Origin of the sequence: Rhodococcus sp. BH5 (assembly GCF_027583855.1) — a bacterium.
GTDB classification, from domain to species: domain Bacteria; phylum Actinomycetota; class Actinomycetes; order Mycobacteriales; family Mycobacteriaceae; genus Rhodococcus_F; species Rhodococcus_F qingshengii.
On sequence record NZ_JAJHVW010000003.1, the window covers coordinates 1 to 114697 of the forward strand.

The window sequence follows — 114697 nt, forward strand, 5'->3', positions numbered from 1 at the left end:
CATGGTCCTTGTCGGATACTACGGCCCGAAATTCTGGGTGGCGGTAATCGCTCTGGCTGCCTTGGTGATCGGAGCCGTCCTGTTCACCATCTGGTGGCGCCGCCGACAAGAACCGCCGACCGAAGCCGATGACGACGCGCCGATCACCGAGGAGATCGTGTACCTCCAGCAAACGCAAGCGTGAGTCGGATCAGCGAACGAGCGTCGTACGCATCAACATGACGTTGTAGTCGGCCCACGTGGTGGCAAGGAAGTACAGATCCGAACCACTGGACCACGGGTGGATGTATGCGGCGTAGATACCGGGAACCTCGACCAGATTGACCAGTGTCTCCGGTGCCGTCCACGGACCGACCGGACTGGGAGCGGTTCGCATCACGATCGAACTGAACGCGTCGGCGTACATCGCCACGAACTTGCCGAGGAACTCGTTGTACTGAACGGAGACCTCACCGATGCGGCCGTCCATGACGGGTACGGCCGCTGCGAGATCGGCAAGGATCCAGCCGTTTCCGTTCCAGTACTCGTAGGCGGAAAGATCGAGGATCGCCCCCTCGGGCACGCGAGAAAGTCGAACCTCGCCGGATCGTCCCGCGGGGGTTCCGTAGTTGTAGACGAACCCGCCGTCCTTCACCATCGAGCTCATCTGGAAGTTCTCGCTACCGGCGACGGGGGCGACACCCGCGGGAAGAACCCCACCGATGTTGGGGCGCAGAGTTTCCGGACGAGTGGTCCACGTCTCGCCGTTGTCCGAGGAGGTAGCAATCTGTGAGTAGTTTGTACTCCACTGCCCGGCCTCGCCCCAGTTGCGCACCGACATGTAGCTCAGATACTGCACACCGTTCACTGCGATGCCGCTCGTGGGGATGCTGGAGGCCTCGACGCCCGGAATCTTCAGACCGGAAATGATCTCACGCGCCTGAGCTGTGCCGTCCATCGGCGCGCTGTCGATGCGCATACCGTCGGCCAGTACCCGATCCGAGCTGCGGAAGAGTACATTGCTTCGCCACTCGCCCACCAAACCGTCGCAGCCGGGGTTACGACTGAGCCCGGTGGTATCGCCGAAAGCGGTCAGAATCTGCCCCGCACCGTTGTCCCACATGATGCCCAGGTCGGTACCCAGGACATTGAAGCGATCAACTGTCTTGTTGGGACTGTATGTGCCGGTGACCTTTTCGATCGCGGTAGTACGACCGGATAGACCTGGCAACCCTCCGGTGTTGCCGTTGAGCCACGGCGCCGCATTGGCCGGACCACCGCTACTACCGACGCCACTGACTCCGACGCAGCCCGGCGCAGCCATCGCCGGCGAAGCCACCGCCGTGACGGCAGCAGCTGCCAGAGCAGCAACTACCCCGAACACCCCCAACGATCTCCCCGCGCGAAACATGACTCCCCCATGGCCGGGATTGTTGGTGATGTCGTCGTCGTTCCCCCCGAACCTCGGACAATCTAGCAACTGCAGTCACAGATAACCCAATCAGACAAAGACGCGAAAAGGCCTGAAAGTCATAGTAGTTCAGACTTTCAGGCCTTTTCGGACAGAGAAGATCAGTCAGTAGGTCAGCGCGCTCCGCTCGCACCGCCGTCGAGTGGAATCACCGCGCCGGTCAGATAAGCCCCGGCACGTGAAGCCAGGAAGATGGCAAGACCTGCGGCATCCTGGGGAGTTCCGACCCGGCCCAACGGGACCGAGTCCGCCACAGCCTTTGCACTCTGTTCGTCCTCGAGGAGGAATGCCATCATCTTCGACGGGAACGGGCCCGGCGCAATGGCATTGACCGTGATCTGTTCCCCCGCAAGCGTTGCCGCGAGCTTGCGCGTCAACATGTGCACCGCAGCCTTACTGGCTCCGTACGAGAAGTTCTCCGAACCCGACACCACGAGTCCGTCGATCGATCCGATATTGATCACGCGCGCGGGATCTTCCGCCGTGGCTGCAGACCGCAACTGCGGCAACAGCTTCTGCGTCAGGAGGAAGATTGCCTTGACATTGATGTCGAAAATCTTGTCGAAGCCTGCGGCCGGAAAATCGTCGACGGGAGCTCCCCACGTGGCACCGGCGTTGTTGACCAGTACGTCGAGCGTCGGCGAAATCTCGGCGACCTTCGCAGCGAGGCTCTCGACCCCCTCGTCCGTGGACAGATCGGCCGGATGCGAAATGCAGGTGCCGAACTCCGAAAGCTCTCGCGCGGCTTCGTCACAGGCTTCGGCCTTTCGGGCCGAAATGACGACCGTCGCTCCGCCTTCGACAAACCCGCGAGCGATCATGTATCCGATGCCGCGTGATCCACCGGTGACCACAACGGTCTTGCCACTGACGTCGAACAGTCCCTCGATCAAGCTCATGCGACCTCGAAAAGCCCGGCAGCGCCCATACCGCCGCCGATGCACATGGTCACCACCACGAGCTTGGCTCCGCGCCGTTTTCCTTCAAGAAGAGCATGGCCGACCAGACGAGCGCCCGTCATTCCGTACGGATGGCCGACAGAGATACCGCCGCCGTCGACGTTGTACTTCTCGGGATCGATCCCGAGCTTGTCGCGGCAGTACAGGGCCTGAGAGGCGAAGGCCTCGTTGAGTTCCCAGAGATCGATGTCGTCGACCTTCAGGCCGTGAAGATCCAGCAGACGCGGAATCGCGAACACCGGTCCGATGCCCATCTCGTCGGGAGCGCAACCCGCGACAGCCATGCCACGGTAGATACCGAGAGGAGCCAACCCGCGGCGTTGCGCCTCGCCTGCCTCCATCAGCACCGACGCCGAAGCGCCGTCGGAGAGCTGAGACGAGTTGCCCGCAGTGATGGACGAATGAGCACTGACAGTCCCGTCGGCCAGAACCGGTCGCAGACTCGACAGCCCTTCCAACGTGGTGGAAGCGCGGTTGCCTTCGTCGCGGGTCAGCGTCACGGACTCGCTGCGGATCTCACCGGTCTCCTTGTCCTGCACCTGCTTGATCGAGGGCAGCGGGACGATCTCGAGATCGAACCGACCTGCGTCCTGGGCCGCTGCGGTCCGCTGCTGGGAGACGAGCGCGAACTCGTCCTGCTGCTCGCGGGTGACTCCGTAGCGCTCGGCGACGATCTCGGCCGTGTGCAGCATCGGCATGTAGATCGACGGCTTGTTTTCCTTCAGCCACGGATCAGCCGCGCGGAAGTTGTTCATGTGATCGTTCTGGACCAACGAGATCGATTCGACTCCGCCGCCGACCGCGATCTGCATTCCGTCGTCCACGATCTGCTTGGCTGCGGTCGCGATGGCCATGAGACCGGACGAGCACTGACGGTCGATCGTCATTCCGGAAACCGAATCCGGAAGCCCGGCCCGCAGCACCGCTTGCCGTGCGACGTTGCCGCCGGAAGATCCCTGCTGCAGCGCAGCGCCGAGGATGACGTCCTCGACCTCGCCGCCCTCGAGGCCCGCGCGCTGAACTGCATTCGAAATGGCATGTGCAGCAAGCTCTTGAGCCTGAGTGTTGTTGAACGCGCCGCGGTGCGCCTTACCGATCGGGGTACGGGCGGTGGAAACGATGACAGCTTGCCTCATCGGGGAAACCTTTCGTCGAACACGAAGTGCTGTGCGCCTTTATTAACCGCCGGGGGTTAATAAAGGCGCACAGCAAGAATCAGGGCTGGAACACGACGCGACCGACCGTGGTGCCGTCACCGAGGCGACCGATACCGTCGGCAACGTCCGTCAACGACAGCCGCTCACTGATCAGTGGTTTGACCAAGCCGGCATCGGCGAGCCTGGTGAGCTCGACGTGGCAATCGTCGATGGCCTGCTGGTTGTAGGCCTTGTACAGCCCCCAGTGCAGTCCGATGATCGAATAGTTCTTGATGAGAGCGTGATTGAGTGCCGGCTGCGGGATCGTGCCACCGGCGAAGCCGATGATGACGATCCGTCCCTCGAAGGCGATGCACTTGGTGGACTTCGCGTATGCGTCGCCGCCGACCGGATCGAAGACCACGTCGGCGCCCTTGCCGCCGGTGAACTCCTTGACCGCTGCCACGAAGTCCTCACTGTGACGGTCTACGACGAGGTCTGCGCCGAGCTTGCGCGCGTACTCGGCCTTGTCCGGGCCGCCGACGACACCGATCACCTTGGCGCCTGCCGCCTTGCCGAGTTGCACTGCCGCACTACCGACACCACCCGCAGCAGCGTGGACCAACAACGTCTCACCCTCGAGCAGTTGGGTGCGGCGATGCAGAGCGAACCACGCTGTCTGATAGCCGATGCTCAGAGCGGATGCTTCCGCGTCGTCGAGAGCCGACGGCGCCGGGAACGTGTTGTTCTGATCCAGTACCGAGTACTCGGCGAATCCGCCGGACGGCAGACTCGGATTACCGATCACCCGGTCCCCCACTGCGAATTTGGTCACCGATTCACCGACCGAGACCACTTCACCACACAGTTCGACACCGGGTGTGAAGGGCAGCGGCGGCTTGATCTGGTACTCACCCCGGCACATGAGGACGTCGGGGAAGTTGGCCGGAGCCGCCAGCACCTTGACCAACATCTCCGTCGCATTCGGGGTGGGATCCGCGGTCTCCTCCAACGCGAGCACATCGCGGGGTTGACCGAGTTCGTTGACGCGCCAAGCCTTCACAGCAATTCTCCAGACAGATAGTGGGTGAGTTTCAGGACGAGATCGGGAGGTCGACCAACTCGGCGAGGCGTGCCCGATGCTGATACGCGGTTCCCAGCGACAGCTGATCGCTCTTCGCCCGTTTGAGGTACAGGTGCGCCGGATACTCCCACGTCATTCCGATACCACCATGAAGTTGGACGCACTCCTCGGCAGCATGAACCGCGACGCCGCTGCAGAATGCCTGGGCCACCGTCGCTGCGATCGCCGCATCTTCGTCGCCGCGTGCATAGGTGTCCGCCGCATATCGTGCTGCCGCTCCCGAAGAGCTGACTTCGAGCCAGAGATCGGCGAGGCGGTGCTTGATCGCCTGGTACGAACCGATCGCCCGGCCGAACTGCTTGCGCTCCTTCACATACGCGAGAGTCGTTTCGAGGCACCACTGAGCTACAGCGAACTGTTCGGACGCCAGCAGTGCGCTTCCGCAGAGCAACGCTTCCTCAACCGCTTGCGCCGCATTGCCGCTGTCGACACGGACCGACGACGAACCCGAGAACTCGACGTCCGCCAATCGGCGCGTCATGTCCAGGGACAGAACCGGCGTGACGGTGGCGTCGGCGATCCGAACGGTATGCAGCTCCAGACCGCTTTCACCCGCAACCGGAACAACAAGAACATCGGACTCGGCGACGCCGGCAACCGTCGTGACGCTGCCGACGAGTCCACTCGCCGTTGCCTTGACAGTAGGTGTGAAAGTTCCTGGTGCAGTGGACAACGGGACGACCAGAGCAGCCGTCGAATCCCCCGCTGCCAATTGACCGAGCACCTCGGTCTCGCAGGCCTTCAGCAACGCCGTCGTCGCCAGCACCGCGCTGGTGAAGAACGGAACGGGAGCGACCGCACGTCCGATCTCCTCCATCACGACCGCCGCCTCACGCGTCGACGCACCTGCCCCGCCCAGTTCCTCGGGTACCAGCAGTCCCGCCAAACCGAGTTCCGACGCCAGCGACTTCCACAGCCCGGTGAAGTCGGCGGACACGTCGTCGTACGCCGTGACCACGGTGTCGGCGCCGGCGCGCTCGCTCAGCAGTCGTCTGACGCTGGCTCGCAGATCTTGTTCGGTCTCGGAGTACAACAGATCGGCGCTCATCGGGGTAAGTCCTTCCAGGCGATGTCCTTGTCGACGCGATGCTCGGGCGGCAACCCGAGTACACGTTCTGCGATGACGTTGCGCAGGATCTCCGACGTTCCGCCCTCGATCGAATTGCCCTTGGCTCGCAGGTACCGGTATCCGGGTTCACGCCCGGTGAAGTCGACGGAATCCGGTCGACGCAGCGTCCAGTCGTCGTAGCGCAGACCGGCTTCGCCGTGCAGTTCGAGGTCGAAACCCGAAATCTGCTGAGCCAAACCGGCAAACGCGAGCTTCATTCCCGATCCTTCGGGGCCGGGCTGGCCGGCGGCGAGCTGCTGGCGCAGTCGCTCACCGGTCAGACGCGCAACTTCGGATTCGGTCCAGAGCCGCATCAACTCGTCGTGCATCGCCGGATTACGCAGCTCGGGCTCGTCACGCCAGGCCTGAGCGACCTTTCCGATCATGCCTCCCTCACGCGGTGCGCCCGAACCGATGGCAACACGCTCGTTGTTCAGGGTGGTGGTCGCAACCTTCCACCCCTGGCCTTCGGCTCCGAGGCGATTGGCGTCCGGAATCCTGACGTCCGTGAGGAATACCTCGTTGAATTCGGCCTCGCCGGTGATCTGACGCAGCGGCCGGACATCGACGCCCGGATCGGTCATGTCGCAGATGAAGTAGCTCAGACCCGCATGCTTGGAACGTGACGGATCGGTCCTGGCCACGAGAATCGCCAGCTGCGCATTCTGCGCGCCCGACGTCCATACCTTCTGCCCGTTGACTATCCAGTCGCCGCCGTCGCGGACGGCGCGGGTAGCGACGGCCGCGAGGTCCGAACCTGCGCCCGGTTCACTGAACAGCTGGCAGTAGACCGTCTCCGCAGTCCACAACGGGCGCAGGAACTTCTGCTTCTGCTCCTCGGTACCGAAGGCAGCGATGGTCGGTGCCGCCATGCCGAGTCCGATCCCGTTCTTGCCGGTGGCCGGGCCCGGTGCACCGGCGGCCTCCAGCTGAGCGTTCACCTGACGCTGAAAGCTCTGCGGTACACCGAGTCCCCCATGACCTTCGGGGAAATGAACCCACGCCAGTCCGGCGTCGAATCGTGCGCCGAGGAAATCCGACACCGACACGCTGTTCGGATCGTTCTCCGCGAGAAGCGTGTTCACCTTTTCGGTGAGATCACGCGATACTGCCTCTTCGTCGAAAGCCATGCCCATTCCTTCGGTTCGAGCGGTGAGCGGACGGTCAGTCCTTCGGTCCACCGGCGACGTAGACGACCTGACCGGAAACGAAGCCCGCGCCTTCGCTGACGAAGAACGACGCGGTGTGCGCGATGTCCTCGGGCTGACCGACACGGTTGACCGGGATCTGCGAAGCGGCAGCGGTCTTGAAGTCGTCGAAGCCGACGCCCATGCGCTCGGCCGTTGCGGCGGTCATCTCGGTTTCGATGAATCCGGGTGCAATGGCGTTGGCGGTGACGCCGAACTTGCCCAGCTCGAAGGCCAATGTCTTGGTGAATCCCTGCATTCCGGCCTTGGCTGCGGAGTAGTTGACCTGTCCGCGATTACCGAGCGCGGACGTGCTCGAGAGGTTCACGATGCGGCCGAACTTCGCTTCCACCATGTACTTCTGCACCGCACGCGACATGAGGAACGCTCCGCGCAGGTGGACGTTCATCACCGAATCCCACTCGGCAACGCTCATCTTGAACAGAAGGTTGTCGCGAGTGATGCCGGCATTGTTGATCAGCACGGTAGGTGCACCCAGTTCTGCGGCAACACGATCCACTGCTGCAGCGACCGAAGTCTCGTCGGAGACGTCAGCGCCGACGGCCAGTGCCTGTCCGCCTGCGGCCTTGATCGCGTCGACGGTTCCCGCACACGCCGCTTCGTCGAGGTCGAGCACGGCGACGGCAAAACCGTCTTCCGACAGTCGCTTCGCTACTGCCGCACCGATTCCGCGTGCTGCACCCGTGACAATTGCGGTTCTACGTTCCTGGCTCACTGGCCCTCCATACTTTCGTGATTCGACGGACACCGGACGATCTCGTCAGATCCCGGCCTGATCTGCAATTTCCCTGGCTTTGGCGACCAAGGCGTCAATACGTTCCACGGTGGGAGTTCCGCTCTCGGCGGCATTCTGCGGTTCGTCGCGGGCGCGACGCATCACACCCTCGGCGATCACGGCAATCTTCCACAGCCCCAACGTGTGCCAGAACTTCAGCGCAGCAGGATCCCGTCCGGTGGCCTCGAGATAGATCCGGGAGATCTCCTCTCGCGAGGGGAATCCGGGGAGTGCCGACGCCGGGAAGTCGCCGCCCGTGTTCTCCCCCGCTGCCGGCCAGTACGCCAACAAGCTTCCGACATCCGCCAACGGATCACCGAGAGTGCAGAGTTCCCAGTCGAGGGCCGCGACAACTTCGCCGTTCTGAGCGGAGGTGATCACATTGCGCAAGTGAAAGTCGCCGTGCACCAACGTGGTTTCGGTATGAGCCGGCTGAGCTGCAATCAAGCGTCGCGTGAGATCGTCGAGATCGGGGCATTCCCGCGTCTTCGACTGTTCCCACTGCCCACCCCAACGCTTCAGCTGCCTTGCAGCGTAGGGCTTGTGGCTTGCCAGGTCGTCGAGGCCGGCCTTCTTCAGATCCACGGCGTGTATCTTCGCCAGCGTCTGAGCGAGCGAGATTCCGATTGCCCGGCGACGATCTTCCGACAACGCCTCCGCAAGAGGCATTCGGTCCACCACTTCGCCGTCCACGAATTCCATGAGGAGCAGCGGAACTTCGGTGACGGCAGGATCCTCGGTCAACCCGAATACTCGCGGCGAAGGCACGTCGGTGGATTCGAGAGCGCTCAGGATTCGAGCCTCACGCGCCACGTCGTGAGCCGAGGCCAGCAGATGCCCCAGCGGTGGGCGTCGTAGCACCCAGCGATTGCCGTCCTGATCGCGAACCAGGTACGTGAGATTCGATTGCCCCAAGCCGATTCGATCGAAGGACAACGGCCCGGAAAAGTCGATCCCCAGGCCTGCGATCCACCCGGTGACCGCTTCGGTATCGAGTCCCACTACTCCGACGCTAGCCACCGACGGACGCTCCCTGCCGGAACGGGAGTGCGTCACCCAACAACTGGCCACCGTCGATGGTCATGATCTCACCGGTGATCCACTGGGCTGCATCCGAAACCAGGAAGGCAATGGCAGCGGCCACGTCCTCGGGTTCACCGATGCGTCCGAGAGCAGTCGACGCGGACACCGCTTCTTCGTGTTCTTTCCACAGAGCTTCGGCGAGTTTGGTTCTCACCACTCCCGGCGCAACGGCATTGACACGAATCTTCGGTGACAACTCGAGCGCCAACTGCTTGGTGATGTGGATCAGAGCAGCCTTCGACGCGTTGTACGTACCGATTCCCGCCTCGAACGCCATGCCGCCGATCGAAGCGGTGTTGACCACGGAACCACCGTGCTCGCCCATCCAGGCCCGCGCTGCGAGGCCGGTCCACAGGACTGGAGCCCACACGTTGACGTCGAAAGTCTTGGCGAAGCGCGAGTGATCCTGGTTGATGATCGGCCCGAACGACGGGTTGGTGCCCGCGTTGTTCACCAAGATGTCGAGACTGCCGAAACGCTCGATCGTCTGCTCGACGCACTTGCGTGCAGCATCCTCGTCCGTCGCGTGAGCGCCGACGCCGATCGCGTTGCCGTTCACCTGCGCGGCAGCCGCATCTGCGGATTCCTGTGAGCGCGAAGTCAGTACGACGTTTCCGCCCGCCGCCGCAATCGCCTGCGCGGTCGCGAGGCCGATGCCCCGCGATGCGCCTGTGACGATTGCCGTCTTACCTGTGAGATCCAGTCCTGCCATGTCAGTTCGCCTTGACTTCGCGGTACTTGCGCAGTTCCTGCTTGGCGATGGCGCGCTTGTGCACCTCGTCCGGGCCGTCGGCCAGGCGAAGGGTGCGCATGTGGGCGTAAGCCATCGCGAGCGGGAAGTCGTCGGTGACGCCGCCACCGCCGTGAACCTGGATGGCGCGGTCGATGATCTTGAGCGCGATGTTCGGTGCCGCAACCTTGATGGCTGCGATCTCGGTGCGCGCTTCCTTGTTGCCCACCGTGTCCATCATGTGTGCGGCCTTGAGCGTGAGGAGTCGAACCATCTCGATGTCGATACGAGCCTCGGCGATCCAGTCCTGGATATTCGCGTTGTCACTGACGGGCTTCCCGAAGGTGATGCGGGTGGATGCGCGCTTGCACATCAGTTCCAGTGCGCGCTCGGCCATTCCGATTGCACGCATGCAGTGGTGGATGCGGCCGGGGCCGAGGCGGGCCTGGCTGATCGCGAATCCTTCACCCTCACCGGCGAGAATGTCCTTGGCCGGGACGCGCACGTCCTCGAAAGTGATCTCGCCGTGTCCTTCGCGGTCCTGGTAGCCGAAAACCGGCAGGTTGCGCAGGATCGTGACGCCGGGAGCATCGATCGGCACGACCATCATCGACTGCTGACGGTGGGTGGCGGCATTGAAGTCGGTCTTACCCATGACGATCAGAACCTTGCAGTTCTGGTGCAAGGCGTTGGAAGCGAACCACTTACGGCCGTTCAGCACGTACTCGTCGCCGTCACGGTCCATACGGAGCTGGATGTTGGTGGCGTCGGAGCTGGCAACCTCGGGCTCGGTCATCGCGAAAGCGGAACGAATTTCGCCTTCGAGAAGCGGCTTGAGGTACTTCCCCTTGTGCTCGTCGGTGCCGAAGAGCGTGAGCACCTCCATGTTTCCCGTGTCCGGAGCGGCGCAGTTGGTGGCCTCGGAGGCCAGGTGGCTGCGGCCCATGATCTCCGCGAGCGGTGCGTATTCCAGGTTGGTCAGGCCGGGGCCCCATTCGGGATGGGGATGGAAGAGGTTCCACAGCCCGCGGGCCTTGGCTTCCTTCTTCAAGTCGTCGATGATCGGCGGCTGAAAGTGCGGGTTACCGGACTCACGCATCTGCTCTTCGTAGACCGCTTCGGCCGGGTAAACGTGCTTGTCCATGAAATCGAGCAGTTCGGCCTGGTACTTCTTGGTGCGATCCGAGAACTCAAACACTGACATGTGAACTCCTGACAGAGAGGGAAGGAAAATTGGGGGCTCGATGTTCGAGATGGCTGTTGACGCCCTCGACGACATCCGGGCCGTGAAATGCGTTCAGCATCAGCGATTCCGCACGCCTGGCGGAATCGGTGAAGGTCGAGTGCGCATCGGCACTCATCTGCGACTTGATGACGGAGAGGGACGTCGGCGAGCAGTTGGCCGCGATGTCCTCGGCGTAAGCAATCGCCGCATCCAGAACGTCACCGCCGGTGACCAGGTGGTCGACCAGACCGATGCGGTACGCCTCGTCGGCATCCACCATCCGGCTGGAAAGCAGAAGATCGACTGCTCGACTGTGCCCGACCAAGCGGGGCAACATCCAGGAGATGCCGTACTCCGCAATCAGGCCTCGACGCGCGAACGCGGTAGTGAATCGTGTTGCGCTCGAACCGAAACGAACGTCGCAGTACAGAGCCTCGACCATTCCGAGCCCGGCGGCGACGCCGTTGACGGCAGCGATCAGCGGCTTGCGGATGGTGGTCGGGAAATGACGGTCTCGCGGCCGGACAAGATCACTTTCGGAGACTTCGCCGACGTTCTTCAAATTGCCGAGGTCAGCCCCCGAGCAGAATCCTCGGCCGGAGCCGGTGACAACAATTGCTCGGACACTGGGATCTTCGTCTGCCACGGCCAGAAAGTCGTAGTACTGATCTTCGAGCTCGTTGGTCCACGCGTTGAGAACGCGGGGCCGATTGAATGTCAGAACCAGCACCGCTCCTCTCTGCTCGGAGAGGACGAGTTCCTCGGTCATCGTGTTCCCGCGAGGAGCGACGCCTGGTACCGGCGCATCCCGCGCAGCCAACGGTCGTAGTCGGCGCCCTTCTGCCGGTACATGTCCAGCACGTTCTTGTGCGGAAGGATGAGAAATTCTTCGGCATCCACTGCCGCAAGAACGATTTCGGCGCATTCGGCAGGCTCGAGAACATTGCCTGCCGCAAGCACGGCTCCGGTTGCGGCCTTGCCGACCGGATCGCCGGAGTTCTCACCTTCGTAGAGAAGCTTGGTGTTGACGCCCATCGGGCACAAGCAACTGACGCGAACACCCTGATCTCCGTAGGTGATCGAGAGCCACTCGGCAAACGCGACCGCGGCATGTTTGGTCACCGAGTACGCGGCGGACCCGACCTGACTGAGCAAGCCGGCCGCAGAGGCCGTGCTGATGAAGTAGCCCTCCCCGCGCTCCGTCCAGCCGGGGACGAGGAGCCTGGCAGCGCGAATGTGGGCGCGAACGTTGACGTCGATCGTCGTGTCCCAGACGTCTTCACTGATGTCGAGGCCCATGCCACCGGTAACGCCGGCATTGGCGAAGTAGAGGTCGACCGGGCCGAATTCCTTTTCCGCCTGCGCGATCAGGCCCGCAATGACCGTCTCGTCGGAGACGTCGCCACCGGCAGACACGGCCGCTCCGGGACGCTCCGCGTTGATCGCCTCTGCTACTGCCGAAGCTGCTGCCCCGTCCAGGTCAGCCACTACGACGCGAGCACCCTCGGCAGCCAGTCGCTCGGCCAGTGCACCGCCGATTCCCCCGCCGCCACCGGTGACAATTGCTACCTTCTGGGCAACCTTCATGAGCGATTCCTCTCGCTTGCGTCATACCTACGCGCTGACAGTGATCCACGTCTCCCCTCATGTATAGTTGAATCCGGCGTCAGTTTCAACCGTCGAATCGCGACGGTCACCCGAACGGCCCGTTCCGTCCTCCTGAACTGCGAGTAAAGGGATAACGATGACTGAAAACCAATTGCCCGTCCGCCCGTCCACCTTCGCCGAGCTCGAGAAGCTCATCGGCCAGGAACTTGGCCCGACGGAGTGGTACGACATCACCCAGGAGCGCATCAACGCGTTCGCCGAAGCCACAAACGATCATCAGTGGATTCATGTCGACCCGGAACGAGCCGCATCGAGCCCGCTCGGCAGCACGATCGCGCACGGACTCTTCAGCCTCTCGCTGGGCCCCCAGTTCTCCTACCAACTCATCCACTTCGACGGCTTCGCCCACAGCCTCAATTACGGCTACGACAAGGTTCGCTTCCCCGCTCCCGTTCCCGTGGGATCCCGGGTCCGCATGCGCGCAACCGTCGTGTCCGCGGAGCAGTTGCCCGGCGGAATCCAAGTGAAGATGAGCCAGGTGGTCGAGCGCGAGGGTTCCGACAAGCCCGTCGTGGTCGCCGAATCCGTCGCTCGCGTCGTCGAAAAGAGCTGAACCGAAAAGAGCTGAACCGAGACTGGGACGCCCGGCCGCTCGAACATCGATGCAGCCGGGGCGGCCCACCTCGTCAGAGACGGTCGGGGAACTTCAGAGCGTTCGCCCACAGATCGGTCACAGTGGCGACAATCTGATCGAACTCCGGTGAACGCCCGTCCACCTCACCCTCACGAAGGGTGAACAGACTGTAGGCGAGTCGACTCACCATGCCGGACAGAGCAATCGACGCCGTCATCGGATCCAGCGCCGTGTCCGCGATGCCGCGGGACTGCAGATCTGCGATCCCGCGGGCATTACGGCGTATGAACGCATTTGCACGCTCGCTGCGGAACTTCCGGAACTCCGGGTCGATGTGAGCAACCTGCTCCATGAGCCCCATCAACTTCGCATTGCGTTGATACGCGGCCAGATACGCTCGATTACTTGCCTCGAGCACGGCGTACGGATCGTCCGCGCTCGCAACGCGTCCCATGCCCGGGTGCATCATGTCGTCTCGCGCGACCTCGAGGACGGCGGCGAACACCTCTTCCTTGTTCGCGAAGTACGTGTAGAACGATCCCGTCGCGCAACCGGCTTCTTTTGCGATGTCGATCAAACGTGCATCGAGATAGCCACTGCGCTCGAAAACCTTACGGGCAGCAGCAACCAATGCCGCACGCGTGCGTGTCCCCCGCTCGGTGGTCGGTCGATCCCGGAGCAGCGCGGGCGGAGCCACCGGTAAGGCGGCAATTCGCGATTCGTCGTCGAGCACGGTGCGCTCCTCATCCTTCCGATCAACATCATTTTCGGGACAATCCCAGCAGACTCGATGTTGACGCCGGATTCAAGTGTACGCTCTGGTGAGACCCAGGACACACAATCGGTCGATTCCTCCCGAAAGGCAGAACCATGGTTAGCGTTCTCGACCCGGTGACCCGTCACGCGGAAGCCACTCCGGAAAATATTGCAATTCGCGGCACGGATAGTCATTGGACATACCGACAGCTTCACGACGCGTCTCTGGCGTTCGCCGGCCGCATTCGCGACGAAGGGTTGAGCATCGGCGACCGGGTTCTGCTCGCGGCGCCGTCGGTGCCTGAATTCATCGTGGCATACGTGGGGATTCAGGCTGCAGGTTGTGTCGTGGTGCCCATCAACACGATGTCGGCGCAACCCGAAGTCGAGTACGTACTGGACGACGCCGAGATTTCGCTGGCGATCGCCTGGCACCAGCTCGGTCCCGCAGTTCAGGATGCAGGGAGTGCGCGGGGCGTCCCGGTGTGGACGCTCACCGAAGAATCGGCGAAGGCCGACCATCCACCGGCAACGGTGGTCGACCGCGACATAGCGGACACCACGGCGATTCTCTACACCTCCGGTACCACCGGACGTCCGAAGGGCGCTCAGCTGACAGTCGGGAATCTGTTGTCTGCCGGTGAGATCGGCGCCGAGAGCAGCCGCGGAAATCCCTCGGACCGCACCGGTACCGGACTGCCGCTCTTTCACATCTTCGGCCAGGGTTCGGTCATGATGGCAACCTTCACCGGCGGCGGATCACTATCCCTGCTCGCCCGGTTCGACCCGGCCGCCATGCTCGATCTGGTGCGTCGGGACAAGCTCACCATCATGGCGGGCGTCCCCACCATGTGGAATGCCATGCTGCACGCCGCAGCCGACGTGGACAGCTCCGACTTCGAACAACTGCGGATCGCAATCTCCGGTGGCGCATCACTTCCCGGTGAAGTCGCTCGCGCCTTCGAAGCACGGTTCAACTGCACAATCCTCGAGGGCTACGGCCTGACCGAGACGAGCGCATTCGGAACTTTCAACAGCATCGACCGCGTCGCAAAGATCGGATACACCGGCCGCGCCGTACCGCGCACCGAGGTCGAGGTCCGTGATCACGACGGAAATGTCTGCCAGGCAGGCACAGTGGGCGAGGTATTCATCAAAGGACCGACGGTCATGAAGGGCTACTGGAGGCGCCCGGCCGACACGGCCGCAGTCCTGTCCGACGACGGATGGTTCCGCACCGGAGACCTCGGCGAGACCGACGCCGACGGTGACCTTCGCATCGTCGACCGCGTCAAGGACCTCATCATCCGCGGTGGATACAACGTCTATCCAGGCGAGGTCGAAGAGGTGCTCTACCAGCACCCCGACATCATCGAGGCCGCGGTGATCGGTATACCCGACGACTACTACGGCGAGGAGGTTGCGGCGGTGGTGGCCGTGCGCCCAGGCTCCGACCTCGAAGCAGATGACGTCACCTCGTGGGCTCGGGAACGTCTGTCCGCCTACAAGATTCCGCGGGTGGTCCAGTTCATCGACGCGCTCCCGAAGGGTTCGACGGGAAAGATCCTCAAGCGATCGATCGACCGCACCGAACTCCTCGCCCAGAAGCAGAACTGAAAACACAGGTGAACCCCGGCGAGATTTCGCCGGGGTTCACCTGTCCATGCGCTCAGAGTGCGTCGAAGTACTCGATCTGCGGGGCGCCTGCGAGGAAGGGCGCCATCGCCTTTCCCGCGGCCTGGAAATGCTCGGACGATCCATGGGCCTTGATCGCAGCACTGTCTTGATACAGCTCCATGAACTTGTACGAATTCGTATCCGTCTTCGAGCGGATCAGTTGATACAGAACCGTTCCGGGCTCTTCCGTGCGCACCTTCTCGGCAAGTTCGGCGACTACGGCTTCGAACTGTTCGCCGCTTCCGTCTTTGACGGTGATATCCGCGATGACAGCAATCATTCATTCCTCCAAAAGTGTTCCAGCAGTATTCGAGTGTTACCGAGAACCTACAGTTTCACTGCATGGGCAGTAGTCCGAACGTCGATTCCAACTGACTGCGAGTGCTTTCCGCATCGGTGTGGAGAATGCCGGCGATCCCCAATCGTGCCGCGCCGTCGAGGTTCTGTTGCAGGTCGTCGATCATCACGGCGCCTTCGGGCGCTACACCCAGCCGCTCACACGCGATGGTGTAGATCTGACGAGAGGGCTTACGAATCCCTACTTCCGAGGAGATCACCACTTCGTCGGCGAGGTCCTCGAGCACAAAACCCGCGTAGCAATCACGCCCGAAAGCATTGGACACGAGCGCAACAGGGTGACCCGCCGCTCGGACGTCCGCAATCAGTCGCACCATCTCTTCGTCTCGGACAAGCCCGGCCTGCATACGGTCGACCAATCCTTCGCTGTCCACGACGGCGCCGTGCGCTCGTAGCCGTTCCCCGAATCCTGCTTCGAAGGCCTCCTGGTCGATCTTTCCGGATTCGTGATCGGAGAGCAGTCTCTTCGAGACGTCGTCGCGGGAGAGCAGGGTCAACGGAAGTCGTGGGTCGCCCCCAAGCGAGGCCCCGAAATCTTCGAAGGCCCGCAGCACACTGGAGGTGAGAACTCCACCGAAATCGACGAGCACTGCCGTACGCGTGGGTGTCATTGCTCCATCAGACACCAAACATGAACCCGGCGTCAACATCAATTTTGGCGTAGCGAGAATTGCAAAGTGTTGATCCACAACCGGTTGACGGTATCGAGCAGACCGTCGAAGGTCACTCCGGCGGCGCCGTCCTCGCCGCCGCGGGATACGAAGTACCCGAACGCAAGTCGACTGATCATCCCGGAGAGTGCCCGAGACGTCAGTAGCGGATCCAGATTCGCGTCCGCCAGTCCGGCTTTCTGCAGCTTCTCGATACTGCGCGCGTTGCGTCGAACAAACGCGTCAGCACGCTCGAGGCGGAGAACCCGGAACTCCGGATCGATGCTTGCCACCTGCTCGAGCAGTCCCATCAGCTTCGCGTTCCGTCGGTACGCCTCGAGGTACGCGCGGTTACTCGCCGCGATGACCTCAGCAGGATCCGCGCCTTTCGGAGTGTGCGGCATACCCGGATGCATCATGTCTTCGCGTGCCAACTCCATCACTGCCGCGAAGATCTCTTCTTTGCTCGCGAAGTAGGTGTAGAAGGTACCGGCCGAGCACTGCGCCTCCACAGTGATGTCGATCAGCCGCGAGTCCAGATAGCCGGACCGTTCGAAAACGGTGCGGGCCGCATCGATCAACGCTCGCCGCGTACGCAAACCACGCTGAGTGGAGGGGAGTTCCCGTGACACTGTCGACGAAGCATCTTCGGAGCCTGTGCGTGCTGCAGCCATGCTCCAGTTATACGTCAGACGCCCGCTACCGGTGACCGATAGCGGGCGTCTGCTCGAAACCGAAAGAGTTACTTGGCGTACAGGTGCGCGCCCGGAATTGCGTTCGGATCGTCCCGAACTTCCTTCGGGTTGGTCTCTTTCAGCACCCAGGCACTGAAGAAGGTCACCAGACCCATGAGGGCTACGAACACGGCAACCCATGTAGTGGTCCCGGTCTTCGCGATGAGTGCCGTCATGATGAACGGAGTACCACCGCTGACCGTGATCGCCGCCAGCTGGTACGCCAACGATGCTGCCGAGTAACGCACGTTGGGCGCGAACAGCTCACCCATGTACGCAGCGATCGGCCCGTAGGTCATCGACTGGAACACGCTGCCGACTGTCACCGCGATGAAGAACAGCGGCAGGGACTTGGTGTTGATCAACCAGAAGTACGGGAATGCCCAGACCACGATCGCCGCGGCGCCGATCAGGATCATCGGACGACGACCGATCTTGTCGGACATCTTCCCGGACCACAGCACCACACCGACTGTCAGCAACGCACTCAGGAGCGAGATGATGAGCAGTGAGTTCCGCTTCAACCCCAGTTCGGTTGTGCCGTAGCTGAGCACGCCGGCGATGCTGATGTAGAACAGTGCATTGGTGGCGGCCAGAAGTCCGCAACCGAGCAGAATCTTGCGCCAGTGATCCTTGAGCGCCTGCGCCAGTGGAGCCTGAACGACGACGTCCTTTTGGTTCTTCTTGGCGTCTTCCTGCAACTCGAGGAATTCCGGCGTGTCCTCGACCTTCGTCTGGATGTACAGAACCACAGGGAAGAGCAGCGCGCTGGCGAAGAACGGAACTCGCCAACCCCAGCTCAGGAATGCATCATTGGAAATGGTCGCGGTCGCGACGAGGAAGACCAGGTTGCCCAGCACTACACCGAACGAGACACCCATCTGACCGAAAGTGCCTGAGAATCCGCGCTTCTTGGGACTCGCGGATTCGGTGAGGAGAAGGACGATTCCGCCCCACTGGCCACCGCAGGCGAGACCTTGGATGAATCGCAGTGTCACCAGAAGAATCGGAGCGACGACGCCGATTGCCGACGCACTCGGGATCGCGCCGATCAGGAACGTCGCGACGGCCATCAGCAACAGGCAGGTGACGACAGCGGGCTTACGCCCATACTTGTCGCCGAAGTGTCCGGCGACCAAACCGCCGATGGGGCGGGCAACGAAGCCGGCCCAGAACGTACTGAACGAGAGCAATGTGCCCATCAGTGCGGATGAATCGGGGAAGAACACATGCGGAAAGACCAGTGCCGCAGCCGTTCCGTACAAGAAGAAGTCGTACCACTCGATGGAACTGCCGAGCAGTCCCGCGCCGAGAAGTTTGCGGTGCGCTTTCTTCTTCTTCCGTTCCTGATCGGACAGGCCCCCTGCCTGCGTGTTCGAATCCACTGCCGATCTCGTCATGGGTTACTCCTCGATGGGTCGGACGCTCGTCGCGCCGGGAGTTGAGAAGCGGAACCGGGCCAGAAGTAGAAACTGACACCAACTTCAACTCTGTGGCGTTGCGATCAGTCTGCGATACAAAAAGAGTGATGTCAATCACTGAAATGCATTGCCGCATAGGGGACTAAATCCCCTACCGATGCTCGTCAGCCACCACGACGAATGGCCGGCTCACCTTGTCGGCGGCCGGCAATTCGTTTGTCAGGTAGATCTAGTTCGGTACCCGCAGTTCACGACGAAGAATCTTGCCGCTCACTGTTTTCGGCAGGTCATTCATGACCTCGACGATGCGTGGATACTTGTATGCTGCAAGCCTTTCCTTGCAGAACTCGACCAGATCCTCGGTGGTCGCCTCGGCACCGTCCTTGAAGGACACGAAGGCCTTCACGGTTTCGCCGCGATACGGATCCATGACACCGACGACAGCAGCCTCTCGTACGGCGGGGTGTTCGTAGAGAACATCTTCCACTTCGCGTGGCCACACTTTGAAGCCCGAGGCATTTATCTGATCCTTCATCCGGTCGACGATGTAAAACCAACCGTCGCCGTCCATGAATCCGATGTCGCCGGTGTGAAAACGCCCGTCCGGCATGGCATGTGCGGTCTCGTCCGGCTTGTTCCAGTATCCGAGTGCAACCTGGGGACCGGAGACCACGATCTCGCCGTACTCCCCGACCTGTACCGGCTTGTCGTTCTCGTCCACCACCTCGGCGTACGTATTCGATACCGGTACGCCGACAGCAACGGCCCCCGACGCCGGATCTACCGGCGCTTCACGCGAATTCGGCACCACGATTGCCGGGCTGTTCGTCTCGGTCAGCCCGTAGCCGTTGTGAATGTAGTGACCGAACTTCGCCCGGAACGCTTCCAACGCCGCGTGCGGGATCGGCGCGCCACCTGAATACACCGACTCGAGAGAGCTCAAAGATTCCTTCGAGACTGCGGCGCTGTCCGTCCACGCGATGAATACCGTGATCGCTCCGATGATCGCGGTAGCCCGATGCTCCGAAATCGACTCCGCTGCAACGATGGGATGGAATCGGCAAGTCAGAATCGTGGGCGCGCCGGCCAGGAGTGGAGCCGCGACGTGCCCGATCAACCCGGTGATATGGAACAGTGGCGCCACCGCGAACATCGCGCCGCCGGGGCGCAACCCCAGCCAGTCCCGATAGATCTGCGCTGCGAACACGACATTTGAGTGCGTGTTCATCGACCCCTTCGGCGGGCCGGTCGTCCCCGACGTATAAGGAAGGTAGGCAAGGTCTTCCGGAGACAGATCGACCTTCTCGGGCTTCTGCCCTCGATGAGCCTCGATCAATTCCAGTAGATCCGGAAATCCATCATGACGAATCCTGGACGCCGAACCGAAGATCCGTTCATCGTCGCGCGACTGAAAATCCCGTTCCGACGTAGTGATGACCCGTCGCACTTCGGTGCCCTCGGACGCAGTCGCCACGGTCTCGGCCGAGGACTCGAGACAGATGACTGCTACCGCTCCGCTGTCGGCCAGTACGGTGGACAGCTCACGGTCGCGGTACATCGGATTGACCGGAACGACGACGGCACCGAGCTTCCAGACCGCGACTGTCGCGATCACGAACTGCGGAACATTCTGCAGGACAAAGGAAACTCTGTCTGCGAACCCGATTCCATCCTTGGCGAGGGCTACGGCAAGCGCATCCGACATCTCGTCGAGCTCGGCAAAGCTGACGGTCCTGTCGAAGTACCTGATGATCGGGGCGGTGCGATCGCGCTCCAGCGAAGCACGGAACATCGCGAGGGCGTCGACGTGCTCGATGTCTACGTTCGGCGGAGTGTCGGCGTCGTAATTGGCGAGCCAGGGCTTGCTCTCGTACACGTTGGTCATATCTCAGCTCTCGAAATACCGACGTGGGTTGTCCACCAGCATCGCCTTGACCTGGTCTTCGGTGACACCACGTTCGAGCAGCGCCGGAATGACATCATCACTGATGTGGGTGTAGTTCCAGTTCGGAAGTGCCACTTCTCTTGCCGCGCTGGGGAAGTAGTCGATGAAACACGACGCGTCATGTGCCAGAACCATCTTCTCCGCGTAACCGCGACGGGCCATCTCCACCACGGTGTTGACACGATCCTCGAACGACAGGAACGGTTCGAGACCGAAACGGTCCATCCCCAGTAGCGAACCGGCATCGGCCAGCGCACACAAGTAGTCGAGATCCGTGGTGTCGCCGGAGTGACCGATGACCACCTTGGTCAGATCCGCACCCTCTTCGGCCAGAACCTTCTGCGCGACCAGCCCGGATTCAGTGTGCGGGTTGGTGTGCACGGTGATCGGCACTCCCGTTTCCACCTGCGACTGTCCGACCGCGCGCATGACCCGCTCGACGCCGGGGGTAAGGCCCGGCTCCTCGATGGCGCACTTCAGGAAGGAGGCTCGGACACCGGTTCCGGCGATTCCTTCCCTGATGTCCTTGACGAACAGTTCGACCATCGGCTCGGGGCCGTCGAACAGCAATCCCGGTCCGGTGTAATGGAATTGGAAGGGAATGTCGTTGTAGGTATAGATGCCGGTAGCAACGATGATGTTGAGATCGACCTGCTCGTTGATCCGGACGATGCGCGGAATGTACCGGCCGAGGCCGATCACCGTGGGATCGACGATCGTGCTGATTCCGCGGGACTTCACCTCGGTCAGCTTTGCCACCGCGTCCGCTACCCGTACTTCCTCGTCCCAGGGTTCGGGGTAGTCGGGGTAGTTCTGGCGCAACTCCTCACCCAGAACGAAGACATGCTCGTGCATCAACACCTTTCCCAGATCGGCTGTATCCACCGGCCCACGAACGGTTTGTACTGAACTCATCGATCGAACCCCTGACTGTGATCGCCATCACTAACATGAGACAATGAGCTAGTGTGTCTCACGTGGCCAGGTTCGTCAATAGGCTCGATCCCCCGAGGCTCACCATTTTTCAACGGCCGAAATTGTGCAGTACCGGACAACCGGAGAGAATGTCCCGATGCCTACCGACCTCGAACGCCGACGCGCGATCGACACCGCCGCGAGCATGTACCTCGCGGAGGAACCACTCGACATGTCACTGCTCGCCGAACGTCTCGGCGTAGGCCGCGCGACGCTGTACCGCTGGGTCGGCAACCGCGACGAACTGCTCGGAACAGTGCTGGCCGAGGCCACCGAACGGACATACCGAAAGGCGATGTCACAGGCGTCGGGGCAAGGTCCGGAGTACATTCTCGACGTCTTCGGCCGCGTTATGCGATCGGTGGAATCGTCGACAGAACTGCGCGCGCTGACCAAACGCGAACCGATGGTGTTCATCAAACTCGCGATGATGCCCGGCTCCATCGAATCGATCTCCGCCTCCATCACCGCCGAAATCTTGCAGTCCCAGGTCGACGCCGGCCAACTGACGATCACGCTCTCGCCGCAAGTACTGGGCGAAGCCCTCGTCCGCATCTGCGACGTACACCTCTACGCCCCCCTGCTCGGCCGAGAAAAGGCCGAGATCGAGACTGCCCTCGACCTGATCGCACTGCTCCTCGGCGTCACCCGCAACTGACACGCTTCGACCGCGTGAACACTACGGCGACACACCGGCCACCCGAGTCCTCAGACGTCTGATGAGTTGTTACTCTTTCGGTACCCACCCGAGAGGCAAGCCGTGTCCGACGACCACACAGGATTCACACTTCGCAGTGGTCCGCTGGTACCGCAACTCGAACAGTTGCTGCGCGGGCGAATCATGCACGGAACGTGGGCGCCGTCCGAGCGCATACCGAGCGAGGCGGCCCTCGCCGTCGAACTCGGCGTCGGGCGTTCCTCGATTCGCGAGGCAATCCGCCTCCTCGCTCGCGACGGACTACTCGAAGTCCGACACGGCGTCGGAACCTTCGTGGCTGCCGCGTCCGAACTCGAGCACGTCGACGAATTCACCAAACTTCTTCGACGCTCGAGGATCCTCGAGGTCTTCGAAGTCCGTCGCGCACTCGAGATCGAGGCCGCCAGACTGGCCGCGGAGCGGGTACAACCCGAGGACCTCGACGGCCTGCGGCGGCGACTGACCATGCGACACAGTCATTTCGAGGGTGATGTCGAGAAGTTCGTCGACGTCGACCTCGACTTCCACACCGAAGTCGTTCGGCTGTCCGGAAACGCAGTTCTGCTCTCGCTTTTCACGTCGGTGCGTCCACTCCTTCGTGAATCCCTCGTCGAGATGATGGCCCACGAGGCCGGCGTCCCCGACACCTCACATGCCCATGATCAGTTGGTCGAGGCCCTTCAAGACGCCGACCCAGAAGCCGCGGTAGCGGCAACTCGAGCAAACATCGACACCGTCCTACGACGACTGCGTGTGCTCGACGCCTAAGAGAGGTTAGTTCTCGTGCAACACCCCACCGGCACAGTTCTGTCGACCGAACACGTGGATCTCGTCCGCGACGGCCGATACTTGTTGAAAGACATCAACATTTCGATCGAACCCGGACAACACTGGGTCCTCCTCGGCGCGAACGGCGCGGGCAAGAGCACGCTTCTGAGCCTGCTCGGAGCAACCGCCCACCCGACTCGCGGTTCCGTTTACGTCCTCGGCCACAAGTTGGGCCGCGTCGACATGAGGGAACTGCGGATGGACATCGGGCACGTGAACCCTCGTCACACGATCGGAATTCCGATCACCGTCCGCAACGTCGTGATCACCGGCCTCACCAACACCACCGAGGTGATGCCGCGCTGGTCACCGACGCCGGAGCAAGAGGCTCACGCCGACGCACTGATCGATCTACTCGGAATGAGTCCGCGTTCGGACGCGCTGTGGCCCAACTTGTCCCAAGGCGAACGGGGACGAGCCCTGATCGCCCGCGCACTCATGGTCGAACCGCGCCTGCTTCTGCTCGACGAACCGGCGACCGGGCTCGATCTTGCTGCACGCGAACAACTCTTGACGGCACTGGACGACCTCCGCAATCAGAACCCGTCACTTGCCAGCATCCTCGTGACGCACCACATCGAGGAGATCCCCAGCACCACCACACATGCTCTTCTGATCAAGGACGGCGTCGTGACCGCCAGCGGCCTCGCCGAGGATGTGATCACCACCCAGAACATCAGCGAGTGCTTCTCGCATCCCATCGAGATCGAGCGTCGTGGTGGTCGGTGGAATGCTCAGTCGCGGCCACGCGAAAGAGTGTGACCGACAGTAGTTTCAGAGACGTCTGGCGCCGGGTCCCTCCCGGCCCAGTTCGTCTCCAGGGTTGAGCAGGTTGCATGTTTTCAGTGACAGACACCCGCAGCCGATACAGCCCGTCAGTTCGTCCTGCATCCGGTTGATGGCCTGCTTGCGATCCTCGAGGCGCTGATTCCACTCCGTGGAAATCTTGCGCCAGTCCTTCTTCGTCGGAGTTCGCCCCTGCGGCAACGATCCGAATACTTCGGCAACTTCGGCCAGGGGTATCCCGAATCTGACTGCCAACTGGATCAGTGACACCCGCCGGATCGAATGCCGCGGGAACTTCCTCATATTTCCTGCCGTCCGCTCCGCAGGAACCAGACCGAGTGTTTCGTAGTAGCGCACAGCCGACACGGCGACGCCAGTGCGCTCCGATACCTCGCCGATCGAGAGAAGTTCGTCACTCTTACGGATCATTCTGCCTCCCAATGGCTGCGCGACATTGACCTGAAGCGCACTTGAGATTCTACCTTCGACAACATGCACTCCCCCACCGATGCTCCCACCGGAACCTGGCGGCAGCTCCTGAGCGGTCGATACCTCGGCACCGCTACCGTCCTCGCAGGCGGCGTTGCGCTGTACGCGACCAACGTCTACCTGACGACCAGCCTGCTTCCGACTGCCATCGACGACATCGGCGGTCAGCAGTACTACGCCTGGACCGCGACGGTCTTCCTCATTGCTTCCGTCATCTCTTCGATGTTGGTCACCAACGTCCTCGCTGCCAGGGGACCGCGCGGGGCCTACCTGATCGGCCTCGCGATCTTCGCGCTCGGCACCGTTGTCTGTGCGGTCAGCCCGACGATGGAATTGCTGTTGGTCGGCCGCACGATCCAGGGTTCGGGCGGTGGCCTGCTGGCCGGTCTCGGTTACGCCGTCATCAATGCCGCGCTCCCCAGACATCTGTGGACTCGCGGGGCCGCGCTGGTTTCGGCGATGTGGGGAGTCGGCACCTTCGCCGGCCCTGCAATCGGCGGTGTCTTTGCTCAGTTCGGAGCCTGGCGATGGGCTTTCGGCGTCCTGGTCATCGCGACGATCGCAGTCGCCGCTCTCGTCCCCAGCGCGCTACCGGCACATGAACCGGGCAGCACCACCAGTAGCCCGGTGCCGGTCCTCTCGCTGGCATTGCTGACTGCGGCAGCTTTGCTGGTCAGCGTTGCCGGAATTCTGTCCAACCTCGCCGTGACCGCCGCAATGGTTCTCGCCGCTGTGCTGCTACTGATCGCTTTTGTCGCCGCTGACCGTCGCTCGCGCCACGGCGTACTACCGCCGTCGACGTTCAACGCGTCGTCCCTCAAATGGGTGTACCTGACCATCGTCGTCCTCGCTGTCGCGTCGACCGTCGAGACGTTCATTCCACTCTTCGGGCAACGACTTGCCGGCCTGGCGCCGCTCGCGGCCGGATTCCTCGGGGCCGCACTCGCTCTCGGCTGGACTCTCGGCGAAATCCCGAGCGCCTCGGCAACAGCCCCTCGTATCGTGCGACGAATCGTTGTCAGCGGTCCGATCCTCGTCGCGATCGGGTTGGGCATCATGGCAGCATTTCTCACCGAACACGCCGGCGCCGGTGCGGTGGTCGCGTGGGTGATCGGACTGCTGTTCGCCGGCGTCGGAATCGGCATCGCCTGGCCTCATCTTGCAGTCGGGGCGATGACCTCGGTCACCGATCCCGGAGAAGGTGCGCGTGCCTCCGCTGCCATCAACACCGTTCAGCTGATCGCCAATGCCTTCGGTGCAGCCCTGGCCGGAGTGCTGGTCAACATCGGCGAACCGTCGACGCTTCGTTCTGCGCAATTGCTTCTCTTCACCTTCGCCGCTGTCTCGATCATCGGCATTGCCGTGGCAGCTCGCGCACTTCCGCGAACGCCCGACAAAATCGGCAGCCCCGAAATCGTTCACGACGCTCGCTAAACTGTGAGAAACCCACACGGAGGAGTTGGCCAGTGACAGAACCGGATCCGGGCACAGTGGAAACCGACTTCCCGAAGACGGGAGCTCCCGCACAGCGCGCGCTGATCGCAGCGGGTTACACCCATCTCGCGCAGCTGACGTCCGTGTCCGAGAAGGAACTCGGCGCTTTGCACGGGATGGGACCGAAGGCCTTGAGGATTCTGCGCGAAGCACTCGCCAAACGTGGTCTGAGCTTCGCCGACTGAGCTCTCACATCAGACCAGGCTCGCCCGCACCTGGTTGCCACCTTCGCGCTTCGCTTCGTACATCACCGAGTCCGCGACGCGGAAGAGTTCGGCAAAAGCAGCGTCGACGGACTCACCCGGATTCCGGGGCGCGGTGCGGATCGCCATTCCGATGCTCGCGCTCGTCGGAGGGTCATCGTTCGCTCCGTCCATCGCGGAGCGGATCTGTCCTTCCAGCCTGGAGATCACGCTGACCGGTACCCGTTCGACCACGACGAACTCGTCACCGCCCATACGAGCAGTCAAGGCGGACTGGGTTGTCCACAAACGGATGCGCAGTGCAGTTCGCATGATCGTGCTGTCTCCTACGTCATGGCCGTGAACGTCGTTGATCGTCTTGAAGCGATCGAGGTCGATCACCACTACGAGCAGTGCATCCGCTTCGGTGACCGGAGCGCCCATCAAGTCATTCACCCGACGCGCCAATCCGCGACGGTTGAGCAGTCCGGTCAACGGGTCGATGTCGGAGGTAGTGGCATCCGAACCCAGGACCGCCAGAACAATCTGTGACACAACAGGAATCACGATGATCGTAGCCAGCACAACCGAGATCTTCGCCAGTCCCAAGCCGACGTCCGCTGCTGGCCCGAACAACAAAGTCCACCCCGAAAGCACCGTGACGGTCGAGGCGAAGACCAAGTGACCGACTTGGAGTTTCGGATTGTGGAAGAACGCGATGTAGCCGCCGATCGACGCGAAAACGACGCACGCGATGAGTCGTCCCAGCGGTTCCGAGTCGGTTGCGGCCGCCGCCGCAATCGCGACGTCGGAACCCACGACAAAGGTGTACGACCACAGCGGCGTAGGCGGAAACAGCCACCAGATCAGGGCCGCGCCGAGGCACAGCGCGATGACCGCCAGATTGACCGCTCGCCAGAACGTACCTTGCGGACCGACGTCACTGAATCGCGCCGACAGCAACACCAGCCCCATCCAGAATGCTGTTCCGCCGACCAGCGCCCGGCAGGAAGTCAAGAACCCGCGGTCCTCGAGGTACCTGCTGAAACTGTGGAACTGGTCCGGCAACTGCCACCAGCGCATGACGACGTCGACCAAACCGTTCATCGCCGATCAGCCGATGCAGCTCCGCAACTTTTGGGCGTACTTCGACGAAACGGACTCGCTGATTTCCCCCCGGAGCACACTGGCATATCCGGCAGCATAGTCAGCGGCGACAGACAAAACCGTTCTGCCGGATTTGAATCGGTCGATCAACTCAAAGCGTCGTAGGCCGCCGATACGTACTGCGCCGATCTCTCGGAACCGAGCAGACCCGGCCCCATCTTGTTCATCACGTACGAGAACGTCATGCGCTTCTCGGTGTCGATGATGATCTGCGAGCCACCCCAACCTCCCCAGAAGCAGATTCGCCCCTCCGGAATGAACGGGACGGACTCGGGCGTCGGCAATCCGAATCCGACGCCGAAGCGGACCGGCACGCCGAGGACGAGGTCGACCCCGTACGACTGCTCCTCGAAGATCTTGTCGATCGTTTCCTCCGACAGCAAGCGAACGTCACCGACCTTGCCACCGCACGCGATCACCGATTGGATCCTTGCGAGTGCCCTCGCATTCGAATGACCGTTGGCCGCACCGATCTCGGCGGCGCGCCACCCGTCGGTCCACGAACCTGTAGCGTCAGCCGGCGGCGCGGTGAATGTCTTCACCATGATGTTGTCCATCCCGAGTGCCGCGATGTCGATCGGCAAAGGCGGTGGCGCAATCACATTCGAGACTCGCCCGTATTCCGACTTCGGCAAGCCCAGGCGGAAATCAGCATCGAGCGGGCCGGCGATTTCCTCGTCGATGAAGCTACCGAGGGTTCGTCCGTCGATGCGCCTGACGACCTCGCCGATCAGATGGCCATAGTTGAGGGCGTGGTATCCGGATGCCGTACCCGGTTCCCACCACGGAGCCTGCGTCGCCAACCGGGCGGTGGCATATTCGTCGTCGCAAATGTTCTCGAGGGTGAACGGTTGATCCCACCCCGACACACCCGAGGTGTGCGACAACAGTTGCCGGACCCGAATTCGGTCCTTGCCCGCTGCTGCGAATTCCGGCCAGTACTGCGCGACCGGGGCGTCGAGATCAAGCAACCCGCGGTCGACGAGCATGAGCGCGGCCAGTGCGGTCACGGTCTTGCTGCAGGACCAGACATTGGTAACGGTGTCGCGAGACCAAGGAGCAGTGTGCTCGACGTCGACCCAACCGCCCCACATGTCGACGACGGATTCGCCGTCGATCGTCAGTGCGATCGCTGCCCCGACGTCCTCGCCGGAATCGAGATTGCGTGCCAGCGCCTCCTTCAAGCCAGAGAATCGCTGGTCACATACGCCTTCGATGTTCGCCACTGACAGCCTCCACAGGAATGATGAAACTTGACGTCAACTTCAACTATGTCGGGTATGTGTCCGATTCACCTGTGGTGTCAATCACTTCAAGTGCCAGAGTCGGCTCAGACCAACGGGATTCCCTTGGCGATGCGCCGACGCAGATCCCAGAGATAGAAGTTGTAGGGAAACATCCGCAGAATCTTCGGACTGAACCGATTGACCAGCGCGGCGACGCGCATGGATCGGTCGAAGTTACGCTGCTGACGCACTGACCACGGGAGCCGCATTTCGTCACGAAAGGCTTGGGGCAGGAACCCGGTGGTGACGAATCGGTTGAGCGGACCGACCACGGGATGCAACAACTTCGGAGTGAAGGTCGCCGACGCGATCCCGTAGAGATGCTCACGAATCGTCTCGTCGATCGCCACCTTGTCGAGGTTCTCGTTCCAGTAGACCTCGAACGCATCCCGGTCCGCCGGCCACATGTCGCGTCGCATCTGAAGGGTTGTACCGAACGTGGCGCTGCGCTGATAGAACGCATCCCGGGTGACCGGATCGAGATCCCCGTACAAGATTTTGTAGACGTCCTCGAAGCCTCGGTACAGGCAGGCGGCTACCCACAACTGCAGTTCGGGATCGAACGCGTTGTATTCGACCGCGCTGTTCTCATCGGAGCGAACGTGCTTGTGAGAGCCGTTGACTGCGCGTCGGTACAGCTTCTTTTCTTCGTCCGTCGCCAGGCTTGCGACGGCGAGATACGTCAGCGTCGTCCGGGTTCGCTTCACCGGATGCCGATCCAACCGACCCGTCTCGACCTTGCTCTCATACACGCCGTACCCCACCGCCGGGCGCGCCAACTGCATGATGACGTTGGCGCCGGCGGCCAACAGTCCGAGCCCGGACATCGCCTTTTCAACCTCGGCGTCGATGTCGACCGCCTGGACGCCGACCGCTCCGATGCCGCCTGCCACCGCTTCCTCGCGCCCGTCCATCGAATCCCTACTCACCGTCATGGCAGAACCCCTTCGAGTCGATATCTGCGAACGCATGTTCTCAGATGAGTGAAACGCCGAAATGCCGAGATGTCAAGCAATCTCTGGATGCAAAGATGGTCTTCATGAATGACCAACCGCGTTCGTACGGTGGCGTCGACGGCGCGCTCCGCGTAGCCCAACGACGGGAGGCGCTGATCGAGGCCGGTCTGGAACTCATGGGCTCCGCCGAGCCCGAACTGACGGTCCGCGGAGTGTGCAAGAAGGCCGGTGTCGCGGCGCGGTACTTCTACGAGAGCTTCACCGATCGTGATGCTCTGATGTCGGCCGTCTACGACACCGTCATCACGGACATCGCCGTTTCAACCCAGGCTGCAGTGGACGCCGCCGAGACCGAACGCGGCAAGGCGCTCGCTGGAATCGCGAACATCGTCCGCACTATCGCGAACGATCCCCGTCGCGGACGTCTACTGTTCTCCAGCGCCCTGACGAGCCCTGTCCTGGCCGAGAAACGCCAAGCGTCGACGACGATATTCATCGGTCTCCTGGCCGCCAACGCGAAGACCTTCTACCGATTGAACGACAGCGGTCATCTGACCCTGACGGCCACGTTCCTGGTCGGCGGCCTGGCGCAGACCCTCAGTGCATGGCTCGACGGGTACATCGACGTGACGGAAGAAGAACTGGTCGCCGAATGTGCGGCGATCCTGCTCGCACCCGCCCTGCCGCCGTCTTGAGCTCCTGCATTCAGTCCCAGATCCCGATGTTGTCGAGGTGAGCGAGAAGTCGAGCAGCGCCGTCGGAGAACTGCAGACTCATCTGCGCGTCCACCTGTTCTCGATCGTGCTTCTCGAACGCCGCGATCAAAGCATCGTGGCTCGATACCGCAAGCTCACCCCAGCCTGGATCCGTCGCGTAGAGACGAGCAGGGGTGTACCGAATCGCGCCGAACAGGAACCATGCCAACTTCGCACCACCCGCAGCGCGATTGATCAGGCGATGGAACTCGAATTCGCACTGCTCGATCGCAGCTGCATCCGAAGCGTCGACCGCCGCTCGCAAATCGGCATTGAGTTCCGTGAGTTCCGCGAGTTGATCAGCGGTGATGCTGTCCATCGCCCGCAACGCCAGCTTGACCGCGATCTGCCCCTGCAACCAGAAGATGTCTTCGATGTCCTGGCGACTGAGGGGCGAGACGAGATAGCCGCGATGCGGAACCAACTCGACCATCCCCTCGCCGCGTAATGCGACGAGGGCTTCTCGCACCGGCGTGACGCTGACCCCGAGGTCGGCCGCGGTTTCGTCCAGCCTGACGAACTCGCCCGGACGGACCGAGCCGGACATGATCAGGTTGCGAACGTGGTTGGCCACGTCCTCCGACAACTGTGGCCGTCTCCTCAGCTCAGATGTCGCTCTCCGAGTGCGTGCAGACGTTGCCACAACCGATCCTCACAGTCCGTACGTTTTGCCGATGATGTCTCGCTGAATCTCGTTGGTACCACCATAAATGGAGGACACAAGAGTCTTTCGCACATGGTGCTCCATGTCGAACTCAGTCGCGTAACCGTACCCACCCATCATCTGCATCCCCTCGAGCGCGACCTTCTTGGCGGTCTCGGTCAGCTTGAGCTTGGCCATCGACGCTTCCCGCGGGAACATCTTGGTCGGGTTGGCGTCGACCATTCGGGCCACGCTGTAGACCAGCAGACGGCCGCATTCGATCTCCGTGGCGAGATCCGCGATCCGGTGGCGAAGCGCCTGAAACGATCCGACCGGACGGCCGAACTGCTTACGCGTGGTGACGAATTCGAGGGTGTCGTCGAAAGCGCGCTGCGCGGTCCCGAGCATCATCGCCGCGAGGATGAGGCGTTCGATGTTGAGTCCGGCCATGAGTTGACGCCAGCCGTTGCCGACTTCGCCAACCACCGCGTCCTCGGGCAGGAATGTGTCGGTGAAGTAGAGATCGTTGACCTCCTTGCCGCCCATGGTGTCGATTCCACTGATCTTCAATCCGGAGATGTCGGCCGGGACATGGAACATCGTCAGGCCCTCATGCTTGCCTTCACTTCGGGATGTGCGAGCCACCAGAAGGATGTTCTCGGCGAAGTGCGCGTTGGAACACCACGTCTTCTGGCCGTTGATCAGCCACCCACCGTCGACCTTCTCGGCGCGGCAACTCAGATTTCCCACGTCGGAGCCCGCTTCGGGTTCGGACATCGAGATCGACTGAGACGCGCCACGGACGATCCCGCCGAGCACTGCCTCCTTCTGGGCCGGACTGCCGAACTTCTCGTATGCAGCCCCGGTGATGACGGTCGGGCCGAGTCCACCGATCGGCGCCATGCCCTTGGCGGCTTCCTCCAGAAAGATGCACAGGTCGACCGTGCTTCCGGCGGATCCGCCGTATTCCTCCGGGACAGTCAGCCCGAGCCATCCCAATTCCGCCATCTTCTCGTAGAACGCCTGGTTGTGGTTATGGGCGCCATGATCGGTCAGCAGGTCTCGCTGCTCACGGGTACCACTTTCCTTCTTGCAGAACGACGCTACCGACTTGGCGAAATCAGACTGCTCCTGCGTGAAATCCATGTACATCGAAAACTCCCGAGTGAGATGAGGCTGGAGGCTTGTCGGAGCTCGGTCCGACGCATACTGTGACTACCAGCACAGTAAATCACATCACATATATGTGATGCACCGACATGTGGAGGATCTGAAGAACATGACAGAACAGCTCGGCCGCCAGAGCACGTCCACGTCGACAGATCCGAGATCGGACGATCACACTTTCGCGAGCCTCGACCCTCGCAATGATTCCGTGGTCGCGCAGCACCCCATTGCAGACCAGCAGGAGATCGAGAAAGCGGTCGCCGCAGCACGCACGGCGTCGAAGTGGTGGGATCAACTCGGATTCCAAGGCCGCCGGAAGGTGCTCGGCAATTTCCGCGCCGCGATCGCCACTCACGCCGAATCGATGGCGGCGATCATTTCCGCCGAGACCGGAAAACCCAGCGACGACGCACTACTCGAAGTCATGCTGGCCGTCGAACATCTCGACTGGGCGGCACGCAACGCACAGAAAGTGTTGCGCCGCAGACGCGTCGGTGCAGGACTGATCAGCGCCAACCAGTCTGCATCCGTCGGCTACCGGCCGATGGGCGTCGTCGGCGTGATCGGCCCCTGGAACTATCCGCTGTACACACCGATGGGGTCGATCGGCTACGCACTGGCCGCCGGCAACGCCGTAGTCTTCAAACCGAGCGAACTCTCACCAGGCGTCGGCGTCGAATTGGCCCGGCTGTGGAACATCGCCGCACCCGGACACCCTGTCCTGCAGACCATTACCGGTGACGGAAAAACCGGTGCACTTCTGTGTTCGTCCGGTGTCGACAAGATCGCATTCACCGGTTCGACCGCTACCGCAAAGCGCGTAATGGCCGCCTGCGCGGACACCCTCACCCCCCTGGTCGCCGAATGCGGCGGCAAGGACGCCATGCTGGTGGACTCCGACGCCAACCTCGATGCGGCCGTGAGCTTCGCGGCATTCGGGGCAGTGGGCAACGGCGGACAAACCTGTGCCGGCGTCGAACGAATCTACGTCGCAGCGCCCGTGTACGACGCCTTCCTGTCCAAGCTCACCGCCGCGCTACGAGACGCCCACGCCGGCGCCACCGACAGCTCGACCTACGGGCCGATGACGCTGGGAAAGCAGACTGGGATAGTCCGGGGCCAGATCGAAGACGCTCTCAGTCGCGGCGCGAAAGCTGTACTCGGCGGACTTGATTCGTTCAACGGTCCGTTCATCGATCCGATCATCCTGACGGATGTTCCGGAGGATTCCACGGCGATCACCGAGGAGACGTTCGGCCCGAGCGTCGTGGTGAACAAGGTCGCCGACATGAACGAGGGGATCGAGCGCGCCAATGCATCGAAGTACGGCTTGGGCGCCTCGGTGTTCACCAAGAGTTCGTCGAAGGGCCGAGCGATTGCCGAAAAGCTCGAATGCGGTGTCGTCACGGTCAATTCGGTTCTCGGATTCGCCGGAATCGCCGCCCTGCCGTTCGGCGGGGTCGGCGATTCCGGATTCGGCCGTATCCACGGAGCCGATGGGCTGCGTGAGTTCAGCAGTGTGAAATCACTGGCCGTTCAGAAGTTCAACGCTCCGCTGGACCTGCTGACCATCGAGCGAAAAGCCAGGGACATGAAGATCTCACGTTGGATGCTGGCGAAACGCCACGCGAAGTCCTGAGAGATCAGGCGATCAGCCGGCGGTGACGAGCACCTGCTCGTCGCTGTCGGCTGCTTCGAGTTCACGAACCAGCGGAAGCACCTTGGCCCCGAAGTATTCGATCTCCTCCTGGAAATGCAGGAATCCGCCGAGAATCAGATCGACACCGCGACGGCGATATTCGACGATCCGATGCGCGATTTGTTCCGGCGTGCCGATCAGTTGCGAGCGGAAACCGTCGTTGTACTGAACCAAGTCCTCGAACGTCGAATCCGCCCACATCCCGTCCTTGGACGCGGTCGACGCGCCGGCCTGTTGGACTGCATTCTTGAATCCCTCGACCGCAGGGCGGTTGGCCTTGGCGATGATCTCGCGCAGTGTGTCCTTTGCTTCCGCCTCGGTGTCGCGGGCGATGATGAATCCGTTGAGCCCGAACTTGACCTCCCGATCGTTCTCACGAGCAACACGGCGAACGTCGACCAACTGTTCGGTGACGCCGTCGTAGTCCTTGCCGTTACTGAAGTACCAATCCGAATACCGGCCCGCGTTCTCACGGGCTGCCGCCGAGTTACCACCTTGGAACAGTTCGGGATTGGGGCGCTCCGGAGTGTTGAGAGGCTTCGGCTTCAACGTGAAGTCGTGGATGCGGTAGAAGTCGCCACGGAAATCGACGTCGTCCTCCGTCCAGATCTTACGAAGAACCTGAAGGAACTCGGCGCTCCGCCGATAGCGCTCGTCGTGCTCGAGCCACGGCTCGCCTAGATGCGTGAACTCGTCCTTGAACCAACCACTGACGACGTTGACGGCAAATCGACCGTTCGACAGATGGTCAGCGGTAGCGCCCAGTTTCGCCAACACTGCCGGCTGCCAGAGTCCCGGATGCACCGCGGCGATCACCTTGAGCTTCTCGGTGGCCAGGAGAAGCGCAAGGCTGAAGCTCGTGGATTCGTGCTGGAATTCGGCCCCGTAGCTCGCCTCGTAACGTACCTGGCTCAGGGCGTACTCGAAGCCGTTGTTCTCGGCGGTCTGTGCCAGCTTCTTGTTGTACTCGTAGTCCCAGCTGGTCCGCTGCTCGATGTCGGAGGTGACCAGACCACCACTGACATTGGGCACCCAGTAGGCGAACTTGATCTCGTCGGCGATACGTTCAGTAGACATGAAACCCAGCAAACATGCAGTTCCCAGCGGTTTCCAGGGTAGCGATCACACAGGTTGTAAGTGTTGGGTGGGTGCTGCGACTGTGAAACGGTGGCAGCATGACTGCTGTGGACATTCAGGAGATCGCGCACCGCATCACCAGCGAGGACGAGGCGCTCTCGGTGGCGTCACAGCTGTCCGACGAGTTCGCGGCGGGTGCCGGAGTCCGCGATGCGCAGCGCCTCCTTCCCCACGACGAGGTTCGCACCCTGGCGCGGTCCGGCTTGCTCGGACTCTCGGTGCCGAAGGAGTTCGGTGGCATCGACGCAAGCACCGAGACGTTGGCCGAGGTCTTCCGCCTACTCGCCGAGGGCGATCCCAGCATCGCGCAGATTCCGCACAGCCACTTCACTTTCCTGGAAGCGCTCCGGTACCAGGGGTCTAACGAGCAGAAGCAGTTCTTCTACGCCGAAGCATTGTCGGGCAAGCAGATCGCCAACGCCCAGAGCGAGCGCGGCAACAAGACCATCGACATCGACGGCACCACTCTCACCCCCGACGGGGAAGACTTTGTGCTCGAAGGTCGAAAATTCTATTGCACAGGAGCACTTTTCGCAGATTGGATCGTGGTGCGTGCCGCCAATGCGGATCAATTCACCGAGACCGGCGCACAGGTGAAATCCGCGGTCTACCTACCCCGGAATACTCCCGGACTGTCGATCGTCGACGACTGGGACGGCATGGGACAGAAGACAACTGCAAGCGGAACTGTGACCCTGGAATCCGTTTCGGTGCCGCGGTTCAATGTCGTACCATTCACGTCGCTCTTCACTCACCCGACCACCTACGGAGCACAGGCCCAGATCCTGCACGCCGCGATCGACACCGGCATCGCGTCGGCTGCACTGCGTGAATCCGTGAAACTCGCGGCAAAGGCGCGTCCCTTCTTCGAGGCGAAAGTCGATACAGCGGTGGAGGATCCACTGCTCGTTCAACTCGCCGGCGAAGCGGCAATCGAGGTTCGCGCTGCCAGATCCCTCTTGGCGGAAGCAGCGCGATCGATCGACGTGGCGCGTCGTGATCCCACCGAGGACTCCACGGCCCGAGCATCCATCGACGCTGCAACTGCCAAAGTGGTCGGCGCCAGGGCGTCATTGGCGGCCACGAGCACTTTGTTCGAGATCGGTGGCACCAGAAGCGCGGGCGAATCGGCGAACCTCTCCCGATTCTGGCGTGACGCGCGCACGCACACCCTGCACGATCCGACGAGGTGGAAGGTCCAACACATCGGCCGGTGGACACTGTCCGGGACAATCCCACCGCGGCACGGACTGCTGTGAACACACTCAGTCGGAGTTCATATATCCGCTGATCAAGACTTCCAGTCCTTCCAAGTAGCTCTCAGTCGTCGTCCCTCCCGGCCAGTCCTCGAGCACCTCACTGAGCACCGGCAGTTTCTCGGGCCCGATTTCTCGGATCTTGACCGCGAGAGGTGACACGCTGCCTTCCGGTCGCGTAGTGGTGTCGTAGATGTTGAGCAATGCGCCGAGTGTGTAGTTCCACAGCGCTCGATAGATCAACAGTGCGCGACGAGGTGACATACCGAGTTCGACACACGCGGCCATCGCCCGATCGACCAAGACCACAGCGCCGCTCCCACCACGGCCACCGCGCTGAAGCAACTCGATGATCCAGCGCTCCGACGCCAGCTTTTCGAAGATCGCGGTGAAGATCGTGCGAAGCCGTTCGACCTGATCCTGCGGCAGGACCAGCGCGCCGAGATCTTGTGAGTACACATCGAGCACCGCGCTGATCAGCTGTTCCTTGTCGCCCACGTGCCGGTACAGCGCCATCGGCGTGGTGCCGAGCGACTTCGCCAACGCGCGCATGCTCAACGCGTCGGCGCCGCCGGTCTGAAGCTGCCGTTTCGCCTCGTCGACTATCTGCTCCGACGTGATCGTCGGGGGACGTCCGAGCCGCGGTGATCTCGGTTCCATCTTTTCGGCCATCCGTCGATTGTGCGCGCCCCTGCTACGACGCTCTCGCCCGGGGAACCCCTTGCATCTCAGTCGCCAGCAAGGTAAACCTAACTACTTATGAGAACGCGTATACAAATTAGGTACCTGCAATGACAACAACAACTCGAGCGGTAGCCGCACCGGCTCTGGTCCTCACAGCCGCCGCGGCAGCGCAGTTCCTGGTGGCCTTCGACATGTCGGTCATCAACGTCGCGCTGCCCGACATCCAGGAATCGCTGAACTTTTCCGACGCCGGGTTGTCCTGGGTCGTCAACGCGTACGCCCTCGCCTTCGGCGGACTGCTGCTTCTCGGCGGTCGTCTGTGCGACGTGATGGGCACTCGTCGAGTTCTGGTTTCCGGGCTTCTGTTGTTCGCCCTCGTCAGCATCGTCGGCACCTTCTCCGTGTCCGCCGAAATGCTTGTCGGAGCTCGGGCGCTTCAAGGCGTCGGCGCTGCACTGATCGCGCCGGCCGGGCTCGCCGCCCTCAGTCAGGCCTTTCCCACCGGACGCGCCAGGGCCAAGGCATTCGGCATCGGCGCAATGTCGTCAGCACTGGGCGGCGCACTCGGTGTCGTCCTGAGCGGCATTTTGACCGAAGGGCTCAGTTGGCGATGGGTGATGTTCGCCGGCGCACCAGTGGCCCTGATCGCCGCAGTTGCCGGTGCCCGCGGCCTGCCGGCCGGCCAAGCCGCCAGAGGCGGCTCTCTCGATCTCCCCGGAGCCATCTTGGCGACGGCCGGAATCACCGCCCTTGTCGGCACAGTGATCGCCACGGAATCACATTCCTGGACTTCGGGTTACGTGCTGGGTGGATTCGCGCTCACGATCGCGCTGCTCACTGCTTTCGTTGTGGTCGAAAGCCGCTGCGCCACACCACTGGTACGACTGTCCACCCTGCTTCGACCCCGAATCGGACTGGCCAACGCCATCATGTGCCTGGTGTGCGCGGCACAGTTCAGCGCGTTCTTCTTCGTCTCACTCTTCCTGCAACGCGGGCTGGGCTATTCACCGACCACCACCGGTCTGGCTTTCCTGCCCTTCTGCTTCGGCCTGGTGATCGGCATCCTCGCGTCCACCAAACTCCTTCCGCGCTACGGAGTTCGACCGCTGCTCGTAGTCGGGACAGCAGTCGCCGCAATCGGAACTTTCATGTTTTCGACCATGAACCTCGACAGTCCCTTCTGGGCCGTCATCCTGGTGCCTTCGCTTCTGGCGAGCATCGGCATCGGTCTGTCGTTCATGCCGCTCAGTAACGTCGCCACCGCCGACGCTCCCCCCGAAGAAGTCGGCATGGCATCCGGGCTACTGAGTACATCGCGTCAGATCGGCGGTTCACTCGGACTAGCCGTTCTCGTGAGCGTCGCCGCTTCCTCGACGGCACGTTCGGACAGCGCGCCGACCGAAGCACTGGTTTCCGGATACTCCCAGGCCCTCTTCGTCTGCTCCGGCCTACTGCTGGCCGGTACCCTCCTGTCCTTCTTCTTCCCACGAATGGATCGTTGACCTCAGATGTTCACCACCCGAACCGCATTCGGCATCGTCTCGGCGCTTCTCCTGACCGTCGCCGGCGCAAGCGCGTGCAGCAGCTCCGCCGAGTCCGACACCGCCTCTGCAACTCGCTCCGTCACCCACGAACTCGGCACCGTCGAAGTTCCGGCCTCACCGCAGCGCATTCTCGCGCTCGACGAGTACGCGGGGTTGAGTGCACTCGCACTCGGCGTGAAGCCCACCGTCGTCTACAGCACCCTGCGATCGGACGTCGCCAAGTCGATTCTGCGCGAGCAGGGCGTCGAAGTTCTCGACAAGCCGACTTTCTTCGCCAACCCCGCCGTCGAGGAGATCGCGTCCGTCGAACCCGACGAGATCTTGATGAGCAATGCCGGTCCACTACCGAGCCTGTTCGCGCAGATCAATTCCGTGGCGCCAACCTTGGTCCTCCCGTACTCGGCGCCGTGGCGTGATGTGCTCGAACACGCTGGGGCACAGCTCGATCGAGGCAGCGAAGCTACCGCCATGATCGGAAAGCTGGAATCCGGCCTCGAAGGCGTCAAGTCCGCGGCTGCCGGCCAGAGCCTTGCGATCCTTCTCGGCTACAGCGGAAACCTGTTCACCGTGCCACCGACCACTCCCATCTCCACACTGGTCACCGAGGCCGGATTCACCAGGCCGGCATCGGAAGTCAACGCGACCAACAATCAAGACACCGGCACGATTTCCCCCGTCTCGCCGGAACTCCTACCCGAGCATGCGGCGCAGACCGTCGCCGTACTTTCCGGGCAGCAGTACGACGCATCCATCGTGCGAAACACTCCACTGTTCGACAACCTGACACCCGATCCGGCGCACGCTCTGGACGTCAGCGGTGATCTCTGGTTCGGCAGCCATCCTTTTGCCATCTACTGGATCATCCAGGATCTGGACGGCATCGCACATGGCAAGGGGCAGAACAGTATCGGAACCCTCGACAGCGCCGACGCGCGATGGGCGGCATTCAGCGCGCTCTGACGTCCTGACGGAAGGTCAGCGGAGAAACACCCACCCGGGTGGCGAAGAACTTCGTGAAGTTCGCAGAATCGTCGAACCCCAACTTCGACGCCACCTGGGTGACCGTGTCCGTGCCGAAAGACAGCAGACGTTTCGCTTCGAGAACCACACGCTGATCGATGTACTGCTTTGCCGTCATCCCGGCAGCGGCTCGGGTGGCCCGCAGCACAGTCTTCTCGGAGTACCCGATCTTGTTGGCGTACTCCGAAACCGAACGGACCGTGGCGAAGTCACGTTCGACAACGGCATGAAACCTTTCGAACACGTCATTGTGCGCCAGCACGGAACTCTGTTCCTGTCCACCGAGATGGGTCAGTTTCAACAGAATTGCTGTCAGCGTGTGCCGCAGAATGGCCGCGCGAACGACCGGCGCGGAAGTATCCGGGCAGCCGTAGTTCAGGTTCAGGTGTTTCATACCCGTGCTGATGGTCTCGAGGTTCTCGCCGGACAACTGCCACGCTGCCTGCCGACTGCGGGCGTTCCCGTCCAACAACTGCTGACTGACGGCATCGAGCGACGAGGGCGTGAACAGAACAACCGTCGCCTCGAAATCCTGGATTCGCCCCCACTGTTGCACCTGCCCCGGTCTGACCCAGAACACGGTCCCCGGGCTCACCGCGTAGTTCACGAAGTCGATGGTGTGTAGCGCCGAGCCCTCGGTCACCAGAGCGAGCAAGTGAAATTGCGGACGTTGGGGGCCGACGAACTCTGCGCTTCCCCCGTTGATGCGAATGGTGTCCAGGCTGAGTACTTCGATCTCGGTCGCATCTGCCACCGACGATGCGTACCCGACGTCCCGGACGGGTACTTGTCTGTTTTTCACTAGTTCGGGACTCATCTTCACCGTGACCGAATACCCGAATGCGACATACCGTCAGGGTATCAATCAGTTCACGCTCGGATAGGAATCTTCCAGTGCAGACATCACGCTCGGAAACAGCAGGCAAGACGCAACTCACCTACGTCTTCGACGCCTATTGCGGGTGGTGTTTCGGCTTCGGCCCTGCGTTGACGGAGTTCGTCCGTCAAAATGCCGATTCCATCGACTTGTCCGTGGTCAGCGGCGGACTGTTCACCGGTGAGCGCGTCGCGCCCATGTCTTCGGCTCCGTACCTGAAATCAGCCAACGCCACCATCGCCGCCCAGACCGGCGCTGTCTTCGGTGACGGATATTCACAACTGGTGACTGATGGGCGGTTCGTCATGGATTCGACGGATGCAGCGATCGGACTCGCCGCACTGCGCGCGCAAGATCCGACACGCGCCCTCGACATCGCGGAGGCCATGCAGATCGCGTTCTACCGAGACGGTCGCAGCCTTTCCGATCCCGAGACGTACCGATCCATCGCGGAATCCCTCCAACTCGACCCATCTGCCGCGGTGTCTTCCCTGTTCACCGCCGCCTCGAAGGATGCCGCCCGCGCTGATTTCGTCCGAGCACGCAGGCTCGGCGCCACTTCGTTTCCGACGCTGTTGTTCCACGGGAGCGACGGGTCCGTCGTGAAATTCGGTTCTCCGACCAGTACCGCGGCCGATCTCACCCACGACCTGAACACGTGCGTGCGGGCGTATGCGGTGGCTTGACCCACGCACTTTTGCGAGCGAAAGGTACGCCCGGCGCCTTCAGTACGCCGAACGTACCTTTCGCTCAGCGTGACTTCACCCAAATCACTTCGGCCCCCTTCTGGTTTGATGAACACCGAACGAATCGCACCAAAGGGGAAACGACAGTGGTTTCAGATCCGATCACGGGCCTGGAGATGGAACTTGCCGACATGTGGCAACGAGGACGCGCCCAGGCGCGCACCTATGCGCGCGCAATTCATCCCAAACTCGATCCGGCGCTCTACCCGGTTCTGGTCATCCTGAACCGTTCGGATGCGGTGCGGATGTCCGACCTGATCTGCACCCTCGATATCGAGAAGTCCACCTTGACCAGGCAAATCGACGCCGCAGCTCGACTCGGCCTGGTGGAACGAATCCCCGATCCCGACGACGCTCGCGCCAAGTTGGTAGCTCTGACCCCTGAGGCGCGAACGAAGCTCACGACCATCCGCAATCACCAGATAGATCGCTGGCGCGCCCGACTCGCGAAATGGGATACGGACGACATCACCACGCTGACAGCGCTGCTTCACCGACTGGGCAGTTCCGAGGACTGACGACAAATTAGTCGTGATGGGCAGCCCACTCGAACAGCCGGACGATTTACGCCGTCACGACAATTCTGCAGCAGCACGCAGGATCAACTGGGTGACCTCGTGCGGGTGGGACGCCAAGGATGCATGGCCTGCGTCGAGTTCCTCGATCTCGCGGGCACCGATACGCTCTGCCATCCATCGCTCGGTTTCCGGCGGAATCATTCGGTCCTGCCCTGAAACCTGATACCAACTGGGCTTCCCACGCCATGCCGGCGGCCCTGACGGGTCCGAGAAGCACTGACCCGCAATGGGTTTCTGCGTCAGCGCCATGACCAATGCTTCGGTGTCGTCGAGATCCTGACTGAAACTCTCCTGAAACTTGTCCGGGGCGATCCACAAGAAGCCCTCGGCGTCCGGCGCGATGTTCGCCGCGCCCGCCGGCTGATCCGTGCGGGCGAAGATACTTCCCAGGCTGTCACCCTCGTCCGGCGCAAAGGCAGCGATATATACCAGTCCCACAACGTTTTCCGCATGACCCGCGCCTGTGATCACCGCGCCGCCGTACGAGTGTCCGACCAGCAGGGTCGGGCCGTCCATCGATTCGGCCAACTTCCTGGTCCGGTCCACGTCGTCGGCGAGCGAAGTAAGTGGATTCTGGACCGCAACCACTCGATGCCCGGCGTTGTGCAGGGTGGGTATGACGTGACGCCAATGAGAACCGTCTCCCCAGGCTCCATGCACCAGAACGATGTTTACCTTCTCTGTCATGACCAACTCCTCCAGATACGCAGTGCGACGAATACTCCGACGATCGGCAAGCCTTCGAAACCCAGGCCTTGCCTGTTACCCAGGTTAAGGGGATCCTGGATCAATAACCATGACCAGATTGCCAAGTTTTTGTGCAGAAACGCCGAATGCTCGAGACCATCGGAGTGATCGATCCATGAGGACAACATCATCACAGCGGTACGTACCCACCACCGACGAGACTCGAACCCGGGACACCCTCTCGCACGTTCTCGAAGTCGTCCACCTTCGCGGTGATCAGATTCATCGCTGCGTCCACGGCGAGAACTTCACCGTGGAGGTACCCACGGGGGTGCGAGCACTTCACATTGCCGAGCACGGTGACATCGTGATCAGAACGCAGGGCAAAGCCCCGATCGAACTCGGCCCCGGGGAACTCGTACTGCTACCCCATGGGCATGCTCATACGATCGAGAATGCGATGCCGATGCCCCCGAAAAACGAAACATGTTGGCTTTTCGGTACTTTCACACTCGACGACGTCGCAGCGCAGCGACTGCTGTCCGTTCTGCCGGACTTCGTCGAACTGCGCGCGACACAAGGGACCCCGGTCGAGTGGCTCGAGGTGAGCAGCCGACTGTTGGGCGCCGAGGTGGACGATCCGAAACCTGGTTCCTCCGTGATGGTTTCCCGGATTCTCGACCTTCTCTTCGTCCAGATCCTCAGAGCGTGGGCTCGAGCGGACGGATCGAACGGCGGATGGTTGACCGCAGCAATGGATCCACGAATCGGGCAGGCCCTCGAGGCCGTCCACAACGACCCGTCACGCAACTGGACCATCGACGAACTGGCGACGCTGTCCACCCTGTCGAGATCGTCTTTTGCGGAGCGCTTCTCGCGACTGGTCGGCCAGACGCCCGGCGCTTACATCACCGAGCGCCGACTCGACCGTGCCGCCGAACTACTCGTGCAAACCACCGAGCCGGTCGGAACCATTGCGATAACTGTCGGCTACGAATCCGATGCAGCGTTCAGCCGCGCCTTCCGTCGACGATTCGACGCCTCGCCGTTGAACTGGCGAAAGTCCAACTCCCACAATCACTGACGTCAGGTTGCAGCGATTACGCCTGCGACCGGGATCCGGCCGAGAACTGCAACGCGGAAGTCCACCATCGCGCGCTCCACGTGATTGGCGCTCGAGACCACAACCACGCCGGTCGCGCCTCGATCGGCGAGAATCCGCGCAGAGTTGATCGCATTCTCGACTGTCGACCACGAAGTTCCCTCTTCGGTGATCCGGCCCGGGTTGACGCCGTTGGCAACGAGCCATTCGCGCATTGCCCTGGCTTCCGTTACTCCGGCCTTCGGAGCCCCACCGCTTGTGATGATCGGAGACTGCGGGTACTGACGGGCCAGCTGGAGCGCCGCCTGAAGCCGGTCGACCAACATCGGACGCATCGTGCCGTCGTCGAAGAGGCCGGCACCCAAGACGACGATGTTCGTGCCCACGGGGTTGAGGTCGAGCAGCACGGGCGACTGGCGTGTCAGCGTCTCAGCACTCGTGCACGCAAGAATGAGAGACCGCACCGGTGTTTGGCAGCCGCCCACCGTCGACAGGATGCCGTTGACGACCGTCGTCGGAGTGATGTCGGCACTCGCTGTCGCCGGCGACAATCCCACTCCGGCTGCGGCGATTACCGAAGCAGCAATCAATCCCTTCGTCAGAGACCTACGAACATTTGCCATGTAGCCGAACCCCCAGATTGTCGATTGTCCAGCCCACGGTAACGAACATTTCGTCGCGATTGCATCATTTGACTCAAATTTACTGTTCACTGACCGTCACACAGATTAAACATAAATATTGGGCAACAATTCGGGTTCGAAACCGTCATCTACCAGCATCTCGAATCGACGCGCCTGCCGCGTTACCGATCTGAGCTGCAGCATCCCCGAGCAGGCCGGCGACACTGAACGGCAACAATTCGTTGTTGCAGATCACGATGTTGCATCCGGGTGTTCCTGCTCGCCCCGTCCCGACCATCGTGTCGAAGATCAATTCGGGGTTCGCGAAGCCGACGAGCTGTGACGGATCGTCGATGAGCGGACCACCCGACCCATGCACGGGAGGCCCGACGTACGGCGGCGGTGGAACGTCCACGATCGAAGCGACGACAAGCCGCAAGAACTCCTGGAGATAGAGATCCCGAGGCGCGTTCTGCCACACCGGATGCGAAACATACTTGCTCACCGGCGCATTCACGGAGTAGAAGTCCTCGCCCGCGTTCACCCAGGTCAAGAAGCCGTACCCCCCATTGGACGGAGAGGGCGCGGACAACTCGTCGAGGTAGGCGGAGTCGATCAACGTCTGATCACGCCACGCGCCTCGTTGCACCATCAGCTGACCCAGTCTGGCCATGTCTCCCGGCCGGATTGCCAATCCGAGAATCAGACACGTTCACAGAGAACCACAGACGCATCACGTTTGGGAAGAGTCCGCCTCCATTCCGAGCGCGCGACGCGCTCCCAGCGCCATGGTGACCTGTACAAGATCTTTCGGTGACGACAGGTCAAGTCCCGTCAGGGAACTCGCTTTACGCAGGCGGTACACGACCGTGTTCGGGTGTACGTGCAACTGCCGAGCGGTGGTAGCTCGATCGAATCCGGAGTCGATGAAAGATTCGAGCGTCTCGAGCACGGCAGGATCGGACTCCAACCGCGACAACACATCTGCGAGGATCGGCAGCGCAGCGCTCGGGCGGGTCAGTTGATACTCGACTGCAAGATCCTCGAGACGCACGACCCCACTTGTACGGCCGTACTTTCGGGCAACGTTCAGCACCTCGCGCGCCTGCGACACCGCTGCGGGAATTGCCGGCGGTGCCGCGACATGTACGGCGGCAACCGTCGATGCACCGATGACCTTCTCGAGATCACCCAATCGTCGACACAATGAAAGATACTGCGGACTCGACGCCCAGTTCCCCTCAGCGGGTTCCGATTCCACAATAGGAATCAGTACGGCTCCGCCACTGCTCCCGAGCACCCCGAGCGCTTTGTCACGCCCCACCTGATCAAGCTCTCGTTGCAGGTGGCGCACCTTTCTCCGCTCGGCGACGGCAGTGTCCACCTCGGTCGAGGACTCGTCGTCATTCCGTTCGACGTGCAGCGCCACCACCCAGTACAGGCGCGCCAACCTGATGCCCACATCGTCGGAGACCCGATCAACATCGACACCCGTCGAAAGTGCTACGAACAATGACCTTCGCGCAGAATCCTCGTCCGTCTGGGTGACATGGTCGGAACCGTAGCCGGCAAGAACCGCCGACGCGGAAGCCGCGGTGTATGCATTCAAGAGTCGTCCGGTGCGGGCAAGTGCGACACCGTCTTCCGGGACCGCCCATTCGCTGATGGTCTCCCACCACAGCCCGGCTGCCAAGTGATATGCCCGCAGCACCTCACCGAGCGGAACCAATTCCTGAGCCCGTTGGCGAGCCGATTCGCTGATGTCGGCGAGCAACTCGGGCGCCAGATCGGCGCCGGTCCGCAGCATCGAAATGAACAGTTCCAGATTGCGCCTCACGATGGTGGTGACGTCGTTACGCAATGCCTCGTCAGGGAGCAACCGGTAGAAGGTGACGTCGCGGTGGACCAGATCGACTGTCTCAATGACCAGTGGATGGGTGCGTTGCGCCAGTCGGTCGGCCAGAGATCTGCCACCAACCAGGATCGGCTCGAACGGCAGATCTTTGTTTCCTGACACAAAACCCTCCACAGAATTGAATTGCCACCACAAGGCCGACCTGCCTTTTTCCTATCACTATGTAACCCACGCCACTCACGAATTCACAATCAGCGGCGTAACTGGAAGTCCCACCTTCGACCAAGAGGAGCCTCGAGTGACGTGGAAAACGCGCAGCGCAGCCATTCTGGCAGGCGTCGTGGCTGCCGGTTCGATCGCGGCTCTCGGGACCGGTGTGTCGAGTGCCGAGACAGCGGTCAGCACTATCCAGTACGTCGCGCTCGGCGATTCCGCGGCGGCCGGCCCACTGGTCACCGCGCAGGACTCGTCGTCACCGGGCTGTCTACGATCACTCGACAACTACCCGTCCGTGGTGGCGCGAGAACTCGGCGCTCAACTCACGGATATGACCTGCTCGTCGGCGCGATCCGCCAACGTCACGGACACCGCACAATCGACGTTCTCCGGTCAAGTATCACCGCAGGCAACAGCATTGGGGCCTGATACCGACCTCGTCACCATCACCATCGGTGCCAACGACATCTCGTTGTTCCCGACAGTTCTGAGCTGCGTCAATCCACTCCCCGAACCCACCGGAACGTCCTGCCGTGACAAGTTCACCTCCGGTGGCGTCGATCAACAGCGACAGATGATCGAAAATGCGTCCACAGGTTGGAGTTCCATGATCGAAGTCGCGCAGGATCGAGCACCGTCGGCGCGCATCGTCGTGGTCGGATACGGAACATACATCCGTAGTGGCGGCTGCCCCGGCACTCAGCCGTTCTGGCCGCGCGACGCCGACTATCTCCAGAGTGTGATCGACTACGGCAACACGGTCATGGCAGCAACTGCGGCCCGTTACGGCGTCGAGTACATCGACATCACCGAAACCACTGCCGGGCATGACATCTGCACGGACCCTGCCACTGCTTACTACACGGGAATCGTCCCTACCCAGCCGGCGGTTCCACTGCATCCCACTGCGGCCGGGATGCAGGCGATCGGGAAAACGGTCGCCGACGCTCTGTCCTGAGCTTCTCCCCCAGCACAATTCATTCAGCACTCGCGAAAAGGGTGGAACAATCATGTCAATTCAACGAGACGCTCCGCCGCTGCCGTCCGTCGACGGCGCCCCTGTCGGAACACGTGACAAACTTCTCGGCGGCACACTCGTCGCCCTGTTTCTCGCGAACATGCTCAACTTCTTCGACCGGGCGATCCCCTCAGTCGTTGCCGAGCCGATCAAGAACGAGTTTTCGCTCAGCGACTTGCAATTGGGATTGATCACCTCTGCATTCACCCTCGTCTACGCAGTCGCAGGACTGCCTCTGGGCCGGTTGGCCGACACGAAGAACCGTCCCAAGATCATCGGGATCGGACTCCTGGTGTGGAGCGGACTGACGGCAGCAACCGGTGCCGCCGGCAGCTATGTGCTGTTCATCCTCGCGCGTCTCGGCGTCGGTGTGGGCGAAGCGACCTTCACACCTGCAGCCAACTCGATGATCGGTGATATCTACCCGGCAGAACGACGCTCACGCGCACTTGGTGTCTTCATGCTCGGTTTGCCAATTGGCCTCATGCTCGCCTACTTCACCGTCGGCAAGATCGCCGAGGCATTCGACAGCTGGCGTGCACCGTTCTTCCTCGCGGCGATTCCCGGTGTCCTGCTTGCAGTCGTGCTCTACCGCATGGCAGATCCGGTTCGTGGTGGTTCCGAAAGTCCGGAGGCCCGCGCAGCCGCTGTTTCACAGGCACCGATCACCCGCCCGATCCGTCGTCTGCTCGCAATTCCCACGCTTCGTTGGCTCATCCTTGCCGGGCTGACGTTCAACTTCGCCGCCTACGCAGTGAATTCGTTTGTCGTCCCGCTGCTCATGCGCCAGTACCAGCTGAAACTGACTGCGGCGGCATCGGTCACCGGCATCATCGTCGGAATCACGGGCCTGATCGGATTGCTTCTCGGCGCTCGCTACGCTGACAAGGCCAGCGCACGCTCACCACGCGCACGGTTGATGATCGGTGTCGGAACCTCGGCATTGGCGGCACCTTTGACGGCGCTGGCACTGTTGCAACACGGCGGAAACGTCGTGATGTTCACGCTCTTGTTCTCGGCCGGGTGGCTTCTGGCCTACGGCTTCTACATCAGCGTCTACCCTGCCATTCACGACGTCGTGGTTCCCAGGCTCCGCGGCACTGCGACGGCGCTGTTCTTCGCTGCCATGTACCTTCTCGGCGGATTCTCCGGACCGGTTGCCGTTGGAGCGATCTCGGACTGGTTCGCCAAGCGTGCACTTGCAGATGCCGGTACCGGGAAGTTGGCTCAGTACGCCGGCGACGGGTTGAACTCGGCCATGTATCTCGTGCCGATCATGTTGGCACTCACCGCGGTATTCATCTACCTGGCTACCCGCACTGTCGGCAAGGACTCCGCGCGCATGCAAGCAGAGCTGAGCCAGGCCTGACCGACAAGTTCACGGGCGGTGGCGGGACCCTGAGGCCCCGCCACCGCCGAGTTCAGTTGACCGTAATCGCCAGAGTCGACAACATGGACCGCAACATGTCCGGCAAGCGAGCGATCATTCGCTGCTCGGTTATCCGAACGGAGACGGGCGCGGCCAGCGTCGCTCGCCACAGTTCCGGTTGATTCTTCATCAGGTTGTTGTAGACCGGGAGCAACTGATCGTTGATGTAGGTCCAACGACCATCCCGGTCCGCCCAGTTGAAGTCCGGAAGCGGCGTTTGCACAACAGCATTGCCCACCGCGAACGAGAGCGGGTTCGACTCGCGTGGCGGCACGACGCCAGGCATCGACGGTGATGCGGCGAAGGTGGTCAAGTAAGTCAACGAGCGACCAACGCTACCGCGGTAGGCCTTCGCCTCGTCCCACTGATCACCCACCGACTGGTACTGCTCCCTTCGCAGCAGACGCACATTGCCGTCGAAGACCGATTCCGGTGTCCCCGAAGCAATGTTGTTCCACGCGATACGGGCGTTCTCGTCGAGCAGCCCTGCGCGATCGAGTTCGGCGATGCCGTCGACACCGTCGTGAACCCACGCCATGTGCATGGGAATCAGGTCCGAGAAGATGTGTTTGCTCATCGCAATCACTTTCCCCTGGAACCACATCACGTCCTCGGGGCGAATCTCGTGGCCGACCTCGAGAAGTGCCGCAATGTCCTCGGGTGCTCCCATCGACGATGCAACCGGCGACCCGATGCGGTCGATCTCTCGCCAGACCAGTGCCATCGCCTCGCTGATCGCTTGGACTTCCAGCACAACCCGCCCGTAGTCCAAGTCGAGGAGTCCACCGGCGAAAGCGGGCCCGACCATTCCTCCCATACCTGCCCACTGCAGCTCTCGATGCTCAAGCTGGAGTCGCTCGTAGAACTGGAAAGTGTTGGTGAGGTTTCCGAGATTCGCGTGCACACCGTCGAACGGAGTCCACGAAGCGAGATCGATACCTGCCGACTCCGTCCCGACCGCGAGCCAGTACTGCTTGAGCAGTGTCTGATAGCGATGCGGATCCACTCCCGAGGCTCGGGCGGTATCCACCAAAGACCGCAGCGTCGCGGAATCCGATGGCAGAGAAGGATGCAGGCCGCCCGTGGCTTCGGCGTTTGCGTTCACTGCTTCCAGGTCGAGGTACCTGTCGAGCTCACCAGCACCCGCGGACGCCCTGCCTCCCAGTACGACGGCACCGCCGATACCTGCCGAAGCAACGAGAACCGTGCGCGCAAAATCCCTGCGCGTCAGAGACTTCCGCAAGCTCATCGTCCCTCGGCTTCGTCGAACGTCTTTGCCAGCCAGGCGATGTCCTGCATACCCAGCTGATCGGTCACCGTCTTGTACAGGTTGGTCACGTAATCGAGCGGCCCGCAATGCGACGGGAGCAGGTCCACGTTGCCGCCGTCTGCTCGATATGTCTGCGCCAATTGCTCTGCCTCACTGAAGGGAACGAGAAAGTCGTCCTCACAGGAAGAAATCAGAAGCTTGGAAGCCGGCGCCTGCTTTCCCAACGTGTTGTCCGCGTACGCCGCGGCCAGCGCAGGGATCGTTCGGGGCGAAGGGTTGGTGAGTAGGACGTCGAACGGAACGAATGGGAGTCCGAGGTAGAGCGCCTGGCAGGACGCGCGGAAGGCTGCGGCGACGTTGTGACCGATCGGAGTCAGATGGTCGTCGAGCCGAACGTCGGGGTAGCCCGCGTCGAATCCGAGAATGCTCGAGAAGACGAATCCGGAACCGATCCCACCGGCCGCTGTTTCCTCGAACGTTGCCGGGTCGATCATCATCGCCTGAATGGCACTGGCCTGGACGTTCAGTTCCGGCGCATATTCATGGGCCTGTTCCGCGGCAAAGCCCGCTGCGACACCGCCTCCGGCGACACCGTAGATGCCGACAGGGGTGTCTGATTCGAGGCCGCCTTCCGGAAGCGCGAGTGCTGCCCGAACGCCGTCGAGCGTTGCCTTCCCTGAGAACTGTCCGATCGAGAACGGATGGGGAGCAGTGTCGCCGTCGTTGCCGACGTCGCTCATCATCACTGCCCAGCCGTGGCCGAACATCTGAGCCACCGGGCCGAGCGCCGAGAACATCGCCGGGTCGCTCTGATTGCCGCCGGTCCACTGGTGACTTGGTGCGCAGTTCGCGCCGAGGCTGTCGTTCGCCTCGGCGTATCCGATGATCTTGCGATCACCTGGCGCAGTTCCGTCCTCGGGAATCATCAGAATTCCGGTGCTGATCACCTGCCGACCGAAGTGATCAGTGGTGGTGTACATCAGTTGATGAGCCGAGACCACGTCGGGGCGGACCTGGTAGACCTGCACGCTGACCGGACGCGCTTTGAGAAGTGTGCCGGGGGCGGTACCCGGCTCGATTTCGGGTTCGTCGAACCACGGATCATCGGACGAGAGCCCGAGTGGAGTCAATTCGGTGGAAATGTCAGCGCCTTGGAGTGCCTTCACGACCAACGGATTGAACACGTCGGCCAGGTCGACGGTCTCCTGCGCACCAGCCGGCGACCCCACCGCAAACAAGGCCACTGCCAGGGCCGATGCCGTTCCGGCGCGCCATGACCACCGTCGCCACGTCGAGTCAAACATCGTTCACGAGTTCCTTACTTTCGGGTAATGAGCACCCCTACACTCCCATTCACCTGCATTAACAGACAAGTCGGGCACCCATCCGTTGGCCGAAAACCCCGATCGGGCTTAGGCTGACGGCACCTGTCCGGCAAGTCTGGCGTGGGAGGTTTGTCTGTGAGTGCTCCGACCCGTGTATCGCGAGCTACCGGCGATTCACTCCAAGCTCGACCGCGGCCGTCCAACATCACGTGCAAGATTCTGATGGCCGTGACAGGACTGATCTTCGCCGCTTTCGTTCTCGTCCACATGATCGGAAACCTGAAGGTCTACACCGGTGCCGATCACTTCGACGACTACGCACACTGGCTACGAACGGTGTTCGAACCCTTCCTGCCCTACGAGGGACTTCTGTGGATTCTTCGCATCGTCTTGCTCGCGTCATTGGTCGCACACGTCTGGTGTGCCTGGCTGCTCACCGTCCGCGGACGCCGAGCTCGAGGAAAATTTCGACGTAAAGGTCTGGGAATCAAGTCCTTTACAGCGCGCACGATGCCCGTCACCGGAGCTGTGCTGCTGCTATTCGTCATTTTCCACATACTCGACCTCACGACCGGAACCCGACCCATCGGCAGCAGCGAGTACGAAGCGGCCACGCGCACACAGAGTTACGCATACGACAATCTGATTGCCAGCTTCGAGCGTCCGCTGGTGGCAGCGTTCTACATCGTCGCGATGGCTCTGCTGGCAATGCACCTCGCACACGGACTCTGGAGCGCGGTCAACGATCTCGGCGTGACCGGCCAACGACTGCGCCAGATTGGCGTTGCACTCTCCGGAATCTTTGCGCTCGTCGTGATGGTCGGAAACATGTCGATCCCCATCGCGGTCATGACCGGCGCCATCTCGAAGACAGGAGCGTCATAAGTGAACAGCTTCGAACTCGACGATCTGCGCAGCATCGGGACACCGGTGGACGGTAAGGTCCCGGCCGGCGATCCGGCGACGGCCTGGCCCACTCGCAAACTCGACTACAAGCTCGTCAGCCCACTCAACCGGCGCAAGTTCACGGTCATCGTCGTCGGTACCGGCCTCGCCGGCGCGGCCTGCGCCGCCTCCCTCGGTGAACTGGGCTACCACGTCGAGTCCTTCACCTTCCACGATGCACCCCGCCGTGCACACAGTGTCGCCGCGCAAGGAGGCATCAACGCTGCTCGCGCTCGAAAAGTGGACAACGACAGTCTCGCCCGCTTCGTGAAGGACACCGTCAAGGGCGGTGATTTCCGGGGCCGTGAGGCCGACTGTTTCCGTCTCGCCGAAGAATCCGTACGCGTCATCGATCACATGAATGCCATCGGGGCACCGTTTGCTCGCGAGTACGGCGGCACTCTGGCCACCCGATCCTTCGGCGGCGTTCAGGTGTCGCGCACGTACTACACGCGCGGGCAGACAGGCCAGCAGTTGCAGATAGCGTCGTCGCAGGCACTGCAACGTCAGATCGCAGCCGGAACGGTCAACCTACACACCCGAACCGAGATGCTCGATCTCATCGTTTCGGACGGGCGAGCACAAGGGATAGTCACACGCGATCTCGTGACCGGTGAGATCGGCGCCACCACAGGCCATGCCGTCGTACTGGCATCCGGCGGCTACGGAACCGTATTCCACAAGTCCACACTTGCGAAGAATTCCAACGCCACGGCCGCGTGGCGAGCGCACCGACGCGGTGCGTTGATGGCTTCACCCTCGTTCATCCAATTCCATCCGACGGCGCTTCCCGTCAACTCCGAGTGGCAGTCGAAAACCATTCTGATGAGCGAATCCCTGCGCAACGACGGCCGGATCTGGGTACCGGCCAAGCCCGGAGACGATCGTGAGCCCGGCGACATTCCCGAAAACGAACGCGACTACTACCTCGAGCGCAAATATCCTGCGTTCGGGAACCTCTCTCCCCGCGACGTCTCTTCACGGGCCGCCCGCGAGCAAATCGACTCCGGTCACGGCGTCGGCCCTCTGAAAAACAGTGTGTACCTGGATTTCCGCGATGCGTTGGCACGGCTCGGCCGCAAGACCATCGAGGAGCGATACGGAAATCTGTTCTCGATGTATCGCGACGCCACCAGCGAAGACCCCTATACGGTGCCGATGCGCATCGCCCCCGGAGCCCACTTCACCATGGGAGGACTGTGGAACGACTACGACCAGATGACCTCCATCCCCGGCTTGTTCGTCGGTGGTGAGGCAGGCTGGGGATACCACGGGGCCAACCGCCTCGGCGCCAATTCGTTGCTCTCGGCATGCGTCGACGGCTGGTTCACCCTCCCGTACGCGATTCCGAATTATCTTGCACCGCTACTCGGATCCACTCCACTCGAACTGTCCGATCCCGCTGTGACGTCGACGCTCACTGACGTGAGGGGTCGGGTGGACCTGCTGCTCTCGGTCGGCGGAACACACGGCCCCGACAGGTTCCATCGACAACTGGGCGAGATCCTCTATGCGGGTTGCGGTGTCACCCGAACGGCCGAGGGCTTGACCAAGGCGATCGCCGAAATCCGCGCACTGCGAACCGATTTCTGGTCGAACCTGCGAGTTGCCGGCAGCGGAAACCAGTTCAACCAGGAGTTGGAAAGGGCCGGCAGGGTAGCCGATTTCCTCGAGCTCGCCGAACTGATGTGCGTCGATGCTCTCGATCGTGACGAGTCCTGTGGAGCGCACTTTCGTGCCGAACATCAGACTCCCGACGGCGAAGCGCAGCGAAACGATCAGGACTGGTGCTTCGTCTCCGCGTGGGAAACCGCCCAGGACGGCAGACACGTTCGACACGACGAGCCGTTGTCCTTCACCGCTGTTCCACTGCAGACGAGGAACTACGTATGAAAATCACCGTGGACGTGTGGCGCCAATCCGGACCTGAGTCGTCCGGCGCATTCGACACCTACCAAATAGACGACGCGACGGTGGAGATGTCGCTGCTGGAGCTCCTCGACCGACTCAACGACCAACTCGTGGAGAGCGGCAACGAACCCATCGCCTTCGATTCCGACTGCCGAGAAGGGATCTGCGGGTCCTGTGGCATCACCGTCGACGACGTTCCCCATGGGCCGGTTGCGAACACTCCCACGTGCCGTCAGCACCTGCGCAGCTTCTCCGACGGTGACCGAATCAAACTGGAGCCGTTCCGCTCCGCGGCCTTTCCCGTGGTCCGAGACCTCGTCGTCGATCGCTCTGCGCTCGACCGGGTGCTCGAAGCCGGTGGATACGTTTCGGTCAATGCAGGAACCGCGCCGGACGCAGACAGTCAGCCGCTCTCGCATCAAAGTGCCGAAGCTGCACTGGACTTCGCCGCATGCATCGGCTGTGGCGCTTGCGTGGCAGCCTGCCCGAACGGTGCCGCGCACCTCTTCACCGGGTCCAAACTGACCCACCTGTCTCTCGTCACGCAGGGCCGCAACGAACGTGGCAAGCGGGCCCGAGCGATGTCGCACCAGATGGAGGCCGATTTCGGGCCGTGCTCGACCTACGGTGAATGTGCGCAGGTGTGTCCCGCGGAGATACCGCTGACCGCGATTGCCGCTGTCAACAAGGAATCGATGCGATTCGGATTGCGGCGCAAGGACAACTGATCGTCACCAGGCGCCGATCAGCTTCATCCACGCGCCGCCGATGATCGTCCAGATCAGGATGATCACGACGCTCATCACGAAACCGATTCGGAACCACTCCGAGGTCTTGATGTATCCGGAACCGTAGATCACTCCGGCCGGACCGGACGCGTAGTGCGAGATACCGCCGAACAGGCTGCCGATGAAGCCGAATACCAGGGCCGAGAACAGCGGCGGCGCACCGGTTGCCACCGCCGCGCCGAGAAACACCGCGTACATGGCGACGATCTGCGCGGTGTTCGACGCAAACAGATAGTGCGCGTAGAAGTACACCAAGGTCAGGATCGCAAAAGCCCAGATCCACGGCAAACCGTCGACGCTCGAGGAGACCTGGGTTCCGATCCACGAGATCACGCCGAGTTCTTCGAGATGGCTTGCCATACCGACCAGAACGGCAAAGAACACGAGCGTCTGCCACGCCCCGGTGTCGTGGACCAGGTTGTTCCACGTCAGCACCTTGGTCACCAACAGGATGCCGATTCCGACGAATGCTGTTGTAGTGGCATTGACGTTGAGCTGCGAGCCCAGGCACCAGAGCACCAGCAGCAGAACGAAGGTGGCGGCCATGATCTTCTCGTTGCGGCTGATCGGACCTGCCTTGCGCAGTTCCTCCCTGGCTTGCTCGGGTGCTTTCGGAGTCTTCAACATCGTGGGCGGGAAGATCTTCGACATCACCCACGGGATCGCGATCAGACTCGCAATTCCCGGAACCGATGCTGCCAGCGCCCATTTGCCCCACGAGATGTCGATGCCGATCTTGGCAGCCGCATCGACGGCCACAGGGTTACCCGCCATGGCGGTGATGAACATCGCGGAGGTCACGACGTTGACTTGCAGCGACGTGAGCAGCAGATATGCTCCGAGCTTCTTGCGAGAGTCCTCGGGCTCGGGATTGGAGTCCTCCAACTTGCTCAGCGAGACGATGATCGGATAGACGACGCCACCCGCACGGGCGGTGTTCGACGGCGTCGCCGGAGCAAGTATCAAGTCCGTCAACGCCATTCCGTAGGACAATCCGAGACTCGACTTGCCGAGTTTGGTCACGAACATGAGCGCAACCCGTTTGCCGAGTCCAGTGACCAGAAAGCCCTCGGCAATGAAGAACGATGCGACAATCAGCCAGATCGTGGTGTTACTGAAGCCGGACAACGCTTCCGTCGGCGTCTCGGTCTGGGTGATCATGGCGATCGATAGGCCTACCAGCGCCACAGAACCCGTCGGCAGCGGCTGCAAGATCAACGCCACGATGGTGCCGACGAAGATTCCGAGCATGTGCATGCCCTTGGGATCCACACCGTCCGGAACAGGCATGAAATAGATGATCAAGCCGAGGACGACGGGCACCGCAGCCGGGTAGTACCGCCTGAGCACTGATTGTTTCGACGGCTCCGCCGGCGGTGTCGTCTCAGAAAAAGACTCAGTGCTTTCGGATTTGGCCTCGGACATTTGCATCTCCTCGACTTGTCGCCCCAGGTGATCGCCCCAGATGATTGTCCCCCAAACATCAGGTTTTCGTGCGGTCAATCCAAGTTCGAGAGAAATTGCCCGGAAGTACAGTCGTCCTTACGAGGCGCTGTCTCGCACCGACGCTTCAGTGGGAGAATGCCCATCTCTCGCAAAAGATTGTGCCAATCGATCAACAGAGGCGCCGGCGTGCTGCACGCTTGAATCTCGGAGAGTTGTTCAACCTGCTTCTGCGAAAGGTATTCGTCGGCACGATTTTTGGGTCAGGACTGCGCGGATTGCCGATCTCGACCGGATCTTCGCGCGTGATGTGATCCAATTCCGAAGCATGTCAGCCGACAGACAGACCCACGAACCGAGAAGATTCGTATCGGGCCGACGAGTGGTTGCGCCATCTATTGTCGGGAGTGTGACGGAATCCGACGCCCACGAGGACTCGACCGACTCCACTGAATCGGCAGTGGCCGATCACCCGAGGAAACGTCCACTGTGGCGTGAGATTCTGATCCTCGTTGTCGTCGCACTTGTCCTGAGTGTTGTCATTCAGAACTTCGTCGGACGCATCTTTCTGATCCCGTCGGAGTCCATGGAACCGACACTTCACGGATGCACCGGCTGCACGGGAGACAAGATCCTCGTCGACAGAATCAGCTATCGATTCGGGGATCCGCAACCTGGGGATGTGGTCGTGTTCAAGGGACCCGAGTCCTGGAACGACGAGTACAAATCCATTCGATCCGACAATTCGATTGTTCGCGCGTTTCAGGGACTCGGGTCCATCGTCGGCTTGGTCCCGCCGGACGAAAACGACCTCGTGAAGCGGGTAGTCGCGGTCGGTGGCCAAACCGTACAGTGTCTGTCCGAGGAAGAGGGGCTTCGGGTGAACGGCAAGCCGCTGACCGAGCCGTACATCGACAAGCGCATTCCGGGCAACGATACCTCTTGTCAAGGAAGGTATTTCGGGCCGGTCACGGTTCCCGACGGGAACCTGTGGGTGATGGGCGACAACCGCGCCCATTCGAAGGATTCACGTTTCCATCTCGATGACGAACACAGTGGAACGGTGCCGATCGACAATGTCATCGGCAAGGTTCAATTGATCGTCCTTCCCTTCTCACGGTGGGGAACTGTGAGCTCGTTCGATCCGCAGTGACAGATCGAATCAACCAGGCGGCCCGCATCTTCGGACGGCACAGTCGACATGGCTCCGCTTTCGGACGATCATCGAGCGCATCTGTTACCGAGGGTAGGAGAACCACATGCGCGCTCGACGCATCACCGCCAATCTCAAAGTCGCCGATGTCGGAACCGCCAAGAGCTTCTACTCCGACTTTCTCGGCCTGAGCACCGACGAGTTCAACATGGGGTGGGTCGCTCGCTACACCTCTCCCGACACCGGCGCGAACGTACAGCTCGTCACGCACGACGCCACTGCAGCCGAGGACTCGGTCATCTCAGTCCACACGGACGACGTCGACGGCGCCTACGAAGAGGCCCGCAGGCTCGGCTACGAAATCGTGCACCCCATAACGACCGAAGAGTGGGGTGTTCGCCGATTCCTCGTCCGGGCACCCGATGGCAACGTCGTCAACATCGTGCGACACCGGGACTGAGCAGCGGAAAGAACCCCATTCGACGTTTTAGGTCATTTGACCTAGAGTTAGGTGCATGACCGATTCATTGCAGTATTCAGCCGACGGCCCGATCCTCGTGGCCGGCGGATACGGAACCGTGGGCAGCGCCCTGACAGCGTTGCTCGCCCCCGACTTCCCACTACTCCTCACCGGACGCACCCCCGAGCGAGGCGACGAACTGGCCGGCCGTCACGGCGCTTCCGTCCGCCGCTGGGACCTCCTCGACCCGACACCCTTCGACGCGTCCGTACGCGCGGTCGTTTCGACGGTCAACGATCCCCACGATCGTGTCCTGTCCGCCGCCGTCGAGGCCGGCATTCCGTACGTGGACATCACCCGCTGGACAACCCGCGTCGCTCGCGCCGCCACTCTGGCGGGTCAGAAGTCGCCGAGCGCACCGGTGTACCTGTCGTCCGGATGGATGGGCGGAGTCACCAATATCGTCGCCGCAGCGCTGGCCGAGGAACTGGGTGGCGCGAGCACGATCGACGTCTCGATTCGCTACGACGTCAACGACATTGCCGGGCTGGACTCCGTCGACTTCATCGATCGGCTCGGGCAGGATTTCGAGGTGATGCAGCAAGGAAACCCGATCACCGTCAGCCCGTTGACGGATACACGCTGGGTCGACTTCCCCGGATCGCGCACCAAGGTCGGAAGAATCGACACTCCGGAACAATTCACGTTCCCCATGACCTTGGGCGCCGAAACTGCCAGCACTCGAATAGGTTTCAGTTCGAATGCATCCACAACTGCGCTGCTCGCCGCCAAGAAGGTGGGTCTGTTCCGTTGGGGTCGCGGCGACCGCTTCACACCGCTACGACGCGGACTCCTGTACTCGCCGGGCAAGGGCGGGAGCGCGCAAGTACGCATCGATGTCACCGGCCCGAGCGGCACGACAAGCGCGACAATCGTCGACCGGCAGGGCCAGGCTCACCTCACCGCGGTGGGCGGCGCGCTGGCCGTCAGACGAGCCTTGGCCGACGATGCCCGGCCTGGAGTCACTTTCCCCGAATCGCTTCCGAACCCTCGCCGCACCGTCTCCGAGTTGGAGAGCTTCGGGGTGGCAGTATTGCGACCATGACCCTCTCCAAGGGCGCCGCCCGTGCGGCAGCACTTCTCGACGCAGCAGAACAGGTCCTCACTACTCAGGGCAATGCCAACTCGGCAATGCGCGATTTCGCAGCCGCGGCCGGAGTGCGGGTAGGACATCTGCAGCACTACTACCCCACCCGTGCAGATCTGATACGCGCAGTGATGTCACGTGCATTGACCCGCTCACTGGATCGCCTTGCCGTCGTCCCCGATACGGATCAGAGCCTTTCCCGCGAGGAATCCGAACACTTCATCGGAGTCCTGCTCGGAGAACAGGACGACCAGGCCACTGTGCGTCTGTACGTCGAAGTATGGGCCATTGCAGCGGCGGACCAAGAAGTCGCGGTCGTGCTTCGAGACTTCTACGCCCAGTACATCGCACACGTAGAGCGCGCAGTCGCGTGTGCACAACCGGAGCTGGATGCGACTGAACTTGGCGCGACAGCGCAGACCATCGTGAGCCTGCTCGAGGGTTCCGCAATTCTCCGATCGGGAATCACCGGCCGAAAGTCCGAGGCTTCGGACCGAAAGCTCGTGGACACACTGCAGTACCTGATTCACGGGTCCTGACTCGGACGTATCGTAAAGCCCATGAGCGTTGCAAACGAATGGAGCCGAATCGAAGCGTGGTGCCGTACACACGCACCGGTGACGGCTGCAGCGTTTCAACCAGGACTCGGTGACGCCGTTATCGAGGAATTCGAAGCCTCGACCGGCGTCACGTGGCCACAGGAACTTCGCGACCTGTATCGGGTCCACAACGGCAGCCTGACCCACGACGACCGGACCGGCCGCTTTCTCGGCAGCGCGCTCCCGGACAAATTCTTCTACCCCATCGACGTCGCAACAGAAGTTCGTCTCACGCTGCTCGAAACGTGGGACGAGACGATCTACGAGAATCCAGACCTCTACGCCGAGGACGAGATGGATCGACACGATCAACGCGACGCAGGCACTGCCGCAACCATGTTCATCCCCTCGTTCGTTCCCTTCGCCGGACTGGACGAGTACCACTACTTCGTGGACACCCGCAGCGGCGCACTCCACCATTGTGTGACCGAGTATGCCTCGGACGCCACTGACAACGGGGGTCCGATCTGGGCGTCCATCTCGGTAATGCTGGCCGCCCATGCCGTAGCGCTGGAAACAGGATCAACGATCGGAGTGTGGAAACCCGTTGTCAGCAAGGGTGTTCTGGAATGGGAAGTCGACGCATGACGCCCAAGCAGGATCCGACCCGTCGCACCCTCGCCGACGGGCGTCAGATCTTCTACTTCGACGATGCCGGCAGTACCCGCACCCACTCTGCGCGAGATTCCCGCGAATTGCCGGCTCTCGACCACTCGTCTCGGATGAGATTCGACGTTCTCACCGGGGAGTGGATCACCATGGCTTCGCATCGCATGACACGGACTCATCTCCCCTCCGCCGACGAATGCCCGTTGTGCCCGACCGACGAAACACGCACGCCCACAGAGATACCCGACGGAGGCTACGACGTCGCGGTGTTCGAGAATCGGTTTCCGAGCTTTGCCGCGGCGCCCGAGGAAGCCATTGACAGTCCCGGAGACGGTGTGGGCGATCGCCCAGCGGCCGGCCACTGCGAAGTGATGTGCTTCTCGAGCGATCACACGGCGGCCGTCGCCGAGCTTCCACTCGAACGCATGCGCACGATTGTGGGTGCCTGGATTTCTCGGACCGAAGAGTTGTCGGCGGATCCGCTTGTGGAACAAGTGTTCTGCTTCGAGAACCGCGGCGAAGAAATCGGGGTGACACTCACCCATCCACACGGACAGATCTACGCATACCCGTATGTCACGCCACGCACCCGATCGATGCTGACGCAGGCGCACAAACACTTCGAGCGCACCGGTCGCTCACTACTCGCCGATGTTCTGGCGTTCGAGCGCGAGGACAAGGCCCGGTTGATCTACGACGGCGATCACTGGAGCGCCTACGTCCCGACCGCCGCACGATGGCCCATCGAGATTCACCTGGCACCGCACCGAGACGTCCCGGACCTTCCCTCGCTGAACGACCAAGAGCGCGAAGAGCTTGCGGTCGTCTACCAAGATCTCCTACGCCGTATCGATCGCTTCTATCCGGGCGTCGACCGGGTACCGTACATCGCGGCTTGGCACCAAGCTCCCGTCCGCATCAACCGACCTCTGGGCCGACTGCATCTTCAGCTGTTCTCGATCTTGCGCGCACCGGGCAAACTCAAATACCTCGCCGGGTCCGAGTCCGCCATGGGCGCCTGGGTGAACGACACCGTTCCCGAGGCAGTCGCGGCCCGCCTGCGGGAGTTGAAATAGTGGATACGGTCTCGAACAATTCTGTGCTCCAACAGTTTCACGCCACCTACGGCTATCCGGCAACCGGAGTTTGGGCGGCACCCGGTCGAGTCAACCTGATCGGTGAACACACGGACTACAACGGTGGATTGTGCCTACCGGTCGCTCTCGAGCAGCGAACACTGGTTGCCGTCGCACTGCGCAGCGACGGGGTCGTCCGCGTGCACAGTCGGCAATCCGCCGAGACGTACACCGGGCCCCTCGGCGACATCGCCACAGGGTGGGCCGCCTACCCCACAGCCGTTCTGTGGTCTCTTGCGCGCAGAGGCCTCCCGATCGAAGGAATCGATCTTGCCGTCGACTCGTCGGTACCGGTCGGGGCCGGGCTGTCGAGCTCCGCTGCCCTCACCTGTTCGGTTGCGTTGGCCGTCAATGAACTTCATGATTCACCTTTCGCCCGCGATGAGCTGGTACAGGTGTGCATCCAGGCCGAGAACGACGGCGTCGGCGCACCGACCGGAGGGATGGATCAAACCATTGCCCTCTTTGCTCAGCCCTCGACCGCGCTCCTGCTGGACTGCCAGGACGGATCCACCGAACCCATACCTTTCGAACTCCACGGTGCAGGGTACGAACTGATCGCCATCGACACCCGGGTCAAACACTCGCTCGCAGACGGACAGTACGGAATGCGGCGCTCTCAATGCGTCGCTGCAGCAGCAGCTCTCGGCGTCGGCAGCTTGCGAGAGGCTACAGCAGGCCAGGCCGAGACAGTGCGAGACCCGATCCCCCGGGCGCGGGCACGGCACGTCGTGACCGAGATCGAGAGGACGCGGAAGACCGCAGAACTTCTGCGCAACAGCAGATTCAGTGACGTCGGCGAGCTGTTCGACAACTCGCACGCCTCGTTGCGCGACGACTTCGAGGTCTCGTGTGAAGAACTCGACGTCGCCGTTGCCGCAGCACGACGCGGCGGCGCGATCGGTGCGCGGATGACCGGCGGCGGATTCGGAGGCTCGGCCATCGCGCTGGTTCCGGAAGGAAGCGGAGCGGAGGTCATCGCATCGGTGAGCCGCGACTTTGCGGCGCGAGGTTGGCGAGCACCACACTTTCTCGGCGTCGTTGCCGGGGGTTCGGCCGCCCGTCTCTGAGCGAACGGCACGTTCAGCGCACTGGAGGCGCCGAACGTACCGTTCGCCCTGGTTGGGGCACCTCGAGATCCCCCTCACATAAATAGTCATCTCAGATGCGAATTATGTAGGTTCAGATCATGCAACTGACGCAGTTCACCGATCTGGGATTGCGCGTCGTCATGCGGTTGGCCGTACTCGACGCGGATGCCTCCCCCAGCACTCGGGATGTTGCGCAGCAGCTCAACGTGTCGTATTCCCATGCCACCAAGGTGGTTACACGGCTCGGTGAGCTCGGCATCGTGACAACCAGGCGCGGCCGCGGCGGTGGGCTTTCCATCACCGAACTCGGCCGCACCGCCACCATCGGCTGGCTGGCCAGACGCCTCGAAGGCCCGGGTGAAGTCGTCGACTGCGAAGGCGACAAACCGTGCCCATTGCGCGGAGGTTGCCTCCTTCGAAGTGCGTTGCGCGAAGCACAGGAAGCGTTTTTCGTTTCACTCGACGCGGTCACGATCGAAGACGTCATCCGGCAGCCGTCCAAAACTGTCCTGCTACGCCTCACCACCCGGAGCGACGAAGCAGGCTGATCAATCGAATTTCGACCGAACGGAGCAGCTCATGCTTTCCCCACAGTCAACCGAGGTCATTCGCGCCACCCTTCCCGTGGTCGGCGCCGCCATCGGCGATATCACAACCCTGTTCTACCGCAAGATGTTCGACGCACATCCTGAACTCGAACGTGATTTGTTCAATCGCGGCAATCAGAAGCAGGGCGAACAGCAGAAGGCTCTCGCCGGCGCCATCGCGGCATTCGCGACGCTTCAGCTCGAGCCGGACAGCGCCAAGGTCGATCTCATACTTTCACGTATCGCCCACAAGCATGCGTCGCTGGGAATCACGCCCGACCAGTACGCAATCGTGCACGAACACCTCTTTGCCGCGATCGTCGAAATACTCGGCGATGCAGTCACTCCCGACGTCGCAGCAGCCTGGGACGAGGTCTACTGGCTGATGGCGGAAACCCTCATCACGATGGAGCGTGGCCTCTACCAACTCGCCGGCGTGGACGCCGGTGACGTCTGGCGCACAGTCAGGATCAGTGAACGAGTTCTTCAGTCCGCCGACACCGTCTCACTGACGCTCACGTCGCTCGACGGCAGTGCACTCCCCACCTTCGCTCCCGGACAGTATCTTTCGGTCGGGGTTACGCTGCCCGACGGCGCCCGCCAGATCCGCCAATACAGCCTGTGTTCGATACCGAGCAGCGCAGACTGGCGGATCAGCGTCAAGCGAATCTCCGGAACTCGCGATGGCGAAGTGTCGAACTTCCTCTACAACAACGTATTCGAAGGCCAAGAACTCTCCGTCACCACACCTTTCGGTGATCTCACCATGCCGGACGACAACTCGCCGCTCCTGCTCGCGTCGGCCGGAATCGGTTGCACACCGATGATCGGGATGCTCAATCATCTCGTGGACACCGGCGCTGACCGTCCGGTATCTGTCATCCATGCGGATCGATCCATTGCGGATCACGCGCACCGCGCAGAACTCAGCACACTCGTCGACCAGATTCCCGCCGCAACCCTGCACCGTTGGTACGAGGATCTCGGCACGCACGTTGCGTTCGGATCGGTTCACGAAGGACGGGCGGATTTGCAAGGTATTGCAGTGGAGCCCGATACCCAAGCCTTCCTTTGCGGGCCGATGCCGTTCATGTTGGCGATGCGCGCCTCGTTGCTCGAACGGGACGTCCCGGCGCAGAATATCCACTACGAGGTCTTCGGGCCCGACAGCTGGGCCAACACCTGAGCGGACCACTGCCTGCGAACTGGACCTTGGCGCGCCACAGTAATCCCTTGTGTACTCGACGGAACATACGTACCGAGTAGTGGGAGACCGGCATGATCACGTCAGCGTCGATGACGGGAGTCGCGCTGATCGCCCTGGCGATGGTTCTGACACCGGGCCCCAACATGATCTATCTGGTGTCCCGCAGCATCAGCCAGGGCCGCCGGGCAGGTTTGATCTCGCTCGGCGGAGTCGCAACCGGTTTCCTGGTCTACCTCACCGCCACGTGTGCAGGGCTGACGGCGGTTCTCTTCGCCGTACCAACGGTGTTCACCGCGGTGAAAATCGGTGGTGCCCTGTACCTGGCCTATCTCGCCTGGTCGACACTCCGACCAGGTGGGAAGTCCGCTTTCGAGGTGGGCGAGGTCGACCGCCACGGTAGCGGCCGTCTGTTCGGGATGGGGTTGACCACCAATCTGCTCAATCCCAAGATTGCGCTGATGTACGCGGCCCTGATCCCCCAGTTCGTCGATCCCACTGCGGGTCCGGTCTGGCAACAGGCACTCGTACTCGGCGGCGTGCAGATCCTGGTCGCAGTCACCGTCAACGCGTTGATCGTGTGCTGTGCGGCAGCCGTGTCGACCTTCCTCATGGCGCGTCCGGTGTGGATGCGGGCTCAGAAATGGCTAGCGGGTGGCATTCTCGGAATCTTCGCCACCCGCATGGCCCTGGAGTAGTTTCAGTCCTTCGGACGTTGGTCGATCAGACGACGCGCTTTGCCGATCGAGCGTTCGAGTCCGCCGGGTTCGAGAACGCTCACCTCGACCGTGACACCGATCTTGTTCTTCACCAGCTTCTGCAACGCCGAAGACGCTGCCGCATGATCGGAAATTGCCGCGTCAGGGCGAGCCTCGACGCGCACTGTCAGAGTATCCATCCGGCCCGGACGCTCCAGCACACACTGGAATTGGGGTGCCAGGGCGGGGACGGTCAGGATCAGCTCTTCGATCTGTGTGGGGAACAGATTGACCCCACGCAGGATGATCATGTCGTCGGTCCGGCCGGTGACCTTCTGCATCCGACGCATGGAGCGCGCCGTACCGGGCAACAGACGGGTCAGGTCCCTGGTTCGGTAGCGAATGATGGGCAGCGCTTCCTTGGTGAGAGAGGTGAAAACCAGCTCACCTTCTTCACCGTCCGGCAGCACTTCGCCCGTGACCGGATCGATGATCTCCGGGTAGAAGTGGTCTTCCCAGATATGGAGCCCGTCTTTGGTTTCCACACATTCCATTGCCACACCCGGGCCCATGATCTCGGAGAGTCCGTAGATGTCGACCGCATGCATGTCGAGTTGCTGTTCCAGCTCGGTACGCATCTGTTCGGTCCACGGCTCCGCTCCGAAAACTCCCACCCTCAGTGAGGTCTTCGAGGGATCGATGCCTTTCTTGATCATCGCATCCACGATGGTCAACATGTACGACGGAGTCACCATGATGGCGTCGGGCTCGAAGTCCTCGATCAGTTGAATCTGCCGCTCGGTCATGCCACCGGACATGGGAATGACCGTGCAGCCCAAGCGCTCCGCACCGTAGTGTGCTCCCAACCCACCGGTGAACAGACCGTACCCGTAAGCCACGTGAACCTTGTCCGAAGACCGCACGCCGCCGGCCGAGAGACTGCGCGCGATGAGATCGGCCCAGTTGTTCAGGTCGTTGCTCGTGTACCCCACCACCGTCGGGCGACCGGTGGTCCCCGAAGACGCGTGAATTCGCGAGACCCGGTCCTGTGGCACCGCAAACATCTTGAACGGATAGTTCTCACGCAGATCCGCTTTGGTGGTGAAGGGAAACTTCGCGAGATCGCTCAGATCCTTCAAGTCGCTCGGGTGGACGCCGGCGTCGTCGAAAGCTTTGCGGTAGTGCGGAACATTGGTGTACGCGTGCATCAGGGACCATTGCATCCGCTCGAGTTGGAGCGTCGAAATGCGGTCCCGACTGGCAAATTCGATTTCTTGCGAAGTAGCAGTGACGAGTTCGGTCATGATTGTCTCCGGTGGGCTCAGTGAGGGCGCTGTGCGGGCGGTCAGGCGTCGAAATCGACTGTTATCTGTTCACCGACAGGGAAGGTCTGGCAGGTCAGTACGAAACCCGCGTCGACTTCGTAGTCTTCGAGTGCGTAGTTCCTGCGCATCTCGACGTCACCGCAGGTGACCTTGGCGCGACACGTTCCACAGACCCCGCCCTTGCACGCGAAGGGCAGATCCGATCGGTACTGTTCCGCTGCATCGAGAATCGACTGGTCTCGCGGAAGTGTCGCGGTGGTCGATCGACCGTCGAGCGTGATGGTGACCTCGCTGCCTGGTCCCACAATTCCGGGCTCACGATGCACTGCAACCGGCGGAGCGACGTCGTCGACGTAGAACAGCTCGTGATGGATGCGATCCTTGGCAATTCCCAAGCCGGCCAGTACTTCCTGGGCGTCGTCGACCATCCCGAACGGACCACACAACCAGAAGCCGTCGACCTGGTCGCACGGAACGAGAGAGGTGAAGATCTCGCGCAACCGGTCGGCGTCGAGACGGCCCGAGAACAACTCGACCTCGCGCGGCTCGCGAGAGAGAACATGAATAACGTCCAGGCGTGCACCGTACCGGTCCTTCAGGTCGGCGATTTCTTCGGCAAACATGACCGAACGGGTGCGCCTGTTCCCGTACAGCAGGGTGACATCGGCCTCGGGGTTCACCAGCAGTGTTGCAGCGATGGACAACATGGGCGTGATTCCGGAGCCCGCCGCGATCAGAACGTGCCGTCCACCCAATGCCGGATCGGCGACAAAATTGCCAGATGGGCCCTGGACGTCGATTCGATCCCCGGCCTTGACGTCTCGCACCAACCAGGAGGAGAAGAGTCCGTCTGCCACTTCGCGAACCCCCACCCGTGGAGACGCCCCTACCGGTGCACAGATCGAGTAGGAGCGACGGTGTTCGACGCCGTCGATCATCCGCCGCAGTGTCAGTGACTGCCCGGCGCCGAAGTCGAATTGATCGGCGATATCGGCAGGCACGTCGAAGGTGACGGCAACTGCGTCGTCGCACAGTGATTCGACACCGGCGACCGTCAACGGGTGAAATGGTTTGTTCCGGTTCGTCGTTGCAGTACTCATCTGTTCAGATCTCCTTCACGTGATCGAACGGCTCGAGGCAGTCGAGGCAGCGATAGAGCGCTTTGCACAGGGTCGCACCGAATTCCGAACTCAGTCTGGTGTTTGCCGAACCGCACTGGGGGCACAGGATGTCGCGCGGCTTGGCCGTCAAGGTCAAGGCGATCGGGCCGGAGGTGCGACGCGGCGCGGCCCCCGGCACCGAGTACCCGGCCGTCCGAAGTTTCGCGAGCCCCTCTTCGCTGATCCAATCCGAACTCCAAGGCGGCGACAGTTGAGTCTTGATCTGGACGCTGCCGTACCCCGCGTCGGTCAGCTTGTGCTCGATGTCGTCTCGCATCGTCGCCATCGCCGGACACCCGGAATAGGTGGGAGTGATTGTCACACAGACCAAGTTCGCTTCGACGTCGACCGATCGGATGACGCCGAGATCGGCCAAGGTCAACAGTGGCATCTCCGGATCCATCACCGAGGCGACGATCTCCTGCGCCGAAGAGACAGTAGCGGAAGAGACGGTAGCGGCAGTCACGGTCACCACACCCCTTCCGGATGCTCCCGAGCGACGCTCTGCATTTCGGGGAGAAGTAGCCCCAGTGCCCCGGTGTGCAGTCCGGCACGCCCGCCGCGGCCGCCGACGAAACCGGAGAAACGCGAAGGGGGCTCTTCCATTTCGGCTGCATGGAGGACCTGGGCAAGAACAGCGTCGAACTCCGGCCGAACAGTACGCGGATCCACTCCGACGCCAACTTCTGCCAAAACGAGTTCGTCCTGGGTGGGAACAAAGAGTTCGTCCACGAACGGGAAGATCTCGAGCAGGGCCGCGGCAGTCCGACGCTTGGATTCTGCCGTGCCGGCGCCCAACGTGACGACCCATCTTGCCGCGTAGTCGCGGTGGTAGGTCAGTTCTTTGATGCCCTTGTTCGCCACAGCTGCGAGAACCGGATCGCGCGACATGCGCAGCCGATCGAACAGCGCCAGCCGCCAGGTCGAGAACACGAGTAGCCGAACGACCGTGTGCGCGAAGTCGCCGTTGGCGAGCTCCACCAGTCTCACGTTGCGGAAACCGAACTGATCACGAAAGAAGGCGAGCGCATCTTCGGCCGGCACCGGTGACGTATCGGAGATGAACGGAACCACAGTGGAATCGGCTGCTGCCGCGCGAGCCAGCAGCAGCCTGGCCTGCCCGATCAGATCCAGACCGACATTCGCGAGAGCTACCTCTTCTTCGAGTTCCGGTGCCCGCGTCGACCATTCGGCGAGGCGCTGCGAACTGACGAGCGCGTCGTCGCCGAGCATGAGGCAGTAGCGCGCCAGCGCACCGAGATCGACGTCATCCGGCACCGTGGTGTCGACTCCGGCGAGGGGGTCGTCGAAGCTGGTTCCGAACGCCCACTGACCGTGGCCGTCGCCGTCGACCAGGCCGTCGTAGGCACTGTCGTGATCGTTCATCTGTTGGTCCTCGAAGTCGAAGTGATTCTCACATGTGCGGAACGGAGTCCGGGATGTCGTAGAAAGTCGGGTGCCGGTAGACCTTGTCGCCGCTCGGCGCGAAGAACGGATCCTTTTCTGCCGGACTCGAAGCCACGATGTTCGCTGACGGCACGACCCAGATGCTCACGCCTTCGTTACGTCTGGTGTAGACGTCGCGCGCGTGGCGTAGGGCCATCTGATCGTCTGCCGCGCGCAGGGATCCGACATGCACGTGGTTCAGTCCGCGCTTTCCCCTCAGAAATACCTCGTACAAAGGCCATTCGCCCCGCACCTGATCGCGCTGTACCTGATCGTTCTCGCTCATGATGTTTCCCCAGTCGTGCGATCGTGCGCGAGTCTCTCGCGCTGTGCAAAGGCGTACGCGGCGTCGCGAACCCAGGCCCCGTTGTCGTGTGCGGCTTTCCGATTGGTGATCCGCTCGACGCTCGCCGCTCCGTTGCCGCGGACCACGTCCATGAATTCGCTCCAGTCCGGCTCGCCGAAATCGTGTGCGCCACGCTCGGGGTTCCAGCGCAGGTCGGGATCAGGGAAGGTCACACCGAGTATCTCGGCCTGCGGTATCGACATGTCCACGAATCGTTGCCGCAGTTCGTCGTTCGTGTGCCGCTTGATGCGCCACTTCATCGACTGCTCGGTGTTCGGCGATTCGTCGTCCGGCGGTCCGAACATCATCAGAGCGGGCCACCACCATCGGTCGACGGCTTCCTGCACCATTGCCCGTTGAGCGTCCGTGCCGCGCATCATCGTCGCCAACAGCTCGAAGCCTTGCCGCTGATGGAACGATTCCTCCTTGCACACACGGATCATCGCGCGCGCATACGGCCCGAAGGAGCTGCGGCACAGCGGAACCTGATTGCAGATAGCAGCTCCGTCGACCAGCCAGCCGATCACACCCACGTCGGCGTATGTCAGCGTCGGATAGTTGAAGATCGAGGAGTACTTCTGCTTTCCCTCGATCAGTTTGGTGGTCAGATCGCCACGATCGGCACCGAGCGTCTCGGCCGCGGAGTAGAGATACAGACCGTGCCCGGCTTCGTCCTGGACCTTCGCCATCAGGATCGCCTTGCGTCGCAACGAAGGCGCACGGGTGAGCCAGTTTCCCTCGGGCTGCATTCCGATGATTTCGGAGTGCGCATGCTGGGCAACCTGACGGATCAGAGTCTTGCGGTAGCCGTCCGGCATCCAGTCGCGAGGCTCGATGCGCTGGTCTGCCGCGATCGTCTCGTCGAACAGGTTCTGCAGGTCTTGTGGAGCTTCCACGTTGGTCATCGTACCTACCTTTTATTACCGAATGATCGGTTGGTAACTAGTATGCACCGAGGTGTCCCAGCACACAAGAGAATCTTTCGCCGCACCAGAAATCAGCGGCCCTCGAAAACCGGCTTCTGCTTCGACAGGAAAGCCGTGACTGCGCCTCGATGATCTGCCGTGGAACCCAGCTCCACCTGTGCGTTCGCCTCGGCCGCCAGCGTCTGGGAAAGCCCAAGAGCAACGGCACGGATCAGCGATTTCACGTGGGCGAAGGCCGCGGTGGGTCCGTCGGCAAGCCGACGCGCGAGTACCCGAGCCTCAGCTGCGACGTCCTCGTCGGCCACCACGCGATGAACCAAGCCCCACTCCAGCGCGCTCTGCGCGTCGAACTTGTCGCCGAGCAACATCAGGCCACTGGCGCGGCTAGGTCCGAGCGCGTGCACGAGCGCATGACTGAGCCCGGAGTCACTGGCCAGACCGATGCCGGTGAATGCCGTCGCAAAGCTCGCGCGAGCCCCCACGACACGGATGTCTCCGGCCAACGCGATTCCCAACCCGGCCCCGACGCAGGCTCCGCCGATACCCACCACCACCGGGACAGAGAGCGTCGACAGTGCCGTGACGATGGGGTTGTAGTGCGCCTCGACGGTATCCATCGCGTGCGCCGGATCAGCATCCAACGCTGCGGCGTGCTCGCCCAGATCCTGACCGACGCAGAAGTTCTTGCCTTCGGCGAGAATCAACACCGCTCGAACCTCTGCGTCCGCGTGGACCTGCAGCAACGCTTCGAGCAGCTGAGACTTCATTTCGCCGTTGACGGCATTGGCGGCCTTGGGTCGGTCGAGAGTGATTGTCGCCAAACCTCGCTCGATCTCCAAGCGAATCACGTCAGTCATCGATGTTCCTTTCGCAGGCAGTTCGGTTCAGCTCCATGTGTGAAAACCCTGTCCCGTCTTGCGCCCCAACTCGCCGCGAGCCACCTTCTCTCGCAGCAGTGCTGGAGGTGCAAATCGATCACCGAGCGTGCTCGCGAGGTGTTCGGCGATCGCCAGGCGCACATCCAACCCGACCAGATCTGTCGAACGCAGCGGGCCCATCGGATGCCGATACCCCAATTCCATTGCTCGGTCGATCGATTCCGCGTCCGCCACACCCTCTTCGAGCATGCGGATGGCTTCGAGCCCGAGACCGACACCAAGCCGGCTGGTTGCAAAACCAGGTGAGTCGTTGACGAGCACCTCGGCTTTGCCGAGCATCGACACCCATGCTCGTACCGAGTCGACAACCTCGGGGCGGGTCTGAGGCGCCCGGACGATCTCGACCAACAGCGACGCCGGGACTGGATTGAAGAAGTGCATACCGATGAACCGGCCCGGATCCGTCAGCGCTGCGCCGAGTTCGGCGATCGACATGGAACTGGTGTTGCTGGCGATCACGGTGCTTTCTCCGGCAACGGTTTCCGCAGCGGCGAGCACCTCGACCTTGAGGGCCGCAATTTCCGGGACCGCCTCGACGATCAGGTCGAGCGACGGCGGCAACGAGGTCACTGCGTCCACGGTGCTCACGCGCGCCAGCACCGTCGCGGGGTCCTGGTCGTCGAGTTTCCCTCGCTCGTGAGCTCTGTCGAGGCCGGCGGAAACACGCTGCAACGCGGCCGCGGTGTCGCCACTCTCCGCGATGGTGACCGCCCCGCCGAGACTGGCGAACACCTGGGCGATACCCGCACCCATGCGTCCACCGCCGATGACTCCGACGGTCTTCGGTGCAACTGCTTCAGTCATGATTTCTTCTCCAGGAAGGCCGTCATGCGATCGCGCTTGTCCGAACTCTCGAACAGGACGGCCTGGGCGATGTCGTCGGCAAACGGATGCGATCCCGGCGCATCGACGATGATCTTGGTCAATCGCAGTGCCAGCGGGGACAGTCGGGAAATGCGGTCGAGCAGCCGATGCGCTGCGTCGACGTGGCAGTTCGGTTCGGTTACCTCGACAACCAGGCCCGCTCGTAGCGCCTGCTCGGCGTCGAGGTTCCTGGCACCGAGGAGCACCTGCTTCGCGATCGAGACGCCGACGAGCTTCGGCAATCGATAGCTGGCGCCGGCGGCTGCCATTATGCCGAGATTGGGCTCCGGATTCCCGAAGACCGCCGTCGTTGTCGCGATGCGAATGTCGCAGGCGTAGGTCAACTCTGCCCCACCGCCGAGCGCGTAGCCGCTCACGGCGGCCACGGTGGGAAGCGGGAGCTTTCCGATTCGGTCGAACAGCGTGCGGTTGATACCCGCGAACGCTTCCTCTCGTCCGCGCTCTCGGAGCTCCGCGATGTCAGCGCCGCCTGCGAAGTGGTCGCCGCGCCCCGCAAGCAGGAGCAGCTTCGGATCCCGTTCGAGGCGTCCACAAACCTGATGCAGTTCGTCGATCATTTCCGCGTTGATCGCATTGCGTTGCGCGGGCCTGTCGAGGGTGACCACGACGCGATCCTCGCGCTCGTCCACGTGCAGGGTGTTCACATTCGCTCCTTCTCGCTCTTCTCCATTAGTAACCGAACATTCGGTCGTTTGGCAAGGGTGAGAACGAGGATGGTGCACAGCTTTGCCCGAACTGAGAAGATGGGGACATGACTACGGCACGCCCCACTCGACGCACCGGCCTCCCCGGACGTCCCGGCTACGACCTCGATTCGCTCCTGGCCGTGGCCGTGAAGGTGTTCAACGACAAGGGCTACGACGGCGCCAGCATGGAGGTGCTCGCCAAGAAACTCGGCATCACGAAGTCCTCGATCTACCACCATGTGTCCGGAAAGTCAGAACTTCTCGAACTCGCCCTTTCGCGTGCACTCAACGCCCTGTTTGCGGTCACGACCGAAGAGGGCGCCACCACCGGTCCGTACATCGACCGGCTCGAATACCTGGTCCGGCGCAGCGTAGAGGTGCTGGTCGCAGAGCTTCCATACGTCACCCTGCTCCTGCGCGTCCGCGGCAACACGACGGTCGAGCGCGCCGCGCTAGCTCGTCGACGCGAATTCGACAACTTCGTCGGAGGTCTCGTCGCGTCCGCCGCAGCGGAGGGAGACTTGCGCCCGGACATCGAACCAGCCCTCGCCAGCAAGCTGATGTTCGGCACCGTCAACTCACTGATCGAGTGGTACAAACCCCGAGCGGGTGAGTCCGTCTCCGACATCGCCGACGCGGTCGTCGCCGTCACTTTCGACGGACTTCGCAAGGCCTGACTCCAGGCAGTTCTGCCGAATCCTTGACAACGCGGCGTTACCGGGCGATCGTAATTACCGACCGAACGTACGGTGATATGGAGTTGTCGTGAGCAGACTGTTGGAAAGCTATGTGGCCGGTCAGTGGTACGCCGCACCGGACGCAGGTACCCCGTTGCCGAGCGCAGTGGACGGATCGGAGGTGGCCCGGATCTCCGCAACCGGCATCGACCTCGCCGAGATGGTTACGTACGCCCGCGAGGTCGGCGGGCCTGCACTGTCCGCGATGACCTTCCACGAACGTGCCGGCGCGCTCAAGGCTCTCGCCCTCACGTTGATGGCAGGAAAAGCCGAGTTCTACACACTCTCCACTGCCACCGGTGCGACGACGCGAGATTCCGGGGTGGACATCGACGGCGGATTCGGGACCCTGCTGAGCTACGCGAGCAAGGCTCGGCGCGAATTGCCCGACAGCACAGTCTTTCTGGACGGAAACGTCGAGCCTCTCGGCAAAGGCGGAACCTTCCTCGGGCAACACATCTATACATCACGTCGCGGCGTCGCCGTGCAGATCAACGCCTTCAATTTCCCGGTGTGGGGGTTCCTGGAGAAGCTGGCACCGGCATTCATCGCGGGGGTGCCGTCCATCGTCAAACCTGCCAGTTCCACGGCATATCTCACCGAACTCGTCTTCCGGCGCATCATCGAGTCAGGCTTGCTCCCAGAGGGTTCCGTCCAACTGCTCTCCGGTAGTGCACGCGGCCTCCTCGATCACCTCGGCGGGCAGGACTCAGTGGCATTCACCGGATCCGCCGACACCGCGGCAACGCTGCGTGCTCACCCGAACGTCGTCGGCAAGGGCGTCCATTTCAATGCCGAAGCCGATTCACTCAACGCGTCGATCCTCGGCGAGGACGCCGTACCAGGAACGCCCGAATTCGATTTGTACGTCAAACAACTCGTCACCGAGATGACGGTCAAGGCGGGCCAGAAGTGCACGGCGATCCGGCGCGCCCTGGTCCCGCTCTCGCTGGTCGACGCCGTTGTCGATGCCGCATCCGAGCGACTGAACAAAGTGGTCGTGGGACACCCCGATGCTGATGGCGTCACTATGGGAGCTCTCGCCAGCATCGAACAGCGTGACGAGGTCTTGAAATCCATTCGCGGTCTGACGAAGTCGGCAACTATCGTATTCGGAGACCCGGACAACGTCGACGTGGTCGGTGCCGACGGCCAGTCAGGAGCCTTCCTTTCCCCAGTCCTTCTCCGGGCGGAAGAGAATGCGCACGAGGTACACGAACTGGAGGCCTTCGGACCCGTCAGCACCGTCATCGGATACGACGGCATCGATCATGCGATCGAACTCGCGGCCCGTGGCGAGGGAAGCCTCGTCGCCTCGGTGGTCACTACCGACACCGACATCGCACGTCGACTGGTGCTGGGCCTCGCAGCTTTTCACGGCAGAGTGCTCGTCCTGAACCGCGACGACGCCAAGGAATCCACCGGCCACGGCTCTCCCCTTCCAGTCCTCGTACACGGCGGTCCCGGCCGTGCCGGCGGCGGTGAGGAGCTGGGTGGCATCCGCGGAGTTCTGCACCACATGCAGCGGACCGCCGTACAGGGCACACCCGACGTCCTCACCGCAGTCGGCGAGCGCTGGTTCACCGGATCGCAGCGCACGACCGGATCCGAACATCCATTCCGAAAGAGTCTCGCCGAGTTGAAGATCGGTGACACTGTTGTCGGCGGTCCGCGCCAGGTCACACTCGCAGACATCGATCATTTTGCAGAGTTCACCGGTGACACCTTCTACGCTCACACCGATCCGGTGGCCGCTGCGGCGAATCCACTCTTCGGCGGCATCGTCGCGCACGGCTATCTTGTTGTCTCACTCGCTGCGGGCCTGTTCGTCGACCCGGCTCCCGGCCCGGTTCTCGCGAACTTCGGCGTGGACAGCCTCAGGTTCCTGACTCCGGTCAAAGCCGAAGACAGCCTGACGGTCACCCTCACAGCCAAGACCATCACACCTCGCAGCAGCGCAGACTACGGTGAGGTTCGTTGGGACGCCGTGGTGACGAACCAGGACAACGATCCGGTCGCGACATACGACGTCCTGACTCTGGTAGCCAAGACTCGCCCCGAAGGGAATTGAAAGCACATGACCTATCGAGTAGCAGTGTGTTACGGACGCCCCACCGATCCGGAGGCTTTCGACAAGTACTACAACGAGATCCACGTCCCGCTCGCCAGCGCAGTGCCAGGGCTCTCGGACTTCACGTTCAGCAAGTGCTCGACGCTGGACGGCTCCGATCCAGTCTTCTATGCCGTCGCCAACCTCGTGTTTCCCGATCTCGAGACGATGCAGAGCGGCCTGAAGTCCCCGGAGATGGGCGCCGCTGGAAAAGATGTCGCAAACTTTGCCACCGGCACGGTCGACATGTATGTCCAGGAAGTTGTCTCGGTCCTCTAGACCCCTGCAATTTCCCGATCACACAGGAGTTGTCTCGTGAGTACAGGAAGCATCACCGCCAGAGAGATGTTCGACGCGGACCAGGCATCGCAGGCACTCGGTATCGAGATTTCCGAGCTGGCGCCCGGTAGCGCAACCGTGACCGTCACCGTGGGCGAAACCATGGTGAACGGTCACGGAATCACACACGGCGGTTATGTTTTCCTGCTCGCGGACACCGCGTTTGCGCTCGCCTGCAACGGCTACGAGGATTCAGCCGTTGCAGCGCGCGCGGACATCAGATTTCTGCGTCCGACCCGTCTGGGCGACACCTTGACCGCGGTCGCCACCGAGAAGGCTCGAGGCGGCCGAAGTGGGATCTACGACGTGACCGTTCGCAATGGCGACACCGTCGTGGCCGAGTTCCGCGGCGACAGTCGAACCATCACCCGCTGAAATTCAGCCCACGGTGTATCAGCCCACGGTGTATCAGCCCACGACGGGAAGTTCGAGGGGGCCGGAACCGTCGGCAAAGATCGTCACCGGCATACCTTGCAGTCCCCCACGGAAACTGATGTCGCCACCGGTGATCGCGAGACGCACGGAATGCCCTGGCTCGAATCGGTGCACTATCGCCGGCATCGTCACCGGCACCGGCTGCGACGGATCACTGATGCGTATGGGTGCGATGAGTCCGTTGATCAGCGAGGAAGTTCCGTCCGGAGCCACGTCGTAGAGTTTCGCGAACACCACCGGCTGTCCGGGCGCCGCAACACGCAGCGTCACAGTGGGGGCTCCCACCACGTCCATCGCCTCGGTCATCGGCGCAGTGGTCCAGAGCGCCTCGGTTCCCGGAATCTGTGCATTCGGAATGTTTCCGGCCGGATTGATATTGAGTGGCTCTACGCCCGTCGGCAGCCCAGCCGGTGCGGTGACGATCGTCTTCGAACCCGGTATCACCGGCGTGCCGTCCGGTAGCAGTCCCCCGTCAGCGGACAGATGGAAGGCGCGAGCGGTCCCGACATCGACGGTGTCGGACGTCGCGTAGGCCGGTGCCGCGTTTCCCTCGTAGTCGATCCAGTTGCGGAAATACGCGAATTCCGGGCCGGTCTCCGTGTTCTCGTCCTTGAGGTAGTGATCGAACCAGTCCATGAAGCGACCGGTCTCGTACTGGGTATCCTCGTCGGGTGCGGAGAAGCTGAACTCGCCCGGCGCAGCGGCCAAGTGGCTGTGCCCCCACGAATGCCAAATCATCTTGGCATCGACGCCACGATCCTTCAGCGCGTCGTAAGTCGCGGTTGCCTCGTTCAGATCGAACAGGGTGTCCTGTTGCCCCTGAGCAAGCAGTACCGGAATATTGATCCGGTCGACGAACGACGAGACCGACGACGCTCGGAGCTCACTCACTACTTGCGGTCCGATATCGCCGGTCACCACTGCCTCGGCGATCGCGTTGCACATGTAAGGGACGTAGTTCGGGCAGCCGGGTAGCCGTGCGGGATCTGCGATGTAACCGTCCACACCGGGATTCGCGATGCCCGCGCCGAAGAGCAGCGATGCAAAGAGCACCTTCGCTGCTCCCGGCTCCGCAGTCGACACTCCGGAGATGGTCCCGGTGCTGTTGGGCGCCAGAGAATACGAGAGATCGTTCCAGGTGATCATGGGGATGATGGTGTCGATGCGGGGATCGACACTCGCGGCGGCGAATTGAATGCCGCCGCCGTAAGAGCCACCCGTCATTCCGACCCGCGGGTCGTTCGTCGACGGTGCACCGGTGTGATCGACGGAGTCCTGAACGACCGTGGTGAGCGCCGGATAGGGCTGCGTCAGAGCCTGATCCGTGAAGGCAATCCCTTCTTGGCCGCCGAGGAAGCTGACCAACTGGGAAGCGGCGACACCGTCGTATGCGGGAGAGTCGAGTGTGATCTTGCAACTCGTGCCGCCGAAACCCAATCCCGAATACGTCAGTCCGACATACCCGTTCTCGGCGAAGTTCTGCAGGGCCGGAATCTGGTCCTTGTACGAACCGCCGAACCCGTTGGTGGTCAGGATCGCGGGAGCTGGGTTGTCAGCGTCGACGCCATCGGGAACAAAGAGTTCACCGACGACGGTGCACGGCGTCGAGAGTTCAGGCCCGACATCGACCGAGAAGTACAGCAGCTGTGACGAATACGAGCCGTTCGGTGAATCCGCGAGCGCCGGCGGCGAAAAGCCGAGGGCGCAAACCACGAGCGTGACGACACTGATCGCTGTTCTCCGGCGCACTTGAAAACCGTACACCCGGATCTGTTCTCCACCAGCTCAATCCGGCGCGTGCCGCCAACTTTTTCTCGCGAAAGTCACGCCAGACCGAGCCGACCTCTATTTGACCGTCAAGGTGCCGTGCATGCTCGGGTGGTAGGTGCAGTGGAACGTGTACGTTCCAGGCTCGTTCGGCACCGTGATGGTTTCCGTCTCACCCGCTTCGATGTCCTCGTTGAACAACCCCGCGGTATCGGACGTGACCGAGTGCTCGACGGTGTCGTTGTTCTGAATGGTCAGTACCTGTCCGGGCATCACCGACTCCGGCGTCGAATATTCGAAACCGCTGATCACGATTCCCATCGACGACGCTCCCGGCGTCGACATACCCAGAGGCATGCTCGGCATCGACATACTGGTCGGCATGCTGGTCATCGGCATACTGGTCATCCCCATGCCGTCGTGATCGGCCGAATCGTTGTCCGACGAATCGTTGTTGTCACTGCACGCGGTCAGTGCGAACACCGCCAGGATCAGCGCTGCGAGCACTGCGAGAATCCGCTTCATTGCTTCGCCTCCTGCTCGTTCCCCCGCAGTCTGCTGATTACCCGCCGCCTAGGGGGCCAAACAGCTCCGATGTGGTGCCTGCGGCGCTGATAGTGCACGATTTCTGCACCAGCTCCACTCGCGGACCGACACTGAAGGAAACAGCACAGATGGCCAAGAGCAAAACGTCGAAGGCAGCCCAGCCGAAGGCGTCGAAGGCAGCGCAGCCCAAGGCTCCCAAGACAGCAGAGCCGAAGGTAGCCGAGAAGGCTCCCGCCGTTCTCTGGAAGGACCTGCCGGACGAGCACGACTACCCGGCAGCCCGCGATTACCTCCAGTTGGGCGCGACGCCGGTTCAGGTCCAAGCTCTCGTGTACGCCCTCGAGACGGCGACGCTGGTCTCGAAGAAGGCCAAAGACATCCTGCGGGCTGCCGGGCTACCCCTGCTGCCTGTCGACAACCCACACGTTGCTGCCGACCTGTTGAAGATCCGCAAGGGGATCGCGCTGTCGCCGATCCTGCTGGTGCAGGGAGACTTCCGCGCCGGAGTACCGGCGCAGATCGCCGACGGCTACCACCGTGTCTGTGCGAGCTACCACGTGGACGAGAACACCGCCATCCCCGCGAAGATCGCACCCTCGACAGTTAACTCGTAGGTCGTCGATGACCTTCGGCATCCTTGCCCTCGTCGCGCTGGCCGGCATTCTCGGCCCGCTGCTCGGCGCTCGCGTCAGCTGGCATGTCCCCGTGGTGGTCGGCGAACTTGCCGCGGGCGTCGTCTTCGGTGTCACCGGTTTCGGGCTGCTCGACTCTTCGGACCAGACTTTCACGTTCCTGGCCGATATCGGATTCGCGCTCACGATGATGGTGGCCGGCTCACACGTCCCGGTCCGCGATCCGGCAGTCCGTGCGGCAATCGGCAAGGGTGCCGTTCGCTCGGTTGTCGTCGGACTTCTGTCGGTTGTTGCCGGCTACGGTGCGGCGACGGCATTCGGCACCGGTCACGCCGCGCTGTACGCGGTCCTGATCGCGTCGTCGTCCGCGGCGTTGATTCTCCCCATCGTCGATTCGCTGGGGCTCGGTGGAACCTCGGTTCTGCAGATGACTGCCCAGGTCGCGATCGCGGACACCGTCTGCATTGTTGCGCTGCCTTTGGTGATCGATCCGGACAATGCCCCTCGTGCCGGTGTCGGCGCACTGGCTGTGGCGGCGTGTGCGGTTGCCTTGTTCTTCGTACTGCGAACCTTCCACCGGTCCGGCCATTGGCGAAGGCTCCACAAATTCTCGGAGAAACGAAAGTTTGCACTCGAACTCCGGATCAATCTGGTGATCCTCTTTTCTCTGGCAGCGCTGGCGTCGAGCACTCACGTGTCGATCATGCTCGCGGGCTTCGCCTTCGGGCTCGTTCTTGCCGCGATCGGTGAACCCCGCCGCCTCGCCAAACAGCTCTTCGCCATCACCGACGGCTTCTTCGCTCCCCTCTTCTTCGTCTGGTTGGGAGCGGCGATCAATCTGCGCGACCTCGTCACCCATCCGTCCGCCATCTGGCTCGGATTGGTCTTGGGCGGAGCAACTCTCGTGGTTCACGCCGCGATACGCGCCCTCGGTCTCCCGCTCCCTCTCGGCGTGCTGTCCGCCGCACAACTGGGAGTACCGGTTGCCGCAGTTACGGTGGGCACTCAATTGGGGGTGATGGGCGACGGTGAACCCGCAGCCATCCTCCTCGCCGCCATGATCACGATCGGTGCAGCAACGCTGGCGGGTGCTGCCGCGTCGAAAGCTGGTCTCACGAAGCCTGCTTGACCGCGGCCCTCTCCACCGTCAGCAAGCTCTCCTCCGAATGTTCGGCGTGATACGCCGCGCCGCCGCCGCGGACACCGAAGAGTCGCTTGCTCCAGATCAGCCATACGACGGCAGCGATGTTCACCAGCAGCAACCCGGCCCTCAACCACGTGATCTTCTCGGTCAATTCGTAGATTTCGAGGGGCAGGAACAAGCTGGTCGCCACCACCGCGAAGTACTCGCCCCAGCGTTCGACCATCCACAGGCCGACTGCCTCGATCACTTGAAGGCCGGCGTAGACCAACAGCCCGACTGCGATCCAGGTGAGCGTCGTAGCGGACAACGAAAACGCCTGCTCGATGTGATGGACCAGTTTGGAATCGTCGATGTTCCAGCCCAATTGACGGGCAAGTGGCCTGATCAACGGCAATTCGTTCTCGAAGGCGTCCTCGGCGCGACCCTTCGACGATCTCAGTTCGAACACACCGATCGCCAGAAGAACCAAACCCAGAGCGCGGAACATTCTCTCGGTGGCGAGAAGTCGCATGATCAACCGGTCGCGAAGCAGCCTCCCCCGCGGAACCTCGGGGGCGGCGTCCGCCGGTCCCGATGCTCGGGGCGCTCCCGGGACGAAGTTGCCGCAACGTAGGCACCGCCACGCCTGACCCACCGCAGTATCCACATGTAGTCGATCCCGCAGCTCAGGTTCGTCCGGAGCGTAGGTCTCGTGACCGTGCCAACTGCACGAGCGCAATGCGAAGTCCACGGGTGAACTCTATGCCGCATATGCCCGGTAGCGTGGATACCCGCTGACCGTGCACTTCGAACGATGAGGATTCCGATGACAACCACCAAGATCGAAACCCGGCATGGCGTCATGGCAGTCGACGACAGTGCCACCGACGGTTTTCCGGTTGTCTTCATCCACGGGAACTCGGCCAGCCGCTCCATCTTCCGTCATCAGGTCGACGCCGACTGGGCCGGCGACTACCGCATGATCACTCTGGACCTACTCGGCCACGGCGACTCCGAGGACGCGAGCGATCCCGAAGCCGCATACACGCAGAACGGTTACGCCGACGCCATCGTCGATGTTCTGACCGAACTCGGCGTCGAAAGAGCCGTTGTCGTCGGCTGGTCGCTCGGCGGACACATCGCTCTCGAGTTGATCGCGAAATTCCCCGGGCTCACCGGAATCGTCATCACCGGTACGCCGCCGGCAAATCCCGAGACGCTCGGCGACGCCTTCAATGCCGGCGACGGATTGTCCATCGGCGGCACCGAGGTCATCACCGCGCAAGAAGCCGAACTCTACGCACGAATGACCGCCGTTCCCTTCGAGCAGGCTGCCCTCGACGCCGCGATACGCACGGACGGACGCGCTCGCAAGATCATGTTCGACGCATTCGGCGCCGGCCGCGAATCGGATCAGAAGGCTCTGGTTGCAACGGCGTCTGTGCCTCTCGCGGTGATCGACGGCGCCGAGGACCCGTTCGTGAACACGTCGTATGTCGCGTCGTTGACCTTCGCGAATCTCTGGGAGGGCACGTATCACGTGATTCCCGGTGTGGGGCATGCAGCGTTCTGGGAAGCCCCTGAGGTGTACAACCCACTGTTGCAACGATTCCTCGGCAGTTTCGCACAGTAACCTGCTGGACAACCTGCTGGACGCGGCGTCCTATAAGATAGAAGCCACTCGACAATCCGGCCATGTCCGGATCATTCATCGCCGTCCTACAGTTCGGAAAACGACTGGAGGCACTGCGATGACCATTCTCGAGCACGGCACGGAAACGTGCATCGGTGGACCGACCCTTCCCCAGATACGACGCCTCGTCACCGAAGTGCCCGGCCCCAACTCGCGCGCTTTGGCAAAGCGCCGGAGCGCCGCACTGCCGGCCGGGCTGACCAGCGGATCCAGCATTTACGTTGCCGCAGCGGGCGGAGGAGTTGTCGTCGACGTCGACGACAACTCGTTCATCGACTTCGGCAGCGGCATCGCCGTGACCACCGTCGGAAACAGTGCGCCGCGCGTGGTCGAACGCACCACGCGCCAGCTCGGTCAGTTCACCCATACGTGTTTCCTCGCAAACCCCTACGAGGGGTACCTCGAGGTCTGCGAAGCGCTCAACCGCCTGACCCCGGGAGATCACGAGAAGCGAACAGCGCTGTTCAACACCGGCAGCGAAGCGCTCGAGAACGCCGTGAAATACGCACGTGCCGCCACCGGTCGCCCGGCAGTTGTCGTCTTCGACCACGCATTCCACGGTCGCACGTTGATGACCATGACGATGACAGCCAAGAACCAGCCGTACAAGGCCACATTCGGCCCGTTCGCACCAGCGGTCTACCGGGTTCCGATGGCATACCCCTACCGTTGGCCGAGCGGCCCCGAAAACGCGGCCGACGAAGCATTCGCCCAGTTCCGTCTTGCGATCGACACTCAGATCGGCGCCGAATCGGTAGCCGCTGTGGTCGTGGAACCGATTCAGGGTGAGGGCGGTTTCATCGTTCCCGCTCCGGGATTCCTGAAGCGAATCTCGGAATTCTGCCGTGAGCGCGGCATTCTCGTCGTCGTGGACGAGGTCCAGACCGGTATCGCACGAACCGGAGCCTGGTTCGCCAGCGAGAGTGAGGACTTCGTCCCCGACATCATCACAACCGCAAAAGGTCTCGCCGGCGGAATGCCACTCGCCGCCGTGACCGGCCGTGCCGACGTCATGGACGCCGCGCATCCCGGTGGTATCGGCGGTACGTACAGCGGCAATCCCGTTGCCTGCGAGGCCGCCCTGGCAGTTCTCGAGACGATCGAGATGGAAGGGCTCCTCGACCGCGCCAAGGACATCGGCGACATTCTGACCACAGGTTTGTCCGAAATCGCTTCGGACACAGACGTAATCGGCGACATTCGCGGACGCGGCGCCATGATTGCAATCGAACTCGTCCACGACGAGGACAAGGCTCCGAATCGCGAGGCCGTCGCCCAGATCGTCAGCTACGCCCACGCGCACGGTCTCCTTCTACTCACCGCCGGCACCTATGGAAACGTCGTCCGTTTCCTCCCACCGCTGAGCATCTCCGACGAGTTGCTGACCGAAGGACTCGGTATTCTTCGCGACGCTGTGGCCGCAGTCCGATGAGCGTCGCAGTGCGCAGCTTGATCGGCGGAGCTTGGGTCACGGGCAGCGACGGCACACTGACGGACACCAACCCGGCCCGTCCCGACGAGGTTGTCGCCACCGGAGGCCGCGCCGGTGCCTCCGAAATGGCGACCGGTGTTCGCGTCGCCCGCATCGCCGCGAATGACTGGGCCCGCCTGCCGATGTCCGCACGCGGCGCATACCTCACTCGCGCAGCGGAAATCATCGAATCCAACGCTGAGGCCTGGGGCGAAGAACTCACCCGCGAAGAAGGGAAAACGCTGGCCGAGGGTATCGGAGAGGTGCGCCGCGCAGCGCAGATTCTGCGTTACTACGGCAACGCCGCCGACCGCGAGACCGGAACGGTGTATTCCTCCCCACGTAGCAGCGAGCAGATTCTCGTCACTCGCAAACCTCTCGGCGTGGTAGGCGTCGTCACGCCGTTCAACTTCCCGATCGCGATCCCGGCATGGAAGATTGCGCCTGCCTTGGTGTACGGAAACACCGTCGTCTGGAAACCGGCTGCCGCGGTGCCCCTTCTGGCCTTCCGTCTCGCGCAGGCACTGACCGAAGCGGGCCTACCCGACGGAGTCCTGAACATGATCCTCGCCGACAGCGCGGCCGGTGAAGCGCTGGTCGATCACCCGGACCTCGACGCCGTCACCTTCACCGGTTCCACCGGCGTCGGCCGAAAGATCGCGGGATCTGCTGCGGCGCGCGGAGTTCCGGTACAGGCGGAAATGGGTGGAAAGAACGCAGCCGTCGTACTTGCCGACGCAGATCTCGAGCTTGCGGTCGAGCAGGTGATGCTGGGCGCATTTCGGTCAACCGGCCAGAAATGCACGGCCACTTCACGTCTGGTGCTCCATGAATCCATCTCCGAGGAATTCCTGGCCAGGCTGACCGTTGAAGTCAAGCAACTGAGAGTCGGAGATCCACTCGATCCCGACGTCACGACAGGTCCCGTGGTCAGCGCATACGCGCAGCAGTCGATCATCGAGGGGATCAATCGAGCCGTCGACGGCGGCGCCAGGGTTGTGGCCACCGCCGAAGCGCCGCAGTCGGGCTACTACGTCCAACCGACAGTGCTGGAACTACCGTCGAGCACCGAACTGTGGTTCGAGGAACTCTTCGGCCCGGTACTGGCGGTGCAGCGGGCAGCAACAACCGCAGACGCATTCCGCTTGGCGAACGAGGGCGAATTCGGTTTGTCCGCAGCATTGTTCACGCAAGACCTGACCAGTGCACTTGCCGGTGTCGACGATCTGGACGTGGGGATCCTGCACGTCAATTCGGAATCGGCGGGCGCTGATCCCCACGTACCTTTCGGCGGTGCGAAGAGGAGTGGATACGGGCCCAAGGAACAAGGCGACGCGGCACGAGAGTTCTTCACTCACACCACCACCGTCTATCTCAGGGGCGGCCGAGCGTGATCTGAATTCGATTCCGCCTGCAGCAGTTCACGAGCTTTGAGTGCGATCCACAACTCGGACCGGGTGTGGGCGGAATCGAGATCTCGGCCGATCAACTCGGCAGCCTTGTCCATGCGGTTACGCAGCGTGTGCCGGTGAACACCCAATTGCGCTGCAGCGGATTCCCATTGACCATTGTGGTGCAGGAACGCTTCGATCGAGTCCACCAGACGGGAACCGTTCTCGGCGTCGTAGCCTTCCAGCACACCGAGACCGCTGGCCGCGATCGACTGCAGAACATCGCTCGACTGCACACTCAACAAGAGACTGAAAGTCCCGAGTTCCGAGAACGGAACGAGTGTGTGTCCTTCGACCTGCCCCACTTTGGCAGCAGAGACAGCCTCGCGCAGACTGGCCGCAACACCGCTAATCGGCCGGACGCCACCGATTCCACCGTTGATACTCCGGCGTGAATTCTCCCGTACTCTCGCATACACACTGCGCGTGACCTTCTCCGCAACTTCACTTTTCACGACGAACCACACACCGGTTCCGTCAGTCAGCGGGGCCAACAGGTACGGCACCGACTCTTCTTCCAGGGCCGCTGAAGTGATGTCGGTGGCCGCAAGCAAAGGTCCGACATCGGTCAAGGCGGTTGCCACCACCGTGGTTTCGGATTCGAATCCGAAGTACCGCAACAGACTTTCGTCGACGTCACCGCCGGCCTGGCGCACCATCGTCGTAACGGCCAACCTCAGCCGCTGTTCGGCATCGACAACCCGCAACGGCTTGGCAAGCTCGATGGTCAACAGCGACACCGTGTGGCCCACCAACAATCGCTCGGACTGATCCAAGGCGGCCTCGGACGCCACGGCCAGCGTGCCGCTCACAGCAAGGCGGTGAATGGCCAGATGGCCGTCGTCGTCCACCACGATCCGGCTGCGCTCCTTACCTGATCGCTCCCTGATGCGTTCGGGCAGAGACGAACTCGCACCTTCCGTCAGAGCCAGCACCGCGCCGTCCCGATCGAGAACACAGACTGCTGCGTGAACGGCTCGACCCAGGGCAGTGATCAGAGCCGGCACCCCGTCGAGCAGGGCACGCGCCAACTTCTCCTGCGCGTCGACCACCGCCTGCACCGTTCGTATCTGGTCGGCGGTCAGTTCGTCGATCACGGCCCGCGAAATGGCGATGAACGGCGTCTCCTTGGCGACGGAAAGCACGGCAAAACCCAGTTCGTCGCCGGCCCTGATGATCGCGTCCGGCACCCTCTCGTGCACGGTGCCGGTGTCGAACGCCAGTGCCACCGCACCGGTCTGCGCGATGCGCTCGACTTACTCGTATTGCTTTGTCGCCGAACGCGGTAGATGCAGCCCCGTCGTCATGACAAGCTCTCCACCGGCGAGCCAACGGGTCGGATCCTGCAATTCGATTGCGTGCGCCCAGCTGATCGACAGATCCACGTCGTCGTGACCGGCAACGATCGTGAGGCCGAGCGAGGTGGTGGCCGCCAGGCGCCGGACAGTCATCGGCATTACCGGAACCTCCGAAGACATTGAACAGAAAGGCAGTGGATAAATGGGCAGTGGACAGAACTGACAGTTTCCAGTTCAGATTTGTACATCAAGTCCATGTTCTGGATCACACGATGAGCTTAGCGTCTCTCCGAAAGAACTGATCGCGTCATGCAATAGGAGCTGAGCCCAGATGCCCGACAGCAGCACCGAAACAGCCGAAGCCGCCAGCGTTCATTCGACACTCAAAACAGGCTTGAAGAAGCGTCACCTGACCATGCTTTCCATGGGCGGCGTCATCGGCGCCGGTTTCTTCGTCGGGCTGAGCGGAATCATCAACCAGGCCGGCCCCGGCGCAGTCATCACGTGCGCGATCTGCGGCATCATCGTGTTCCTGGTGATGCGCATGCTCGGCGAAATGGCCGTGGCCAAGCCGTGTACGGGATCGTTCACCGAATACGCCCGCATGGCGTTGGGCGACTGGGCGGGTTTCACCACTGGCTGGCTCTACTGGTATTTCTGGGTGATCGTCGTCGGCATCGAATCCGTCGTCGGAGCAACCTTGCTCTCCCGGTGGATCCATGGTGTCCCGCTCTGGCTCATGTCAGCGGTACTCCTGTTGGTGATGACCGGGGTCAATCTTCTCTCCGTCAGCAACTTCGGCGAGGCCGAGTACTGGTTTGCGGGTATCAAGGTCGCCGTCATCATCGGCTTCATCGTGCTCGGCAGTCTGTTCGTCTTCGGCATCTGGCCCGGCAGTGAAGTCGATTTCAGCAATCTGACCGGCCACGGAGGATTTCTGCCGAACGGCTTCACCCCCGTACTGGTGGGCGTTGTCGCCGTGATCTTCTCCATGACCGGAGCCGAGCTTGTCACGATCGCCGCAGCGGAATCCGCCGAACCCGCCGGAGCGATCAGGCGGGCCACGAACACGGTCGTCTTCCGCATTCTCGCCTTCTTCGTTGTCGCCACCTTCCTCCTCGTGACGATGCTGCCGTGGGATTCGTTCGTCGTCGGCGATTCTCCGTTCATCTCCGCACTCGACCTGCTCGGAATTCCCGGCGCCGCCGACATTCTCAATCTCGTGGTTCTGGTCGCGGTGCTGTCCTGCCTCAATTCCGGCCTGTACACGGCGTCACGGATGCTCTTCGCACTCTCCGTCTACAACGACGCGCCGGCCTGGATGACACGGACCAACAGCCGCGGCGTGCCGGTGAAGGGCGTACTCGCCTGCACCGTGGCCGGGTACTTCTGTATCGCGGCCGGCTACATCTGGCCGGATACGATTTTCTTGTTCCTCGTGAATTCGTCGGGCGCAATCTGCTTGTTCGTTTACATCCTGATCTGTGTATCCGAACTACGCCTCCGACGCCGATGGGAACGCGAAAGCCCCGAGATTCTGAAATTCCGTGTCTGGTTGTATCCCGGCCTGCCGATAGTGGTCACTGGTCTGATTCTCGTGATCCTGGTGGGAATGGGTCTCAACGAACCCACGCGCGCGGAATTCGTCCAAAGCCTGGTCGCGCTGGGGGTCATCCTCGCCGCTTACGGCGTGAGAAAGTCTCGTACGCGAAAAGTCGGATCGTTCGCGACCGCCTCGAACAACGCACACAGCAGTTCGAAGAAGGCTTGAAACAAGCATCGAGTAAGCGCTCGACTCGATAATTGAACCTCTTCCCCGAAAAGAGCCGATCCGATGGAAGCGGTCGAACATAGATTTTCTCTTTACCTAAATTCAAGGCAAAATGGACAGCATGCCGAGCCCTGTCATCGCCTCCGAGGGGCACAGTTCTTGGCGAACACTTCACGAATGGTTCAACGAACCACACGACTACGAGTGGATAAAGCACCAGAGATCCGGCCGGGCAATCATTCCGATCTTCCGAACCTTGCTTGGAATGATGACGATCATCTTCGGACTGTCCGCTTTCTACAAATTGATCGGTCCGGATACGCCGCCGACCACACCCGGCAAAGCTCTTTCGATTTTCATGATCTGTACGTGTGTGGGAATCGCCGCATGCTGGTTCACACAACCGTTTCCCGGACGCCGGGGGTTGCTTGCATTCGGAATATTCGCAGATCTCGGGATCGCGGCTGCCGTCCTCCTGGTGCCGGATCGCTCGTCCGGGACGTTCGGTTGCATCGTCTTCGCGGTCACCGGAACCTTTGCGACGCTTTTTGTCAGCGCAAAGTGGCTTGTCGCTCATGTCGTTTGGTCGACGACCGTCACGACTACCGTTTTCGTTCTTGCATATCTGGAAGGCGACGTCGATATCACGACGCTTCTGGCCCGCGGCACCGTTCTTTTCGGAGCTGTCACACTCGTTCCCATTTTTGCGCACCTGACTTGGCGCACTCTCTACCGCGATGCCCAGTATTCGGACCGGGATCCCCTCACTGGACTGTTCAACCGTCGGGGACTGGAAGGGGCAGTCGGCGATCTCTTCGAGAGCGCCCGAGACGATTCTTCATCTCTCGCCTTCATCGTCGTCGATATCGACAAATTCAAAACGGTGAATGATCTTCACGGTCATGCCGAAGGCGATCATGTCATCAGGAGAACCGCGAACCGATTGAGCACACATCTCGGCGAACGCGGAGTCATCGCTCGAACCGGCGGGGAAGAATACCTGGCCGTCATCGCCGGCAATCCCGAATCGACAACCCTGTTGATCGAAGGGATAAACGCGGCGCTGTCGGATTGTTCCGACGCGATCCCCACAACGGTGAGCGTCGGAGCGGTGATGATGACCGCCGAATCGAAGGCGTGGAGCGGCGGTGCTTCCGCAATCCTGGCGGCGACAAATGTCGCGGATTCGATGATGTATCAAGCGAAAGCGGCAGGCGGTAATACGATCCGCTCGGCTCAGATCTGATTCACAGCCACGTAAGTGGGTGGACGCTGCGCCCAGTTTCCGTGTCCGTCGCGGCAAGATACACATCGACGCGCTCAGCGGTCAGAGCCTTGCTGATGTGGTAACCCTGGACCAGGTCACACCCGACCCACTGGACGCGGCGGAACTGCTCGATGGTCTCCACGCCCTCGGCCAACGATTTCATACCGAGGGCCGCGGCCAATTCGACAATGGACTTCACCACGGACATCTTCGGATCGTCCGAGTCGGTGACCAGCATGCGATCGATCTTGAGAACGTCGATTGGAAGTCTCTGGAGCGTGGCAAAGGACGAATAGCCGGTGCCGAAATCGTCGAGTGCGACGGTGACCCCGAGCTCACGCAGCTTGTAGAGATCCCGGATCGCGCGATCGTCCACAACACCTGTCTCGGTGATTTCGAGCTGCAGCAGTTGCGGAGGCAAGCCCGAATCCGTCAGCGCTTTCTTCACCATCGCACCGAACTCTCGCGACACCAACTGCACTGGTGAAACGTTGACCGAGACGCCAATTCCGGTCGGCCACCCCGCAGCAGCGGCGGTCGCCATCGCCATTGCCTGCGCGCCGAGGGGAATGATCATTCCGGTTTCCTCCGCCACCGAGATGAACTGGCTGGGCCCGATGAGGCCGCGGCTGGGATGGTTCCACCGAAGAAGAGCCTCGAAGGCCACCACTTCACCGGTCTGAGTGTCGACCTGAGGCTGGTAATGGAGATCGAACTGCCCTTCCTCGATCCCTCTGTCCAGCTCGTGCAACGCCGTCGCCCGCGCCGATGCCCTCGCCCGCAGCAGCGGTGAGAACTTACCCACTCGATTGCGTCCCGTCGACTTCGCCTCGTACAGAGCCAGATCCGCCAGCATCACCAATCCGTCGGCGTCCGTCGAATCCTCGGGCGCGCTCGAGTAACCGATCGTGGCCCGCACTTCGATCCGATTGCCTTCGACGAAGAATGGTTCGTGCAGCACTTCCAGGTACCGATCGAAGATCACACCGGGATCGTCGCGCGAAGAGGTGCAGACGATCAGCCCGAATTCGTCACCGCCCATCCGCGAGCACATGTCCGAACCGATCACGTCGCGAAGGCGTTTCGTGACTTCGAGAAGTAATTGGTCCCCGATCGGATGGCCAAGGGTGTCGTTCACCGATTTGAAGTTGTCGAGGTCGAGAATCCCGACGAGAACCTGCTTCTCCGGCGCGCGGGAGTCGATCGCTTCCTCGAGCGCCACTCCGAACGCACGACGGTTCGGCAACCCGGTCAACGAGTCGGTGGCCGCAAGGCGAAGGATCTCCTGCTCGTGGACATACCTCTCCGTGATGTCGGAACCGACACCGCGCCAACCCAGAATCACGCCGGATTCGAGGACCCGTGGATTGCCGGAAAGAGACCACCAGCGTCGCCTACCGTCGACATGCACCGGCACGACAGTGTCCCGGAAGGGAGCACTCGATTCGAGTTTGTCGATCATCTGGGCCGCGGCCGCACGCCCCTCCGGACTCGATGCGATCTGGAGTCTGGTGAGGAGTTGTCCGAAGGTGAGTTGCTGCAACTCGTCCACCGTCATACCTGCGACCTCGGCGAGACGTGCCGAGGTGTGGGAGAACCGGCCGTTGGTGTCGCACTCCCACAGCCAGTCGCGGGAACCGCCCTCGAAACCGTCGAGCAACAACGCCACAGTCTGACGCTCGGATTCCGCCTGAAACTCTGCGAGACAACGTCTCTGGAAAGAGGCCGACAGATAGACCGCCCCTACGGTGAGCGCAAACATGTAGATGCACAACTGAATCGCAAGTATGCGAAAGTGGGGTTCGGCGTGGACGACGAGAACAGTGAAGACGCCGAGGCCGTGAATGTAGATCCAGGTCAGGCTCACCGATCTCAGACTCGAGAACGTCACGGTCCCGGCGCCCATGATCCCGGCCATCGTCGCGATCAGAACCAAGTCGCGGAAGACGTCCATGTCGTGAAAGAGCAGAGCGAAAAGTGTGACGTCGAGGGTCGCGACCACGATCACTTCGACGAGCAGACCCACGTAGTCGTAGCGCGGGGTGTGCTTCGACGGCCGCCAGCGAAGGGGAATCCATACTCGGATCGAATTCGCGAGGACGAGAAAGATGAGGGCGCCACCCAACCACCTGAGCGTCTGACGTCCGGGCGGGACGGTGTAGGTCAGAATCACGACCAAACTCGCCATGTACGCAAGATTGGCGAACGGCGCGACGGCTGCAGCTTCGTCTATCTGACGGCGAAACAGGCTGTTGCAGTCGGCCTCCGAAGCAGGATCTTGCCTGCCCAATCGACTCGGACGGCTCATCAGCGAGGCATCCCGACATCTGCGCAGGCGCCATCAGCGGGCGTCGAATCCGCTCGCCTGGCCATCCGAACCTCCCCTGGCTCCCCACCGAACCCTTATCCGGTGAAACGTCAGTGTTTCAGACTCGCTGCTTGTTTCCTTCACAACGGTAGCCATCTGACGAATCGATTGTGCGCAGATCACTATATCCAGAGGTCGTTCCGTCGATCGTCCAGGTCGATCCGCGATTGCTGATTCTTAGCTCGAACCACGTTTGTCGCCGACCGCGACGCGGGGGATTCGAGCGGTCGGGAACAACGCGGCGATTGCGAGCAGCGCTGCCACGGCAAAAGCGACACGCAACGCGTCCAGCCTGGCTTCTTCGTTCACGTCCACGATCGCATCCGCCGTGGACTCGGCGACGCCGGCGTCATCGAGAGCGGATCGGAGTTGCGTCGTCGACAGGAACGGCACGCCCGAGGCCATGTCGGTGCTCGCTTGCTGCTGCACCGATGTCGGAACCGCCGGATTGTCTTCGATTCCGGCGATCGCCGACGTCGTGAGAGTGGCAATGAGAACCGATCCGATCAGGGCAGTTCCCAAGGAAGCGCCGAGGTTGGTGGCGGTGTTCTGCAACCCGCCGACCTCGGTGCTGCGCTCGTCCGGGACCGAGGACACCGTGACGGCTCCGAGCTGCGAAGACAGGCACCCCAAGCCGAAACCCATGAACAGCATGGGAATCATCACGATCGCCGCATTGGCGCCGGGGTCCATGCCTGCAACGAGCATCAGAATGCCGACGACCATGACCAACAATCCGACTCGGACCACGCGTCGCGGGTTCGCGGTAGGCCGTAGCTTCGGAATACCGATCGCCGCCACGACGAGCGCCGCCGACAACGGCAGGATGCGAATTCCGGTCTCGAGAGCGCTGAGTTCCAGAACTACGGACAAGAACAAAGGAACCGCGAAGAACACGCCCGCCTGCACCAGAAACTGCGCGAAGAACATCGACAGCCCGCCACTGAGCTCGCGGTTTCGCAGCATCGCCGGATCAAGCAACGGCTCCTTCCCCGCAGCGGCCAGGCGTCCCTCCCAGCGCAGGAATCCGTACACGACCAGGAGCCCGGCGATCAGCAGCCACACCACCGGGGAAAGCCCGACCAACTGCGGTCCGTCGGGTTTGGCCTGCACCCAACCCCACTCGCTCGAGCGCAGTACACCGAAGACGATCATGCCCAGTCCCACCACGGACAAGATCGATCCGACGTAGTCGAGGCGCGACTTCGACGGTGGGACGTCGACCACCTTGCTCAGCACCAGCAAGATCAGGACAACGATCACGACTTCGCCGACGAACACGTAACGCCATGACGCAAATGTCGTCGCGGCGCCGCCGATCAGCGGCCCGACCGCCACGGCCATCGCGCCGGCGGCAGCGACCAGACCGTAGGCAGCCGGGCGCTTCTGCGCCGGAAAGTTGGTGGCGACGAGCGCGACGATCGCGGGCATGATGAGTGCCGCACCGACGCCTTCGAGGAACGACCATCCGATCAGCAGGACCGCAAGATTGGGAGCGAGCGCCGTTGTCAGAGAACCTGCGCCGTAGATGATCAAGCCGAGCGCGAAGGCCCGGCGACGACCCATCATCGACCCCAGCTTGCTGCCCGTGATCATCAGAGTCGCCATGACCAGGGTGTACAGCGTGATCGCGGTTTGAATGCCGGTGATGCTCGTGCCGACGTCCTCGGCGACGGTTGCCATCGAAACATTCATGACCGAACTGTCCAAGGTCATCAGGAATTGGCTGGATGCCAACACCGTGAGAACCAATCCTGAACCCGCCTGCGTCGTCGAACCAGCAACCTGTCCGTCACCCATCGTGCGGGTGTACCCGGTGTTCAGGTTCTCGAAGCAGACCGGTCAGTGCTGTTCGAGGCTGAGCTGATCCGCCCAAGCCGACACGTCCCCGCGTTCCAGAGCCACCGCCAGCAGTTCCGGAAACTTGTCCGGCGTGCACGCAAACGCGGGAATCCCGAGGGCACTCAGCGACGCTGCATTGTCGTGATCGAACGACGGTGCCCCGTCGTCCGAGAGTGCCAGTAGAACCACGACTTGAACGCCGGAGTTCTTCATGGCGGCCATCCGGCGCAACATCTCGTTGCGAATACCGCCCTCGTAGAGGTCCGAGATCAGAACGAACATCGACTCGGCAGGACGCGAGATCAGTGACTGGCTGTACGCGATAGCGCGGTTGATGTCCGTGCCCCCACCAAGTTGGGTCCCGAAAAGGACGTCGACTGGATCGGACAGTTTGTCCGTCAGGTCGACGACGGCAGTGTCGAAAACCACGAGCGAAGTCTTCAGCGCCTGCATCGACGCCAACACCGCGCCGAACACGGATGCGTAGACGACGCTGGACGCCATCGAACCCGATTGGTCGATCGCCAGGACTACGTCGCGCTGCACGGATTTCGACTTGCGGCCGTATCCGACGAGCCGCTCGGGGACGACGGTTCGATACTCCGGAAGGTAGTGCGACAGATTTGCTCGGATGGTTCGGTCCCAGTCGATGTCACGCAACTTCGGATTCGACGTTCTGGCCGAACGATTGAGAGCCCCGGTCACCGCGGCCTTCGTTTTCTGCGCGATTCGCTCTTCGACTTCCCGAACCACCTTGCCGACGACCATTCGAGCAGTTGCCTTGCTGGCCTCCGGCATGACCTGGTTGAGGCTCAGCAGCGTCCCGACCAGATGCACATCGGGCTCGACGGAATCGAGCAGTTCCGGTTCGAGCAGCAACTGCGCCAAACCCAGTCGGTCGATCGCGTCCTTCTGCATCACCTGCACCACCGTGCTGGGAAAGTACGTCCGGATATCGCCGAGCCATCTGGCGACGGACGGAGCCGACGCCCCCAATCCGGCTGAGCGGCGTCGCCCCTTGGTCGGGCCGGACGAATCGTAGAGTGCGGCAAGAGCTGCATCCATTCGACGCTCGCCCGGTTGGCCCAGCCCACCCGTCGATTCTTCGGCGGATTCCCCGAGCATCAGTCTCCAGCGTCGAAGGCGCTGATCGTCGTCGCTCATGCTCCCACCCCCAAGATGTCCGCAACGACCGCCATTGCCGCTCTGCCGCGTCGAGCATCGGTCTCCACTGTCGTTTCGACGCGTCGTCCACCTCTGACCGCCTGACCGATCGCTCGACGCTCCCCCGCCTCGAACGCTCCGAACGTACGTCGAAGCAGTGGAAGCGTGTCGATGAAGTCCTGCTCACGAAGTTGGCGAACCCACGTGTCGATCAGCGTGAGCAACGCTCGATCGTGAACGAGCACAAGCCCTCCTCCACCGAGAAACCCGTCGACCCACCCGGCTTTGGCGGTCGGCGTGCTTCCCACGGACAGGGCCCGAGACAAGCGCTGGGCTGCAGCGGTTTCCGTGATCGAACCGCTGTCGCGCAGTAGCCGCACCATCCGGCCGACGAGTAATCCGTTGACGTCGTCACGGTCGATCACGCCGGCCATGGCCTGCAGCCACCGTGCGCTCGCATCGCGATCGTCACGAACCATGACTGCCGAGTGAACCTTGTCGAGGTGTTCGCGAAACTCCTCGGCACTGGGATCGTCCAGGCCCGTGACGGCGACTGCGAGGCCGGTGCAAATGCGGATCAACAGGCTGTCGGCGACGTCGACCAATGCCGACACGTCGGTTCCGCGCACATCGCCGTACCGCAGCGTTCGCGTCAGCGTGGGCAGCGCCGCCATCAGGTGCGACACGTCATGATCTAGTGCCGCAACCGTTTTCACACTTTCCAGCACAGCGGACAACGCTGCCGGCAGGTTCGCCAGGAGCGAGTTCTCCAGTAGTCCGATCAGTGACGCGAGAGAGATGTCCGGCTCGTTGATCTTCGAGACGACACGTGATGTTGCCGCTGCAGCCACCGTCGTGCCCCACAGCGACGCCTCGATCACCGAGACCGAGAATTCGGGCTTCCATTGCAGCGCCCAAGTCTCCCGGAACGTTCCGGTGGAACGGACCTCACTGTCGGCCGGGGTCCCCCAATCGATCTCGAGGATCCCCAGTCGGTGCAGGAACTGGGAACGCTCGACGTCGATGTCGCGTCGCAGGTCCAGATCGAGATTCTTGGCTCCCGCTTGTTGTTTGAGCCGCAAAGTCTTTGAACGTGCTCGCAGGTCTGCTTCGAGCGGAACCGTCGGAGTTTCTTCGGGCACCGCGCCCAGCGCTTCGCCCACAACCAATCTTCGCGTGATCAGATCCAGAAGAACGTCGTTCCCGTCGCACATCACCGACCTCGTTGCCTCGGTGACCTCCGACAATCCCGCCAAGGGTCGAGAACGCAGTGCCGCCAACGTATCTGCCAACCGGACAGCTTCGATGACGTGAGCACTCGAGATCGGAAGGTCCTCGTCCCTGAGCACCCGCGCAACTTTGGTGAGCCACCGCGTGATCGTCTTGTCGTTCGCGGTGAACAGGTGGTGATACCAGCCCGGCGAGGTAATTCCGGCGCCGTAACCCGATGCCGATGCCAGACGTGAGTGAGTCCAGGGAACCCACGTCAGCGAGGTCTTGACCTTGGACATTCCTTTGAGGATGCGAGCATCGGGTGCCGCCGGCCCCAAGGCTCCGACCAACGCCGGCGCGTGCCAGGCTCCGCAGACGACCGCTACCCGCTCAGCGCCATCTTTCAACGTCTTTCGCAGCACCTGACGCATATACGCTTCGCGATGCGCTGTCTCCTCGTCGATCGGCACTGTCTCACGCAGCGCCTCCATCGCCTCGGTGATCGCATCGAAAGAATCTGCGCCCGAGCTCGATTCGATCACCGAATCCCACCAGCGTTCGGTGTCGTCGAAACCCGCGGCCGCGGCCAGTTCCGACAGAGGATCGCCCTCGCGGACAGTACGAATCCCCTGATCCGCCAACACGTTGAAGGCGGGCAGATCGCAGAACCGTGCCTGCACACCGTTCTTCGCAGCCCACTGCAGCGCTTGCCATTCGGGTGAGAACACCGCAAACGGCCAGAAGGCCGCCTTCGACGGCTCGCCAGTGGCGTACGCGAGCAACGCAATCGGTGGTTCCATCGATTCCGACGCCGCCAGCATCACCAACGGGTCTGCGTCCGAAGGCCCTTCGATCAGGACGACGTCAGGCGAGAACTCTTCCAGACCCTGCCGAACCGAACGAGCAGATCCCGGGCCGTGGTGACGGATACCGAAGACCCGGACACGCAGGTCCGGAATCACGATGGTCACCCGGTGACCTCGCGGCACGCCCGGTAGAAGTCGGACCACTCGCCGCGTTCACGCACTACTGCCTCGAGGTACTCGTTCCACACCACCTTGTCTGCGACCGGATCCTTGATCACCGAGCCCAGGATTCCGGCAGCGACGTCGGATGCCCGCAGTACGCCGTCCCCGAAATGCGCAGACAACGCCAAACCGTTGGTGACCACCGAGATCGCCTCCGCCGTCGACAGAGTTCCGGACGGGGACTTCAACTTGGTGCGGCCGTCGGTGGTCGTGCCTGATCGCAGTTCCCGGAACACGGTGACGACCCGGCGAATTTCCTCGGCTGCTGCGGGGGTTGTCGGCAATTCCAGTGCTGCGCCCAGCTGTTCGACTCGACGTGCCACGATGGCCACCTCGTCTTCCTCGCTGGCCGGCAAAGGGAGGACTACGGTATTGAACCGTCGACGCAGTGCGGACGACAGGTCGTTGACACCGCGATCGCGATCGTTGGCGGTAGCGATCAGGTTGAAGCCCTTGGCTGCCTGCACCTCGATGCCCAGCTCCGGCACCGGCAACGTCTTCTCGGAGAGAATGGTGATGAGGGCGTCCTGCACGTCGGCCGGAATGCGCGTCAACTCTTCGACGCGGGCGATCTTCCCGGTTTCCATCGCCGTCATCACGGGAGAAGGCACCAGCGCACCGGCGGTCGGCCCCTCGGAGAGAAGACGTGCGTAGTTCCAGCCGTAGCGGATAGCTTCCTCGGGCGTGCCCGACGTGCCCTGGACCAGGAGCGTCGACGCACCCGAGATTGCGGCCGAAAGATGTTCGGAGACCCAGGTCTTGGCCGTACCGGGAACCCCCAACAGCAGTAGCGCCCGGTCGGTGGCAAGAGTTGCGACGGCCACTTCCATCAACCGCCGTGGACCGACGTACTTCGGCGAAATGACGGTTCCGTCGTCGAGAGTGCCACCCAACAGATACGTCACGACGGCCCAGGGCGACAAGTTCCACGACGGTGGACGCGGACGAGTGTCCTGCGCGGCCAGTGCTTCGAGTTCGAGCGCGTACTCCTGCTCTGCGTGGGGCCGCATCAGCCTTGCCGGTTGCGCGAGCTTTTCCGGTTCCGTGGTGTGCACGGTTACGCTGTCAGTCATGTGAGCTCCTCGAGCAGGGTCTTGCGGTGGGTGATGGCGCTGGCAGTTCTGGCGAAGGTCTGCTGCCAGTCCGTGTCACGTGCACGTTCCGCAGCACGCTCCAGCAAAGTTACTGCGCTGTAAGGAAATCGAGTCTCGGCCAGGCGCAGCGATGCGACGTACTTGTAGCGTGAGAATTCGCCAGCCTTGGCGCCTCCGTCGGCACGTCTGGCCGCAACTCGTTCCCACTGGGCCACCACTGCCCGGGTGATGTCCTCGGGCCATGGACCTCGCAGAGCGTCGTAGATCGCTGCCCGGCCCGGGTGCAGAACATTGGCGTCGCCGTTTCCGGACCTCAACAGATCAGCCAGCGCCTTGGCCGGCACCAACGGGAGCACGCGTCGATCGGTGGCGGTGCCGCGCATACGAAAGAGTTCCAGCGCCCATTCCGTATTGTTCTGCGCGACTGCGGCGGTGGACCACGCGTCGTGAAGGATCGGCTCCCAGCTTTCGTCAACGCTCATCCCCAAGACCTTGCCTGGTCCACCGATCATGTTGTTCCACAGAGACAACGGCGCAGAACTGATCGCCTGACGCACATACTCGGCACGATAGTCGGTGTGTGGATTCGGCCGGTCTTCGATGCCGTCTCGCCTCGCCGCTGAATCGACTTCCTCAGGCGGGACGATGACGAGCGTGGACCGAACGAGTTTCCGTTCCACCCGCACCCATTTCCGAACCCGAGCAGCCATTCTCTCCCCGAACTCCGATTCGGGGAGTTGTCCGAGTACTTCCACTGCCGCGCGTCGCACGTCCTTGCGACGGTCGTCGAGGGCTTCCTCCAACAATGGTTGATCATCCGCACTCAGTCCGTTTGCCAGCGCCGCGACGAAGGCAGCCTTCTGTTCGCCCCGCTCGGTGCCCCAGGACTCTCGGAGTTCGGCCAGCGCCAGCGCGGGATCTGTTCGACGAGTGTCTATCAGCCACTGTGTGCGCTGCGACGAACTTCCGTGACGCCACACGTCCGGGTTGGCATCCCTGGTTCGGACGAGTTTGCTCCACTCGGGGTTTTGCGCGGCAAGCCATCGACCACGCTCGCCGACAATCTGCAGGATGCTCTCCCGGTGAGCTTCACTTGCACGTGCAAAGGAAAGCAACTCGGCGACCAGATGATCAGGCGCACGGTAATTGTGCTCCAACGCGACTGCGAACCATTCGTCGAGCAAGGTCGCCTTGGCCGCGAGCATCGACAGCAGATGCGCCGATGAGGATTCCGGCAGCGTGAATCGAACATCGTCTGGCGCAGGTGTCGGCACCGCCGCCGTGGTGGAGCCCGCACCGCCACGGCGGTACGCCCTCTCCAACGCTGCTCCTGCGAGAAGCATCTCGGCAGGATCGCCGTCGAGTTCGCGAGCGTAGCCACGCACTTCAGCCGGCAGATCCTCGAATGTTGTTGCTGTTCTGACTGTCCCAAGGAGCGCCGCTGAGATCAATGTACTCACAGCACGATCACCTGCCCTCCCGTGAAAACCGAGATCGGAGTAAGAGCCAGCGCGTTCCACGTTCCGCAGACTGTGACCGGGTAACCGCCGGAAATGCCGAGCAACTTCCACAGAAGATCCGAATCACCCTCTGCCCGAAGCGCTGTGCCCGATTCGTCGACGACAAACCATGATCCGTCGACGAACGACGGGACCACCGAACTGATCACTGCCGGCCACGAGCGCAACCATGGATCCGCGGCGAGGGCATCGGTAAACTGCTGCAACGCAGTGTCGATGCTTCCGAACGGCATGGTTGTGAAGGGCTCCGGTTCTCCGTGCGTGACCCCTATCCGCGCCCGCAATGCCGCGGCACCGGGATAGAAATGAACATCGGCGTTGAGCAGAAACCCGACTGGAAGCGTTTCGGTGGCAAAATTGGGTGACCCGTGGGAGAAGTCGAGCAGCATGGCCCACCGCTTCGAATTCCTGCCGAGCATCCACACCGTTCGGGTGAACAGTCGCTTCTCCTCGGTGATCCCGGAACCGAGAATCATCCAGTTCTCTTTCACCGGAATCGATTCCATCACACTCTCGGTTGAGACCGGATAGCCGACGTGTGCTTTCACCGAATGGGCAAGATCTTCCGGCAACTCGGACAGCTTCTGATGCGCAGCAACCAGCAGGTGCAACCGAGCCAACTCGTCGAGGACTTTCTCGGGCCAGTTCTCGGTAGACGCAACGGTGCCCGCCAAGGCTCGAAGTGTGCCTGCGACACCAGGCGCCTGAGCATCCACCATTCGAGCAGCTACTGCGTCGAAGCCCGCCCAGGATGTGTCCATCGCTGCCAGACCACTGCGGATCTGATCGGTGATCCACAGGTCCAATTCGACGAGCCCGCTCGCAACGCGGTCGGCGCGCTTCTGCGCTGTCGCCGGGTCGGGAGCCCTCTTGGGAGCCTCGTCGCCGGTCTCAGCCCTTTCGCCGCGGGTCTCGGCCTTCTCCTCGCGGCGCAACAACCACTCTGCCGCGAAGTCGGCGGGCTCGTCCGTCGACGGCACACGCCCTTCCGACCATTCCACCAGCAGCCCCAGAGCATGTTTGCACGGAAACTTTCGACTGGGGCACGAGCACTTGTATGCAGGGCCCCTCAGGTCGACCACTGCTTGATACGGCTTCGAGCCGCTGCCCTGACACAGCCCCCAGAGCGCGAGACCCCTGTTGCCGGCATGGCTCCACGAACCAGCCAACTTGCGCGCAGCGGCTAGCGATGCGGCGTCCGGAGCTACCGACGCCACCTGCCCAGCTGTCCACGGCGAAGTCACTCGACCACAGTATGACAACCCGCTGACATCACAGAGTCAGGCCGATTCGTTGGGAATTACCCCTTGACTCGAACACATATTCGAATATGATTTGGGGAGGGGATCGGGGGATTCAATGAGTGTCTTGTTGTCGGACGTGGTGTCTGGTTCTGCGGTGGGGTTACGCGGACGTCTGTGGCAGTTACCTGCTTCTGAGTTACGTGCGGCTGCGGTGTCGGCGAGCGCGGAGATTCTGCGCCTGGAAGCAGTTCGAGTGGCTGTGGTGGACGAGTTGTCGTTGCGTCCGGATGATCAGGTGATTGCCAGCCGCGGTGTGGGGTCCTGGTTGGCGGCCAACACGATGTTGCAGGTTCGGGACGGGAAGAAGATCGCCGCCCTGGGTGCAGCTTTGCGGCCGTTTCCGGCGGTGGCGGCTCGGTTCGATGGCGGGGATTGCTCCTTCGAGCATGCCGTTTTGATCGTGGCGTTCTGTGAATCACCGCCGAAAGGCATGCCGGAGGAGGCGCTACCGAAGTGCATCGATTTGTTGTTGGCTGCTGCGTCGGGGGTGGAGGCGACGACGACGAAAGTGCGGAACGTGATCGCGACCTTGGAGCGGTTGTTCGAGTCCGATGAGATCCCGCCCGCCGAGGATGTCGATCTCAACGAGTTGCGGATCGCGTCGACATTGAACGGTCGGGTGGTGGTGCGCGGCGATTTCGACGCCCTCACCGGTGAGATGCTGTTGTCGGCGTTGTCGAATCTGACGATGCCGACCCCGGCACCGGACGGGACTCCCGATTCTCGGTCGGCGGCGAAACGCACCGCGGACGGGTTCACCGAACTGATCCGCCGTTACCTGGACTGCGCGAAGACCGGTACGGATGGTGGTCAGCGTCCGCATGTGAACGTGCACATCAACGCCCGTGATCTGGCGGAGCATCGGGACTGCGCCGCCACACCAACTGATGGTGGTGGAGTGGCTGTGTCTGATCTTGATGTCGGGCACATGCCGTGGCTGGGGCCGCTCTCGGTCTCGCAGACCAGACTCCTTGGGTGCGATTGTTTCCTGTCCACCGTCCTGCTCGACGATCACGGCGCGCCCTTGGATGCGAGACCAGGAAAACGATTGGTCACCGCCGAACAGCGAGTGGCGTTGATCGCCCGGGACAAGGGCTGCGCGTTCCCCGGCTGCACATGTGTACCGGCCTGGACGGATGCGCACCATATCCGGCACTGGGCCAACGGCGGCCCGACGGTGATGAACAACCTGGTGCTGCTGTGCCGTTCACACCACCGACTGATGCACCGAAAATCAGGGTTCGTCGGGAAATGGGAAATCCGAATAGGAGTCGACAACAAGCCGTGGTTCATCCCACCACCCTCGATCGACCCCGGACAGCAACCCAGGCCGGCGAACACCACCTTCAAAACCTGAGAAGAACCTCAGGCACAACAGAACACGGCCAGGCTCCGCATCGGACATCAAAACCCGATACGGAGCCCACAGGCCGTGGCGCGTCCACAACTTTCCACAACTCACGACGTTCGCGCGGGGCGCAAGACCGATCTGCCCAACAACTCACAAACCTGCAGGGCCAGAGCAAGATCCAACTTGTCTCGGCCGGCAGCAACTGGATCGCCGAGCGCCTTATTGATGCGATACTTCACCGTATTCCGGTGCAGATTCATGTGATTGGCAGTGTGCAGATGACTTTCACCATGTGCAAAGTACACACTCAACGTCGTCCGCAAGGATGCAGCAGAGGGCGTATCTTCCGCCAACGGGCCAAGCACCTCCCAGACCCATGACTTCGTCGAATCGATGTTCTCGGACAGAAGTGAAACCACAGCGACGCCGCGGTCTCCGAAGCTCACCACAGGTCGCTGCGGTGTATCCGGGACGGCAGCAACCGAATAGGCGGCGGTTGCCTGTTCGTGGGACCGTTTGAAACCGTCGACCCCTGACCCCGGCAGTCCGATTGCCACCCGCGCCCCGCCGTCCAACGGCACTGCCGCCGCGAGAACCTCCGGATCCGGCGCAGGCACCCGGCGACCGAACGGCAGCCACGCCCACACCGTGCGCCGATCGATGGCGGTGATGATCGGCGGCTTGTCCGCTCCCGCCGCTGCGCCGAGATCACGTACGAGTCGGTCCAGCGTATTGATGCCCATGACGTCGGCATCCCACGTCGACCAGACCACCAGGGCGACGTGGTTCTGACCGAGGCGGTACCCTGTCTCCGCTTCGAAAGCAGCGGTATCTGCGTTGGCGCCGGACAGGAGGGCGTGGATTGCGGCCGAATGGAGGTTTCCCTGCGCTGCCATCCATCGACTGCGTTCCCGCTCGTACGCGTCGAAGACGTAGAGCGTGATCCAGTCGATGTAGCTGTAGACCACGTCCGAAGTGTGTTTCAGGACAGCCAAAGTGAGTCGCGCCGGAATATCCAGTGTGCTGATCTCGTCGTGGCAGATCCGCATCAGATCGCCTTGGCCCATGTGATAGGCCCGGACAAGGGAGTTGGACGGGACATCCCGCTGCGCCAGACGCAGAGCGTATTCCACTGCAGCAGTGGTGGGTTGGAGATGATCGATCGGAATGTCGTTGGCCAATACGTGGATGATCGTCGTGATGTTTCCCTGCACGCTGGCCTCGAGCATTTCGAGCAATTTGGCGTCTGCATCCAATTGGTCGATTTCGTGAGCCATCATGAAGGCCATCTCACGCGCGATGTCGGCGCTGCGCTCGTCGAGTCGTCGTGCCAACTCGGCAACCACCGCAAGCACTTCCGGCTCCGCGGCTGCAGGCACTCGGGCGAGGCGCCGCATCGCACCGGCGCCTCGCTCCTTGTGCGATGGACTACTCACAGAACTTCCGCACCCTTTCGTCGCAGGTACTTCAGAGCCGATTCGGCTGCGTTGTACCCGCACATTCCATGTGCTCCGGCACCCGGCGGGGTCGAGGCCGAGCACAGGTAAGTGCCCGCGATCCCCGTGCTGTACGGATCGACTGCGACGCGCGGACGCAAGACAACCTGCAGTTCGGTGTTGGCACCTCCGATGATGTCGCCGCCTACCTGATTCGGATTGTCCTCTGCCAGGTCAGCTGTACCACTGCTCGACGTCGCGACAATCTGCTCCCGGAATCCTGGCGCAAACCTCTCGATCTGACGGATGATCGCCTCCGTAGCGTCGCCGGCGTAACCGTGAGGCACGTGCGCATAGGCATACAGCGGATGAACGTTCCCGGCAGATCGGGTGGGATCAGCCAGGTATTGCTGACCTAGGAGCACGAACGGCCGGTCCGGCATACGGCCTGAATTCGTCTCACGCTCAGCGGCCACGATTTCGTCGAAACCACCTGCCAGATGCACAGTTCCGGCCCGACCACAGTCCGGATTGGTCCACGGCACATGACCTTCGATCGCAAAATCGACCTTGAATGCTCCGGGAGCCTGCTTGAACTTTCGATAGGCCCTCGCCACTCGACCAGGGAGTCGATCGCCCAGAATTTCGAGCGCACCCCCCGGATTGACATCCAGCAGAACAACATCGGCGTCCGGAATCTCGGAGACCGTACGAACCCGAACGCTGGTGTCGATCTTGCCGCCGTGATCGAGGAGCATCGCAGCCATCGCGTCGGTGATCGACCGCGAACCTCCCTCGGCAACCGGCCAACCGTAGCGGTGACCAGCAGCAGTGATCATCAATCCCACCGCCGAGGTGGCCGGACGGTTGAGTGGATAGAAGGCGTGTGCGGCAACCCCGCCGAACAGCGCCTTCCCCTTGTCCGTCTTCCACAGTTTGGCGGTCACCGTTGCCGGAAGCAGCGCTCGCGGACCGAAAGCTGCGAGCCGCAGCGGATGGTGCGGAACATTGACGATCGGGCGCATCAGATCGGACGCCAGCGCATCGAACCCAGTCGACAAGTCACCGAACATGCGTTGCCATCGAGGCCCGTCAGCGCCGAGTCCCGCAGCCGTCTGCTCCAGCGAGCGGTACAGAACCCCGGCGTCCCCGTTGTCGAGCGGATGCGCGCAGTCCACCTCTGCCCATCTCCAGATCAGCCCGTATCGCTCGAGGTCCAGCTTGGACAGGTACGGCGAGCCGATACCCATCGGGTGAAACGCCGAGCAGTGATCATGGATCAACCCCGGCACGTCGATCGGACCGGAGCGGGTGCCTCCGCCGATCTGGTCGGCAGCCTCGAGCACCTGCACGTCCACACCGCTACGTGCGAGGTGTACCGCGGCAGCGAGCCCATTGGGCCCGCTGCCGACGACTACGGCCTTTGTCACTTACTCACCTCTTGCTCGCTACCGCTGACCCTCGTACGCATCTTCGGTTCGGAGACAACCTGCGGATCCGTTGCCGCGCGGTCGGCCCGTACGTCCAGTGTCCACTGAACGTCGAACGGAATGGGCCCGTTCGGCAACCACGGCTGTTCGGCGACTGCGTCGGCGACCTTGAAAGTACCTCGTTCGATGACACCGAGAGCGGCATCGATCACCTGGTACTCCTGCGTTCCCTTGTGGATGGGCTGCGATTCGATCCAGGTCACCAGGAACTCACCGGGTGCGAAATTGCAGCGACGCTGAATGGCTGCGATCAACTTCGCGTCGTGCAGGTGCCCGTCACCGAAGTTGAAGGCGACGATGGAGTTGCACATGAACTCTGCTTCCCGCAGTGAGTACGTGTTGATGTCGTCGCCGAGGTGCCTGATCATCAGAGAGAACAGCGCACGCCCCTGGCTGTGCATGGAACGCCAGCCCAACAGCTGATGCAGAACGACATCGGACACATCTTCGGGGTACATCGTCATCAACTGATTGCGCGTATCCGGCGACGGACGCTTGATGAACTGGTCGATCTTGGCTTCAGCGCCCGGCGCGAATGCCCACGTCGCGGATGCCCAGTTGCCGGCGTACTGACGCATCGACGGCAGGAAGGACACCAGATCGGGTCGAAGGTTTCCGAGAATGGGGAAGAAGGCAAGGGCTGCAACAATTCCCGCGGTGATCCACGGTGAGGACATGGCGCCGAGTCCGTAGCCGTCCCATGCCGGGAATCCCAGGAACAGGAAGACCGAGGCGTAGGCGAACAGAAGATTCCATTCGAGTGGGACGGCAAGCGGGAAGGTCGACGCGATGAACAGATGGAATCCGACCATGAGGATCACGGCGAGGATCGTGAGGGTCTTGTTCGTCGAGAACAGCAGTATCAACGGGGTGACGATTTCGACCATCGTTCCGGCCACGTGTGCGACGCCGCCGCCCAGGTGTGAAGGCCGCAGATCCTCCGGGAAATTCCGGTAGTGGGCGCGCTTGATCTTCTTTGACGGGATCCACGGGGTATTGCTGAGCATCGGAGGAACCACCAGCGAGAAATGGCGACCGAACTTCGAGACACCGGCACCGATCCACACCATGACGATCAGCAGTTTGAGCGCCAGGATCATGTCGACGAACGGCAGGAATGTGAAGAAGAAGATCGCCGGCAGGTACTGCTCACTACGGGCAGCGATGAAGGGCACCTTGTCCCGCAACCCGAGAATCACCATGAGTACCAGGAAGGAGTACAAGACCGTCGGGCGCACCAGTCCGGCATTGTCAGCGATTGCCGAGTCGATTCCTGTGGTGTGAACACCGGGGAGAACAGCGGCAACAAGGAGATTGGCGACTGCGGCGACATAGATGAAGACGTCGAACACCGTGCGGGTGTCACCCGAGGTGAGCGGCACCTTGCCCGGCCACGGTGGCAGACGAATGGTGCCGGGGCGGAGCCAGTAGAGAACTCCACCGGTCATCGGCTTGAAGTGGCCGGCGAGCGGCCCCCAGGATCCTGCCAAGCCCAGCATCTCGAGCATCATCGTCCAGATGATGAGTTTCTGGTAGACGATCGGCTGGTTCCACCACGATCCGATGTCGAACCACGAGAGGCCGGAAGTCAAAGTGGCAACGGCTGTTCCAGCTGCCAGGTAAAGGAACAACAGTTTCATGATGTAGACGGTGTGGACCATCTTCGGCGTACCGAAGCCGTAATCCACCCAGTGCGTGGACATGTCACGCAGACGCTCGAGAAACGGCTTGTCCATGAACGTTGCCGGATCGACGGGAGGGAAGTTTCCTTCTTTGAATCCCATGATGTGCTCCTGAAATACGGAATGTGGGCATGACGGATCGACTCGACGGACGTCGTCGAGTTGTGCTGGTACTACGGGGAAGTGACTAGTGAGCGGGAGTTGCGCTCAGAGCTCGTCTCATTCCAGGTTTGTCGATCTTGCCCACCGGGTTTCGGGGAAGCGCATCGACGACGTAGATCGCCACTGGCACCTTTACTCGGGTGAGCAAGGCCGTGACATGTTCGAGCAGTTCGTCTTCGGTGACGGGCGCATCGGGGTAGGCGACAACATAGGCAACTGGCACCTCTCCGTAGACCTGGTGCGGAGCGCCGATGACGGCTGCCTCGAGCACGGAAGGGTGTGTAGCGAGCGAGTTTTCGATCTCCTTGGGGTAGATGTTCTCTCCCCCACGGATGATCATGTCCTTGATGCGATCGACCAGGGTCAGGTAGCCGTCCTCGTCGAGGACTCCGACGTCACCGGTATGCAACCAACCATCCTTGACGGTCTTCGCAGTTTCCTCCGGCTTACCCAGATAGCCACGCATCACGTTGCCACCCTTGATGACCACCTCTCCGGCAGTCCCGGCGGGCGCAAAGGTTCCGTCCTCGGCAAGAATGGAAATCTGCTGGCCGGGCAACGCCGGGCCGACCGTACCGAGTTTGCGCACGCCGTCCACAGGATTGCAGGCCGACGCACAGGTCCCCTCGGTGAGTCCGTAACCTTCCACGATCACGAAACCGAAACGCTGCTCAGCGCGTTCGAGGAGTTCCTTGCTGATCGGCGCCGCACCGCACACGGCAAACCTCAAGGACGACGTGTCGATCGAAGGGTCTTCCGGCTGTGAGGTCAGCATCGCGTAGATTGCCGGCACCGCCGAGAAATACGTGGGGCGAAGCCGCGCGACGTCGTCGAAGAATCTCGAAACCGAGAACTTCCCGGTGACACTCACCTGTCCGCCGACAAGTAAGGGCGTCAAGACGCTGACGCAGATCGCGTTGACATGGAACAGCGGCAGAATCAGCAGGCAGTGATCCGCGCCGGTAACACCGATGTTCTTGCCCATCGACGAAGCCATGAACTGCAGGTTGGCATGCGTGAGCATCACTCCCTTGGGCCGTCCGGTGGAGCCGCTGGTGTAGATGAGCAACGCCAGATCGTCTGCTGCAACATCGATTCCGGGTCGGGGATCGGTCGGCGGCACTGTCGCCAGATCCTCGACGGCCAACACTGCGCGGCCGCCCGAGGGTGCGTCGGCAGTGGCGGTGATGACCAACTCGGCCCCGGAGTCCGCGATCTGGTAGTCCGCTTCGTTCGCGGTGAACATCGGATTGATGGGTGTAGCGGCAGCACCGATGCGCCAGGCAGCCATGATCGCGATCAGCAACTCGACGCGATTGGGCAGCATGATCGCCACCACGTCACCGAGGCCGATTCCGAGTCCAGCCAATTGCGCGGCAACAGCTTCCGTGCGATCTGCGAACTCTTCATACGTGAGTTCGACGTGGTCGTCCCGCAAGCACGGCTTCTGCCCGTACTTCTCTGCAAGATCCCAAGCCAGATATCCGATGTTCGCCACGAGAGTCAGCACCTTTCATTCGTGTGTGACTCAAAACACTATCGGCGTCCTGCGGCCGAAGAAACGGTCCCAGGGGATCAACTTGTCCAGGTTCTTTGTTCCCTGAGCACAACACCGCCCGAGCACAACACCGCACGTGCGGTGCACATCAGCTCGACGGCTGATGCAACACCTCGTGGGCGCGTCTGGTCACCACCTCGGAGATCCGGCGCAAGACAGGTGACGACAGTTTCCACTGCTGCCAGTACAGCGGAACATCGTCCACGAAGTCCGGATCGAATCCGATCAGCACGCCGGAGCGATCGTCGTCGCCGCGCTGCAGGTCCGGTATCAATCCCCAGCCGTATCCCCGCCTGACGGCGTCCGCGAAGTCTGCCGATGAAGGAACAAGATGACGGGGCGGATCGGCGGGGTGGCCGACCTTTTGATCGAGGTAGCGATCCTGCAGTAGATCCTTGCGATTGAACACAACCAGCGGCGCCTCCGAAAGGGATTCGGCCGTGACACCGTCTGCGAACCAACGACGGCAGAACTCCGCACTCGCCATCGGCCGATACCGCATGATGCCCAAACGGCTGGAGGTACACCCTTGAATCGGTGACGCAACAGAGGTGACGGCAGCCATGACCGAACCGTCGCGCAGTAGTTCAGTGGTGTGGTCTTGATCGTCGAGATGAAAATCGAAACCGACTTCTTGCGTGAACTCCGCGAGGGCCCCGAGAACCCAGGTGGACAGCGAATCGGCATTGACCGCGATCGAGACACGTGCAAACATCCCTGAACCATTTTCAAGGCCGAGCTCTCGCACGGTGTCACGCGACAAAGCGTCTATCTGACGTGCAAGACGCAGGACTTCTCTCCCCGAATCGGTGACCCGGATGGGCTTGGTGCGCTGCACCAGGATCCGGCCAACCGAGGTCTCGAGACCTTTGATTCGTTGGCTGACCGCCGAAGGCGTGATGTGTAACTTCCGCGCCGCCGCCTCGAAGGTTCCCTCGTCGACCGCGGCGTGCAATGCCCTCAGTTGCTCGAAATCCAACATAATCTGAAGCTACTCTGATGCATCCTAAGAATCATTAGCTGGACTGACTGAAATCCGAGCGGCAGGCTCGACGACATGCTCAGCACCAACGACCCTGCGTCGGCCCTCGTCGGTTTCGGGGTCGGACTGTCTTTGATCGTCGCAATCGGCGCCCAGAATGCGTTTGTTCTTCGTCAAGGCCTGACGCGATCACACGTACTCCCGATCGTCGCAGTGTGCGCGTTGTCAGACGCAATTCTCATCCTCGCGGGCGTCAGCGGAATCGGGACCCTCCTCGAACACGCACCGTCGATGATCACGTTCGTTCGTATCGCCGGCGCCGTTTTCCTCCTCAGCTATGCGCTCTTCGCCGCCAAGCGGGCACTTCACCCCCAGACGTTGGCGCCGGATCGACATGGCAACGGGTCGAGGCTTGCCGCCGTCACGATGGCATTGGCTCTCACCTGGCTCAATCCACACGTGTACCTCGACACCGTGGTGCTCATGGGTTCTATCGCCAACGGTCGCGGCGAGATCGGACGTTGGTGGTTTGCCGCCGGTGCCATCACGGCAAGTGTGGTCTGGTTCGGCGCCCTCGGTTACGGCGCACGTCTGCTGACGCCGCTTTTTGCGAAACCCAACGCCTGGCGGGTTCTCGATGCTCTGATCGCCGTGATGATGGCGGTTCTCGGAATCAGCCTGCTTGTCGAATTGTGACCAGGCTGCACAACCTCGATCCGACCCTGCGGGTAGCGGGATGGGTTACCGTCCAAGATGAGGAAGCTCAATTCACCTGTCGCGAGTTGTGACCATCAGGTAGGGCTGATCACGATGACCGAGGACGATGGCGGCACCGAACCGCGTGACTCCAACCGCAAACTGGGTTTGCTGTGTCTACTCGCTGCGGTCGCCGGCGTCGGGGTCGGATTTGTCGGCGGCGCGTTCCGTTGGTGTCTGATCAGGGCCGACGAACTTCGTCAGGCGATCGTGAACTGGGCGCATCACGTTCCGTACGTCGGGTGGCTCGTGCCGGTCCTCCTGGTGGCCCTGTGCACCGTACTTGCCGTACTGATCGTCAGACGAGTGCCCCTCGCAAAGGGAAGCGGCATCCAGCACGTCGAGGCGGTGTCCCGCGGTGAAGCGAAACCGCCGGGAATCAATCTCGTGCCCGCCAGATTCATCGGCGGCCTCTTGGCGATCGGCTCCGGTCTGGTTCTCGGCCGTGAAGGCCCCACCGTACACATGGGTGCGGCGATCGGAGCAGAAGCGGGACGGCGAGCCCGCCTCACCGAACCCGACGTCGCCATGCTGCAAACATCCGCGGCCGGAGCAGGTCTCGCTGTCGCATTCAACGCGCCGATCGCGGGGGCACTGTTCGTCTGCGAGGAGGTGACGCACTCGTTCCGGCTGCGCACCGTGCTGCCAACGCTTTTCGGTGTTTCAGTGGCGGTGGGCTGTGCACGGATCGTCATCGGTGATCAACCCGATTTCGAGGTCGGCACCGTCCCGACACCGCAACTCGCATTCTTGCCACTGTTCGTCGTCTTCGGAATCCTCACGGGGCTACTGGGTATTGCGTACAACCGCCTGATTCTAGGACTACTCGACATCGTGGCACGGCTCGACAAGATCCCACCGACTGTCATCGGCGCAACGATCGGCGCCGTCATCGGCCTGACGCTGTTCCTCGACCCGTTGGCCAGTGGGGGCGGCGACGTTCTTGCACAGATGATCGTCGGCGGAAGGACCTTCGTACTGCCGATCCTGCTGCTGTACTTGGTGGTTCGGTTCTTCACCGGCCCGCTCTCGTATGCCGCTGGAACTCCCGGCGGACTGTTCGCTCCCTTACTCGCTCTCGGCGCGCTCTGGGGGTCGATCTTCACCGGACTGTCGAGCTTCGTGCCCGGAGTGGACGCCGGGCTCACGGTCACCATGGCCACCGTCGGTATGGCGGCCTTCTTCGGCGCCGTAGTACGCGCACCGTTCACCGGCATCGTGATCGTGGTCGAAATGACCGCGGTGACGTCGACGCTGGTCCCGATGCTCGCTGCCACTGCGGCAGCGGTATTCGTCACCACGTCGGCAGGGTCGGCACCTATCTACGACAGTCTGCGCGAACGGATGTTGGAGCCGCAACGCCCGCATACGGATTGATCCCCGCACACGGGTCATTGCAGCACGGGTGCGCTACGTGAATTCAGAATTTGCAGATGACTTCCTCGGAGAACCTGCGTACCGCATCTTTCTTCGCTTCCAGGTCGCAGTCGAACCCGAGGCCGTACATGGCCCAAGGAATGACGATCGATTCCGTCACTCCGCTATCGGCCAGTTCCAGGGAGCCGTCGAGGCCGAAGCGATCGGCGCAGACGGCCTGAATTTCGAACGGGGACTCGGCGCGCCCGTACTCGACCCGCAGGACGCCGATCCTCGCGATGAGAGCTTGCAGATCAGCGAAAGAGACTGTAGCCGAGGTCCAACCGTCACCCACTCGCGCTGCACGGCGCAATGCGGCCGCGGAATGTCCTCCGATGTAGATGGGGACGGGATCGACCGGCGCCGGGCTCATCTGCAGCCTGTCGAAGTCGAAGAACTTGCCGTGATGTTCGACCATACCGCCGCCTAGAACCAGTCGCAGTACCTCGAGCATCTCGTCGACTCGCGGGCCTCGATCCTTGGGGGAAGCGCCGCACCACTCGAATTCCTCTGGCGCCCAGCCCACACCGACCCCGAGACCGAAGCGGCCTCCTGTCAAATTCGCGACCGACCCCACCTGGCTTGCCAGCAGCAGAGGATTGCGTGAGCTGAGCTCGAGCACCTGCGGATAAAAGCGAATCTTCGACGTTCCGGGTCCCATGAAGGCCGCGGCAATCATGGGGTCTACAAATGGTGTCTTCACGTCCCACATCCGCACACCGTCAGCGGTATACGGATACCCGGTAGCGCCCCGCTCGGGAAAGAACAGTGAGTCGGGCATCGTGATCGAAGAAAAGCCGCATTCTTCGGCCACTTTCGCAAGTGCAACGAGTTGAGAGAGGGGAATCATCGCCACGGCGAGGCTGAACTTCATCGGAAGATCCCTCTGTTCAGTTGACCGGAGCGACTGAAGTGTCTCGATGAGCTCGAAGTCGGTTCGCACCGATCGGCTTGGGAGACAGTGGATCCTGAACAGTCACTTCTTGCAACGCTCAGTCATACGACAACTCCCCCGCAGTGCGGTCGAAGCATCAGCCACCCTCGGTTGGACAAGGACGTGTTCGAGGTTACAAAGCTCCCGCTACTTCGGCTCGGCGGCTTCCCGCCAGGCGGACACATACCAAGAACTTCGGGGTCCTGGTGACACCTGGCACCCCACTCCCCCTGATTTCGCACCGTGCAACCTGCGAATCGGCCTACTGATGCAAGGGAGTTCCGACGTAGTTCTCGGCGATCAGCGTTCGTCCCGCCACGGAACGCGTGACCATGTCCAACTCGGCCAACTGTCGGCGATGCCCGAAACCGCTGTCGTCTGGCAAGCGATGGAGCATCGACGACATCCACCACGAGAAGTGCTGCGTCCGCCACACACGCGGCAACACCGTTTCGGTGTACCCGTCCAGCATCTTTCGTTCGGACGAGGTGAAGAAACCGTCCATTGCCTTCGCCAGTGCGTAAACGTCGGCGATCGCGAGATTCATTCCCTTCGCGCCGGTCGGCGGCACGGTGTGCGCCGCATCCCCTGCAAGAAACAGGTTGCCGTGCTGCATCGGCTCACACACGAAGCTGCGGAACTGGAGGATCGACTTCTGAAAGATTTTGCCGTCCTTGATCTCCGCCCCCTCACCGTCGACGCGCATGTGCAGCTCGTCCCAGATTCGATCGTCGGACCAGTTGTCCACGGAGTCGTCCGGATCGACCTGAAGGTAATGACGCTGTACCTCGGGCGTCCGTGTGCTGATCAGTGCAAACCCGCGCTCATGGTTGGCGTAGATCAGTTCTTCGGACGACGGCGGCGCCTCGGCCAGGATGCCGAACCACGCGAAGGGATACTGGCGGAAATGATCCGTTCGGATCGACGGTTCGGGAATCAGCTTTCGCGTTCCGGTGCGTGAACCGTCGCAACCGGCCACCAGGGCGCACTCGAGCTTCTGATCATTTCCGTCCGAGTCGACAAAAGTGATACTCGGGCGATCCGATTCGTGATCGTGTACTTGCGCGTCGGACACTCCGAATCGAATGTCCCCGCCGTCAGCGAGACGCCGCGCGATCAGATCCTTGAGCACCTCGTGTTGCGGATACACCGTGACTGCTCGCCCGTCGGTCAGTTCGTCGAACGCGATTCGGTGCCCTCGTCCACCGAATCGCAACTCGATTCCGTGATGTTCGAGGCCCTCCCGCTTCAGTCGATCACCGAGTCCGGTCTCGACCATGAGATCAACCGTGTTCTGTTCGAGCACGCCGGCACGAATGGTGCCTTCTACCTCTTCGCGGGTGCGGCATTCCAGGACAACCGAATCGATTCCCTTCAGATGCAACAGATGCGAGAGCATCAACCCGGCGGGACCACCACCGACGATTCCGACCTGGGTGCGTGAAGAAGACATACAAAGAGCTCCTGAGGTGAGTGACGATTGAGACCACCCTCGACCACGATCACTCCTCTGAACAGCTGCAATTTCACTCAGTGAAAGACCGAAACGAGCTATCGAAACCCACCGCTACCAAGCCCGCGTGATATTCCACGGGCGGCCGCGACCAACGCGGGCAGTAAAGGAGCCGGATCCTGCTCCACCGGAACAACTGTCGAGACCGCTGCCACGACACTGCCCCCGGCTTCGCGGACAGGAGCGGCGACGGCAAGGGTTCCGACGTTCAGATACTCGCGACAGACCACGAATCCGGCGCGCCTGATCTCGTCGAGAGTTGCTCGCAAAATCCGCTCGGAAGTAATGGTTTTGGGAGTGAACGACTCGAGGCCGGCGCGAAGGACGTCGTCGAGAAGCTCGGTTCCGCCGTGCGCGAGGAGAATCAATCCACCGCTGGACGCGTGCAACGGCAATCTTCCGCCGGCACGGCCGACCACGGTGACGGCGCTACGCGAGGACAAGCGCTCGAGGTACAGAGCCTCGGTGCCCTCACGAACGACCAACTGCACGTTCTCTCGGGTGACCTCGTACAGGTCCTCGAGGAACGGCAACGCCACCTGCCGTAGGCCGTGAGCGCCGGGAGCAAGAGCGCCGATCTCCCACAACCGGACTCCGACCTGGTACTTGCCGTCACTCCGACGCTCGAGTGCGCCCTCAGCCACCAACTGCCCACACAGTCGGTGGACGGT

The 114697-nt window shown here is 62.0% G+C and carries 109 protein-coding genes and 1 pseudogene (1 of these 110 cut by a window edge); 45 read left to right on the top strand and 65 right to left on the bottom strand.

Going from position 1 to position 114697, the window contains the following annotated elements; all coding sequences use genetic code 11:
- Window positions 1-184 (top strand): hypothetical protein (locus RhoBH5_RS09030; protein ID WP_270008177.1); only part of this gene is annotated, 184 nt, incomplete at its 5' end.
- A gap of 6 nt (window positions 185-190) precedes the next feature.
- Here RhoBH5_RS09030 and RhoBH5_RS09035 read toward each other — a convergent pair.
- From RhoBH5_RS09035 to RhoBH5_RS09090, 12 genes are all read right to left on the bottom strand, one after another.
- Complete coding sequence (locus RhoBH5_RS09035) at window positions 191-1390, bottom strand: DUF4185 domain-containing protein (protein ID WP_270008178.1); 1200 nt, start codon at window positions 1388-1390, stop codon at window positions 191-193.
- Window positions 1391-1563: 173 nt separating this feature from the next.
- Window positions 1564-2349 (bottom strand): RhlG family 3-oxoacyl-ACP reductase, encoded by a 786-nt coding sequence (locus RhoBH5_RS09040; RefSeq protein ID WP_007730838.1) that lies wholly within the window; start codon window positions 2347-2349, stop codon window positions 1564-1566.
- Window positions 2346-3545, bottom strand: a complete 1200-nt coding sequence (locus tag RhoBH5_RS09045; RefSeq protein WP_064113693.1) for an acetyl-CoA C-acyltransferase — start codon at window positions 3543-3545, stop codon at window positions 2346-2348. The genes RhoBH5_RS09040 and RhoBH5_RS09045 overlap by 4 nt, the downstream gene beginning before the upstream one ends.
- A gap of 79 nt (window positions 3546-3624) precedes the next feature.
- Complete coding sequence (locus RhoBH5_RS09050; protein WP_003943088.1) at window positions 3625-4608, bottom strand: NADPH:quinone oxidoreductase family protein; 984 nt, start codon at window positions 4606-4608, stop codon at window positions 3625-3627.
- A 31-nt stretch (window positions 4609-4639) separates the two neighbouring features.
- On the bottom strand, window positions 4640-5737 hold the full coding sequence (locus tag RhoBH5_RS09055; protein WP_065455010.1) for an acyl-CoA dehydrogenase family protein: 1098 nt from the start codon (window positions 5735-5737) through the stop codon (window positions 4640-4642).
- On the bottom strand, window positions 5734-6927 hold the full coding sequence (locus RhoBH5_RS09060) for an acyl-CoA dehydrogenase family protein (protein ID WP_065455054.1): 1194 nt from the start codon (window positions 6925-6927) through the stop codon (window positions 5734-5736). Before RhoBH5_RS09060 ends, RhoBH5_RS09055 begins: the two co-directional genes overlap by 4 nt.
- Window positions 6928-6961: 34 nt before the next feature.
- A complete protein-coding gene (gene fabG, locus RhoBH5_RS09065; protein ID WP_065455011.1) occupies window positions 6962-7720 on the bottom strand; it encodes a 3-oxoacyl-ACP reductase FabG in 759 nt (252 codons plus the stop codon).
- 45 nt (window positions 7721-7765) lie between these two features.
- On the bottom strand, window positions 7766-8800 hold the full coding sequence (locus tag RhoBH5_RS09070) for a phosphotransferase family protein (protein WP_065455055.1): 1035 nt from the start codon (window positions 8798-8800) through the stop codon (window positions 7766-7768).
- A complete protein-coding gene (locus RhoBH5_RS09075; protein WP_007730827.1) occupies window positions 8793-9575 on the bottom strand; it encodes an SDR family oxidoreductase in 783 nt (260 codons plus the stop codon). Before RhoBH5_RS09075 ends, RhoBH5_RS09070 begins: the two co-directional genes overlap by 8 nt.
- Window position 9576: 1 nt before the next feature.
- A complete protein-coding gene (locus tag RhoBH5_RS09080) occupies window positions 9577-10797 on the bottom strand; it encodes an acyl-CoA dehydrogenase family protein (RefSeq protein WP_270008179.1) in 1221 nt (406 codons plus the stop codon).
- The gene (locus RhoBH5_RS09085; protein WP_030536038.1) at window positions 10784-11587 is read right to left on the bottom strand and encodes an enoyl-CoA hydratase-related protein; all 804 of its coding nucleotides are present in this window, start codon (window positions 11585-11587) and stop codon (window positions 10784-10786) included. The genes RhoBH5_RS09080 and RhoBH5_RS09085 overlap by 14 nt, the downstream gene beginning before the upstream one ends.
- On the bottom strand, window positions 11584-12405 hold the full coding sequence (locus tag RhoBH5_RS09090; protein ID WP_003942864.1) for an SDR family oxidoreductase: 822 nt from the start codon (window positions 12403-12405) through the stop codon (window positions 11584-11586). The genes RhoBH5_RS09085 and RhoBH5_RS09090 overlap by 4 nt, the downstream gene beginning before the upstream one ends.
- A gap of 157 nt (window positions 12406-12562) precedes the next feature.
- Here RhoBH5_RS09090 and RhoBH5_RS09095 point away from each other — a divergent pair, with 157 nt between their 5' ends.
- Window positions 12563-13039 (top strand): MaoC family dehydratase, encoded by a 477-nt coding sequence (locus tag RhoBH5_RS09095; RefSeq protein ID WP_003942878.1) that lies wholly within the window; start codon window positions 12563-12565, stop codon window positions 13037-13039.
- 73 nt (window positions 13040-13112) lie between these two features.
- On the opposite strand, the gene RhoBH5_RS09100 is transcribed toward RhoBH5_RS09095, so the two are convergent.
- Window positions 13113-13793, bottom strand: a complete 681-nt coding sequence (locus RhoBH5_RS09100; RefSeq protein WP_054187502.1) for a TetR/AcrR family transcriptional regulator — start codon at window positions 13791-13793, stop codon at window positions 13113-13115.
- A 137-nt stretch (window positions 13794-13930) separates the two neighbouring features.
- On the opposite strand from RhoBH5_RS09100, the gene RhoBH5_RS09105 reads away from it, so the two are divergent.
- A complete protein-coding gene (locus RhoBH5_RS09105; RefSeq protein WP_270008180.1) occupies window positions 13931-15433 on the top strand; it encodes an AMP-binding protein in 1503 nt (500 codons plus the stop codon).
- 52 nt (window positions 15434-15485) lie between these two features.
- Here the strand turns inward: RhoBH5_RS09105 and RhoBH5_RS09110 are convergent, their stop codons facing one another.
- The 6 genes from RhoBH5_RS09110 to RhoBH5_RS09135 form a co-directional block, all read right to left on the bottom strand.
- A complete protein-coding gene (locus tag RhoBH5_RS09110; RefSeq protein WP_007730819.1) occupies window positions 15486-15773 on the bottom strand; it encodes a putative quinol monooxygenase in 288 nt (95 codons plus the stop codon).
- A 55-nt stretch (window positions 15774-15828) separates the two neighbouring features.
- Window positions 15829-16461 (bottom strand): HAD family hydrolase, encoded by a 633-nt coding sequence (locus RhoBH5_RS09115; RefSeq protein ID WP_007730818.1) that lies wholly within the window; start codon window positions 16459-16461, stop codon window positions 15829-15831.
- A gap of 38 nt (window positions 16462-16499) precedes the next feature.
- The gene (locus RhoBH5_RS09120) at window positions 16500-17174 is read right to left on the bottom strand and encodes a TetR/AcrR family transcriptional regulator (protein WP_003943027.1); all 675 of its coding nucleotides are present in this window, start codon (window positions 17172-17174) and stop codon (window positions 16500-16502) included.
- Window positions 17175-17242: 68 nt separating this feature from the next.
- On the bottom strand, window positions 17243-18634 hold the full coding sequence (locus RhoBH5_RS09125; RefSeq protein ID WP_058038323.1) for an MFS transporter: 1392 nt from the start codon (window positions 18632-18634) through the stop codon (window positions 17243-17245).
- A 250-nt stretch (window positions 18635-18884) separates the two neighbouring features.
- Window positions 18885-20540 carry an AMP-binding protein gene (locus RhoBH5_RS09130; protein WP_003943094.1) on the bottom strand — a complete coding sequence of 552 codons (1656 nt, stop codon included), beginning with the start codon at window positions 20538-20540 and terminating at the stop codon, window positions 18885-18887.
- Between the two features lie 3 nt (window positions 20541-20543).
- Window positions 20544-21515, bottom strand: a complete 972-nt coding sequence (locus tag RhoBH5_RS09135; protein ID WP_003943005.1) for a phosphotriesterase family protein — start codon at window positions 21513-21515, stop codon at window positions 20544-20546.
- Between the two features lie 157 nt (window positions 21516-21672).
- On the opposite strand from RhoBH5_RS09135, the gene RhoBH5_RS09140 reads away from it, so the two are divergent.
- The 3 genes from RhoBH5_RS09140 (at window position 21673) to RhoBH5_RS09150 (ending at window position 23862) form a co-directional block, all read left to right on the top strand.
- A complete protein-coding gene (locus tag RhoBH5_RS09140; protein WP_003943195.1) occupies window positions 21673-22233 on the top strand; it encodes a QsdR family transcriptional regulator in 561 nt (186 codons plus the stop codon).
- A gap of 102 nt (window positions 22234-22335) precedes the next feature.
- Window positions 22336-23040: a FadR/GntR family transcriptional regulator gene (locus RhoBH5_RS09145; protein WP_003943086.1), complete on the top strand. Its 705-nt coding sequence runs from the start codon at window positions 22336-22338 to the stop codon at window positions 23038-23040.
- A gap of 15 nt (window positions 23041-23055) precedes the next feature.
- Complete coding sequence (locus RhoBH5_RS09150; protein WP_003943111.1) at window positions 23056-23862, top strand: ABC transporter ATP-binding protein; 807 nt, start codon at window positions 23056-23058, stop codon at window positions 23860-23862.
- A 12-nt stretch (window positions 23863-23874) separates the two neighbouring features.
- Here RhoBH5_RS09150 and soxR read toward each other — a convergent pair whose 3' ends face one another.
- Window positions 23875-24315, bottom strand: a complete 441-nt coding sequence (gene soxR / locus RhoBH5_RS09155; protein ID WP_003943238.1) for a redox-sensitive transcriptional activator SoxR — start codon at window positions 24313-24315, stop codon at window positions 23875-23877.
- Window positions 24316-24378: 63 nt separating this feature from the next.
- On the opposite strand from soxR, the gene RhoBH5_RS09160 reads away from it, so the two are divergent.
- Window positions 24379-25809, top strand: a complete 1431-nt coding sequence (locus RhoBH5_RS09160; protein WP_050656772.1) for an MFS transporter — start codon at window positions 24379-24381, stop codon at window positions 25807-25809.
- 32 nt (window positions 25810-25841) lie between these two features.
- A complete protein-coding gene (locus RhoBH5_RS09165; protein ID WP_083056380.1) occupies window positions 25842-26054 on the top strand; it encodes a DNA-binding protein in 213 nt (70 codons plus the stop codon).
- A gap of 9 nt (window positions 26055-26063) precedes the next feature.
- Here the strand turns inward: RhoBH5_RS09165 and RhoBH5_RS09170 are convergent, their stop codons facing one another.
- The 3 genes from RhoBH5_RS09170 to RhoBH5_RS09180 form a co-directional block, all read right to left on the bottom strand.
- On the bottom strand, window positions 26064-27158 hold the full coding sequence (locus tag RhoBH5_RS09170; protein ID WP_218747879.1) for a GGDEF domain-containing protein: 1095 nt from the start codon (window positions 27156-27158) through the stop codon (window positions 26064-26066).
- Window positions 27159-27304: 146 nt separating this feature from the next.
- Window positions 27305-28444, bottom strand: coding sequence for a serine hydrolase domain-containing protein (locus tag RhoBH5_RS09175; protein ID WP_064687848.1), 1140 nt, complete (start codon window positions 28442-28444; stop codon window positions 27305-27307).
- A gap of 104 nt (window positions 28445-28548) precedes the next feature.
- Window positions 28549-29418, bottom strand: coding sequence for an oxygenase MpaB family protein (locus RhoBH5_RS09180; protein ID WP_047269413.1), 870 nt, complete (start codon window positions 29416-29418; stop codon window positions 28549-28551).
- Between the two features lie 116 nt (window positions 29419-29534).
- Here RhoBH5_RS09180 and RhoBH5_RS09185 point away from each other — a divergent pair, with 116 nt between their 5' ends.
- Window positions 29535-30155 carry a TetR/AcrR family transcriptional regulator gene (locus tag RhoBH5_RS09185; protein WP_007730794.1) on the top strand — a complete coding sequence of 207 codons (621 nt, stop codon included), beginning with the start codon at window positions 29535-29537 and terminating at the stop codon, window positions 30153-30155.
- A gap of 10 nt (window positions 30156-30165) precedes the next feature.
- On the opposite strand, the gene RhoBH5_RS09190 is transcribed toward RhoBH5_RS09185, so the two are convergent.
- Together RhoBH5_RS09190 and RhoBH5_RS09195 are read right to left on the bottom strand one after the other, a co-directional pair.
- The gene (locus RhoBH5_RS09190; RefSeq protein ID WP_003942905.1) at window positions 30166-30858 is read right to left on the bottom strand and encodes a GntR family transcriptional regulator; all 693 of its coding nucleotides are present in this window, start codon (window positions 30856-30858) and stop codon (window positions 30166-30168) included.
- Between the two features lie 9 nt (window positions 30859-30867).
- Window positions 30868-32010, bottom strand: coding sequence for an acyl-CoA dehydrogenase family protein (locus tag RhoBH5_RS09195; protein WP_218680824.1), 1143 nt, complete (start codon window positions 32008-32010; stop codon window positions 30868-30870).
- A gap of 127 nt (window positions 32011-32137) precedes the next feature.
- On the opposite strand from RhoBH5_RS09195, the gene RhoBH5_RS09200 reads away from it, so the two are divergent.
- Complete coding sequence (locus RhoBH5_RS09200; RefSeq protein WP_050656790.1) at window positions 32138-33664, top strand: aldehyde dehydrogenase family protein; 1527 nt, start codon at window positions 32138-32140, stop codon at window positions 33662-33664.
- A 12-nt stretch (window positions 33665-33676) separates the two neighbouring features.
- On the opposite strand, the gene sfnG is transcribed toward RhoBH5_RS09200, so the two are convergent.
- Complete coding sequence (gene sfnG, locus RhoBH5_RS09205) at window positions 33677-34801, bottom strand: dimethylsulfone monooxygenase SfnG (protein WP_007730790.1); 1125 nt, start codon at window positions 34799-34801, stop codon at window positions 33677-33679.
- A gap of 98 nt (window positions 34802-34899) precedes the next feature.
- Here sfnG and RhoBH5_RS09210 point away from each other — a divergent pair, with 98 nt between their 5' ends.
- Window positions 34900-36120: an SfnB family sulfur acquisition oxidoreductase gene (locus tag RhoBH5_RS09210; protein ID WP_270008181.1), complete on the top strand. Its 1221-nt coding sequence runs from the start codon at window positions 34900-34902 to the stop codon at window positions 36118-36120.
- Between the two features lie 6 nt (window positions 36121-36126).
- On the opposite strand, the gene RhoBH5_RS09215 is transcribed toward RhoBH5_RS09210, so the two are convergent.
- Window positions 36127-36789, bottom strand: coding sequence for a TetR/AcrR family transcriptional regulator (locus RhoBH5_RS09215; protein WP_007730788.1), 663 nt, complete (start codon window positions 36787-36789; stop codon window positions 36127-36129).
- A gap of 119 nt (window positions 36790-36908) precedes the next feature.
- On the opposite strand from RhoBH5_RS09215, the gene RhoBH5_RS09220 reads away from it, so the two are divergent.
- The gene (locus tag RhoBH5_RS09220) at window positions 36909-38303 is read left to right on the top strand and encodes an MFS transporter (RefSeq protein WP_003942889.1); all 1395 of its coding nucleotides are present in this window, start codon (window positions 36909-36911) and stop codon (window positions 38301-38303) included.
- Between the two features lie 6 nt (window positions 38304-38309).
- Window positions 38310-39305, top strand: a complete 996-nt coding sequence (locus RhoBH5_RS09225) for an ABC transporter substrate-binding protein (RefSeq protein ID WP_007730787.1) — start codon at window positions 38310-38312, stop codon at window positions 39303-39305.
- Here RhoBH5_RS09225 and RhoBH5_RS09230 read toward each other — a convergent pair.
- Window positions 39292-40119, bottom strand: coding sequence for a helix-turn-helix domain-containing protein (locus RhoBH5_RS09230; protein ID WP_030536057.1), 828 nt, complete (start codon window positions 40117-40119; stop codon window positions 39292-39294). The two genes, RhoBH5_RS09225 and RhoBH5_RS09230, sit on opposite strands and share 14 nt — an antisense overlap.
- Before the next feature lie 140 nt (window positions 40120-40259).
- Between RhoBH5_RS09230 and RhoBH5_RS09235 the strand changes: the two genes are divergently transcribed.
- Window positions 40260-40928, top strand: coding sequence for a DsbA family protein (locus RhoBH5_RS09235; protein ID WP_270008182.1), 669 nt, complete (start codon window positions 40260-40262; stop codon window positions 40926-40928).
- A 146-nt stretch (window positions 40929-41074) separates the two neighbouring features.
- Entirely contained in the window at window positions 41075-41506 is a 432-nt protein-coding gene (locus tag RhoBH5_RS09240) for a MarR family winged helix-turn-helix transcriptional regulator (RefSeq protein ID WP_003942924.1), read from the top strand.
- A 54-nt stretch (window positions 41507-41560) separates the two neighbouring features.
- Here RhoBH5_RS09240 and RhoBH5_RS09245 read toward each other — a convergent pair whose 3' ends face one another.
- Entirely contained in the window at window positions 41561-42253 is a 693-nt protein-coding gene (locus tag RhoBH5_RS09245) for an alpha/beta hydrolase (RefSeq protein WP_007730784.1), read from the bottom strand.
- A gap of 190 nt (window positions 42254-42443) precedes the next feature.
- Window positions 42444-42611, bottom strand: a complete 168-nt coding sequence (locus RhoBH5_RS09250) for a hypothetical protein (protein WP_231783601.1) — start codon at window positions 42609-42611, stop codon at window positions 42444-42446.
- Between RhoBH5_RS09250 and RhoBH5_RS09255 the strand changes: the two genes are divergently transcribed.
- Window positions 42534-43337, top strand: coding sequence for an AraC family transcriptional regulator (locus RhoBH5_RS09255; RefSeq protein WP_257233260.1), 804 nt, complete (start codon window positions 42534-42536; stop codon window positions 43335-43337). The genes RhoBH5_RS09250 and RhoBH5_RS09255 overlap by 78 nt on opposite strands.
- Window positions 43338-43339: 2 nt before the next feature.
- Here the strand turns inward: RhoBH5_RS09255 and RhoBH5_RS09260 are convergent, their stop codons facing one another.
- Genes RhoBH5_RS09260 through RhoBH5_RS09270 form a run of 3 tightly spaced genes read right to left on the bottom strand, consistent with a single transcriptional unit; the run spans window position 43340 to window position 45995 of the window.
- A complete protein-coding gene (locus RhoBH5_RS09260) occupies window positions 43340-44068 on the bottom strand; it encodes a YdcF family protein (RefSeq protein WP_030536059.1) in 729 nt (242 codons plus the stop codon).
- Window positions 44069-44123: 55 nt separating this feature from the next.
- Window positions 44124-44651 (bottom strand): hypothetical protein, encoded by a 528-nt coding sequence (locus tag RhoBH5_RS09265; protein ID WP_007730781.1) that lies wholly within the window; start codon window positions 44649-44651, stop codon window positions 44124-44126.
- Between the two features lie 60 nt (window positions 44652-44711).
- Entirely contained in the window at window positions 44712-45995 is a 1284-nt protein-coding gene (locus tag RhoBH5_RS09270; RefSeq protein WP_007730774.1) for a PucR family transcriptional regulator, read from the bottom strand.
- Between the two features lie 136 nt (window positions 45996-46131).
- Here RhoBH5_RS09270 and RhoBH5_RS09275 point away from each other — a divergent pair, with 136 nt between their 5' ends.
- Both RhoBH5_RS09275 and RhoBH5_RS09280 read left to right on the top strand, forming a co-directional pair.
- A complete protein-coding gene (locus RhoBH5_RS09275; RefSeq protein ID WP_007730772.1) occupies window positions 46132-47007 on the top strand; it encodes an SGNH/GDSL hydrolase family protein in 876 nt (291 codons plus the stop codon).
- 52 nt (window positions 47008-47059) lie between these two features.
- Window positions 47060-48436, top strand: a complete 1377-nt coding sequence (locus RhoBH5_RS09280; RefSeq protein WP_193594840.1) for a spinster family MFS transporter — start codon at window positions 47060-47062, stop codon at window positions 48434-48436.
- 52 nt (window positions 48437-48488) lie between these two features.
- Here the strand turns inward: RhoBH5_RS09280 and RhoBH5_RS09285 are convergent, their stop codons facing one another.
- Both RhoBH5_RS09285 and RhoBH5_RS09290 read right to left on the bottom strand, forming a co-directional pair.
- Complete coding sequence (locus tag RhoBH5_RS09285) at window positions 48489-49745, bottom strand: hypothetical protein (protein WP_007730769.1); 1257 nt, start codon at window positions 49743-49745, stop codon at window positions 48489-48491.
- The gene (locus RhoBH5_RS09290) at window positions 49742-51070 is read right to left on the bottom strand and encodes a lipase family protein (protein WP_007730767.1); all 1329 of its coding nucleotides are present in this window, start codon (window positions 51068-51070) and stop codon (window positions 49742-49744) included. Before RhoBH5_RS09290 ends, RhoBH5_RS09285 begins: the two co-directional genes overlap by 4 nt.
- Window positions 51071-51226: 156 nt before the next feature.
- On the opposite strand from RhoBH5_RS09290, the gene RhoBH5_RS09295 reads away from it, so the two are divergent.
- From RhoBH5_RS09295 to RhoBH5_RS09305, 3 genes are read left to right on the top strand one after another with little or no spacing between them, the layout of a single operon-like run.
- Complete coding sequence (locus tag RhoBH5_RS09295) at window positions 51227-51976, top strand: succinate dehydrogenase cytochrome b subunit (protein ID WP_047269404.1); 750 nt, start codon at window positions 51227-51229, stop codon at window positions 51974-51976.
- Window positions 51977-53929 carry a fumarate reductase/succinate dehydrogenase flavoprotein subunit gene (locus tag RhoBH5_RS09300; RefSeq protein ID WP_007730764.1) on the top strand — a complete coding sequence of 651 codons (1953 nt, stop codon included), beginning with the start codon at window positions 51977-51979 and terminating at the stop codon, window positions 53927-53929.
- Window positions 53926-54675, top strand: a complete 750-nt coding sequence (locus RhoBH5_RS09305; protein ID WP_042921559.1) for a succinate dehydrogenase/fumarate reductase iron-sulfur subunit — start codon at window positions 53926-53928, stop codon at window positions 54673-54675. The genes RhoBH5_RS09300 and RhoBH5_RS09305 overlap by 4 nt, the downstream gene beginning before the upstream one ends.
- A 3-nt stretch (window positions 54676-54678) precedes the next feature.
- On the opposite strand, the gene RhoBH5_RS09310 is transcribed toward RhoBH5_RS09305, so the two are convergent.
- Window positions 54679-56160 carry an anion permease gene (locus tag RhoBH5_RS09310; RefSeq protein ID WP_042446385.1) on the bottom strand — a complete coding sequence of 494 codons (1482 nt, stop codon included), beginning with the start codon at window positions 56158-56160 and terminating at the stop codon, window positions 54679-54681.
- A gap of 427 nt (window positions 56161-56587) precedes the next feature.
- On the opposite strand from RhoBH5_RS09310, the gene lepB reads away from it, so the two are divergent.
- From lepB to RhoBH5_RS09360, 10 genes are all read left to right on the top strand, one after another.
- On the top strand, window positions 56588-57331 hold the full coding sequence (lepB, locus tag RhoBH5_RS09315) for a signal peptidase I (RefSeq protein ID WP_042446389.1): 744 nt from the start codon (window positions 56588-56590) through the stop codon (window positions 57329-57331).
- A 106-nt stretch (window positions 57332-57437) separates the two neighbouring features.
- Window positions 57438-57791, top strand: a complete 354-nt coding sequence (locus tag RhoBH5_RS09320; protein WP_270008183.1) for a glyoxalase superfamily protein — start codon at window positions 57438-57440, stop codon at window positions 57789-57791.
- 55 nt (window positions 57792-57846) lie between these two features.
- A complete protein-coding gene (locus RhoBH5_RS09325; RefSeq protein ID WP_042921555.1) occupies window positions 57847-58896 on the top strand; it encodes a saccharopine dehydrogenase family protein in 1050 nt (349 codons plus the stop codon).
- Window positions 58893-59477: a TetR/AcrR family transcriptional regulator gene (locus tag RhoBH5_RS09330; RefSeq protein ID WP_007730752.1), complete on the top strand. Its 585-nt coding sequence runs from the start codon at window positions 58893-58895 to the stop codon at window positions 59475-59477. The genes RhoBH5_RS09325 and RhoBH5_RS09330 overlap by 4 nt, the downstream gene beginning before the upstream one ends.
- 21 nt (window positions 59478-59498) lie before the next feature.
- The gene (locus RhoBH5_RS09335; RefSeq protein WP_270008184.1) at window positions 59499-60125 is read left to right on the top strand and encodes an SMI1/KNR4 family protein; all 627 of its coding nucleotides are present in this window, start codon (window positions 59499-59501) and stop codon (window positions 60123-60125) included.
- Window positions 60122-61222, top strand: coding sequence for a galactose-1-phosphate uridylyltransferase (galT, locus tag RhoBH5_RS09340; RefSeq protein ID WP_270008302.1), 1101 nt, complete (start codon window positions 60122-60124; stop codon window positions 61220-61222). The genes RhoBH5_RS09335 and galT overlap by 4 nt, the downstream gene beginning before the upstream one ends.
- Window positions 61222-62352, top strand: coding sequence for a galactokinase (galK, locus tag RhoBH5_RS09345; protein WP_042921549.1), 1131 nt, complete (start codon window positions 61222-61224; stop codon window positions 62350-62352). Before galT ends, galK begins: the two co-directional genes overlap by 1 nt.
- Before the next feature lie 119 nt (window positions 62353-62471).
- The gene (locus tag RhoBH5_RS09350; protein ID WP_003943059.1) at window positions 62472-62921 is read left to right on the top strand and encodes an RrF2 family transcriptional regulator; all 450 of its coding nucleotides are present in this window, start codon (window positions 62472-62474) and stop codon (window positions 62919-62921) included.
- 31 nt (window positions 62922-62952) lie between these two features.
- A complete protein-coding gene (locus RhoBH5_RS09355) occupies window positions 62953-64146 on the top strand; it encodes a globin domain-containing protein (protein WP_270008185.1) in 1194 nt (397 codons plus the stop codon).
- A gap of 92 nt (window positions 64147-64238) precedes the next feature.
- Entirely contained in the window at window positions 64239-64862 is a 624-nt protein-coding gene (locus RhoBH5_RS09360) for a LysE family translocator (RefSeq protein ID WP_007730629.1), read from the top strand.
- Between the two features lie 2 nt (window positions 64863-64864).
- On the opposite strand, the gene paaK is transcribed toward RhoBH5_RS09360, so the two are convergent.
- The 9 genes from paaK to RhoBH5_RS09405 all read right to left on the bottom strand — a co-directional run bounded on the left by paaK (window position 64865) and on the right by RhoBH5_RS09405 (window position 72532).
- Complete coding sequence (gene paaK, locus RhoBH5_RS09365) at window positions 64865-66166, bottom strand: phenylacetate--CoA ligase PaaK (RefSeq protein ID WP_007730627.1); 1302 nt, start codon at window positions 66164-66166, stop codon at window positions 64865-64867.
- Window positions 66167-66207: 41 nt separating this feature from the next.
- Complete coding sequence (gene paaE / locus RhoBH5_RS09370; RefSeq protein WP_270008186.1) at window positions 66208-67287, bottom strand: 1,2-phenylacetyl-CoA epoxidase subunit PaaE; 1080 nt, start codon at window positions 67285-67287, stop codon at window positions 66208-66210.
- Window positions 67288-67291: 4 nt separating this feature from the next.
- A complete protein-coding gene (paaD, locus tag RhoBH5_RS09375; RefSeq protein WP_047269445.1) occupies window positions 67292-67750 on the bottom strand; it encodes a 1,2-phenylacetyl-CoA epoxidase subunit PaaD in 459 nt (152 codons plus the stop codon).
- A 65-nt stretch (window positions 67751-67815) separates the two neighbouring features.
- Complete coding sequence (gene paaC, locus RhoBH5_RS09380) at window positions 67816-68733, bottom strand: 1,2-phenylacetyl-CoA epoxidase subunit PaaC (protein ID WP_270008187.1); 918 nt, start codon at window positions 68731-68733, stop codon at window positions 67816-67818.
- 28 nt (window positions 68734-68761) lie between these two features.
- Window positions 68762-69079 carry a 1,2-phenylacetyl-CoA epoxidase subunit PaaB gene (gene paaB / locus RhoBH5_RS09385; protein WP_007730622.1) on the bottom strand — a complete coding sequence of 106 codons (318 nt, stop codon included), beginning with the start codon at window positions 69077-69079 and terminating at the stop codon, window positions 68762-68764.
- Complete coding sequence (paaA, locus tag RhoBH5_RS09390; RefSeq protein WP_054187523.1) at window positions 69076-70044, bottom strand: 1,2-phenylacetyl-CoA epoxidase subunit PaaA; 969 nt, start codon at window positions 70042-70044, stop codon at window positions 69076-69078. The genes paaB and paaA overlap by 4 nt, the downstream gene beginning before the upstream one ends.
- Window positions 70045-70136: 92 nt before the next feature.
- Window positions 70137-70922 (bottom strand): enoyl-CoA hydratase-related protein, encoded by a 786-nt coding sequence (locus tag RhoBH5_RS09395; protein ID WP_270008188.1) that lies wholly within the window; start codon window positions 70920-70922, stop codon window positions 70137-70139.
- A 27-nt stretch (window positions 70923-70949) separates the two neighbouring features.
- Window positions 70950-71807 carry a 3-hydroxyacyl-CoA dehydrogenase family protein gene (locus RhoBH5_RS09400; RefSeq protein ID WP_007730617.1) on the bottom strand — a complete coding sequence of 286 codons (858 nt, stop codon included), beginning with the start codon at window positions 71805-71807 and terminating at the stop codon, window positions 70950-70952.
- Window positions 71804-72532, bottom strand: coding sequence for an enoyl-CoA hydratase/isomerase family protein (locus RhoBH5_RS09405; protein WP_007730615.1), 729 nt, complete (start codon window positions 72530-72532; stop codon window positions 71804-71806). The genes RhoBH5_RS09400 and RhoBH5_RS09405 overlap by 4 nt, the downstream gene beginning before the upstream one ends.
- Before the next feature lie 107 nt (window positions 72533-72639).
- On the opposite strand from RhoBH5_RS09405, the gene RhoBH5_RS09410 reads away from it, so the two are divergent.
- The 4 genes from RhoBH5_RS09410 to paaI all read left to right on the top strand — a co-directional run bounded on the left by RhoBH5_RS09410 (window position 72640) and on the right by paaI (window position 76135).
- Window positions 72640-73251, top strand: a complete 612-nt coding sequence (locus RhoBH5_RS09410; protein ID WP_007730612.1) for a TetR/AcrR family transcriptional regulator — start codon at window positions 72640-72642, stop codon at window positions 73249-73251.
- Between the two features lie 88 nt (window positions 73252-73339).
- A complete protein-coding gene (gene paaZ, locus RhoBH5_RS09415; protein WP_270008189.1) occupies window positions 73340-75382 on the top strand; it encodes a phenylacetic acid degradation bifunctional protein PaaZ in 2043 nt (680 codons plus the stop codon).
- Between the two features lie 6 nt (window positions 75383-75388).
- A complete protein-coding gene (locus RhoBH5_RS09420; protein WP_003943191.1) occupies window positions 75389-75700 on the top strand; it encodes an EthD family reductase in 312 nt (103 codons plus the stop codon).
- Window positions 75701-75766: 66 nt separating this feature from the next.
- Window positions 75767-76135 carry a hydroxyphenylacetyl-CoA thioesterase PaaI gene (gene paaI, locus RhoBH5_RS09425; RefSeq protein WP_046380079.1) on the top strand — a complete coding sequence of 123 codons (369 nt, stop codon included), beginning with the start codon at window positions 75767-75769 and terminating at the stop codon, window positions 76133-76135.
- A 33-nt stretch (window positions 76136-76168) separates the two neighbouring features.
- On the opposite strand, the gene RhoBH5_RS09430 is transcribed toward paaI, so the two are convergent.
- Window positions 76169-77959, bottom strand: coding sequence for a CocE/NonD family hydrolase (locus RhoBH5_RS09430; RefSeq protein ID WP_075834679.1), 1791 nt, complete (start codon window positions 77957-77959; stop codon window positions 76169-76171).
- A gap of 81 nt (window positions 77960-78040) precedes the next feature.
- Window positions 78041-78487 carry a cupredoxin domain-containing protein gene (locus RhoBH5_RS09435; protein ID WP_042446430.1) on the bottom strand — a complete coding sequence of 149 codons (447 nt, stop codon included), beginning with the start codon at window positions 78485-78487 and terminating at the stop codon, window positions 78041-78043.
- 272 nt (window positions 78488-78759) lie between these two features.
- Between RhoBH5_RS09435 and RhoBH5_RS09440 the strand changes: the two genes are divergently transcribed.
- Together RhoBH5_RS09440 and RhoBH5_RS09445 are read left to right on the top strand one after the other, a co-directional pair.
- Window positions 78760-79122 (top strand): hypothetical protein, encoded by a 363-nt coding sequence (locus RhoBH5_RS09440; RefSeq protein ID WP_030536076.1) that lies wholly within the window; start codon window positions 78760-78762, stop codon window positions 79120-79122.
- A gap of 7 nt (window positions 79123-79129) precedes the next feature.
- Window positions 79130-80269, top strand: a complete 1140-nt coding sequence (locus RhoBH5_RS09445; protein ID WP_270008190.1) for a cation:proton antiporter — start codon at window positions 79130-79132, stop codon at window positions 80267-80269.
- Here the strand turns inward: RhoBH5_RS09445 and RhoBH5_RS09450 are convergent.
- On the bottom strand, window positions 80253-81014 hold the full coding sequence (locus RhoBH5_RS09450; protein WP_003943067.1) for a DUF2127 domain-containing protein: 762 nt from the start codon (window positions 81012-81014) through the stop codon (window positions 80253-80255). The two genes, RhoBH5_RS09445 and RhoBH5_RS09450, sit on opposite strands and share 17 nt — an antisense overlap.
- Window positions 81015-81089: 75 nt before the next feature.
- Between RhoBH5_RS09450 and RhoBH5_RS09455 the strand changes: the two genes are divergently transcribed.
- The 3 genes from RhoBH5_RS09455 to RhoBH5_RS09465 all read left to right on the top strand — a co-directional run bounded on the left by RhoBH5_RS09455 (window position 81090) and on the right by RhoBH5_RS09465 (window position 84821).
- The gene (locus RhoBH5_RS09455) at window positions 81090-81896 is read left to right on the top strand and encodes an alpha/beta fold hydrolase (RefSeq protein ID WP_003942939.1); all 807 of its coding nucleotides are present in this window, start codon (window positions 81090-81092) and stop codon (window positions 81894-81896) included.
- Between the two features lie 118 nt (window positions 81897-82014).
- Window positions 82015-83388, top strand: a complete 1374-nt coding sequence (gene gabT, locus RhoBH5_RS09460; protein WP_270008191.1) for a 4-aminobutyrate--2-oxoglutarate transaminase — start codon at window positions 82015-82017, stop codon at window positions 83386-83388.
- The gene (locus RhoBH5_RS09465; RefSeq protein WP_270008192.1) at window positions 83385-84821 is read left to right on the top strand and encodes an aldehyde dehydrogenase family protein; all 1437 of its coding nucleotides are present in this window, start codon (window positions 83385-83387) and stop codon (window positions 84819-84821) included. Before gabT ends, RhoBH5_RS09465 begins: the two co-directional genes overlap by 4 nt.
- Here the strand turns inward: RhoBH5_RS09465 and RhoBH5_RS09470 are convergent.
- Window positions 84797-85537, bottom strand: a complete 741-nt coding sequence (locus RhoBH5_RS09470; RefSeq protein WP_270008303.1) for a PucR family transcriptional regulator — start codon at window positions 85535-85537, stop codon at window positions 84797-84799. The two genes, RhoBH5_RS09465 and RhoBH5_RS09470, sit on opposite strands and share 25 nt — an antisense overlap.
- 435 nt (window positions 85538-85972) lie before the next feature.
- Window positions 85973-86356 (bottom strand): annotated as a pseudogene (locus tag RhoBH5_RS09475) (PucR family transcriptional regulator ligand-binding domain-containing protein); the annotation flags it as partial.
- A gap of 151 nt (window positions 86357-86507) precedes the next feature.
- Between RhoBH5_RS09475 and RhoBH5_RS09480 the strand changes: the two are divergent.
- Together RhoBH5_RS09480 and RhoBH5_RS09485 are read left to right on the top strand one after the other, a co-directional pair.
- Entirely contained in the window at window positions 86508-87947 is a 1440-nt protein-coding gene (locus RhoBH5_RS09480; RefSeq protein WP_030536080.1) for an amino acid permease, read from the top strand.
- Window positions 87948-88068: 121 nt separating this feature from the next.
- Window positions 88069-89193, top strand: a complete 1125-nt coding sequence (locus tag RhoBH5_RS09485) for a GGDEF domain-containing protein (protein ID WP_064113656.1) — start codon at window positions 88069-88071, stop codon at window positions 89191-89193.
- 1 nt (window position 89194) lies between these two features.
- On the opposite strand, the gene RhoBH5_RS09490 is transcribed toward RhoBH5_RS09485, so the two are convergent.
- The 7 genes from RhoBH5_RS09490 to RhoBH5_RS09520 all read right to left on the bottom strand — a co-directional run bounded on the left by RhoBH5_RS09490 (window position 89195) and on the right by RhoBH5_RS09520 (window position 100686).
- A complete protein-coding gene (locus RhoBH5_RS09490) occupies window positions 89195-91522 on the bottom strand; it encodes a putative bifunctional diguanylate cyclase/phosphodiesterase (protein ID WP_042446441.1) in 2328 nt (775 codons plus the stop codon).
- 237 nt (window positions 91523-91759) lie between these two features.
- Window positions 91760-93382, bottom strand: a complete 1623-nt coding sequence (locus tag RhoBH5_RS09495; RefSeq protein WP_030536082.1) for an MFS transporter — start codon at window positions 93380-93382, stop codon at window positions 91760-91762.
- 42 nt (window positions 93383-93424) lie between these two features.
- Entirely contained in the window at window positions 93425-94588 is a 1164-nt protein-coding gene (locus tag RhoBH5_RS09500) for a VWA domain-containing protein (RefSeq protein ID WP_270008193.1), read from the bottom strand.
- The gene (locus tag RhoBH5_RS09505; protein ID WP_074447108.1) at window positions 94585-96771 is read right to left on the bottom strand and encodes a DUF5682 family protein; all 2187 of its coding nucleotides are present in this window, start codon (window positions 96769-96771) and stop codon (window positions 94585-94587) included. The genes RhoBH5_RS09500 and RhoBH5_RS09505 overlap by 4 nt, the downstream gene beginning before the upstream one ends.
- Entirely contained in the window at window positions 96768-97901 is a 1134-nt protein-coding gene (locus RhoBH5_RS09510; protein ID WP_083056335.1) for an ATP-binding protein, read from the bottom strand. The genes RhoBH5_RS09505 and RhoBH5_RS09510 overlap by 4 nt, the downstream gene beginning before the upstream one ends.
- On the bottom strand, window positions 97898-99382 hold the full coding sequence (locus RhoBH5_RS09515) for a DUF5691 domain-containing protein (RefSeq protein WP_270008194.1): 1485 nt from the start codon (window positions 99380-99382) through the stop codon (window positions 97898-97900). Before RhoBH5_RS09515 ends, RhoBH5_RS09510 begins: the two co-directional genes overlap by 4 nt.
- Window positions 99379-100686, bottom strand: coding sequence for an SWIM zinc finger family protein (locus tag RhoBH5_RS09520; RefSeq protein ID WP_270008195.1), 1308 nt, complete (start codon window positions 100684-100686; stop codon window positions 99379-99381). The genes RhoBH5_RS09515 and RhoBH5_RS09520 overlap by 4 nt, the downstream gene beginning before the upstream one ends.
- Before the next feature lie 115 nt (window positions 100687-100801).
- Between RhoBH5_RS09520 and RhoBH5_RS09525 the strand changes: the two genes are divergently transcribed.
- Entirely contained in the window at window positions 100802-102103 is a 1302-nt protein-coding gene (locus tag RhoBH5_RS09525) for an HNH endonuclease signature motif containing protein (RefSeq protein WP_050656924.1), read from the top strand.
- 101 nt (window positions 102104-102204) lie between these two features.
- Here RhoBH5_RS09525 and RhoBH5_RS09530 read toward each other — a convergent pair whose 3' ends face one another.
- From RhoBH5_RS09530 to RhoBH5_RS09550, 5 genes are all read right to left on the bottom strand, one after another.
- On the bottom strand, window positions 102205-103494 hold the full coding sequence (locus tag RhoBH5_RS09530; RefSeq protein ID WP_042921507.1) for a PucR family transcriptional regulator: 1290 nt from the start codon (window positions 103492-103494) through the stop codon (window positions 102205-102207).
- 35 nt (window positions 103495-103529) lie between these two features.
- The gene (locus RhoBH5_RS09535; protein WP_064443602.1) at window positions 103530-104963 is read right to left on the bottom strand and encodes a phytoene desaturase family protein; all 1434 of its coding nucleotides are present in this window, start codon (window positions 104961-104963) and stop codon (window positions 103530-103532) included.
- The gene (locus tag RhoBH5_RS09540) at window positions 104960-106807 is read right to left on the bottom strand and encodes a DUF3556 domain-containing protein (RefSeq protein WP_042451545.1); all 1848 of its coding nucleotides are present in this window, start codon (window positions 106805-106807) and stop codon (window positions 104960-104962) included. Before RhoBH5_RS09540 ends, RhoBH5_RS09535 begins: the two co-directional genes overlap by 4 nt.
- 85 nt (window positions 106808-106892) lie before the next feature.
- Window positions 106893-108365, bottom strand: a complete 1473-nt coding sequence (locus RhoBH5_RS09545; protein WP_054826947.1) for a class I adenylate-forming enzyme family protein — start codon at window positions 108363-108365, stop codon at window positions 106893-106895.
- Window positions 108366-108513: 148 nt separating this feature from the next.
- Complete coding sequence (locus tag RhoBH5_RS09550; RefSeq protein ID WP_003943053.1) at window positions 108514-109407, bottom strand: LysR family transcriptional regulator ArgP; 894 nt, start codon at window positions 109405-109407, stop codon at window positions 108514-108516.
- Between the two features lie 75 nt (window positions 109408-109482).
- Between RhoBH5_RS09550 and RhoBH5_RS09555 the strand changes: the two genes are divergently transcribed.
- Window positions 109483-110103 (top strand): LysE/ArgO family amino acid transporter, encoded by a 621-nt coding sequence (locus tag RhoBH5_RS09555; RefSeq protein WP_042451547.1) that lies wholly within the window; start codon window positions 109483-109485, stop codon window positions 110101-110103.
- 114 nt (window positions 110104-110217) lie between these two features.
- Window positions 110218-111540 carry a ClC family H(+)/Cl(-) exchange transporter gene (locus RhoBH5_RS09560; protein ID WP_270008196.1) on the top strand — a complete coding sequence of 441 codons (1323 nt, stop codon included), beginning with the start codon at window positions 110218-110220 and terminating at the stop codon, window positions 111538-111540.
- Window positions 111541-111583: 43 nt separating this feature from the next.
- Here RhoBH5_RS09560 and RhoBH5_RS09565 read toward each other — a convergent pair whose 3' ends face one another.
- The 3 genes from RhoBH5_RS09565 to RhoBH5_RS09575 all read right to left on the bottom strand — a co-directional run.
- Window positions 111584-112453, bottom strand: a complete 870-nt coding sequence (locus RhoBH5_RS09565; protein ID WP_050656934.1) for a TIGR03619 family F420-dependent LLM class oxidoreductase — start codon at window positions 112451-112453, stop codon at window positions 111584-111586.
- 322 nt (window positions 112454-112775) lie between these two features.
- Window positions 112776-113966, bottom strand: coding sequence for a 4-hydroxybenzoate 3-monooxygenase (locus RhoBH5_RS09570; protein WP_162114096.1), 1191 nt, complete (start codon window positions 113964-113966; stop codon window positions 112776-112778).
- A gap of 98 nt (window positions 113967-114064) precedes the next feature.
- A protein-coding gene (locus tag RhoBH5_RS09575) for an IclR family transcriptional regulator (protein WP_003943227.1) crosses the window boundary here: on the bottom strand, window positions 114065-114697 show its 3' portion. 120 nt of this gene lie beyond the right edge of the window; the window shows 633 of its 753 coding nt (coding positions 121-753); its start codon lies off the right edge, out of view; its stop codon occupies window positions 114065-114067.

Bases quoted from the DNA above. Each gene is read 5' to 3' on its own strand.
- RhoBH5_RS09470 (WP_270008303.1), bottom strand. From the start codon at position 85,537: ATGGTGCGCCAGGCCGGCGGTGACGTCGACGAAAGTCTGTTGCGGTAC.
- RhoBH5_RS09540 (WP_042451545.1), bottom strand. From the start codon at position 106,807: ATGGGATTCAAAGAAGGAAACTTCCCTCCCGTCGATCCGGCAACGTTC.
- RhoBH5_RS09330 (WP_007730752.1), top strand. From the start codon at position 58,893: ATGACCCTCTCCAAGGGCGCCGCCCGTGCGGCAGCACTTCTCGACGCA.
- RhoBH5_RS09305 (WP_042921559.1), top strand. From the start codon at position 53,926: ATGAAAATCACCGTGGACGTGTGGCGCCAATCCGGACCTGAGTCGTCC.
- RhoBH5_RS09195 (WP_218680824.1), bottom strand. From the start codon at position 32,010: ATGTACATGGATTTCACGCAGGAGCAGTCTGATTTCGCCAAGTCGGTA.
- paaK (WP_007730627.1), bottom strand. From the start codon at position 66,166: ATGACCGAACTCGTCACTGCTACTTCGCAAGAAATCGAATTTGCCAGT.
- RhoBH5_RS09215 (WP_007730788.1), bottom strand. From the start codon at position 36,789: ATGGCCGAAAAGATGGAACCGAGATCACCGCGGCTCGGACGTCCCCCG.
- RhoBH5_RS09290 (WP_007730767.1), bottom strand. From the start codon at position 51,070: ATGTTTGACTCGACGTGGCGACGGTGGTCATGGCGCGCCGGAACGGCA.
- RhoBH5_RS09570 (WP_162114096.1), bottom strand. From the start codon at position 113,966: ATGTCTTCTTCACGCACCCAGGTCGGAATCGTCGGTGGTGGTCCCGCC.
- RhoBH5_RS09285 (WP_007730769.1), bottom strand. From the start codon at position 49,745: ATGAGCTTGCGGAAGTCTCTGACGCGCAGGGATTTTGCGCGCACGGTT.
- RhoBH5_RS09075 (WP_007730827.1), bottom strand. From the start codon at position 9,575: ATGGCAGGACTGGATCTCACAGGTAAGACGGCAATCGTCACAGGCGCA.
- soxR (WP_003943238.1), bottom strand. From the start codon at position 24,315: ATGATCCGTAAGAGTGACGAACTTCTCTCGATCGGCGAGGTATCGGAG.
- RhoBH5_RS09200 (WP_050656790.1), top strand. From the start codon at position 32,138: ATGACAGAACAGCTCGGCCGCCAGAGCACGTCCACGTCGACAGATCCG.
- RhoBH5_RS09320 (WP_270008183.1), top strand. From the start codon at position 57,438: ATGCGCGCTCGACGCATCACCGCCAATCTCAAAGTCGCCGATGTCGGA.
- RhoBH5_RS09490 (WP_042446441.1), bottom strand. From the start codon at position 91,522: ATGAGCCGTCCGAGTCGATTGGGCAGGCAAGATCCTGCTTCGGAGGCC.
- RhoBH5_RS09245 (WP_007730784.1), bottom strand. From the start codon at position 42,253: ATGACAGAGAAGGTAAACATCGTTCTGGTGCATGGAGCCTGGGGAGAC.
- RhoBH5_RS09550 (WP_003943053.1), bottom strand. From the start codon at position 109,407: ATGTTGGATTTCGAGCAACTGAGGGCATTGCACGCCGCGGTCGACGAG.
- RhoBH5_RS09400 (WP_007730617.1), bottom strand. From the start codon at position 71,807: ATGACTGAAGCAGTTGCACCGAAGACCGTCGGAGTCATCGGCGGTGGA.
- RhoBH5_RS09170 (WP_218747879.1), bottom strand. From the start codon at position 27,158: ATGAACGGTTTGGTCGACGTCGTCATGCGCTGGTGGCAGTTGCCGGAC.
- paaE (WP_270008186.1), bottom strand. From the start codon at position 67,287: ATGAGTACTGCAACGACGAACCGGAACAAACCATTTCACCCGTTGACG.
- RhoBH5_RS09435 (WP_042446430.1), bottom strand. From the start codon at position 78,487: ATGAAGCGGATTCTCGCAGTGCTCGCAGCGCTGATCCTGGCGGTGTTC.
- RhoBH5_RS09500 (WP_270008193.1), bottom strand. From the start codon at position 94,588: ATGAGCGACGACGATCAGCGCCTTCGACGCTGGAGACTGATGCTCGGG.
- RhoBH5_RS09510 (WP_083056335.1), bottom strand. From the start codon at position 97,901: ATGACTGACAGCGTAACCGTGCACACCACGGAACCGGAAAAGCTCGCG.
- RhoBH5_RS09085 (WP_030536038.1), bottom strand. From the start codon at position 11,587: ATGACCGAGGAACTCGTCCTCTCCGAGCAGAGAGGAGCGGTGCTGGTT.
- RhoBH5_RS09135 (WP_003943005.1), bottom strand. From the start codon at position 21,515: ATGAGTTCAGTACAAACCGTTCGTGGGCCGGTGGATACAGCCGATCTG.
- paaI (WP_046380079.1), top strand. From the start codon at position 75,767: ATGTTCGACGCGGACCAGGCATCGCAGGCACTCGGTATCGAGATTTCC.
- RhoBH5_RS09565 (WP_050656934.1), bottom strand. From the start codon at position 112,453: ATGAAGTTCAGCCTCGCCGTGGCGATGATTCCCCTCTCTCAACTCGTT.
- RhoBH5_RS09210 (WP_270008181.1), top strand. From the start codon at position 34,900: ATGACTGCTGTGGACATTCAGGAGATCGCGCACCGCATCACCAGCGAG.
- RhoBH5_RS09445 (WP_270008190.1), top strand. From the start codon at position 79,130: ATGACCTTCGGCATCCTTGCCCTCGTCGCGCTGGCCGGCATTCTCGGC.
- RhoBH5_RS09055 (WP_065455010.1), bottom strand. From the start codon at position 5,737: ATGAGCGCCGATCTGTTGTACTCCGAGACCGAACAAGATCTGCGAGCC.
- RhoBH5_RS09185 (WP_007730794.1), top strand. From the start codon at position 29,535: ATGGTCTTCATGAATGACCAACCGCGTTCGTACGGTGGCGTCGACGGC.
- RhoBH5_RS09090 (WP_003942864.1), bottom strand. From the start codon at position 12,405: ATGAAGGTTGCCCAGAAGGTAGCAATTGTCACCGGTGGCGGCGGGGGA.
- RhoBH5_RS09360 (WP_007730629.1), top strand. From the start codon at position 64,239: ATGATCACGTCAGCGTCGATGACGGGAGTCGCGCTGATCGCCCTGGCG.
- RhoBH5_RS09130 (WP_003943094.1), bottom strand. From the start codon at position 20,540: ATGACCAACGTGTACGAGAGCAAGCCCTGGCTCGCCAATTACGACGCC.
- RhoBH5_RS09355 (WP_270008185.1), top strand. From the start codon at position 62,953: ATGCTTTCCCCACAGTCAACCGAGGTCATTCGCGCCACCCTTCCCGTG.
- galT (WP_270008302.1), top strand. From the start codon at position 60,122: ATGACGCCCAAGCAGGATCCGACCCGTCGCACCCTCGCCGACGGGCGT.
- RhoBH5_RS09280 (WP_193594840.1), top strand. From the start codon at position 47,060: ATGTCAATTCAACGAGACGCTCCGCCGCTGCCGTCCGTCGACGGCGCC.
- RhoBH5_RS09560 (WP_270008196.1), top strand. From the start codon at position 110,218: ATGACCGAGGACGATGGCGGCACCGAACCGCGTGACTCCAACCGCAAA.
- RhoBH5_RS09115 (WP_007730818.1), bottom strand. From the start codon at position 16,461: ATGACACCCACGCGTACGGCAGTGCTCGTCGATTTCGGTGGAGTTCTC.
- paaA (WP_054187523.1), bottom strand. From the start codon at position 70,044: ATGACCAACGTGGAAGCTCCACAAGACCTGCAGAACCTGTTCGACGAG.
- RhoBH5_RS09525 (WP_050656924.1), top strand. From the start codon at position 100,802: ATGAGTGTCTTGTTGTCGGACGTGGTGTCTGGTTCTGCGGTGGGGTTA.
- RhoBH5_RS09225 (WP_007730787.1), top strand. From the start codon at position 38,310: ATGTTCACCACCCGAACCGCATTCGGCATCGTCTCGGCGCTTCTCCTG.
- RhoBH5_RS09325 (WP_042921555.1), top strand. From the start codon at position 57,847: ATGACCGATTCATTGCAGTATTCAGCCGACGGCCCGATCCTCGTGGCC.
- paaC (WP_270008187.1), bottom strand. From the start codon at position 68,733: ATGAACGATCACGACAGTGCCTACGACGGCCTGGTCGACGGCGACGGC.
- RhoBH5_RS09265 (WP_007730781.1), bottom strand. From the start codon at position 44,651: ATGGCCAGACTGGGTCAGCTGATGGTGCAACGAGGCGCGTGGCGTGAT.
- RhoBH5_RS09120 (WP_003943027.1), bottom strand. From the start codon at position 17,174: ATGGCTGCAGCACGCACAGGCTCCGAAGATGCTTCGTCGACAGTGTCA.
- RhoBH5_RS09080 (WP_270008179.1), bottom strand. From the start codon at position 10,797: ATGTCAGTGTTTGAGTTCTCGGATCGCACCAAGAAGTACCAGGCCGAA.
- RhoBH5_RS09555 (WP_042451547.1), top strand. From the start codon at position 109,483: ATGCTCAGCACCAACGACCCTGCGTCGGCCCTCGTCGGTTTCGGGGTC.
- RhoBH5_RS09040 (WP_007730838.1), bottom strand. From the start codon at position 2,349: ATGAGCTTGATCGAGGGACTGTTCGACGTCAGTGGCAAGACCGTTGTG.
- RhoBH5_RS09160 (WP_050656772.1), top strand. From the start codon at position 24,379: ATGCACTCCCCCACCGATGCTCCCACCGGAACCTGGCGGCAGCTCCTG.
- paaD (WP_047269445.1), bottom strand. From the start codon at position 67,750: ATGGATCCGGAGATGCCACTGTTGACCTTGGCCGATCTCGGCGTCATC.
- RhoBH5_RS09410 (WP_007730612.1), top strand. From the start codon at position 72,640: ATGACTACGGCACGCCCCACTCGACGCACCGGCCTCCCCGGACGTCCC.
- RhoBH5_RS09060 (WP_065455054.1), bottom strand. From the start codon at position 6,927: ATGGCTTTCGACGAAGAGGCAGTATCGCGTGATCTCACCGAAAAGGTG.
- RhoBH5_RS09140 (WP_003943195.1), top strand. From the start codon at position 21,673: ATGCCTACCGACCTCGAACGCCGACGCGCGATCGACACCGCCGCGAGC.
- paaB (WP_007730622.1), bottom strand. From the start codon at position 69,079: ATGAGCGAGAACGATCAGGTACAGCGCGATCAGGTGCGGGGCGAATGG.
- RhoBH5_RS09045 (WP_064113693.1), bottom strand. From the start codon at position 3,545: ATGAGGCAAGCTGTCATCGTTTCCACCGCCCGTACCCCGATCGGTAAG.
- RhoBH5_RS09220 (WP_003942889.1), top strand. From the start codon at position 36,909: ATGACAACAACAACTCGAGCGGTAGCCGCACCGGCTCTGGTCCTCACA.
- RhoBH5_RS09125 (WP_058038323.1), bottom strand. From the start codon at position 18,634: ATGACGAGATCGGCAGTGGATTCGAACACGCAGGCAGGGGGCCTGTCC.
- RhoBH5_RS09530 (WP_042921507.1), bottom strand. From the start codon at position 103,494: ATGCGGCGCCTCGCCCGAGTGCCTGCAGCCGCGGAGCCGGAAGTGCTT.
- RhoBH5_RS09095 (WP_003942878.1), top strand. From the start codon at position 12,563: ATGACTGAAAACCAATTGCCCGTCCGCCCGTCCACCTTCGCCGAGCTC.
- RhoBH5_RS09495 (WP_030536082.1), bottom strand. From the start codon at position 93,382: ATGGGTGACGGACAGGTTGCTGGTTCGACGACGCAGGCGGGTTCAGGA.
- RhoBH5_RS09035 (WP_270008178.1), bottom strand. From the start codon at position 1,390: ATGTTTCGCGCGGGGAGATCGTTGGGGGTGTTCGGGGTAGTTGCTGCT.
- RhoBH5_RS09485 (WP_064113656.1), top strand. From the start codon at position 88,069: ATGCCGAGCCCTGTCATCGCCTCCGAGGGGCACAGTTCTTGGCGAACA.
- sfnG (WP_007730790.1), bottom strand. From the start codon at position 34,801: ATGTCTACTGAACGTATCGCCGACGAGATCAAGTTCGCCTACTGGGTG.
- RhoBH5_RS09465 (WP_270008192.1), top strand. From the start codon at position 83,385: ATGAGCGTCGCAGTGCGCAGCTTGATCGGCGGAGCTTGGGTCACGGGC.
- RhoBH5_RS09350 (WP_003943059.1), top strand. From the start codon at position 62,472: ATGCAACTGACGCAGTTCACCGATCTGGGATTGCGCGTCGTCATGCGG.
- RhoBH5_RS09105 (WP_270008180.1), top strand. From the start codon at position 13,931: ATGGTTAGCGTTCTCGACCCGGTGACCCGTCACGCGGAAGCCACTCCG.
- RhoBH5_RS09110 (WP_007730819.1), bottom strand. From the start codon at position 15,773: ATGATTGCTGTCATCGCGGATATCACCGTCAAAGACGGAAGCGGCGAA.
- RhoBH5_RS09180 (WP_047269413.1), bottom strand. From the start codon at position 29,418: ATGGACGGGCGCGAGGAAGCGGTGGCAGGCGGCATCGGAGCGGTCGGC.
- RhoBH5_RS09395 (WP_270008188.1), bottom strand. From the start codon at position 70,922: ATGACTGACGTGATTCGCTTGGAGATCGAGCGAGGTTTGGCGACAATC.
- RhoBH5_RS09480 (WP_030536080.1), top strand. From the start codon at position 86,508: ATGCCCGACAGCAGCACCGAAACAGCCGAAGCCGCCAGCGTTCATTCG.
- gabT (WP_270008191.1), top strand. From the start codon at position 82,015: ATGACCATTCTCGAGCACGGCACGGAAACGTGCATCGGTGGACCGACC.
- RhoBH5_RS09310 (WP_042446385.1), bottom strand. From the start codon at position 56,160: ATGTCCGAGGCCAAATCCGAAAGCACTGAGTCTTTTTCTGAGACGACA.
- RhoBH5_RS09420 (WP_003943191.1), top strand. From the start codon at position 75,389: ATGACCTATCGAGTAGCAGTGTGTTACGGACGCCCCACCGATCCGGAG.
- RhoBH5_RS09335 (WP_270008184.1), top strand. From the start codon at position 59,499: ATGAGCGTTGCAAACGAATGGAGCCGAATCGAAGCGTGGTGCCGTACA.
- RhoBH5_RS09455 (WP_003942939.1), top strand. From the start codon at position 81,090: ATGACAACCACCAAGATCGAAACCCGGCATGGCGTCATGGCAGTCGAC.